The sequence below is a fragment of the Aeromonas sp. 82P genome (assembly GCF_051919365.1).
GTDB lineage: Bacteria > Pseudomonadota > Gammaproteobacteria > Enterobacterales > Aeromonadaceae > Aeromonas > Aeromonas veronii.
In genome coordinates, this window is the sequence record NZ_JBQBEV010000001.1 from 495,001 (window position 1) to 610,343 (window position 115,343).

Genomic DNA, 115,343 nt, shown 5'->3' on the forward strand with positions numbered 1-115,343 from the left:
ACACTTCTTGGGGTTGTATGGTTAAGTGACTAAGCGTACATGGTGGATGCCTTGGCAGTCAGAGGCGATGAAGGACGTACTAACCTGCGATAAGCTGTGAGAAGTCGGTAAGAGACGCTATTACTCACAGATTTCCGAATGGGGAAACCCACCCGAGATAACTCGGGTATCTGTTACTGAATACATAGGTAACAGAGGCGAACCGGGAGAACTGAAACATCTAAGTACCCCGAGGAAAAGAAATCAACCGAGATTCCCTCAGTAGCGGCGAGCGAACGGGGATTAGCCCTTAAGCATCTTGGAAGTTAGTGGAACGGTCCTGGAAAGGCCGGCGATACAGGGTGATAGCCCCGTACACGAAAACAACCTTGATGTGAAATCGAGTAGGGCGGGACACGTGACATCCTGTCTGAATATGGGGGGACCATCCTCCAAGGCTAAATACTCCTGACTGACCGATAGTGAACCAGTACCGTGAGGGAAAGGCGAAAAGAACCCCTGTGAGGGGAGTGAAATAGAACCTGAAACCGTGTACGTACAAGCAGTGGGAGCCCTTCGGGGTGACTGCGTACCTTTTGTATAATGGGTCAGCGACTTACATTTTGTAGCGAGGTTAACCGTATAGGGGAGCCGTAGGGAAACCGAGTCTTAACTGGGCGTCTAGTTGCAAGGTGTAGACCCGAAACCGGGTGATCTAGCCATGGGCAGGTTGAAGGTTGAGTAACATCAACTGGAGGACCGAACCCACTAACGTTGCAAAGTTAGGGGATGACCTGTGGCTGGGGGTGAAAGGCCAATCAAACTCGGAGATAGCTGGTTCTCCCCGAAAGCTATTTAGGTAGCGCCTCGGACGAATACTACTGGGGGTAGAGCACTGTTTGGGCTAGGGGGTCATCCCGACTTACCAACCCCATGCAAACTCCGAATACCAGTAAGTAATATCCGGGAGACACACGGCGGGTGCTAACGTCCGTCGTGAAGAGGGAAACAACCCAGACCGCCGGCTAAGGTCCCAAAGTTCTGGTTAAGTGGGAAACGATGTGGGAAGGCTCAGACAGCTAGGATGTTGGCTTAGAAGCAGCCATCATTTAAAGAAAGCGTAATAGCTCACTAGTCGAGTCGGCCTGCGCGGAAGATGTAACGGGGCTCAAACCAGGCACCGAAGCCGCGGATTCACACTTATGTGTGAGTGGTAGGGGAGCGTTCTGTAAGTCTGCGAAGGTGTATCGAGAGGTATGCTGGAGATATCAGAAGTGCGAATGCTGACGTAAGTAACGATAAAGGGGGTGAAAAGCCTCCTCGCCGGAAGACCAAGGGTTCCTGTCCAACGTTAATCGGGGCAGGGTGAGTCGACCCCTAAGGCGAGGCCGAAAGGCGTAGTCGATGGGAAGCAGGTTAATATTCCTGCACGACTTGTAATTGCGATGGGGGGACGGAGAAGGCTAGGTGGGCCAGGCGACGGTTGTCCTGGTGAAAGTGCGTAGGCGGTACCTTTAGGTAAATCCGGAGGTGCAACGCTGAGACACGAGACGAACGCACTACGGTGCGGAAGCCATTGATGCCCTGCTTCCAGGAAAAGCCTCTAAGCTTCAGATTACAAGTCATCGTACCCCAAACCGACACAGGTGGTCGGGTAGAGAATACCAAGGCGCTTGAGAGAACTCGGGTGAAGGAACTAGGCAAAATAGAACCGTAACTTCGGGAGAAGGTTCGCTCTTGACAGTGAAGTCCCTTGCGGATGGAGCAGTTGGGAGTCGCAGTGACCAGATGGCTGGGACTGTTTATCAAAAACACAGCACTCTGCAAACACGAAAGTGGACGTATAGGGTGTGACACCTGCCCGGTGCCGGAAGGTTAATTGATGGGGTTAGCGCAAGCGAAGCTCTTGATCGAAGCCCCGGTAAACGGCGGCCGTAACTATAACGGTCCTAAGGTAGCGAAATTCCTTGTCGGGTAAGTTCCGACCTGCACGAATGGTGTAACCATGGCCATGCTGTCTCCACCCGAGACTCAGTGAAATCGAATTCGCCGTGAAGATGCGGTGTACCCGCGGCTAGACGGAAAGACCCCGTGAACCTTTACTACAGCTTGGCACTGAACATTGAACCTACATGTGTAGGATAGGTGGGAGGCTTTGAAGGCGTGACGCCAGTTGCGCTGGAGCCGTCCTTGAAATACCACCCTTGTATGTTTGATGTTCTAACGCAGGGCCCTGAATCGGGCTCGCGGACAGTGCCTGGTGGGTAGTTTGACTGGGGCGGTCTCCTCCCAAAGAGTAACGGAGGAGCACGAAGGTTGGCTAATCCTGGTCGGACATCAGGAGGTTAGTGCAATGGCATAAGCCAGCTTAACTGCGAGACGGACAGGTCGAGCAGGTACGAAAGTAGGTCATAGTGATCCGGTGGTTCTGAATGGAAGGGCCATCGCTCAACGGATAAAAGGTACTCCGGGGATAACAGGCTGATACCGCCCAAGAGTTCATATCGACGGCGGTGTTTGGCACCTCGATGTCGGCTCATCACATCCTGGGGCTGAAGTCGGTCCCAAGGGTATGGCTGTTCGCCATTTAAAGTGGTACGCGAGCTGGGTTCAGAACGTCGTGAGACAGTTCGGTCCCTATCTGCCGTGGGCGTTGGATGATTGAAGGGAGTTGCTCCTAGTACGAGAGGACCGGAGTGAACGAACCTCTGGTGTTCGGGTTGTCACGCCAGTGGCACTGCCCGGTAGCTAAGTTCGGAATCGATAACCGCTGAAAGCATCTAAGCGGGAAGCGAGCCCTGAGATGAGTCATCCCTGACCCCTTGAGGGTCCTAAAGGGCCGTTGGAGACCACAACGTTGATAGGCGGGGTGTGTAAGTGCAGCGATGCATTGAGCTAACCCGTACTAATTACCCGTGAGGCTTAACCATACAACACCCAAGAAGTGTTCTAAGGCTTGTAGCAAACCTAAGCGAACTACCAATTCAGTGATAGTGACAAGGCAAACTAGCCAAGTTGTTATTCACGTCAGCTTTCTAGATTAAGAATTTGCCTGGCGGCCATAGCGCCGTGGAACCACCTGATCCCATGCCGAACTCAGAAGTGAAACGCGGTAGCGCCGATGGTAGTGTGGCATTCGCCATGCGAGAGTAGGACACTGCCAGGCACCCAATTTCAAGATTACGCCCAGCGTGGTCTTTACCGGTTAGTGTGCTGATATGGCTCAGTCGGTAGAGCGCATCCTTGGTAAGGATGAGGTCCCCAGTTCGATTCTGGGTATCAGCACCATTTTCAAGTTAGTTTTAAAAGCTTTTGCCTGACGGCAATAGCGCCGTGGAACCACCTGATCCCATGCCGAACTCAGAAGTGAAACGCGGTAGCGCCGATGGTAGTGTGGCATTCGCCATGCGAGAGTAGGACACTGTCAGGCACCTATTTAGAAGAGGCCTCCCATTCGGGAGGCCTTTTTGCATTTCTGCGATTTCAAAAATCGGCCCTGCTATCGGCATTTTAGTAAAAATGCTGGGCTATCAAGGGATTGCCCGTTACTCTTTAGCCGTTACCGATTAACACGTGATGCTGCCAGCGAGGTATTGATGGCTACGTTGAAGGAAATTGCACAGGAAGCGGGGGTTTCTCTCGCGACGGTATCCCGGGTACTGAACGAGGATCCCAGCCTGAGCGTCAAGGAAGAGACCAAGCAGCGGATCTTCGAGATTGCCGAACGGCTGGAGTACAAGACCAGCAGCGCCCGCAAGGGGGTACACAAGAGCAAGCTGCACTTTCTGGTGGTCTATGCCTATCCCCAGAGTACCGAGGTCAACGACCCTTACTATCTCGCCATCCGTTATGGTATCGAGACCCAGAGTGCCCGCCTCAATATCGAGCTGACCCATCTCTACAACTGTGGTGAAGGGCGTGAGCTGAGCCCTGTAGATGGCATTCTGGTGGTCGGTACCCTCACAGCCGAGCGTCTCGTCCAGCTCAGGGCTTGTTCCAGCCAGCTGGTGTTTGTCGACTGCCGTTCACAGGGAGAGTTCGACTCGGTCGATGTGGATCTCGCCCTGATCAGCCAGCAGGTAGTCGATTACTTCATCGCTCAGGGACACCAGCGCATCGGTTATATCGGTGGCCAGGATGAGAATCCGGATCTGCGCGAACTGGCCTTCCGGGATTATGGCCAGCGGCTGGGGGTGGTGCAGGAGAGCGATCTCTATCGTGGGGACTTCTCCAGCGCTTCCGGCTACCAGTTGGCGAAGGAGATGCTGGCGGGTGACTGGCCCAAGGCGCTGTTCGTCGCCTCCGACTCCATCGCCATTGGTGTGCTGCGTGCCATCCACGAGAAGGGACTGGCGATTCCCCAGCAGATCGAGCTTATCAGCGTCAACGATATTCCGACCGCCAAGTTCACCTTCCCGCCACTCTCTACGGTGCGGATCCACTCCGAGTTGATGGGCTCCCAGGGGGTCAATTTGCTGGTTGAGCGGCTGCGAGACGAGCGTGATATTCCACTCCGAGTGCTGGTACCGAGCAAGTTGACCCTGCGCGGCACCACTCGCTGATTTTAGTAAAGCACTCTGCTTTTTAGTCGCGCCATCTTACGATGGTGCGACACCTCTCCCTAGCAAACCTCTTTCCCATATCATCCAACAACTTCATATCATATTGTTTTATAGTTGATTTTATTGCAATCCAGCCAGCTATTATCAACATCCATGCCACTCCTCCATATCTTGCCTTCCTTTATCTCCCGCTTCTGATCTCGCTCACAAAACCATCTGCTCATTGTGATCAGGTTAAAACTTTACCAATTCAAAGCTGATATTTAGTAAATGTTTATCTAGAGTTTACCCAGTCAAAGTTGCCTTGTTCCGGGAGGACATGTGAATAACTGGGAAAACGTCCAATTCGTTGGTGAAAACAGGCTGGCCCCGCGTGCCTACTTCTTCTCTTATGCCGACCACGCGCTGGCGGCCACCATGCAGCGCGAGCTGAGCCGCCGTTTTCTGAGCCTTGGCGGCCAGTGGCAGTTCCACTACTTCGACCACCCCCTGCAGGTGCCGGAGGCCTTCTATCACAGCCCCATGAACGAATGGGGCCAGATCACCGTGCCCAACATGTGGCAGATGGAAGGGCATGGCCAGCTGCAGTACACCGACGAAGGTTTTCCCTTCCCCATCGACGTGCCCTTCGTGCCGACCAACAACCCCACCGGTGCCTATCAGCGCAGCTTCACGCTGAGCCCGGCCTGGGACGGCGAGCAGGTAATCATCAAGTTTGACGGGGTGGAGACCTACTTCGAGGTCTATGTGAACGGCCAGTATGTCGGCTTCAGCAAGGGGAGCCGCCTCACCGCCGAGTTCGATATCAGTGCCTACGCCAGCATTGGCGAGAACCTGTTGTCGGTGCGGGTGATGCAGTGGGCAGACTCCACCTATATCGAAGATCAGGACATGTGGTGGATGGCGGGGATCTTCCGCGACGTCTATCTGGTGGGCAAACCTGCCGCCCATGTGCAGGACTTCTTCATCCGCACCGCGCTGGCCGATGACAATCAAAGCGCAACCCTGAGCTGCGATCTCCAGCTGGAAAATCTGGGGGCGCCCGCCCGTGATCACCGTCTGGTCTGGTCCCTGCTGGATCAGGGCAGCGAGATCGCCAGTGGCACACTCGACCATCTCGTCATCGACGGCAAGTGTGATTGCCACTTCACGTTGGATCTGGCCAACCCCCATCTGTGGAGCGCCGAAGATCCTTACCTCTACCAGCTGCAACTCTCCCTCTACAACGGTCAGGGCGAGCTGCTGGAAGTGATCCCGCAGCGGGTCGGGGTGCGTGAAATCAAGGTCAAGGATGGCCTCTTCTACGTCAACGGCCACTACCTCAAGCTGCACGGGGTGAACCGCCACGACAATGACCACCTCAAGAGCCGCGCGGTCGGCATGGACCGTGTTGAACGCGATATCGTGCTGATGAAACAGCACAACCTCAACTCGGTGCGCACTGCCCACTACCCGAACGACCCGCGCTTCTACGAGCTGTGCGACCAGTACGGTCTGTTCGTGATGGCGGAGACCGACGTGGAGACCCACGGTTTTGCCAACGTCGGCGATCTCAGCCGCATCACCGATGACCCCTTCTGGGAGCCGGTGTTCGTGGATCGCATCGAGCGCCACGTGCACGCCCAGAAGAACCACCCCTCCATCATTATCTGGTCGCTCGGCAACGAGTCCGGCTACGGCTGCAACATCAGAGCCATGTACCAGCGCTGCAAGGCGATCGACCCGACCCGGCTGGTGCACTACGAAGAGGATCGCGATGCCGAGGTGGTGGATGTGGTGAGTACCATGTATTCCCGCGTCTCCCAGATGAATTGCTTTGGCGAGTTCCCGATGGAGAAGCCACGCATCCTCTGCGAATACGCCCACGCCATGGGCAACGGCCCGGGTGGCCTCAGCGAATACCAGCAGGTGTTCGACCGCCATCCCCACATTCAGGGTCACTACATCTGGGAGTGGTGCGATCACGGCATTCTGGATCAGGACGAGCAGGGCCGCCCAGTCTACAAGTATGGCGGCGACTACGGCGACTACCCCAACAACTACAACTTCTGCATGGATGGCCTCATCTATCCGGATCAGACCCCGGGGCCTGGCCTGCGCGAATACAAGCAGGTGATCTGCCCGGTCAAGGTGCGTGCGCTGGATCTGGCGAGCGGCAAGCTGGCAGTGGAAAACCGCTACTGGTTCTCCACTCTCGACGACATCCGTCTGTTGGTCGAAGTGAAGGCCGAGGGCGAGCTGCTGGCCAGCCAGCAAATCCGGCTGGAAGGGGTTGCCCCCGGTGCCACCACAGAGTTGCAGCTCGAGCTGCCATCCCTCGATGGGCGGGAAACCTTCGTCCAGCTGCGGGTCATCAAGGCCACCGCCACCCGCTACAGCGCGGCGGAGCACGAGCTGGGCCAGTACCAGTTCCAGCTGAAAGAGTCGACTCGCCAGCTGCAGCTCTTTGCCAACCCCAACGCCACTCCGTTGCAGATTGCCGATGAGCGCCTTGACCTGACCTTGAGCGGCAGCGGCTTCGCCCTGCGCTTCTCGTGCCTCGATGGCAAGCTGGTGAGCTGGCAGCAAGATGGCAATGAGCTTATCGAGCGGGCGCCGCGTCTCACCTTCTTCAAGCCGATGATCGACAACCACAAGCAGGAGTACGAGAGCCTGTGGCACCCGAACCACCTGCAGATCATGCAGGAGCACTTCCGCACTCTGAGCTGGCGTCAGCTGGGCGAGGCGGTCGAGGTAACGGTTGAGAGTCTGATCGCGCCGCCGGTGTTCGACTTCGGCATGCGCTGCCGCTACGTCTACACCCTGAGCCCGAATGGTCAGCTGCACGTGGCGCTCTCTGGTCAGCCTTACGGCGGCTACGACGACATCATCCCCAAGATCGGCTTCGAACTGGGCATTCGTCAGGATCTCGACCGGGTGCACTACTACGGCATGGGACCGGGCGAGAACTATCAGGACAGCCGCCAGAGCAACTGGATCGACCGCTTCAACAGCACGGTGGGTGAGATGTGGGAGCACTACCCCTTCCCGCAGGACAACGGCAACCGCCAGCAGGTGCGCTGGGCGACCCTGACCAACCGCCACGGCGCCGGTCTCTACGTGCGGCCTGATGCCCCCATCAACCTGAGCGTCTGGCCCTACAGCTGGGAGCATATCCACGCGGCGCAGCACATCAATGAGCTGGAACCCTGTGGCTATCTCACCCTCAATCTGGATCACAAGGTGCTGGGGCTGGGTTCCAACTCCTGGGGCTCCGAGGTGTTGGACTCCTGGCGGGTGCGCTTCGAGCCGTTCAGCTTCGGTCTGACCCTGCTGCCCATCGCCCGTGGCAACCTCAATCCGGCTGCGCTGGCCGGGCTCGATCTCACCATCAACGGCGGGAGGAACCTCGCATGATCACTCTGGACAACCTGACCCTGTTCAAAAACATCTACCGGGAGGGCAAGAAGTGGGGCCGCTGCGTGGAGGCCATCAACAACCTGGCGAACCTCAAGCCCGGCATCTGCCACTCCATCGGTGACTCCCTCACCTACCGCTTGCAGGAGGGGGCCAGCCCGGCCACCTCACTGTTCGAGGGGCAGCGCCGCTACTTCGACGTTCACTACTACCTGGAAGGGGAAGAGACGGTGGAGTGGGCAGCCAAGAGCGAGCTGCGGGTCGAGCAGGCCTATGACGACACCACCGACCGCGAGTGGCTGGCAGGCGAGGTGCGTGAGCGCCAGCAGGTCGGCAACGGGCAGGTGGTGATCTTCGAGAACGACGAGGCCTACCGATTCGTCGGCGACAGCCCGGTGCGCAAGGTGATCATCAAGGTCACCGTCGAAGGCGGCTACTTCAAGAACAAATAACAAGCCGCCGGTTCGCACTGACAAAAGCCGGAAGGGCGGGGCTCACCCTACAAATCATGCCCCGCCCTTTCGCGGCAATAACTACAGGTCTGGAGATGCACCATGTCTGATTCCAAACGCAATACGATAGGCAAGTTTGGTCTGCTGTCGCTCACCTTCGCAGCGGTATTCAGCTTCAACAACGTCATCAACAACAACATCGAGATCGGTCTGGCCTCGGCCCCGATGTTCTTTCTGGCCACCATTTTCTACTTCATTCCGTTCTGCCTGATCATTGCGGAATTTGTGTCACTGAATAAGAACTCCGAAGCGGGGGTTTACGCCTGGGTGAAGAGCTCCCTCGGCGGTCGCTGGGCCTTTATCTCCGCCTACACCTACTGGTTCGTGAACCTCTTCTTCTTCACCTCGCTGCTGCCGCGGGTCATCGCCTATGCCTCCTATGCCTTCCTCGGCTACGAGTACATTCTCACCCCGGTGGCGACCACGGCATTGAGCATGGTGCTGTTCGCCTTTGCCACCTACGTCTCCACCAACGGCGCCAAGATGCTCGGCCCCATCACCTCGGTGACCTCGTCCCTGATGCTGCTGCTGACCCTCTCCTACATTCTGCTGGCAGGTGCGGCACTGGTGGGCGGCGTGCAGCCGGCTGACCCGATCACGGTAGAGGCGATGGTCCCCGATTTCAGCTGGGCGTTTCTGGGCATCACCACCTGGATCTTTATGGCAGCCGGTGGCGCCGAGTCGGTGGCGGTCTACGTCAATGATGTGAAGGGGGGCTCCAAATCCTTCGTGAAGGTGATCATCGTCGCCGGGATCTTTATCGGGGTGCTCTACTCCATCGCCTCCCTGCTGATCAACGTATTCGTGCCGAGCGGCACCCTGAAATATACCGGCGGTTCGGTGCAGGTGTTTGAAGGGCTAGCGGCCTACTTCGGCCTGCCGGAGATCCTGATGAACCGCTTCGTCGGTCTGGTCTCCTTCACCGCCATGTTCGGCTCCCTGCTGATGTGGACCGCGACGCCGGTGAAGATCTTCTTCTCCGAGATCCCGGCCGGCATCTTCGGCAAGAAGACGGTCGAGCTGAACGAGAATGGCGTGCCCGCCCGTGCTGCCTGGATCCAGTACCTCATCGTGCTGCCGCTGATGGTGATCCCGACTCTGGGCTCCAACACAGCGCAGGATCTGATGAACACCGTCATCAACATGACCGCAGCCGCTTCCATGCTGCCGCCGCTGTTCATCATGCTGGCCTACCTCAATCTGCGTCTGAATCTCGATCACCTGCCGCGGGATTTCAGGATGGGTTCGCGCACCACCGGCATCGCCGTGGTCTCGGTGCAGATCGCCATCTTCTCGGTGGGCTTCCTCGCCTCCACCTTCCCGACCGGCGCCGACATCATGACCATCATCTTCTACAACGTCGGCGGGATCGTGATTTTCCTTGGCTTCGCCTGGTGGAAATACAACAGATACGAGGCCTCCCTCAGTGCCGAAGCGCGTGCGAAAGAGGCCCAGCCGGCGGCGCAGGTTGCCATGCAGACGCCATAGGCACGGCATTGAATCCCAATCAAACCGGGTGGCCGTTGGCCACCCGCAAACCGTTGAACCAGAAAAGGAAAAGAGCATGAGCGAGACGATCGAGTTTGCCGAATTCAAGCGGGTCGAGATGAAGGTGGGCAAGGTGCTGGAGGTGGTGCGTCACCCCGGGGCCGACAAACTCTACATCGTCCAGATCGACGTGGGTGGCGAGCGGCCGCTGCAGACCGTCACCAGTCTGGTGCCTTACTACAGCGAAGAGGAGCTGATGGGCAGTGAGGTGGTGGTGCTGACCAACCTTAAGCCCACCAAAATGCGCGGTGAGCGATCCGAGTGCATGTTGCTCTGCGCCGAGACCCCGGACGAGAGCCAGAGCGTGCTGCTGCAGCCGCGGGTGCCGATGGCGCCGGGCACTCCGATCGTCTGACTGGTATTGCGAGCCGGTGCGGGAGACGGCACCGGTTCACCAACGAGGCCGTCCACGCGGCCCGATCATAACAAGAGAGTAAAGCGCGGGGCCGACAGACCCTTGCCGAACACATCACAGAGTCACAGCGTTACCCGCAGGGAGCGCGAGTCCACTGGAGGACACCATGTCTGAATCCGTACGCGGCACCATAGGCAAGTTTGCCTTGTTGTCGATGACCTTTGCCGCCGTGTTCAACGTGCGCAACATCGTCAACAACAACATCGAGCTGGGGCTCAGCTCCGCCCCCATCTTCCTGCTGGCGACCATCGTCTACTTCATTCCGTTCGTCTTCATCATCGCCGAGTTCGTCTCGGCCAATAAAAACTCCGAGTCGGGGATGTACGACTGGCTGAAAAAACCGCTCGGCACCCGGATGGCCTATCTGGGCTCGTTTCTCTACTGGTTCGTGAACCTGTTCTGGTTCGTCTCATTGCTGCCCAACGTCATCGCCTACGCCTCCTACGCCATGCTGGGCTATGAGTACAGCTTCTCGCCCATGGTCACCTCGATCATCTCCATCGTGCTGTTTGCGGCGGCGACCCACATCTCCACCAAGGGGGCGAGCTGGCTCGGCAAGATTGCCGAGATCGTGGCCTACGGGGTATTTGCCCTGTTCGCCATCTATGTGCTGGGCGCGTTGATGGCCCTGAGTGGCGATCATGTGCCAGCCCAGCCCATCACGCTGGGGGCAATGACTCCCACCGTCAACTGGGCGACGCTGGGCATCATGTGCTGGATCTTCCAGGCGGCGGGCGGTGCCGAGACCGCAGCGGCCTACCTCAATGATGTGAAGGGCGGCCAGAAGTCCTTCATCAAGGTGATCATCAGTGCCGGTATCGTCATCGGCGCCATGTATGCGGTCGGTTCCCTGCTGGTGAACGTGTTCGTGCCGCGCGAGAGCCTCACCTATGCCGGCGGCATGGTGGAGATCTTCACCGGCATGGCCCAGTACTTCGGGCTCTCCGAAGCGCTGGTGGGCCGCTTCGTCGGCGTGGTGCTGTTTATCGCCATGTTCGGCTCCATGATGATGTGGACCTCGGCGCCGGTGAAGATCCACTTCTCCGAGATCCCGCAGGGGGTTTACGGCGAGAAGACCACCCAGCTCAACGAGCACGGCGTGCCGGTGCGCGCCGCCTGGTGGCAGTTTGTCTTCGTGTTCGCGATGCTGGTGGTCAACGGCTTCGGTTCCGAGTCGGTGCAGCAGATGATGAACACCGCCATCAACCTCACCGCCGGTACCGCCATGTTGCCGCCGATCTTCATCATGGTGGCCTACTTCGTGTTCCGCTGGAAACATGACGACACCCCCCGCGACTTCCGCATGGGATCGCGCAAGTTCGGGATGAGCGTGGTGTCGGTGCTGATCGCCATCTTCGTGGTGAGCATGAGTGCCTCCGCCTTCCCGGCCGGGGTGGATCTGGTGCGCGCCTTCTTTATCAACGTCTTTATGACCGCGGTCTTCTCGGCGCTGGCCTACTGGTGGATCTCCCGCTTCGAGAAGCGGCAGGCCCGCAAGCTCGCCGGCAATGAGAAGAAAGGCGGCAGCGGCAGGCTGGCCAGCCAGCGCTGATCGGCTGGGTGAAAAAGCGGAACGGGCGGCCTTGGTCGCCCGTTTTTTTATCCATTTTTAGCCGTTTGGGAGCTGTCAGGGCCGGTTTATCGTCAACTTTTGCTACTCGATATGGCGAAGGCGTTAAGCATTGATGAACAATTATTCGCCGCTCAACTTTGCGCCTCTCCGTTATCGGGGTAAGCTGGAGGTTCGTTTTAGCGGGAGGTGCCAGACATCTCCCGCTCTGTTTCTTGTCTTCCCCAGTCCTGACTGCCGCCACGGCAGCAGGATGCCCTTCTGATGGAGACCTTTCGTGCGTCTGGATCCCTTTACTGTTGTGCTGATTGCGGTGGTCACCCTGGCCTCCCTCTTTCCCTGCGAGGGGCAGGTGGCCGTCTGGTTCGGTCTGCTGACCAAGCTGGCGGTGGCGCTCCTGTTCTTCATGCATGGCGCCAAGCTGTCGCGCCAGAACCTGCTGGCGGGCCTCGGTCACTGGCGGCTTCATCTGGTGGTGATGCTCAGCACCTTCGTGCTGTTTCCGCTGCTCGGGCTGCTGCTCACCCCGCTGGTACCGAGCTGGCTGAGCCCGGCCATCTACCTCGGCTTCCTCTATCTCTGCGCCCTGCCTGCCACCGTGCAGTCGGCTATCGCCTTTACCTCGATGGCAGGGGGCAATGTGTCGGCGGCGGTGTGCAGCGCCTCGGCCTCCAGCATCCTCGGCATCTTCCTCTCGCCGGTGCTGGTGGGGATGATGATCCACGTGCAAGGGGAGGGGATCGACACCTGGCACTCCATTCAGTCCATCATGATGCAGCTGATGCTGCCTTTTGTGGTGGGCCACCTGTCGCGTCCGCTGATTGGTCGCTGGGTCGATAGCCATCGCCCGCTCATCGGCAAGCTGGATCAGAGCTCCATCCTGCTGGTGGTCTATGTCGCCTTCAGCGAGGCGGTGGTGCAGGGGATTTGGCACCAAGTAGGTTGGTACGATCTGGCCAGTATCGTGCTGCTGAGCTGCGTCTTGCTGGCGCTGGTGCTCTGCTGGAACGTCTGGATCAGCCGTCGCCTCGGCTTCGACAAGGCGGACGAGATCACCATCGTCTTCTGCGGCTCCAAGAAGAGCCTCGCCAACGGAGTGCCGATGGCCAACGTCATGTTCCCGGCCGCCAGCGTCGGCGTCATGGTGCTGCCGCTGATGATCTTCCACCAGATCCAGCTGATGGTCTGCGCCGTGCTGGCGCGCCGCTATCACGAGCAGGGGCATTGATACTCGCGCCGTTTTTATTGCCATAACAAGAGGGAGACCCGTTGGCCTCCCTCTTCTCATCTGCATGCCGATCGGCGGATTAGCGTTTGCGCCAGACGGTCAGCTGCGCCACCGTGTGCTGGTATTTGCGGGCGGTCTCGCGGATGACGAAGGGCACATCCCGGGGCGGGCAGTGCTCCTCGAATTCGGCCGCCAACAGCCGTTGCAGCGCCTGATAGGTGGTGAGCGCCTCGCCGTTTTCACGAATGCCGCCGAGCCAGTTGGCGGGCGGGGTATATTCCGCCAGCCAGGTATAGGGGCTGGTGAGCACCAGCAGGCCACCGCTGCGCAGTCGGGGAGCTATGTCACGCAGGAAGCGGGCGGGCTCCCGCAGCCGGTCGATCAGGTTGGAGGCGAGCACCAGATCGTAGTGATCATATTTGGGCTTGAGGTTGCAGGCATCCCCCTGACTGAAGTGGATGCGCTCAGCCTGACTCGCCCCCAGCCCGTGGCTCGACAGGCGTGCCTCGCAATACTCCACCAGTTCACCCTCCAGCGGAATGGCGTAGCGGAAGCTGTCCTGGCTGGCGAGGGCCAGCGCCACATCGATGAAGCGGGCCGAGTAGTCCACCCCGTCCACATGCTGGAAGTGGCGGGCCAGTTCGAAGCTGGCACGGCCGGTGGCGCAGCCGATATCCAGCGCCCGCTGGTGGTTGCTGCAGAGCTCGCCAGCAAGATCAGCAAGCGTCTTGGCGTAGTTGGCTACCCCGAAGTGGCTCGGGCCGTACTGGAAGTCGAGGTACTGAGCGACCAGCGTGTCGGTTTCATAGGGATTCACGATAACGGGTTCCTGATAACGGGAGACCAGATAGCGGAAACCCGCATGCTGGAAGAAGTGACGCCGGAAGGCGTAACGGGATGATTTGAGCGCTTCGTTACCCGTGCTGATCCAGCTGCCGCCCTTGATCAGGGTGTGCTTGCCATCAAAAGTGGGGGTGGAGAAGTCGTCGTAGAGCGGGTGGATTTTAAAGCCGTCGAAGCCATCGATGGCGGTGCTGGTCCACTGCCAGACATTGCCCACCAGATCGAAGAACTCCCCTTGCAGGCAGGCATCCACCGGGCAAGAGGAGGCGAAACGGGCCAGATTGATATTGCCGGGGGCCTGTGTCCAGTCCGGCTGATCGCCGGGTAGCTGCTCGCGCAGCAGCATCCATTCCGCCTCGCTCGGCAGCTGGATGGGGAGTCCGGTCAGGGCCGCCTTCCAGCGACAGAAGGCGGCCGCTTCCAGCTGATTCACCTCGACCGGCCAGTCCCAGGGCATGGCGACCTGCTCGGTCATCAGCCGCAGCTGCAATTGTTCGGGCTCGGCGGGGTCACCCACCCAGAAGGTGGGCATCTGCGCCTTGGCGTACTGGCACCAGCCCCATCCCTCCTCATCCCACCACTGTTGCTGGTCGTAGCCGCCCGCCTGGACGAAGGCGAGGTACTCGGCATTGCTCACCAGCATGCGGCTGGCCTGAAACGGGGCCAGCTCGATCTGGCGCTCGCCATATTCGTTGTCCCAGCCGTAGGTGGCGTCCTGCTTGCCAAGGCGCACCTTGCCGCCGGCCACCGGCAGCAGGCTGTTGGCGGGTACCAGGTCAATGCGGTGGCGGGCTTCGGTACAGGTGGGCCAATAAGGCTGCGGCCGCACCCAGGCGAGCGGCAACTGGCGGATCAGCACGCTGGAGGTCTCGAGGTGGATGCGCTCGTGCTCTATCCCCATCAGGATCACCCAGGCCGGGCTCTGCCAGTCGATGGGCAGGGTGAGCGGCATCTGGCGGATGAAATCACACACCAGCGAACGGACTTTGGCCCGATAGCTGCGCAGCTCGCTGACCTTGGGCCAGTCGTAGTGGGTCTCGTCCAGATCGTCCCAGCTCATCTCGTCCACCCCGATGGCAACCATGGCCTCGATGCGGGCATCCAGCCGCTGGTCGATCAGGCGCGCCGCCAGCAGTTTGTTGATGAAGAAGGCGGCGGTGTGGCCGTAGTAGAAGATGAGCGGATGGCGCAGCGGGATCGCCTTGTTGAACCAGGCCCGCTCATCGGCCAGACAGTCGAACAGTGAGTCGTAGAGATCGAAGGTCTGGCAGAAGTAGGCGAGCAGCTCGCGCCGTTTCTGCTCGGGATCGCTGCCGGTCAGCAACGGGGTGCGAGTCGGCTCCGGCAGACCGGTGGCAGTGGAATAGAGAGGGCTTGCTTGGGTCACGCTCTGACTCCTTGTTGGCAGTGAAGACTGACAAGACAGTGGTAATGACATTACCGCAATGGAGAGCTTGGTACGCACGAAGTACCACTATTGGCTCAACAGACCGACAGGGCAATTAAAAACTTCTGCGGGCTGTCAGCATAGTGACCGGCAGGACGACCCGCCAATCAGCCACAATCATATCCGTTCGAGAATGGTTATTTTCACCAGAATATGGTCTAAATGACTCTCTAAATTCTTCGTTCTGTTCTGGGTGAAACAGTTATTTCCTTTTGAATCATCATGTTAATTTTTGGCTCACGCTTTGCAGAGCATGAAAACCAATTGGCCCTGGATGGCCAACACATAAGGAGGAGAGTAGCGATGAAATGGATGATGGTTGTCATGTTGATGGCGGGGCTCAGTGGTTGTCACTGGCTGGATCAGACCAGAGTGACCGGAACGGGGGCTGTGGTCGAGCGCCAGCAGGCGCTCGGTGATGGGGTGACCCGTGTGCTGGCGGGGGTGCCTGCCACCCTCCATCTGGTCGCGGGGGCGCAGCGCGGCATCCTGATCAAGGGGCAGGCAAATCTCTTGCCGTATCTGGAGCTGAGTGAGCGCGGCAGCAAGCTGGAGATCGAGGTAAAGGAGGGTTACCGACTGCGGCCTACCGAACCGCTGGAGATCACCATCATCCTGCCAGAGCTCAGTGAAATGGCGCTGGCAGGTACCGGCAACGGCGATCTGCACGGCTTCAAGGGCGAGGCGCTGGAGCTGTCAGTGGCGGGAACAGGTGGTATCGTCGCCAGCCAGCTGGAGGTACAGCGATTGAAAGGCAATATCGCTGGTGCAGGTAGCCTGGATCTGGGGAGTGGCTCTGCTGCCAGCATCGAGCTGAACATTGCCGGTGCTGGCGATGTGCTGGGCAGCGAGATGCGTGGCAACGAGGTCGAGGTCAATATCGCCGGCAGCGGTGATGTGGAGGTGCGGGCCCAGAAAACCCTCAAGATCGGCATCGCAGGCACCGGCAACATCACCTACTGGGGTGACCCCGAGGTGGAGCAGCAGATCGTGGGCTCCGGCGGAGTGACCCGAGCGGGCAGCTGATATCAACCGATCACCACAACTGAAACAGGCCCGCAACGGGCCTGTTTTGATCAGAGGTGGCGGGCGTGAAAGCGCAGGTGCGCCTCGATAAAGCTCGCCACGAAGTAGTAGCTGTGGTCATAGCCCTCGTGGCGGTTGAGCTCTAGCGGCCACCCCTTGCTGGCCGCCACCTCGGCCAGCGCATCGATATGCAACTGCTCGGCGAGGAAGGGATCATCCAGCCCCACATCCACCAGGGTTGGTAGCGGCGTGACCGGCTGGTGGCGCAGCAGTTGGCAGGCATCCCACTCCTGCCACAGCAGAGGATTGCTGCCGAGATAGGCGCCAAGCGCCTTCTGGCCCCAGGGGCAGCGGCTCGGGTGGCAGATCGGGCTGAATGCCGAGACCGAGCGGTAGCGACCCGGCTCTCGCAACGCGGCGATCAGCGCTCCGTGACCGCCCATGGAGTGGCCGCTGATGGCGCGGCGGGTCGAGACCGGGAAGTGGGTCTCCATCAAGTCAGGCAGCTCGCGGGTGACGTAGTCATACATCTGGTAGTGAGCTTGCCAGGGGCTCTGGCTGGCGTTGACGTAAAAGCCTGCCCCCATGCCGAGGTCATAACCGGGATCGTCGGCCACGCCGTCGCCGCGAGGGCTGGTGTCCGGCGCCACCAGTGCTATGCCCAGCTCGGCGGCGATACGCTGGGCACCCGCCTTCTGCATGAAGTTCTCATCGGTGCAGGTGAGGCCGCTGAGCCAGTAGAGCACGGGCACCTTCTGGCCGGTGAGAGCCTGAGGCGGCAGATAGATGGCAAAATTCATCTCGCAGCCGAGCACGCTGGCGCTGTGGCGATAGCGCTTGTGCCAGCCGCCGAAGCTCTTGTTGCTGCTGATAATCTCCAGATTCATCGAAGGACTCCTGCACCCCGCCCACAATGGCGGGCGGGGCGATCATGCTCAGTAGTGGATGACGGTGCGGATGCTCTTGCCTTGGTGCATCAGATCAAATGCCTCGTTGATCTGCTCAAGCCCCATGGTGTGAGTGATGAAGTCATCGAGGCGGAACTCACCTTGCATGTAGCGCTGCACATAGCTCGGCAGTTCGCTGCGACCGCGTACCCCGCCGAAGGCGCTGCCGCGCCAGACCCGACCGGTGACCAGCTGGAACGGACGGGTGCTGATCTCCTGACCCGCTCCGGCGACGCCGATGATGACCGACTCGCCCCAACCCTTGTGGCAGCACTCGAGCGCTGCACGCATCACCTTGACGTTGCCGATGCACTCGAAGGAGAAGTCGACGCCGCCATCGGTCAGCTCGACGATCACCTCCTGAATCGGTTTGTCGTAATCGTTCGGGTTGATGCAGTCGGTGGCACCCAGCTTGCGGGCAAGCGGAAACTTGCTCTCGTTGATGTCGATGGCGATGATGCGACCGGCCTTGGCCAGACGGGCGCCGATCACTGCCGAGAGGCCGATGCCACCCAGCCCGAAGATGGCGACACTCTCACCCTGCTTCACCTTGGCGGTGTTCATCACGGCGCCGATGCCGGTGGTGACGCCACAGCCGAGCAGGCAGACCTCTTCCAGCGGGGCGGCCGGGTCCACCTTGGCGATGGAGATCTCCGGCAGTACCGTGTATTCGCTGAAGGTGGAGGTGCCCATGTAGTGATAGATGGGCTGGCCATCCTTGGAGAAGCGGGTGGTGCCGTCCGGCATCAGCCCCTTGCCCTGAGTGGCGCGGATCTTCTGGCAGAGGTTGGTCTTGCCGGATTTGCAGAATTTGCACTCGCCGCACTCGGGGGTGTAGAGCGGGATCACGTGATCGCCCACCTTGACGCTGGTGACCCCTTCGCCGACCGATTCGACGATGCCGCCCCCCTCGTGACCGAGAATGCAGGGGAAGACCCCTTCCGGATCTTCACCGGAGAGAGTGAAGGCATCGGTGTGGCAGACGCCGGTCGCGACGATGCGCACCCGCACCTCTCCCGCTTGTGGCGGCATGACCTCGACCTCTTCAATGGAGAGGGGCTGACCCGGGCCCCAGGCGATGGCGGCTTTACACTTGATGCTTTGAACCTGTGCCATGAATGACATCCTTCTTGTTGAGCAGGGTGAACAGAGATGAGTTCGGACAGTCAGTGTAGTTTCCCGCCGATTTGGTGATAATGAGGGCAAATCTCAAATCACTTTTACACACAGGTAATAATGTTCGGCTGGGAAGGGATCTGTGAATTTGTCAGCGTGGCGGAGCAGGGGGGCTTTACCCCGGCGGCGCGCAAGCTGGGGGTGTCGGTGGCGCAGGTCAGCCGTCAGGTGGCACAGCTGGAGGATCGGCTGCAGGCCAAGCTGCTGCTGCGCACCACCCGTCAGGTGCGGCTCACCGAGCTTGGCGAGATCTACTATCGCCACTGCCGTCAGCTGCTCGACAACCTCTACGAGGCGGAGCTGGCGGTGGGGCGTCATCAGGCGGTGCCGCAAGGGTCGCTGCGCATTACGGCCCCCGTCTCCTACGGCGAGAGCCGCATCGCCCCGCTGGTGAACGACTTCATGGTGCGTTTCCCCCAGTTGGAGGTGACTCTCAACCTCACCAACCAGCTGCTGGATCTGGTGCACGAAGGCTACGATCTGGCGCTTCGGCTCGGCCACCTCAAGGATTCGACGCTGGTGGCGCGCAAGCTGGCGCAGCGGGTGCCCTATGTCTGCGCCTCACCGGCCTACACCGCCCGCCACGGCATGCCCAACAGCCTTTCCGAGCTGACCCGCCACACCTGTCTGGTGGGCAACAGCGACGAGTGGCACTTCACTCTGGATGGTCGCCCCCACAGCGTGCGGGTGCGCGGCCTGTTGCAGTGCAACAGCGGCCACGCCCTGCTGGATGCGGCGCTCAAGGGGATCGGCATCATCCAGCTGCCGGACTACTACGTGAGCGACCATCTGGCCCGAGGCGAATTGATCGAGCTGCTGCCCGAACTGCGGGCCCCGGCGGAGGGGATCTGGGCTCTCTATCCCCATAACCGCCACCTCTCCCCCAAGGTGCGGCTGCTGGTGGACTACCTCGCCGAATGGCTGAGCGACCCTCACCAACCGGCGCTGGTGATGCCGATAGGCTAGGGTGTTCCCCGCCCGTTGACTCACCGGTGGTGGGCGACAGGTGCGATGGCTGGAAAATAAAAGAGCCCTTGAGGAATCAAGGGCTCTTTTGCAGGCAACAACCGGATAGTCAGCGACCCATCACTCGATGTTCTGGATCTGCTCGCGCATCTGCTCGATGAGGACTTTCAGCTCGACGGCGGACTGGGTCACTTCGGCGTTGATCGACTTCGAACCGAGGGTGTTAGACTCGCGGTTGAACTCCTGCATCATGAAGTCGAGGCGACGGCCACAGGCGCCACCCTTCTTCATGATCTTGTTGGTCTCGCTGATGTGCATCTCCAGACGATCCAGCTCTTCGGCCACGTCGATCTTCTGGGCCAGCAGCACGATCTCCTGTTCGATGCGGGCTGGATCCAGCTCCACCTTGGCTTCGGCCAGACGGTCGGTGAGCTTCTGGCGCTGCCACTCGATGATCTGCGGCAGGTGGACGCGTACCTTCTTCACTTCCACCTGAATACCGGCAAGGCGCTGTTCGATCAGCGCCTTGAGGTTGGCCCCCTCGCTGGCGCGGGAGGCGAGGAAATCTTCCATGGTCTGGTCAAAACCGCCGAGCAGCTCGGTGGCGACCGCGTCCATGTCCTGCTCGGCGGCAGCCATGACGCCCGGCCAGCGCAGTACGTCGACCGGGTTGAGCTGGCCCTGACCCGCCTCTTTCATTACCCAGCTGGCGCTGTCGATGATGAGCTTGGCCAGCTCTTCATTGATATGGAGTTGGCTGGCAGCGGCCTGAGCGGCCTCGAAGCGCAGGTTGCACTCCACCTTGCCGCGCTGCAATTTGGCGCGGAAACGCTCACGCAGAACCGGTTCCAGGCTGCGCAGTTGCTCCGGCAGGCGAATGTAGGTCTCCAGATAACGCTGGTTGACCGAACGAATTTCCCAAACGGCTGTGCCCCAGTCGCCCTTGAATTCCTTGCGGGCGTAGGCGGTCATGCTGTGAATCATTGATTGTTCCGGGCTTGATGAAGTGTGCGGTCAGTATACTCAGCCCGGCCCTGCTCGTCAGCCGATGCCGTGGTTTTAGCGGCTGATATTTGGGGCGGGATCACTTATAATCCCCCGCCAATTTGAGCCAGCCCAGAGGTCCGTCCCATGTCACGTCCAAGCGATCGCAGTGCCGCGCAGCTTCGCCCGGTTACCATTACCCGCAATTTCACCAAACATGCAGAAGGCTCAGTGCTGGTGGAGTTCGGTAACACTCGCGTGCTCTGCACCGCCAGCGTCGACACCAGCGTTCCGCGCTTCCTGAAAGGGAAGAACCAGGGCTGGGTCACCGCCGAATACGGCATGCTGCCGCGCTCCACCCACTCCCGGATGAACCGCGAAGCGGCCTCCGGCAAGCAGAGTGGCCGTACTCTGGAGATCTCCCGGCTGATAGCCCGCTCCCTGCGTGCCGCGGTAGACCTGACTGCGCTGGGCGAGCACTCCATCACTGTTGACTGTGACGTGCTGCAAGCCGATGGCGGCACCCGCACCGCTTCCATTACCGGTGCCTGCGTGGCGCTGGTGGATGCGCTGAACTGGATGGTCGAGAAGGGCATGATCAAGCAGAGCCCGCTCAAGCAGATGATCGCCGCCGTCTCCGTCGGCATGTATCAGGGCGAAGCCATCTGCGATCTGGAGTACATCGAAGACTCCGCCGCCGAGACCGATATGAACGTGGTGATGACCGAAGATGGTCGCATCATCGAGGTGCAGGGCACCGCGGAGGCCGAGCCCTTCACCCATGAAGAGTTGCTGGAGATGCTGGCGCTCGCCAAGGGCGGCATTGCCGACATCATTGCGCTGCAGAAGCAGTCGCTCTCCTGATACCAGGACCTGTTGATGTTTCGGCACAAGTCGCGTTGCAGTGTCAAAGGATGCCAGGCTAGGCGCAGGATGCCGCCAATGGTTATTCCCTTGGCAAGTCCTGCAACAACGCATGGCATCCTTTGCCACGCAACCCGTAGGGACGGGGCGGTTTTTGTGCATAACGTCGTTATTCGATGCCTCGTTTGGATTACCAAACTTCGCATCTCATGCCTAGTTCTGCGCAAAAACCGACTCCGTCGCGGCTGTGACGAAGCGTCAACAGATCCTGCAAACGCGGCATTGACCGCGTTTTTTTATACCCCCACACAAGACAACGACAAGCCAAGCAAGGAGCCAGAATGAAAGCCTACCAGCGTCAATTTATCGAGTTCGCCCTGGAGAAACAGGTCCTCAAATTCGGTGAATTTACCCTGAAATCCGGTCGTAAAAGCCCCTACTTCTTCAACGCCGGTCTGTTCAACAGCGGCCGCGATCTAGCCCGTCTCGGCCGCTTCTATGCCGCCGCTCTGATGGATGCCGGTATCGAGTTCGATGTGCTGTTTGGCCCGGCCTACAAGGGGATCCCCATCGCCTCCGCCACTGCCGTACAGCTGGTGGAGCAGCACGATGTGGACGTGCCCTGGTGCTTCAACCGCAAGGAGGCCAAGGATCACGGCGAGGGCGGCAATCTGGTGGGCAGCCCGCTCAAAGGTCGCATCATGCTGGTGGACGATGTCATCACCGCCGGTACCGCCATCCGCGAATCCATGGATCTGATCCAGGCCAATGGCGCCTCGCTGGCGGGCGTGCTGATCGCGCTGGACCGTCAGGAGAAGGGCAAGGGCGAGCTCTCCGCCATTCAGGAGGTGGAGCGTGACTACGGCGCCCACATCATCGCCATCATCCAGATGAGCGACCTGATTGCCTATCTGGAAGAGAAGCAGGCCGAGCAGCCGGAGCTGGCGGCGCAATTGGCTGCCATGAAGGCTTACCGCGCCCAGTACGGTATCTGAACTCCGCTCACACCGCGCAATAGCTGAATGCGGTGCCCGTTTGTTCTCTGGCAGCAAACGGGCGCCGTTTTTTCATCTGCAAAAAGGGGATCATGTGGCTTGAGCTTGCCCTTACAGTAAAGGTTAGGGTTTGCCAGTCGGCGTTTTGTGGTGCCGATAGGTTCCGGGGAGGAACAACATGACCACTCATCTTCAATCACCCACTCATCTTCAATCACCCATTCATCTGCAGTTGCCGCTCAGCGGCATGAGCTGCGCCAACTGCGCAGGCCGCATCGCGACCAGCCTCAACAAACTCGACGGGGTATCGGCCACAGTCAACTTCGCGCTGGAGCAGGCGGCCATCGAGCTGGCCAGCCCCGATCGCCTGTCTGCGGTGCTCGACAGCATCAAGAGTCAGGGTTACGACTACGGCAGCGAGACCTTTTTGTTTCAAATTACCGGTATGACTTGTGCCGGTTGTTCGGCTCGACTGAACAAGATGCTGGCCGCGCTGCCCGGCGTTATCTCGGCCGAGGTCAACTTCTCCATCGAACAGGCCCGCATCGTGCTGGTCCCCGGGATGCAGACGCCAGCCGCTTTGCGCGAGCAGATCGAGGCGCTTGGCTTTGGCGCCCAACTGGCACAGGGTTCGGCCAGCGGCCGCCGCCAGCAGTTGCTGGAGCGGGAAGCGCAGGAGGCCGCCACTGCCCGTCAGGCGCAGATCCGGGTCATCGTCTCGGCGTTGCTGACCTTGCCACTGTTGGTGGGGATGCTGGCCATGGCCGGACTGTTCCCTTGGCATCTGCCCGCCTGGCTCGAGCTGCTGCTCGCCACCCCGGTGCAGTTCTGGATCGGGGCCCGTTTCTATCGCGGCGCCTGGCTTGCCATCAAGAACCGCGCAGCCAATATGGATGTGCTGGTGGCAACCGGTACCAGCGCCGCCTACTTCTACAGCCTCTATCTGCTGCTGACGTTGGGGATGGCCGCCAGCGGCAAGCTCTATTTCGAGGCGAGCGCCATCATCATTACCCTGATCTCCCTCGGCAAGTTGCTGGAGGCACGGGCCAGACGCAGCACCCAGTCCGCCATTCGCGAACTGATGGAGCTGCGGCCGGAAACCGCCACCGTCTGGCGTGGCGAGAACTGGCAAAGCGTCGCCATCGACGAGGTGCTGCGCGGTGATCGGCTGCGGGTGCTGGTGGGTGAGCGGGTGCCGGTGGACGGCAAAATCGTGAGCGGCGCCAGCGAGCTGGACGAGTCGATCCTCACCGGCGAGAGCCTGCCGGTACCGCGCAGTGTGGGCGACAAGGTGCTGGGTGGCGCCATCAACCGCTCCGGCGTGCTGGAAATTGAAGCCACTACCGTGGGAGAGGACTCCAGCCTCAGCAAGATCATCGCGCTGGTGGAGAGCGCCCAGATGGGCAAGGCCCCACTGCAACAGCTGGTGGACAAGGTTTCCGCCGTGTTCGTGCCGGTGGTGATGGCCATCGCCCTGTTCACCCTGCTGGTGTGGTACGCCATCAGCAACGACTTCGGTCAGGCGCTGCTGGCAGCGGTGGCGGTGCTGGTGATCGCCTGCCCCTGTGCGCTGGGGCTGGCAACCCCGGCGGCCATCGTCACCGGTACCGGCGTCGCGGCGCGCCACGGCATTCTGATCAAGGATGTCGATACCCTGCAGAAGGCCCACGCCATCAAGGCGCTTATCTTCGACAAGACAGGCACTTTGACCCAAGGCAAGCCCGTGCTGGCGAGCTGGAGCGGCAATGACGAGCAGTTGCATCTGGCCGCCGCCCTGCAGCAGGCGAGCGAACACCCGCTGGCGCTGGCGATGCGCGAGGCGGTCGGCAGCGGGGTGGCACTGCCTCAGCCCGACGCGGTCGAGGTGCGGGTCGGTGCCGGCATAGTCGGTCAGGTGGCGGGCCACAGTGTCGCCATCGGCAATGGTTCCCTGCTGGCCCAGCTCGGCATTGATCAGCCGCAACAGGATGAACAAGCCGCCGATGGGGCGACCCGGGTCTGGGTCGCTATCGACGGCGTGGTAGCGGGGATCGCGGCGCTGGCCGATACCCTGCGCCCCGAGAGCCCGGAAGCCATCGCCACCCTGCGCCAGCGCGGTATCGCCAGCTGGCTGGTGAGTGGCGATGCACCTGCTCCCGTGGCCCATATCGCCGCCAAGCTGGGGCTGGACGGAGCCTTTGACTCCGTGCTGCCAGCGGGCAAGGTGGAGAAAGTGGAGGCGCTGCGGGCGCAAACCCGCGGGCTGGTGGCCATGGTGGGGGATGGAGTGAACGATGCCCCGGCGCTGGCGGCGGCGGACGTCGGTATCGCCATGGGCTCCGGCTCCGATGTGGCGATGGAGACAGCTTCCATCACCCTGATGCGCTCCGACCCGCGGTTGGTGGCCGATGCCATCGACATCTCGGCGGCGACCTGGCGCACCATACAGCAGAATCTGTTCTGGGCCTTCGTGTTCAACATCATCGGTATTCCGCTGGCGGCACTGGGCTACCTGAGCCCCGAGCTGGCTGGGGCGGCCATGGCCCTGAGCAGCATCACTGTTTTGAGTAATTCCCTGTTATTGAAACGCTGGCAGCCCAGGGCGGCGCACGGGCCAGCATCCAACCCGATCAGTAAGGAGGCATAAATGAACATCAGCAAGGTTGCCAAGGCCACTGGGCTGACCGCCAAGACCATCCGTTATTACGAGAGTATTGGCCTCATCACAGCCCCGGTACGCAGTGACAACGGCTATCGCAGTTACACCGAGGGGGCGTTGCGGGAGTTGCGTTTCGTCAAGCGGGCGCGGGAGACCGGCTTCAATCTGGAGGAGTGTCAGGAGCTGCTGGCGCTCTACCGTGACGAACACAGAACCAGTGCCCAGGTGAAGAAGCTGGCGCAGGAGAAGATCGTCGATCTGCGCGCCCGCATCGCCGGGCTGCAGGCCATGCTTACCTCCCTGGAAGGGCTGGTCTGCTGCTGCCACGGGGATGAAAATCCCGAGTGCCCGATCCTCGACGAATTGGAGAAGGGGTGAGCAAGGACTCACCTGCCAGCGCAGAAGAAATCGTTATTGATTGATTAACTTCTTAATAAGCGGCGCTTTATTGTTGCGGGTCAGGGGGTAATGGTAGACTGCTCGGCTCTTGTACAGGAGTACTCAGTTGACCCAGAGTGTGACACGCCAGGTTAAGCAGGCCATTATGGCCCAGCTCTATACCCATGCATCGTTCAGTCTCCCCTGTTTGGGCGTGTTGGCATTTGGCTGGAGTCTGCTGTTTCACGACTATCTACCCGCCATCGAAGCGCTCGGTTGGCTGGCAGGCACTTTTCTGTGGCTGCTGGGTCGGGGCTGGCACTTGCGCTGGCGCCGAGCCCGCCTGCACCAGACTCCGTTGCCGGTGCTGGAGCGGGAGCTCTTTATCGGAGCCACCATCACCTCCATCATCTGGGCTCTCGGGGTGCTACTCTACATGGACAAGCTGCCCGATACCTACCGGGCCGCCATGATGATGCTCTCCAGCCTCATTCTTACCGGCAGCGCCATCATGCTGTTTGGCAGCCGCCGTACCCTCTATGGTTCCGCCCTGCCGCTGGGCATGGCGATGCTGTTCGAGCTGGGCAATGGCAACGAGCAGGAGCGGATTGTCTCCTGCATGCTGGCGGGCTATCTGTTTGTCTTTCTGCCGACCCTGTTGCGCCGGATGCGGCGGGATCAGATCGCCTCGCTCCACCACCGTTTCTCCAACGCCGAGCTGGTGGCCGAACTGAAGGCGGTCTCCGAGCATTTGCGCCTCACCTCTCGCCTCGACGGCCTGACCGGCATCGCCAACCGCGCCCATCTCGACGACTCTCTGGAGCGGGCCTGGCGGCGCTGCCATCGCGCCCGGGCGCCGTTGTCGCTGGTGCTGGTGGATGTGGATTACTTCAAGCAGTTCAACGATCTCTACGGCCATCAGCTGGGGGATGACTGCCTGCAACAGGTGGCTGGCTTGCTGGCCGAGGTGGAGCGGCGCGAGGATGATCTGGCGGCCCGTTACGGGGGCGAAGAGTTCGCCTTGCTGCTGCCCTGCACCGGCATGCAGGGGGCATTGCAGGTGGCGGACAATGTGCGGCAGGCGCTCAAGGAGCTGGCCATCCCGCACCAGAAGTCACTGGTCTCCGGTCGGGTCACATGCAGTTTTGGTGTTGCGACACTGATACCGGACAACAGCATGAAAATCGCCGATTTGATCCAAAAAGCGGATGCGGCCCTGTATCAGGCCAAGCATAATGGGCGGGATCGAATCGAAGTAGCCTTGATGGGTAAGGTTGCCTGAATTTAACGTGACAGATTAAAGAGGTTGTCTATGCAATGTCATCGTATCGAAGAGCTGCTGGAGTTGTTGCAGCCTGCCTGGATCAAGGAACAGGATCTCAGCCTGGTGCAGTTTGTTGCCAAACTGGCCCAAGAAGCGGGATTTGAAGGGCCTCTGTCCGAGCTGACCGACGACATGCTGATCTATCACCTCAAGATGCGGGAATCCGACAAGCAGGCGATGATCCCCGGTCTGGCCAAGGATCATGTGCCCGATTTCAAAGAGGCACTGCTCAAGGCTCGCGGAATCAAGTGAATCTTTAGCGGAAGCGCATCACCCTGGGGTGATGCGCTTTTTTGTTGCTGAAAATTGCGATCCAACCCCAATATTAGATACATCTAATCCACACAATTAGCATGCTGTTTAAGATATAATCCGCTCCATAACAAATAAGGGAGCGATGTCTTGCAATGGCCGACCACGATAAAATCGATATCAAGGACGTCACCGACAAGGGCGTAACCGGGACCTTCAACCCCAATACGTTCAAAGCCAGCGACGACAGATTCAACCCGGGCAACCGCATCTATGTGCGGGCCCAGAAAGGGTATTGGCAGCGGATGCGCAAGGCCATGGGCTGGTTCTTTGTGGCGCTGTTCGTGCTGCTGCCCTGGCTGCGTTACGACGGGCGACAGGCGGTGCTGTTCGACCTCGGTCACCAGCAGTTCCATATCTTTGGCGCCACCATCTGGCCGCAGGATCTGACCCTGCTCGCCTGGCTCTTCATGATCGCCGCCTTCGGACTCTTCTTTATTACCACCTTCCTTGGCCGGGTCTGGTGTGGCTATCTCTGCCCACAGACGGTCTGGACCTTCATGTTCATCTGGTTTGAAGAGAAGCTGGAAGGGCCCGCCAACAAGCGGCGCAAGCTGGACGAGGCGCCCTGGAGCGGCGGGAAGCTGGCTCGCAAGGGAGCCAAGCATCTGGCCTGGCTGGCGATCTCGCTGGTAACCGGCCTGACCTTCGTCGCCTACTTCCAGGATGTAACTGAACTGGTGCCGGATCTCTTCACCCTTCAGGCCAGCGGATGGGTGCTGTTCTGGGTGCTCTTCTTCACCATCATCACCTACGGCAACGCTGGCTGGATGCGTGCCATCATGTGTATCCACATGTGCCCCTATGCCCGCTTCCAGTCCGCCATGTTCGACAAGGACACCTTCATCGTCGGCTATGACACCAAGCGTGGCGAGACCCGTGGCGCCCGTTCCCGCAAGGCGGATCCCAAGGCGATGGGGCTGGGCGACTGTATCGACTGCGATCTCTGCGTGCAGGTCTGCCCGACCGGTATCGATATTCGCGACGGCCTGCAGTACGAGTGCATCAACTGCGGCGCCTGCGTTGATGCCTGCGACCAGACCATGGAGCGGATGGGCTACCCGAAAGGGCTCATCAGTTACACCACCGAGCACAAGCTGGCCAACGACTCCACCCATGTGGCGCGGCCCAAGTTGATCGGTTACGGGCTGGTGATGGCGGTGATGCTGGGGGTGTTTGTCTACAACGCCATGTCCATCATGCCGATGGGGCTCGATATCCTGCGGGATCGCAACCAGCTGTTCCGCGAAAACAGCGAGGGGCTGATTGAGAACACCTACACCCTCAAGATCCTCAACAAGACCCTGCAGTCCCAGACCTACCAGCTGGATGTGGAGGGCTTGCCCGAGTATCAGTGGTTCGGCCCCCGTGAAGTGACCCTGAAGGCGGGCGAGATCTACACCCTGCCGGTCAGCCTGGCGGTCGATCCCTACAACCTGAAACGGCCGGCGCTGGATATCCAGTTCGTGCTGAAACGGGAGGGTGCGGCGCCCGATGACAGCAAGGGCAACCTGCGCCAGGGCAGCAAGTTTATCAGCCGGTTGTAACTGCGTGTGGCTGCGGGCCGGGCGTGACACCAGTCCGGTCACCAACGAGTACGGCAATGCCGGTCAGTAGTGATAGAATGGGGCGCAACGGCGCCCCTTTCTTATGGTGGATGACATGCGTTTCAACTATTCCGACCTCAATCCCGACCTCATCATGGATGCGCTCGATCTCAGTGGCCTGCGGCTCGACTCCGGCCTTATCGAGCTCAACAGCTACGAAAACCGGGTCTATCAGTTTCAGGATGAGGATCGTCGCCGCTATGTGGTGAAGTTCTACCGTCCCGGCCGCTGGAGCCGGGTCCAGATCCTCGAGGAGCACGAGTTTGCCACCCGCCTTGCAGAGGCGGAGATCCCGGTCGCCGCACCGCTCGCCTTCGCGGGCGAGACCCTGCTGGAGCACGAGGGCTACCCCTTTGCTATCTGGCAGAGCGTCGGTGGCCGCCAGTTCGAAGTGGATAATCTCGATCAACTGGAGTGGGTGGGGCGTTTCCTCGGCCGCATTCATCAGATCGGCGCCAGCAAGCCGTTTCACCATCGGGTGCGGCTCGATGTGGAGAGTATGCTGCATGAACCGCGTCAGCTGCTGGCGTCTGGCGAATGGCTGCCAAGCGGGCTGGCGAAGCAATTCTTCGGGGTGCTGGACGAGCTGATTAAACATGTCAGCGACGCCATGACCCTTGATGTGGCGCAGATCTCCCTGCATGGCGATTGCCACCCGGGCAACATCCTGTGGCGCGATGGCCCCATGTTTGTCGACCTCGATGATTGCCGTACCGGCCCCGCGATTCAGGATCTCTGGATGATGCTGAGCGGCGAGCGCCACGAGCAGCAGATCCAGCTCGACACCCTGCTGGCGGGCTACGAGGAGTTTATGGAGTTCGACTCGCGGGAGCTGGCGCTGATCGAGCCGCTGCGGGCGATGCGCATCGTTCACTACATGGCGTGGCTGGCGCGGCGCTGGGAAGATCCCGCCTTCCCCCGTCACTTCCCCTGGTTCAATACCGATCACTACTGGCGCCAGCAGATTGCGACACTGCACGATCAGCTGGAGGCACTCAAGGCGCCGCCGTTGAGTCTGATGCCAAACTGGTGAAATAGAAGGGATCTTGCGCGGCAAGGGGGACTCGATCTCCGGCCCTGACCATTGACGTCAGCATGGCGAAACAATAGGCTTGGCACTGCTTCGGTTCGCCGGGCGTGCCTCACAGTGATCCCTTAACAGGAAACATCATGAAAAAAGTTCTATTTTTCCTTGCTGCCATGCTGATGATCCCCATGGTTCACGCCGCCCCCGAGTTCAAGGAAGGCGTCAACTACGATGTGGTCAAACAGACTGGCAGTGCCCAGCCGGAAGTGATGGAGTTTTTCTCCTACTACTGCCCGCACTGCGCTACCTTCGAACCGATCGTTGAACAGTTGAAGGCTGGGTTGCCAGAGGGTGTGCCCCTCAAGAAGAACCCGGTTGCCTTCCTCGGTCGCGAAATGGGCCCCGAGATGCAGCGTGCCTACGCCGTTGCCAGCCTGCTAAATGCCGAAGCCAAGCTGACTCCTGCCATCTTCACCAAGATCCACACCCAGCGTCAGCCGCCGATGAGCCGTGACGATGTGAAGAAGATCTTCGTGGACAACGGCGTACCGGCTGAAGAGTTCGACGGTGCCGTCGACAGCTTCGCCGTCTCCGGCATGGTCTCCCAGTTCGATCGCAACACCGAGAGCTACAACATTCGCGGTGTACCGGCCTTCCTGGTGAACGGCAAGTACATGGTGAAGATTGAATCCATCACCTCTCAAGAGCAGTTCAACAAGCTGGTGCAGTTCCTGCTGGCCAAGAAAGACTGATACCCCTTGAGTCGATAAAAAGCCCGCCGGTGTGAACCGGCGGGCTTTTTGTTTTCTGGCAATCTGGCAGGTCAGACCCCGACGTGGAACGCCTGTTTGAGGTTGCGGATAAACTCCGCATCCCGGCAGAGGGTCTTGCCCGGGCTATCGGAGATCTTGGCAACCGGGCCGCCATTGCACTCGATCAGCTTGAAGACGATGTTCATCGGGCTGACGCCGGGCAGATCGCAGGTGAGCTTGGTGCCTATGCCGAAGCTGGTATTGATGCGGCCACGGAAGTGACGGAATAGCTGCACCGCCTTGTCGAGATTGAGCCCGTCGGAGAAGACCAGCGTTTTGTCAGTAGGGTCGATGCCGAGGCGCTGATAGTGGCTGATCGCCTTCTCGCCCCACACTACGGGATCGCCGGAGTCGTGGCGCAAGCCCTGATAGCTGCTGGCCAGCTCGAAGTCGAAGTCCCGCAGGAAGGCATCCATGGTGATGCAGTCGGTCAGGGCGATGCCGAGATGGTCGGTGAACTCGTCCAGCCAGCTGGTGAGGGCAGCGCGCTGGCTGTGCTCCAGCGGGAAGCCGAGCTGCTGGTGCGCCTGGAACCACTCATGGGCCTGGGTACCGACCGCGGGCAGCTTGTACTTCTGGGCCAGCATGTAGTTACTGGTGCCGCGAAACGCCGGCAGCCGCTCCTTGAGGCGACCCACTACCGCATCCTGTACCGCGTGAGAGAAGCGGCGGCGGGTGCCGAAGTCGATGAGGTTAAACTCGCTCATCTCGTCGCTGCTCAGCTCCTTCTCCAGCTTGTCGATCTTCTGATCGAGCCGCTCCAGCGCGTGGCTGACGCCGAACTGGGGGTAGCGGAAGCGGTTGCGCATCTCGCTGATGATGGCGAGCACCGGGATCTCCCACAGGATCACATCCTGCCAGGGGCCCTCGACCCGCACATTGATGCGGCCATCCTGCTCGAACACCTTGAGCAGGGAGGCGTCGAGCGGCTTGCGGCGCAGGTGGTCGAGGTAGTCAGGGGTGAAGAAGGGACGCTCGGCCAGAAAATCGAGCTCTGGCCTGGTCAGTCGCAGGGAACCGGCGAGGCGCAGTTGCTCCTCGATCTGCCCCATCATGGGCAGCAGATCCTCTTCATTGCGGCTGTGAAACTCGGCCACCACCTCGGCATCCGGATAGCGATGGAACACCGCCTGCTGCATATGCAGTTTGTAGGCATCGGTGTCGAGCAGGCTGGTGAGGATTGGGGGCATATCAGGCTCCTCGCAGACTGGTGAGCACGATGGAGCTCCCCTGCCACATATGTAACGTGCAGGCATTGGTGTCGAGCAGGCTGGTAAGAATCGGTGGCATATCAGGCGTCCAGCAGGCGTTGTACATCGATCAGGGTCTGGGCCAGTTCGGCCCCTGCCTCGATCATCTGGGTGTGGGCGCTGGCAACCGTCGCGGGGGCGATGCCACGACAGGCATCGAGATGGACGATCACCCGGAAACCGGCGCGGCGCAGTTGCAGCACGCTGGTTTTGACACAGTAGTCGGTGGCGAGGCCGCCGACCAGTACGGTATCGACCTGGCGGGCTTGCAGGAATTCGATGAGTCCGGTGCTGCGCCGTTCAGCCAGGTCGTGGAAGCAGGTGCCGTAGGGATGCAGATCCGGCTCGACCCCCTTCCAGACGAAGAAGTCATAGTCGATGGGGGCGGGCAGGCCGTCGAGCAGCTCGAAGCCCTTGCTGCCCGGTACGCAGTGAACCGGCCAGGTGAGGTCGGCGTTGGGCAGATCCAGCGGCAGCAGCATGCCTGCGGGGTCAGAAACGGCCCAGTCGGCATTGGCAGGGTGAGAGTCTTTGCTGCCGATCCGCAGCGTGGCGAGGGTGGCCTGAGCGTTTAGCGCAGCCACAATATCATCACCGCCCGCAACGGGCAGTTCGTTCGGGCAGAGGGGGGTAAAGCCCTTCTGCGCATCAATATCCAGGCTGGCGACGGTTCCCATGATTGGCTCCTGCACATACTATTCGTGTGATATTATCTACCAAACATTAATGGAAGGCGAGCAGGGCGATCGGCATGCTGAGAATGAGTCTGGATATGGTGGTGCTGCGGTTGCATGAGGAGCGGCTCGAGCTACTGCTCGAGACCCGCGATCGCCCCCCCTTTGCCCACTGCTGGCAACTGCCGGCGCTGTGCATCGACGAGACCCAGGATCGGGATCTGGATGCCGCCCAGCGCCGTCTGCTGGCGGAGTGGGGGCTCGGTCACTGCTACAGCGAGCAGGTCTGCACCCTCGGCAATCTGGAGCGGGATCCCCGCGGCTGGTCCACGACCCTGGTCTATCTCTGTCTGGTCGATCCGGAAGTGGAAGCGATCCACGGTTGCTGGCATCCGCTCGCCAACCTGCCGGGGCTGAGCCTCGCCTTCGACCATGTTCAGCTCATCGCCAAGGGGTTGGAGCGGCTGCGGATCAAGAGCCGCTACAGCACCCTGCCGCTGCAACTGCTGGGGCCCGAGTTCACCCTCTCCGAGGTGCAGCGCGCCTTCGAAATCATCCTGCAAACACCCATGAATACGGCGGCATTTCGCAAGCGGATCCATCGCGCCAACATTCTGGTAGATACCGGCCGTAAGCGCACCGGCAAACAGCGCCCCGCCATTCTCTATCGGCTGGAGAGCCCCTGCTGCGTGATGTTCGATCAGGTGATGCACGGAGCGGAAGCATGAGTGAGACCGGCGTGCACAAGGTGCTGGTGAGTGCCTGCTTGCTGGGTCAGCCGGTGCGTTACGACGGTCAGAGCAAGGGGATTGTCAGCGACTGGCTGAGTGCGCTGGGTGCCGAGGGGCGGGCGCTGGCCTTCTGCCCCGAAGTGGCGGGCGGTCTGCCGACCCCGCGTCCTCCCGCCGAGCGGCAGGGCGAGCGTGTAGTGACGGCGAGCGGGCTGGATGTGACTGAAGAGTTTGATCGCGGCGCCGAGCTGGCGTTGGCTATTTGTCAGGCGCAGGGCATTCGCTTTGCGCTGCTGAAAGAGGGGAGCCCCTCATGTGGCAGCGGCCGTATCTATAACGGCCGCTTTGAGGGCATTTCTGTGGCGGGCGAGGGCAAGACCACCGCCCTGCTGCGCCGCCACGGGATTGCCGTTTTTTCCGAAGATCAGTTGGTCGAGTTGGCTTCTGCGCTCTCTTTGGATTCCTCCCCGGATTTGGCGGCAACCGGCAGCGGCGCCTGACCGCTCTGCCACCCCTCCAGCACCTCGTCCTTCTCCTGCCAGCGCTGGTTTAGCCACTCCTGAAAACCGCGCTTGAACTGCTTGTCGTTGAAGTAATCTCCTATCAGCTGTTCATTCACCGGCAGCTCCTCAATCCGCACCTGAATGCGTTTTACCCGTCCCATCAGGAAGTCCTTGAACGGGGTCTCGGCGTTGTCCGGATAGCGGATGGTGACATTGATCAGGCTGTCGAACTGTTCGCCCATGGCTGCCAGCGTAAAGGCCAGCCCCGCCGCCTTGGGCGGCATCAGGTGACGATAGCGGGAGCGGGCCGCATCCCGTTTCTGCTCGGTGAAGCGGGTTCCTTCCACGAAGTTGATGACGGTAGTGGGGATGTGGCGAAACTTCTCGCAGGCGTTGCGGGTGGTCTCGATATCCTTGCCGCGCAGGTGCGGGTTCTTCAGCAAAAACTCCCGTGAGTAGCGACGCATAAAGGGCATATCGAGCCCCCAGCAGGCGAGCCCCAACAGCGGGATATAGATCAGCTCGTGCTTCATAAAGAACTTGGGCACCGGCAGCCGGTCGCGGAACAGGTGGCCGAGCACCACGATATCGGTCCAGCTCATATGGTTGCTGATGATGAGATACCAGCCATCCTTGCGCAGCTTGGTGCTGTCCTCCACCTGCCAGTCGATGCGGGTGGTGAGGCGGATCACCAGCGCATTGCAGGCCAGCCACAGGCGCATGACGCGGTTGTTGAGGCGGCTGCAGGCGCGGCCAAAGGCCGGGATCGGCAGCAGCAGTTTGGCCAGCGACACCAGCAGGATCAGGCTGGCGCACAAGGCGGTGAAAAGGATGGTCAGGCCGGCGCTGATGATCAGCACCAGCGGGCCGGGAAGCAGGGATAGCATGAATGTTTACTGCGCCTTGGTTGCCAGCAGTTGGCTCAGGGTCTGGTCCTTTTCGTGCCAGATCCCGTTCAACCACTGTTGAAACTCTTGTTGGAACTCGGGGTCATTGAAGTAATCCCCCACCAGCTTGCGGTCGATCGGCAAATAGCGGACCTGAACCTTGATTTGCCCGACCCGGCCACACATGAAGTCCCAGTAGCTGGGGATGCCGTCCGGATAGGCGATGGTGACATCCACCAGTTGATGCAACTGATCACCCATAGCGGCCAGAGTAAAGGCGATGCCCCCCGCTTTCGGGAGCAGCAGATGACGATAGGGCGAGCCCTGCTTCTGATGCTTGCTGCCGGTGAAGCGGGTGCCTTCGACGAAGTTCATCACACTCACCGGAATGTGGCGGAACCTGGCACAGGCCTTACGGGTCGTTTCAATGTCTTTTCCCTTCAGATGGGGATGTTTTTCCAGAAATTTTCTGGAATATCGCCGCATGAAGGGGAAGTCGAGCGCCCACCATGCCAGACCGAGAAAAGGTACCCAAATCAGCTCTTTCTTGAGGAAAAACTTCAGGAAGGGGATTTTTTGGTTAAAAACCCGCTGCAGTACCAGTATGTCGACCCAGGATTGATGGTTGGCAATCACCATATACCACTCATTCCGGCGCCCTTTGTCCACTCCGACCACCTCGAAAGGGGTTTTGATGATGGTTTTCTGGATCAGATTGTTGAAACCGATCCAGCAGCTGGCACAGCCATCGAGCAGCCAGTTGCAGAGGGTGCGCCACCCCTTGAGGGGGAGCAGGAGCTTGAGCAGACCCAGCGAGAAGATGGGGACAAACCAGAAGAGGGTGTTGAAAAAATAGAGCAGGGTGGAGAGGCTGCCGCGCAGTCGCTCTGTCAGCTTGTTGGGCATGAGTCGGGTCCGTCTTGCTGTCGATAAAGGGCCATCAAGTGGTCAGATCTGTGGCCATAATATCAGCCGATTGCCTGCGAGACCATTCAGAGCCGTTACGGGGTTGGACTCACCCTTTCCCTTCTGTCAGCTGCTGCGCAGTCGCGACAGCAGCCGGTCCATGGCCCTGTAACCGAGCGCCTCGATAAGATGCTCCTTGCCGATGGCGGGTTGCCCGGCCAGATCGGCGATGGTGCGTGACACCCGCAGGATGCGATGCCAGGCCCGGATGCTGAGCCCCAGCTTCTGGATGGCGTTCTCCAAAAATTCGGCATCTTGCGGTGATAAGCGGCAAATATCCTCTATCTCACGGCTATCCAGCAGGTTGTTGAGCTTGCCGTTGCGACTCAGCATGCGCTCTCTCGCCACCAGCACCCGATCGCGGATCTGCTGGCTAGACTCCCCCCGCTCCGCCTTGCCGGTCAGACTCCCCTTGGGCAGCAGCGGCACCTCCACCGTCAGGTCGAAGCGGTCGAGAAAGGGGCCGGAGAGTTTGCCGAGGTAGCGCAGGATCTGATCCGGGCTGGAGCGGGTCTGGCCGTCGCCATAGTGGCCGCAGGGGCTGGGATTCATGGCGCCCACCAGCTGGAAGCGAGCGGGAAAATCCACCTGGCGGGCGGCCCGGCTGATGGTGATGTGGCCCGTCTCCAGCGGCTCACGCAGGGAGTCGAGCACCTTGCGCTCGAATTCGGGCAATTCATCCAGAAACAGCACCCCGTTGTGGGCCAGCGAAATTTCGCCGGGCCGCGGGTGGCTGCCACCGCCCACCAGCGCCACCGCTGAGGCACTGTGGTGGGGCGTGCGATAGGGTCTGTGGTGCCAGTGACCGGCGCGCGGGGTGAGGCCGCCGATGGAGTGGATGGCGGCGGTCTGCTGCGCTTCCTGCTCGCTCAGCGGTGGCAAGATGCCGGGCAAGCGGCTGGCCAGCATGCTCTTGCCGGTGCCGGGCGGGCCGATGAACAGCAGGTTGTGGCTGCCGGCGGCGGCGATCTCCAGCGCCCGCTTGGCCTGAGACTGACCAATCACATCCTGCAGATCCGGTACATCGGGCAGGCTCTCCGAGCTTTGTGGATCCGGTAGCGGCAGTTCGTACTGACCGGTCAGCCAGGCGGTAACGGCCAGCAACTGGTGGGCGGTGCGCACCTCGGCATCCTGAATGAGAGAGGCTTCCGGGCCGTTCTCTCGCGGTACCAGCAGGGTGCGCCCCGCATCCCGGCAGGCGAGCACGGCGGGCAGCACCCCGAGCACGGGGCGAATTTCGCCGGTCAGAGCCAACTCCCCCAAAAATTCATGATCGAGCAGGTATTTTGCCGGTATCTGCTTGGAAGCGGCAAGAATACCGATGGCGATTGCCAGATCGAAACGGCCTCCCTCCTTGGGCAGATCGGCGGGGGCCAGATTGACGGTGATGTGTTTACTCGGGAACTCGAAATTGCCGTTGAGCAGGGCGCTGCGGACCCGATCTCGCGACTCCTTCACCGAGGTTTCCGGCAGGCCGACCATGTTGAAGGCGGGCAGGCCGTTGGAGAGGTGAACTTCCACTGTAACTTGCGGGGCCGCGATCCCGAGGCTGGCACGGCTATAAACCACAGCTAATGACATAAATCCCGTCCTTGAGTTGATATATGTTCTGACTAACTGCTTGTTGTTGGCTTTTTATTCCAGAGTTCCGGCTGGGGAATAGCCAAAATCAGTGGGTTGTCACAGAAAAAAGGCTTGCCCAATAAAAATCACCGTGCTAGTTCTAATAGCCATTCGCGGTAGAAACCGCCCCAATTTCACAGGATTTCCGGTTGTAACTATGAACATGGCCTCCCGTTTCGTCAGCATTATTGTGGTCCTAGTGGTGATTATTATCTCACCGCTCGGGGCTCGTTTAGCTGCACGGAACAAGGGATAGACCCACCACCGGACAGAACGAAACAAGCGACCCCCGAGCCTCACAGCTCGGGGGTTTTTTTTCGACCAAAGGACAGGATTTTCCACATGAACGGCGCGCAGTTTTTGGTACAGGCTCTCAAGAAACAGGGTGTGACCCAGGTGTTTGGTTACCCGGGCGGGGCCATCATGCCGGTCTACGATGCCCTGTATGACGGTGGTCTGGCCCATCAGCTCTGCCGCCACGAGCAGGGTGCCGCCATGGCGGCGGTGGGCTACGCCCGCGCCTCCGGTCAGGTGGGGGTCTGCATCGCCACCTCCGGCCCCGGCGCTACCAATCTGGTAACCGGTCTGGCGGAGGCGCTGCTCGACTCGGTGCCGCTGGTGGCCATCAGCGGTCAGGTGCCCTGTTCCGCCATCGGCACCGATGCGTTTCAGGAGGTCGACGTGCTCGGCATGTCCCTCTCCTGTACCAAACACTCCTTCATGGTGACCGATGCCGCCGATCTGGGGCGGGTGCTGGCAGAAGCTTTCGCTATTGCCACCGAAGGGCGCCCCGGACCTGTGCTGATCGATCTCCCCAAGGATGTGCAACTTGCTGCAGTGCCGCCCCAGAGCCCGCTGTTTGCAGTGGAAGAGCCGGAGGTGCTCAACCCCTCGGAGTTGGCCGCAGCCCGCACTCTGATCGCTGCTGCCGAGCGCCCGGTACTCTACGTCGGTGGCGGTGTAGGCATGGCCAATGCCGAGCAGCAGTTGCGCAACTTTGCTGCCGCCACCGGCATGCCTGCGGTCACCACTCTCAAGGGGATTGGCGCGCTCGACCCCGACAGTCCTGTTTATCTGGGTATGCTCGGCATGCACGGCACCAAGGCGGCCAACTATGCGGTGCAGCAGTGCGATCTGTTGCTGGTGGTGGGCGCCCGTTTCGATGACAGGGTGACCGGCAAGCTGGAGGAGTTCGCCCCTGAAGCCAAGGTGATCCATCTCGATGTGGATGCTGCCGAGTTCGGCAAGCGCCGCGCTGCCGAGGTGGGTATCACCACGGATCTCAAACAGGTGCTGCCGCGCCTCGCCATGACTCTCGACATCGCCCCCTGGCGTGAACACTGCGCCGCCATGGCCCGCGAGTATGCGTTTCGCTACGACCACCCGGGTCAGGCCATCTACGCCCCGGCCCTGCTCAAGCAGCTCTCTGCCCGGCTGCCGGAGAGCAGCGTGGTGGCCTGCGATGTGGGTCAGCACCAGATGTGGGTCGCCCAGCACATGCGCTTCACCAGCCCGCGCAACCACCTCTCCAGTGCCGGTCTCGGCACCATGGGCTTTGGTCTGCCCGCCGCCATCGGCGCCAAGATGTCGCGCCCGGAGGATGAAGTGGTGCTGGTGAGCGGTGACGGCTCTTTCATGATGAATGTGCAGGAGCTTGGCACCATCCGCCGGGCCCAGCTCAAGGTGAAGATGGTGCTGCTGGATAACCAGCGCCTCGGCATGGTGCGCCAGTGGCAGGAACTGTTCTTCGACGGCCGCTATAGCGAGACCATCCTCTCCGACAACCCCGATTTCGTCGCGCTGGCTGCCGCTTTCGGCATTCCGGGCGAGACCATCACATGCAAGGAACAGATAGCCGGTGCCCTCGATCGCCTGCTGGCAAGCGAGAGTGCCTACCTGCTGCATGTGGCCATTTCAGAGGAAGAAAACGTCTGGCCCCTGGTTCCGCCGGGAGTCGCCAACCACCAGATGATGGAGCAACGCCCATGAACCCGCACACCCTTGCACAGCCCGCATTTGCACAGCACACCCTGCATATCCATGCCCAGCCCAGACCCGAAGTGATGGAGCGGGTGTTGCGGGTGGTGCGCCACCGCGGCTTCAATCTCTGCGCCCTCAACATGGAGCAGGATTGCCAACAGCTGCGGATCACGGTTACTGTCGAGTCGGTGCGTCCCATCCAGCAGTTGTGGAGCCAGCTGGTTAAGCTGGTGGACGTCTCCCGGGTCGATGCACTGGAACAGCAACCCCGGATCAGAGCTTAAGGAGCCAAGCCAATGTCACAGCCTTCCCAATCCGCCACTCATCCCCAATACATCTGGTTCAACGGCAAACTGGTGCCCTGGCAGGATGCCCAGGTGCACGTGATGAGCCACGCCCTGCACTACGGCTCCTCGGTGTTTGAGGGTGTGCGTGCCTACGATACCCCCAAAGGCACCTGCATCTTCCGTTTACAGGAGCACACCCGCCGCCTGTTCGACTCCGCCAAGATCTACTGGATGGACGTCCCCTACAGAGAGTCCGACGTGAATGAAGCCTGCCGCACCGTGGTGCGCGAGAACGGCCTGAAGAGCGGCTATCTGCGCCCGCTGGCCTTTGTCGGCAACGTGGGGCTGGGGCTGCATCCGCCGCTGGATGCCAAGGCTGACCTGATGGTGGCCGCCCTGCCGTGGGGCGCCTATCTGGGGGAAGAGGGACTGAAAAACGGAGTGGATGTCTGTGTCACCTCGTGGAACCGGCTCGCTCCCAACACCATCCCCACCGGCGCCAAGGCGGGTGGTAACTATTTGTCCTCCCAGCTGATCAGCCGCGAGGCCAAGCGCAACGGCTTCGCCGAGGGGCTGGCGCTGGATGTGAACGGCTACCTGAGCGAAGGCGCGGGGGAGAACCTGTTCCTGGTGAAGAACGGCGTACTGTTCACCCCGCCCGCTACCGCCGCCATCCTGCCCGGCATCACCCGCGACACCATCATGACGCTGGCCCGCGATCTCGGTTATGAGGTGCGCGAGCAGGCACTGCCCCGTGAGGCGCTCTATGTTGCAGACGAGATCTTCATGACCGGCACCGCCGCCGAGGTGACCCCGGTGCGCTCCGTCGATCGGATGAAGGTGGGCGCTGGCAGCCGTGGCCCGGTGACCGAGCAGCTGCAGAATGCCTTCTTCGGCCTGTTCAATGGCCAGACCGAAGACAAGTGGGGCTGGCTGACGCCCGTCAACGACTGATAAGAGAGGGGAGGCGTCATGCCTCCCCGAGTCGCTTCCGGTGAGGGTGCCTGGCGGTGCCTTCACCAGGATCGATTCCGATCCACTCGTATCATCACTGCATAACGCATCGAGCCCATATGGGCATTCAGGGAGTAGAGACATGCCGAAGTTGAGATCCGCCACCACCACCCACGGACGTAACATGGCCGGGGCCCGCGCCCTGTGGCGTGCCACCGGAATGACCGATCAGGATTTCGGCAAACCCATCATCGCCGTGGTCAACTCCTTCACCCAGTTCGTACCGGGTCACGTCCACCTCAAGGATCTGGGCCAGCTGGTGGTGCGCGAGATTGAAGCTGCCGGCGGGGTGGCCAAGGAGTTCAACACCATCGCCGTAGATGACGGCATCGCCATGGGCCACGGCGGCATGCTCTACTCCCTGCCATCGCGCGAGCTGATTGCCGATTCGGTGGAGTACATGGTCAACGCCCACTGCGCCGACGCCATGGTCTGTATCTCCAACTGCGACAAGATCACCCCGGGGATGCTGATGGCGGCCCTGCGTATCAATATCCCGGTGATCTTCGTCTCCGGCGGCCCGATGGAAGCGGGCAAGACCAAGCTGTCGGATCAGATCATCAAGCTGGATCTGGTGGATGCCATGATCCAGGGCGCCGACCCCAAGGTGTCGGATTCCCAGAGCGAACAGGTTGAGCGCAGTGCCTGCCCTACTTGCGGCTCCTGCTCCGGCATGTTTACCGCCAACTCCATGAACTGCCTGACCGAGGCGCTCGGCCTCTCCCAGCCGGGCAATGGCTCCATGCTGGCGACTCACGCCGATCGCGAGCAGCTGTTCAAGCTGGCGGGTCAGCGCATCGTGACTTTGGCCAAGCGCTGGTATGAGCAGGACGATGCCTCGGCACTGCCGCGCAATATTGCCACCAAGGCGGCGTTCGAGAACGCCATGGCGCTGGACATCGCCATGGGCGGATCCACCAATACCGTGCTGCACCTGTTGGCTGCGGCGCAGGAGGCGGGCGTCGACTTCACCATGGCCGATATCGACCGCATGTCGCGCAAGGTGCCGCAACTGTGCAAGGTGGCACCCTCCACCCAGAAGTACCATATGGAAGATGTGCACCGCGCCGGCGGCGTGGTCGCCATTCTGGGCCAGCTGGAAAAAGCGGGTCTGGTGCATGGGGATACCCGTACCGTGCTGGGTTGCTCTCTCGTCGAGCAGCTCGATGAATATGACGTCAGCCGCCAGCCGAGTCAGGAGGTGGTGGACTTCTACCGAGCTGGTCCGGCCGGCATCCGCACCACCAAGGCGTTCAGTCAGGATTGTCGCTGGCCAGAGCTGGATCTGGACCGCGCCGAAGGGTGCATCCGCTCGCTGGACAACGCTTACAGCCAGGAGGGCGGCCTGGCGGTGCTCTCTGGCAACCTCGCGGTCAACGGCGCCATCGTCAAGACTGCCGGGGTGGATGAGGAGAACCTCACCTTCCGTGGCCCGGCACGGGTGTTCGAGAGTCAGGAGAGCGCGGTGAGCGGCATCCTCGACGGCACCGTGAAAGCAGGCGAAGTAGTGGTGATCCGCTACGAAGGGCCGAAAGGAGGACCGGGCATGCAGGAGATGCTCTACCCCACCACCTATCTGAAATCCATGGGATTGGGCAAGGCGTGCGCCCTGATCACCGATGGCCGTTTCTCCGGCGGTACTTCGGGTCTCTCCATTGGCCACGTCTCGCCGGAGGCCGCTTCCGGCGGCACCATAGGTCTGGTGGAGGATGGCGATATCATCAGCATCAATATCCCGGCCCGCAGCATGGTGCTGGAGGTGGCCGACAGCGTGCTGGCTGCCCGCCGCGTCGCCGTGGAAGCCCGTGGCTGGAAGCCGCTCGATCGTCAGCGTCAGGTCTCCTTTGCCCTGCGCGCCTACGCCATGTTCGCCACCAGCGCCGATAAAGGCGCGGTTCGCGACCGCTCGATGCTGGGGGAATAAATCATGGTTTCTGCGGCGGATTATCTACGCAAGGTGTTGCTCTCTCCCGTCTATGAGGTGGCGCGAGTCACCCCTTTGCAAACACTGAAGAAACTCTCCGAGCGGCTCGGCAACCATGTCAGCCTGAAGCGGGAGGATCTGCAACCGGTCCACTCCTTCAAGCTGCGCGGGGCCTACCACAAGATCGCTACCCTGACCGAGGAGCAGAAGGCGCGCGGCGTTATCGCCGCCTCTGCTGGCAACCACGCGCAGGGGGTCGCCCTGTCGGCCGCCAAGCTCGGCATCAAGGCGATCATCGTGATGCCCAAGACCACGCCGGACATCAAGATCGACGCGGTACGCCGGCAGGGCGGCAACGTCATGCTGTTTGGCAACAGCTTCGATGAGGCTTATGGCGAGAGTCGCCGCCTAGCCGAGTTGGAGGGCTACACCCTGATCCCGCCGTTTGACGACGTCGAGGTGATCGCCGGGCAGGGCACCATCGGCAAGGAGCTGCTGGAGCAGGATACCCATCTCACCCACGTCTTCGTGCCGGTGGGCGGCGGCGGACTGGCCGCCGGGGTTGCGGTCTACATCAAGCAGCTGCTGCCGGATGTGAAGGTGATCGGGGTGGAGGCGGAGGGGTCCGCCTGTCTCAAGGCGGCCATGGCAGCTGGCGAGCCGGTCAATCTGGAGCGGGTTTCGCTGTTTGCTGACGGGGTGGCGGTCAAGCGCATCGGCGAAGAGACCTTCTGCCTCTGCAATCAGTATCTGGACGAGGTGGTGACCGTCTCCAACGACCAGATCTGCGCCGCGCTGAAAGATATCTTCGATGACTGCCGCGCCATTGCCGAGCCGTCGGGCGCCCTGTCTCTGGCGGGCCTCAAGGCCTACAGCGAGCGGGAGCAGGTGAAAGGGGGGCGGATGGCGGCTATTTTGTCCGGCGCCAACGTCAACTTCCACAGCCTGCGCTACGTGTCGGAGCGCTGCGAGATCGGCGAGAAGCGCGAGGGCATGCTGGCGGTGACCATTCCCGAGCGCAAGGGGGCCTTCCTCGACTTCTGCCGTCAGCTCGGGCCCCGCATGGTGACCGAGTTCAACTATCGCTATGCGGACGCGGAGCAAGCGTCGCTGTTCGTCTCGGTGCGCCTCACCGGTGGTGACGAGGAGCTGGGCCAGATCATCGATCAGCTCGGTGGCAACGGCTACCCGGTGGTCAACATGACCGAGAGCGAGCTGGCCAAGAATCATGTGCGTTACATGATTGGCGGCCGCCCGGCCCGGCCCCTTGGTGAACGTCTCTACAGCTTCAAGTTCCCGGAGCAGCCTGGCGCCCTGATGCGTTTCCTCGAGACCCTGGGCTGTCGCTGGAACATCAGCCTGTTCCACTACCGCAACCACGGTGCCGACTACGGCCGCGTGCTCTGCGCCTTCGAGCTGCCGGACGAGGACGTAGCAGCCTTCCACGACTACCTGCGCGAGATTGGCTACGGCTGGAAAGAGGTGAGCGACGACCCCGCCTACCGGCTGTTCCTGGCCAGTTGATCAAGGGGGGCTTCAACAACTTATCAGGAGGGAGGCATTATGCCTCCCTTTTCTATTGCTGCGTGCGGATAGGTCCACTCCGTACGACGCAAGGTCATGGTTTAACTGGCAAAACAGTGTGAATAGGTACACAGGTGATTTTTACGCCGGATATTGCTGGCAAGCTCACACTCCTGATGGCTTGGTCATTTGAGGCTGCGTTCGGATGGGATACCCTGAATATCGGAGAGGCCGCCTGACGGCTTCACACAGGGAAAGTGCGCACTCAGGCGCCCATAACGACTTATTGCAGAGGCGAAAATATGAATAAATCCATGCTTGCCGTATTGGTCAGTGGTTTGCTGGCGGCCGGAGCCGTGCAGGCCGCCGCTCAGGACAATACCTGGTATGTCGGTGGCAAGGCCGGTTGGTCCAATTACTATGGCGTTGATTACAACCAACAAGTTAAGGATGTAGTCGATTTTGTATCACCCAGTGATAAACAAAGTGATCTCGGTTTGGGTGGTTTTGTCGGCTATCAGCTTAATCAGAACTTGGGTTTTGAGTTGGGTTATGACTGGCTTGGTAAGTATCAGCTTGATAAAACTGCGTCCTTGGGAACCCTGTCTGCCGGGTTGCACGGTGAAGCTAAAGCACAAATGATACAGGCCACCATGAAGATTAGTTTCCCTGCTATATCTGTATTGGATGTCTATGGTCGCTTGGGCGGCGCGTATGCCTGGACTGAGAGCTCTTATTCTGGTTGGTATAAAGATTCCGCTACCCCAGCCAACGATGTGTCATTTGACAATAATGGACACAAATACCATGGCGCTGCGTTTGTTGGTGCACTTGGTGTTGAATATGCCATCGACAAAGACTGGGCTGCTCGCCTTGAATACCAATACACCACCCCGTTGGGCAGTACATCTGAAGATCGTTCCGGTATAGAGATGGATAATGGTCTGCTCTCTGTTGGCATGCTCTATCGCTTCGGTCAGCAAGGTGGCGAGGTCGTAGCACCGGCGCCCGCTCCGGCCGCCGAACCGGCACCTGTAGCCGTGGTTGAGCCCAAGACCTTCAGTCTGAGTTCCGATGTGCTGTTCGAGTTCAACAAGGCGACCCTGAAGCCGGCTGCCAATCAGGCGCTCGATGCCCTGTTCAGCCAGATTGTGGCGGCCAATCCGAAAGATGGCGTCGCAACTGTCATCGGTTATACCGACCGCATCGGCTCCGACAACTACAACCTGGCCCTCTCCGAGAAGCGGGCCCAGAGTGTGGCCAGCTATCTGGTATCCAAAGGCTTGTATGCCGACAAGGTACGGGTCGAGGGGCGTGGCAAGTCCAATCCGGTCACTGGCAATAGCTGTGCCAGCCGCTCCAAGCAAGAGCTGATCGCCTGTCTGGCACCGGATCGCCGGGTGGAAATCCATCTGGAAGGGGTTTCCCAGCCTGTCCAATAAGCAGAGCGACGGGAGCAATAAATGTAAAAACGGGAGGCTTGGCCTCCCGTTTCTTATGGGGTGTTTACGATGTCGAGCCTCAGAGTCCGAACAGCGGGCGCAGGCGAATGCCGATCAGGCTGCCAGCGAGGGCCATCAGCATCCAGACCCAGCCGTGCAGGCTGCCAGAGGCGGTGCCATCGAAAAAGCCGCCGAGGTTGCAGGCGGCGTACATGGCGCCCATCCCCATCAACAGGCCGCCGATGATGGAGGCCAGACTGTTGCCGATCCGCATCGGGGCGAAGGTGCCGCCACCGCTCAAACAGCGCGCCAGCATGGCCCCCAGAATACCAAGCCAGAACATGCCGACCATGGGGTTGATAAAGAGCGGCTGGGCCAGTTTCGGGTTCCCCTCGAACAGGCCAAACAGGGAGGCACCGCGCAGCGCCATGTCATAGACGGCGCCGGTGATGGTCCAGGCCGAGCCGTGCAGAGCGACCACGGACGAGTTAAGCAGGGCGATGATGATGCCGCCGGTCAGCACGGTGAAGCGGCCATCGCGCCAGAACAGGTTGCCGCCGCTGAAGAGGGGCTTGAGCTCGCCGGTGCGCTTGAGTTCGCTCTTGCGAAACAGCAGGAACAGCGCAGCGACCAGCGCCAGATTGAGCAGCATGCCACTCCAGATATTGCCGGTCAGATCCCGGGCTAATACCACATGGCTGGAGAAGGTAGCCTCCAGTTCGGGGCGGAACTGGTTGCTGATGAGGGTGCCGATGCCGTAGCAGATCAGCACCAGCCAGAAGCGGGGTTGCCCCTCGCCGCAGCAGTAAAGAGTGCCGGTGGCGCAGACGCCAGCCAGCTGCATGCCGATGCCGAACAGGAAGGCTCCGACGATAAATGGAATGCCGATAGCCATCACGTTACCCACCATGGCATCGCCAAACAGGGCGTGGCTAAAGGAGAGGAAGGTGGTGAACAGCAGAATTTCGATGGCGATGGTGAGCAGGTGAACCCGCACGTAGTAGCTGTTGCGCTTGGTCAGCATTTCGCGCCAACCGAATACGATGCCGAAGCGACTGAAGGAGAGGGTGAAGCCGAAGCCGAATCCGAGCAGGGCCATCAGAGCCCATTTCATACCAAAAGTATTGCCAAGCCAGAGTAACGCTCCCCCCGCGATTACCACGATGGGGAGCGACCATTTTCGAGTCATGTCAGTTGATCCTTGCAGTTGGTTTTCAGAGGGGCGGATCCTATTCCCTCACGGAGTCTAATGCTACCCATTTAACCAGTGCAGAGAAAAAGGGGAGCGCTGACTCCCGTCAGCGCCGGGGATCAATGGCGGGTGGTGTCGAGATGGAAGTGGTGAGTCTGCCTGGTCAGGATGCGGGCGTGCTGGGCGACCATGGTCGCCTCTTCGGCGGCCTGACTGGCGCTCTGGTTGGCCTCGGCCGCCAACCGCGACATCTCCCCGACCTGATGGTGGATCCCTTGTACCAGCCGGGTCTCATCGCTCATCAACTGATCGACCTGAGCGATGCGCTGATTGATCTCCTCGCAGCTCTGCGCGATCCGGGCGACGCTTTGGCGCGCTGTCATTGTGTGAGTGACCGCCTGTTCGACCCGGGCCAGCTCGGTATCCATCTCGCTGGCGGCGCGCAGGCTGACATCCTGGATCTTGCCGATGATGGTGTTGATCTCGGTGGTGGCGCTGCCGGTGCGGGTCGCCAGCGAGCGTACTTCATCGGCCACCACGGCAAAACCGCGTCCCTGTTCACCTGCCCGCGCCGCTTCAATGGCGGCGTTCAGCGCCAGCAGATTGGTCTGTTCCGCAATATCGTGAATGGCGCCCGCCAGCCCGGCAATCTGCTGCGAGAGGCCAGCCAGATCCGAAATGGTATGGGAGACCTGCTTCACGCCCGTGACTTGCTCCCCGATCACCTGTTCCACGGTGTGGATGGCGAGTGTCGCCTCTTGTGCCCGCTCTGCTGACTGCAGGGTTTGCTCCCCTACCTGATGCAGCTGGCTACCCGCCTGTTCAATGGAGTGGGTGAGCTGTTCGATGGCCTGTTCGATATGTTGGGCCGCCCCGACCTGAGCCTGACTGTCATCGGTGTGCCGTTGTGCCATGGCGGTCAGGCTGGTGGCGCGATCATCCAGCGTACTGGCGCTGCGTTGCAGGGACTCCACCAGGGTTGCCAGCTGGTCACGCATGGCCCCGATCTGGCGGATCAGCTCGCCGATGGCATCGAGGCCCGGCTCTGGCATGGGGCGGTTCAACTCCCCTTCGGCGATGGCGGCGGTGGCCTTGCCAGCGGCCAGCAGCCGCTGTTGGGTGGGGCGTCCCAGCCAGAAGATGAGCCCAGCCCCCAGCAGTGCGGCGCACAACAGCAGGCCGTAGCAGAGTCGGGTGGTGTTGGCGAGATGGGCCATCTGCTCGGCGGCATACTGGTTACCGCGGATGACGGTGGCGTCCACCCCTAGCCGGTGGGCGTTATAGAGGGTGTGCAGGCGCGCCGCAATCGCGCCCGCCTGCGCCAGATCCCCCGCCTTGATGGCGGGGACAAACTTGTCGTTGAGCAACTGCCAGAACAGTTCCCCCTGTACTTTTTGCTCCCCCAGCAGCAGCTCCCTGAGGGGCTCGTTCAGGCTGCTCTCTTGCCAGAAGCGGTTACGGCTCTCGAACTCTTGCTGAAGCCGGGTGAGGGTTTGCAGCAGGGGCTCCCGCTCCTCCGGTTTGGCATGGAGCAGGGTGTAGACCTGCAACTGGGATTCGATGAGGTAGAGGGGCGGCGGCAGAATATCGGCTACCACATCCTTCCCCTGTCCCATCTGATCGGCTGCGCTCCGGACCGAATAAAGCCCGAAAAAGCTGATGGAGATCAGCGTGATAATGACCATGATCCCCAGAATCTGACCAAAAAGCAGGGATCTGTCGTGAATGTGCTTGAGCATGTTGCCTCCATTCGGCTCCGTTCATGGATAGCATAGCTCTCTGGCGGGATAGTGAGACTCGTGTGTGGTCTGTTGATGGCGAGTCGGCTCTGGAGAAGGAGGAGTCGCAGTCTGAAGGCCGCTGGTGGCACGAAAAAGAACCCCGGCTGATGAGCCGGGGTCGATGGTGGTGAGGCGGTGTCAGGTCCGGCTTGGCGCGGCTTTGCCGCTGCGCAGCCCATCCAGACTGAACAGCACCAGCGCGCTCCAGATGCAGGCAAAGGTGAGCAGTTTGTCCATCGCCAGTGCTTCCTCATAGAGGGTGACCGCGAGGATGAACATCAGGCTGGGGCCTATGTACTGGAAGAAGCCCAGGGTGGAGAGCTTGAGCCGGGTCGCAGCGGCGGTGAAGCAGAGCAGGGGGGCCGTGGTGACGGCGCCAGCGGCGATCAGCAGCAGGTTGAGGTGCCAGTCGTTCTGGGTGAGATGGCTGGTGGGGCTGTCGGCAAAGCCCCACAGATAGATGGCCGCTGGTGGCAGCAGATCATGGTTTCGATCAGCAGACCGGTGAGGGCATCGAGGGCCAGTTTTTTGCGCACCAGCCCATAGATGGCAAAGCTCGACGCCAGCACCAGCGCAATCCAGGGCAAGGAGCCAAAGGCGATAAGCTGGATGGCCACGCCGGCAAAGGCCAGCGCCACCGCCCACCACTGCAGGCGGCGCAGCTTCTCGCTCAGAAACACCATTCCCAACAGTACGTTGAACAGCGGGTTGATGTAGTAGCCGAGGCTGGCATCCAGCATGTGACCGTTGTTGATGGCCCAGATAAACAGCAGCCAGTTGCCGCCGACGGTGACCGAGGTAAACGCCAGGGTGAGCAACACTTTTGGCTGGCGCAGCACCGCCTGCACCTTGTGCCACTGGCGTCCTGCCAGGGTGAGTACCATCAGCAGCACGCAGGACCAGATCATCCGGTGGGTCAGGATTTCGGCGGCCGGAACGGCAGAGATGGTCTTGAAATAGATGGGGGCTATGCCCCAAAGGGTATAGGCGCACAGGGCGTAGATGACGCCCTGACGCTGGATCTGTTGCGGCATGCGGATGACCTTTACTGAAGCGTTGGATGCGGGAAAACATCGCAAAAAATCAGTGTAGCGATCCTTTTGCGGGGAAAGAAGCGAATAAACGAAGTTTGAGGGATAAGAGGAGTGTGGCTGGCAGGTCAGCCTTTACCACGGCGGATCTTGTCGACGTCCATCAACAACCACAACATCAGGGCGATGGCGGAGATCCAGGGGCCCCAGGTCACGTAGGCCTCGCCGTGCCCCAGCACGAAGAACAGCAGGGGCAAACCGATCACCAGAAAAAGTACGCTTCCCAGAAAAAATAGCATTTTTGTCTTTATATTTAACATGTTGGCTTTTTTATCATTATAAGGATTGAGCCCGGTGATGGAAGGCCAAAAATGCAAAAGGGGGATTTCTCCCCCTTTTTGATCCGATAGTGCTGCTTTGTCGTGTTATTCCAGCTGAATCCAGGTGCTTTTCAGCTCGGTGTACTTCTCCAGCGCATGAAGTGACTTGTCGCGACCGTTACCGGACTGTTTGAAGCCGCCAAATGGCATGGTCATGTCACCACCGTCCCAGTTGTTGACGAACACGGTGCCAGCGCGCAGGGCGCGGGAGCCTTTCACCGCCTTGTTGAGATCCGCCGTCCAGATCGCCGCCGCCAGTCCGTAGTCGGTATCGTTGCCGAGCGTGATAGCCTCCTCCAGCGTATCGAAACCGGTCACTGCCAGCACAGGGCCGAAGATCTCCTCGCGGAAGATGCGCATCTGAGGGGTCACGGCGTCGAAGATGGTGGGTTCGATATAGAAGCCGCCACTCTCCATATTGGTGCGGTTGCCCCCCAGCAGCAGCTTGGCCCCCTCCTGCTTGCCAATCTCGATATAGCGCAGCACCTGCTCCATCTGGATGTGATCCACCATGGCGCCAATGCGGGTCGCAGGGTCGAGCGGGTTGCTCGAGATCCACTCGCGGGCATGGGCCAGCAGTCGCTCCATAAATTGCGGTTTGATGCTGTTTTGCACCAGCAGGCGAGAGGCGGCGGTGCACACCTCGCCCTGGTTGTAGAAGATGGCGCCAGCGGCGCTCTTGGCAGCGGCGTCCAGATCCGGTGCGTCGGCCAGTATGATGTTGGGGCTCTTGCCGCCACACTCCATAAAGGCGCGCTTGAGGTTGGACTTGCCGGAGCACTCCACCAGATGTTTGCCGATCTTGGTGGAGCCGGTGAAGGTGATGCAATCCACATCCATGTGCATGGCCAGCGCCTCGCCCACGGTGTGGCCAAAGCCCGGCAGCACGTTGAACACGCCGTCCGGAATACCCGCCTCCTTGGCCAGACCTGCGATACGCAGGGCGGTCAGGGGGGATTTCTCGGAAGGCTTGAGAATGACCGAGTTGCCGGTAGCGAGCGCCGGGCCCAGCTTCCAGCAGGCCATCACCAGCGGGAAGTTCCATGGAACGATGGCGGCAACCACCCCGAGCGCTTCGCGGGTCACCAGCGCCAGTGCTGACTCCTCCACCGGGGCGACCTGATCGTAGATCTTGTCGATCGCTTCGGCGTTCCAGGCGATGCAGTTGGCGGCGGCGGGGGCGTCATAGCCCATGGCATCGCCGATGGGTTTGCCCATATCCAGCGACTCCAGCAGCGCCAGCTCCACCTTGTTGAGACGCATCAGTTCGGCGAAGCGCTGCATGATCTGTTTGCGCTGTTTCGGCGGCAGGCCGCTCCAGCGCTTGTCGTTGAAGGCGTCACGGGCAGCCTGTACCGCCAGTTCGGCATCGGCGGCATCGCAGGCTGCTACCTTGGTCAGCAGCTTGCCGTTGGCCGGGTTGATGCAATCGAAGGTGGCGCCATTGACAGCATCCCGATAGCTGCCGTTGATAAAGGCTTGCGAGGGCAGGGTCAGATGGGAGGCCTTGTGTTGCCACTGGGCCAGGGTCAGGTCACTCATGTTCACTCCTTGAACCGGCAAAAGTCAGATTCCGCGTGTCAATATGCTAAACATCTTGCCGCTTGTAAATCCATCTTGTAACAATTCATTAAACATTGCTCCCCTGCCGATGCGTGTCTGAATGTCAGAAACTGGCGGGGGTGTTGGCCGAAATCAGCACGCACTCCTGTTCGCCACTATTGCGAAAACGGTGGGGGGTGCGGCTGTCGAAGTAGTAGCCATCCCCGGCGCCCAGCAGGTAGATCTGCTCGCCCACGGTCACTTCAACTTCGCCCTTGATGACGATGCCGCACTCTTCACCCTCGTGGCTCAGCATGTCGTCGCCGGTGTCGGCGCCAGGTGGCAGCACCTCCTGCAACATGCCGATGGCGCGGTTGGCTCGGCTGTGCCCGACCAGCCGGTAGCTGATGGGATGCGTGCCGAGATCCGGCATATCGGCGGCGCGGAAGATCACTTCGGTGCCCATTTCAGTCTCTTCGGTGAAGAAGCTGGCCAGCGACATGGGGATCCCTTCCAGCACCTTGCGCAGGGAGGCGACAGAGGGGCTCACCTGATTTTTCTCGATCTGGGAGATAAATCCGTTGGTCACACCGGAGCGCTTGGCCAGCTCGCGCTGGGAGAGGGCTGCCTTGGTGCGAACCGCCTTGAGGCGGTGACCGATATCCATCTATAGACACTCCTTGGCTGTTTACTATTATTAAAATTGTGTTAAATATCTTATACCACCCTGCTGATGCGTCTAGCTAGGGGTGGCACCAGACAGGGCGATAACGGGCCCTTTTTTATGGATTCAGGTGTTTAATTTAATAGGCATTGGCCGACAGTTGCTAAACACCTTAAGGATGAGGTGACCATGAAACCGATCAGCGACATCAATACGCCCTCCGACATGTCCGCCTTCTGGATGCCGTTCACCGCCAACCAGCAGTTCAAGGCGGCGCCGCGCATCCTGAAGTCGGCAGAGGGGATGTATTATCACTCAGAGGATGGCCGCAAGATACTGGATGGCACAGCCGGACTCTGGTGTTGCAACGCGGGCCATGGTCGGCGCGAGATTGCCGAGGCGGTCTCCCAGCAGATTTCCCACCTCGATTTTGCCCCCACTTTCCAGATGGGCCACCCCCTGCCGTTTGAGCTGGCCAACCGGCTGGTGGAGATCGCCCCCAAGGGGTTTGGCCACGTCTTCTATACCAACTCAGGTTCCGAGTCGGTCGATACCGCGCTCAAGATTGCGCTGGCCTGGCAGCGGGCTCGCGGTCAGGGCACCCGCACCCGGCTGATTGGCCGCGAGCGTGGCTATCACGGGGTCGGCTTTGGCGGCATCTCTGTGGGGGGGATTCCCGGCAACCGCAAATGGTTCGGCTCCCTGCTGACCGGGGTGGATCATCTGCCTCATACCCTCAACATCGCCAAGAACGCCTTCACCAAAGGGCTGCCCGAGGAGGATGTGGCGCTGGCCGACGAGCTGGAGAAGATCGTCTTCCTGCACGATGCCAGCAATATCGCGGCAGTGATCGTCGAGCCCATCGCCGGCAGTACCGGCGTGCTGATGCCGCCCAAGGGCTACCTCAAGCGGCTGCGCGAGATCTGTACCAAGCACGGCATCTTGCTGATTTTTGACGAGGTGATCACCGGTTTCGGTCGCCTCGGCTCCCCCTTCGCAGCACAGGAGTTCGACGTCATCCCCGACATGATCACTTGCGCCAAGGGGCTGACCAACGGCGCTATCCCCATGGGCGCGGTGCTGGTGCAGAAGCACATTTATGACGACATGATGGCGGCAAGCAAGGGGGCTATCGAGCTGTTCCACGGCTACACCTACTCCGGCCATCCGGTGGCTGCTGCTGCGGGTCTCGCGACCCTCGAGATCTATCGCAACGAGAACCTGCTCAGCCGCGCCGCCGATCTGGCGGGCTACTGGGAGGAGGCGGCCCATTCGCTGAAGGGCTGCAAGCATGTGAAGGATGTGCGCAACTACGGGCTGGTGGCGGGTATCGAGCTGGAGTCCATGCCGGATGCGCCGGGCAAGCGCGCCTACGAGGTGTTCGTGCGCTGCTTCGAGAAGGGGGCATTGATCCGGGTGACCGGCGACATCATCGCCCTGTCGCCACCCCTCATCATCGAGCGCAGCCAGATCGACGATCTCTTCACCCTGCTGCAGGATGTGTTGCAGGCACAACCCTAATCCATTTGATGGCCCCGCACTGGCGGGGCCTTGCGTTGGTTTGCTCAGCGCATTTACCACATCAGTTATCACGGAGGATACATGACATACAGGGTCAGCAACTTCATCAACGGCCAGCCGCAGGAGAGTCGCAGCGAGCGCCAGGGGGCCATCTTCAATCCCGCTTGTGGCAAGCAACAGGGGAGTGTGGGGCTTTCCAGCGCCGCCGAGTGTCAGGAGGCGATCGCCATCGCCGAGCGCGCCTTTGCCGACTGGTCGCAAACCCCGCCGCTGGTGCGGGCCCGGGTCTTTTTCCGCTTCAAGGAGTTGATGGAGCAGCACAGAGACGAGCTGGCCCAGCTCATCAGCCGCGAACATGGCAAGGTCTTCTCCGATGCGCAGGGTGAGTTGACCCGCGGGCTGGAGGTGGTGGAGTTTGCCTGCGGCATTCCCCATCTGCTCAAGGGGGAGCATTCCCTCAACGTCGGTCGCGGGGTAGACAGCTACTCCATGATGCAGCCGGTGGGGGTTTGCGCCGGTATCACCCCGTTCAACTTCCCGGCCATGGTGCCGCTCTGGATGTTCCCGGTCGCCATCGCCTGCGGCAACACCTTCATTCTCAAGCCCTCCGAGAAGGATCCCTCCCTCTCGTTGCGGATGGCCGAGCTGCTCAAGGAGGCCGGTCTGCCGGATGGCGTGCTCAACGTGGTGAACGGTGACAAGGAGGTGGTGGATGTGCTGCTGACCGACCCGCGAGTGGGTGCCGTGTCGTTTGTCGGCTCCACCCCCATTGCCCAGTACATCTATGCCACCGCCTCGGCCCACGGCAAACGGGTACAGGCGCTGGGCGGCGCCAAGAACCACATGGTGGTGATGCCGGATGCGGATCTCGATCAGGCGGTCTCTGCCTTGATGGGGGCCGCTTATGGGGCAGCGGGCGAGCGCTGCATGGCCATTTCGGTGGCCGTGGTGGTGGGTGACGACACCGCCGATGCGCTGGTGGCCAAGCTGACACCGCTGGTGGAAAAACTGCGAGTGGGCCCGGGGTTGGGCCAGAGCCCGGAGAACGAGATGGGGCCGCTCATCAGCAAGGAGCATCTGGCCAAGGTGCGTGGCTACGTGGATCAGGGGGTGGCCGAAGGGGCCGCGCTGCGGGTCGATGGTCGCACGCTGAGCCACGACGAGGGTTACTTTATCGGGGGCTGCCTGTTTGACGAGGTGACCCCCGAGATGCGCATCTACCGCGAGGAGATCTTTGGCCCTGTGCTCTCCATCGTGCGGGTGCCGGATTACGAGACGGCGCTGCGCCTCATCAACGAGCACGAGTACGGCAACGGCACCGCCATCTTTACCTGTGACGGCGACACCGCGCGGGACTTCACGGCACGGGTGCAGGTCGGTATGGTAGGGGTGAACGTTCCCATTCCGGTGCCGATGGCGTTTCACAGCTTTGGCGGCTGGAAGCGCTCCATCTTCGGGCCGCTCAACATGCACGGGCCGGACGGGGTTCGCTTTTATACCCGGATGAAGACGGTGACGGCGCGCTGGCCCCAGAGCCTGCGCAGTGGTGCCGAGTTCTCCATGCCGACCATGAAGTGACGCGCTGGCGCGTGCTCATGGCCTAACTTCTTGCCCTCGCCGGTCAATGATTGGCGGGGGCGAACTCTGTAAAGGAACAACAGATGCGATTGGGAATTCTCGATTGTGACCGGCTCGATCCCGATCTGGCGGATCGTTTTGGCCCCGTTTACTCCGAGATGTTTATCAGGGGCTTTGCGGCCCTGGCCCCCGAGCTGGAATTTCGGGTCTGGTCGGCTCTCGATGGGGAGCTGCCGGAGGATCTGCACGAGTGCGATGCCTGGCTCATCACCGGCTCGCGCCACGATGCTTACAGCGATATCCCCTGGATTCAGGCACTGCGGGCGTGGATCCGTCAGGCGCACGATGCCGACGTCAAGCTGGCCGGTGTCTGCTTCGGTCATCAGGTGATCGCCCAGGCGCTCGGTGGCGAGGTGGTGAAGTCCACCAAGGGATGGGGGCTGGGTGTGTCGGTGCATCCCATGCTGGCAGATGAGCCCTGGATGGCGCCAGCGCGGGATCAGATCCGCATTCTGGCCAGTCATCAGGATCAGGTGGCCCTGCTGCCGCCGGGGGCGACCCGACTGGCGGGCAACGATTTTTGTCCCAACTTCATGTTTTTGCAGGGTGATCACATCGTCGCCATTCAGGGGCATCCGGAGTTCTCGGTGGAGTACAACCGGGCGCTGATCGAGCGGCGCCGCGGCCTGTTGCCCGACGAGCGCTACCAGAGCAGCCTCTCCTCGCTGGAGGGGGAGGTGGATTCGGCGACCATGATGCAGTGGCTGCTGCAGTTTCTTGGGATCCTGCCGCTGCGGGCTGGCGCGGCCTGAACCCGGTTTGTCAGCCACCCCTTCGGATGCTAGATTTTGTAGCAAAATGAAGGATCAAGCGCTGAGATGTCGGGATCGGATGGTACACTGGCCGCCCATGTGGCGGCCTGTTTGTCTGGCTTGATTGCCGTCCCGGCCTGAGCCAAACCTGTCTGAGCCAAACCAGTGTGAGAGTGTGACGCCTTGAAACTACAGCAATTGAAGTATTTGATCGCGATCCGGGACCACAACCTCAATGTGTCCGTGGCTTCCGATGCGCTCTTCACCAGTCAGCCGGGGGTCAGCAAACAGATTGGCCTGCTGGAGAGCGAGCTGGGGGTGCGGATCTTCGAGCGCCGTGGCAAGCACCTGCACCGCATCACCCCGGTGGGGGAAGAGATCATCAAGTGTGCCGAGGCGATGCTCAACATCGAGAGCAAGATTAAGGCGATCTCCCGCGAGTATCTGGATCCGACCGTGGGCACCCTCAATATTCACACCACCCACACCATCGCCCGCTACCTGCTGCCCAAGTCGGTCACCTACTTCACCAAGAAGTATCCCAAGATCTCGTTCCACCTCCATCCGGTGATGTCGGCGAGCAAGGAGCAGATCAGCAAGGGTTACTCCGATTTCTCCATCGTTGCCCACGAGATTGGCTTCGACAAGGAGCTGATCGCGCTGCCCGCCTACCTTTGGACCCTCTCGCTGGTGGTGCCGCAGGATCACCCGCTGGCCAAGGTGAAGAAGCCGACCCTGGAGCAGCTCTGCCACTACCCGATCCTCAGCTACGAGAGTGGCGCCACTGGCCGACAGGTGCAGGACGAGGTGTTTCAGGCTGCGGGGCTGACCCCGAGTTACTACATGACGGTGATGGACGCCGGGGTGATCAAGCGCTACGTGGAGCTGGGCTTTGGCATCGGCATCATCTCCTCGCTGGTGGCCAACGACACCGACAGCCCTGGGCTGGTCTCCATCAATCTGGAGCACCTGTTCAAACCCTGTCCGGCGCAGATCTGTTTCAGCAAGAGCATCCTTCTGCAGAACTACATGTATGACTTCATCAGCTCCTTCTCGCCCCACCTCACCAAGGAGGTGATCCAGAGTGTGATGCAGCAGCCGAGTCAGGCGCGCATCGACGAGCTGCTGGCCGGGGTGGAGCTGCCCATCTATTGATCCCGATCGGATTCCCGATCGCTGCCGGTTGTCTCTTCTGTCAGGCTGGGCTCTACTCGGGGTTCAGCCTGTCTCTTTTGGGCTATCTCCATCGTCCGAGGTCTCTATGTCCCGCATTCTGCTGCTTGCCAATCTCAACTGTGATCATGTGCTCTCCCTCTCCGAACCGCTGGTAGCGGGGGCCCGGCTGCAATACGTGGATCAGGGACGCAGGCTGGGAGGCGGCGCGGCCAACACCGGCATCGGGCTGGTATGGGCGGGCCACGAGGTGACCATCGCTTCCCGTATCGGGCTGGACGAGACCGGCAACTGGCTGCTGGAGCAGGCGGCCGGTTACGGGCTGGATTGCAGCCATGTGGAGCGCTTTGGCGGCGAGACCGGCGAGCTGCTGATCCTGGTCGACTCCACTGGCGAGCGCACCATACTGCGCCGGCCGCGGCGTCCCGATCTGCCCGGCGATCTGCCGCTGGAGGGGATCGACTGCCTCTATGTGAACTATCCCGGCACCGCCATCATCAGCTACATGCGCCAGATGCTCGGCAAGAGCTTCGTGGTGGCCCAGTATCCCAAGGGCGGCCAAGCGCGCCGTCCCTGTCACGTGCTGGTGGCCTCCCGCTCCGATCTCGGCGAGGTGAGCGACCCTTGGCAACATGCCCGCCAGCTGGCGGGGGAGCAGCTCGAATGGCTGGTGCTGACCGAAGGAAAGGCGGGCGCAGTGGCCATCCACGGCGATGAGCAGATCCGGGTTGCCGCTCGGCCCGTCTCGGTGGTCGATACCACGGGGGCGGGGGATGCTTTCGCCGGCGGATTGATACACGGATTGGCACGGGGCATGGCCATCAAGGATGCGTTGCAGTGTGCGGTGGACTGGGGGGCGTTTGCCGTCGCCTCCGAGAGCTCCATCCCCTCGGTTGCCCTGAAAAACTGGCTGAAACAACCCCACTGAACCACCTCTTTGACGGTCGATTGAGGGGCGGTTTGCGGGCCATATGGCCGCTGGTCGAAGGGGCTTGGCGAGGGGGACTATTCGGTAGATTTACGCGCCATAAAGCGGGCAAACGCCGGGCTAACCCGGCAAGTTTGCGATCAATCAAAGAAAGTGTCGATTTATGTGCATCTTCATCGACACCCGGTTGTGCTGCTCTTAACCTGTCACTCCGCAACTCAGATTAAGAGACAGGCCCCCCTCTGGCAAACCAATGGGCAAACAGAGGCAAACCGGTTGTCTCCTGCCTCTTAGCTCAATGTTGTCGTCCTGATTCCTGGCTTGTAGTAAGAGGCAAGTGCGACCATGCAACTGACACGATTTACCGACTACGCCCTGCGTACCCTGACCTTCCTGGCGGTTCAGCCGGGGGATCGTCTGTCGACCATTACCGAAGTGGCCGATACCTTTGGCATCTCTCGCAACCACGTGGTCAAAATTGTGCACCAGCTTGGCATCAAGGGGTACATCGAGACGGTACGCGGCAAACATGGCGGTATCCGCCTCGGTCGATCGGCGGTCTCCATTAACCTGCGGGATGTGGTGATGGACATGGAGCATGTGCTCTGTCCGGTCGACTGCAAGCGAGAAAACTGCCGTCTCTCCGGCGGTTGCCGCATTCAGGGCATTCTGCGCCGCGCCATGAACGCCTTCCTCGAAGTGCTGGGTGAGTACACTCTGGCTGATGCGGTGCGCGATCCCAATCGTCTCTGCCACCTGCTGGGTATCGAGCAAGAGACTATTGTGACCATGGCCTGACGGGGTGTGGAATATCGAACAAGATGTGAAAGGGGCCTGATGGCCCCTTTTGCTTTTGTACGCGGGGGGTTTTTAGCGACTGCCTGGCTGGCGGATCAGGGTGATGGCGCCGTGCAGGCAGGCGAGGCCACAGGCACCGCAGCCATTGCAGGCATCCATATTGACGTTGATGCCGTCGGCCGTGGCCTTGATCGCCTGTTGCGGGCAGGCATCTTCACAGAGCAGGCAGTAGAAGCCCTGCCGAGCCTGACAGCTCTCCTCAATCTGCACCCGGGTCTGCACCTGACGACCCAGCTGCAGGTCGAGGGCGCCGGTGGGGCAGGCTCTGGCGCAGCTGCCGCAGTAGCTGCACTGGCCACAGGCGAGATCGAGTACCGGCGTACCGGCGATGGGGCTCCCCTCGTACTCCTCCTGGGTGGCCGGTTTGAGCAGACCGCGCGGGCAGGCCTTGAAACATTCGCCACAGCGGGTGCAGAGGGAGAGGTACTGGGACTCCTCGATGGCCCATGGCGGGCGCGCTTCATGGCAAACCACGGCGGGCTTGCGGGAAGCTTGCCAACCTTGTGTCAGCCAACGGAGGAAATAGTGAGTCATGCTCGCCTCTGATACCTATTAGGGGTTAATTTTATCGAAGTTTCGGGAAGCAGGCCAGAGAATAGCGGCCGTCAGGATCGCAAGCGCAGTTGCCCTTGTGTAAGCTAGGCGGGTCTTTTTACGTGGTTGAATGAAATCATATGTGGCTATTTCTCTGGCGTGCGTCCCTGCTCTATGTCTTTCCCCTGCTGATGTGGGCCTACTGCCGCATCAAGGATATCGAGTTCGCCGAGCTCGATACCGGCGTCAACACCCACAAGTGGGTGGTGCTGGCCGCCTACCTTATCTACGTGGTGCTCTGGATCCTGGTTAACCGCTATCTCGAACTCTTCCTGCGTCAGCGGAGCCGCAAATGATTGACCCCGGGCTCTGGGGGATCTTGCTGCCTGCCGCCGTGCTGGCCCTCGGATTGGGCTGGCTGATCGGGCGGCGGGCCGCCACGGCGCAGGCTCAGGAGCTGATGCTGGTGCAGGAGCGTTATCAGGCGCTGCAGGATCGCTTCGACGAGTTGCAGGATGAGCGGATGCAGGGCCAGCAGAAGCTTGATCAGCAACAGACCCTGCTGATCAAGCTCACCGCCCGCCTCAAGGATGCGGAAGCGACCCTGCGCAGCGAACGGCTGGCCGCCGCCGAGAAGCTGCAACTGCAACAGGAGGCGGAGCAGCGCCTCAGCCAGCAGTTCGAGAACCTTGCCAACCGGATCTTCGAGCAAAACTCCGGCAACTTCCGCGAACTGAACCAGAATAGCCTCGATCTGCTGCTTACTCCGCTCAAGGAGCAGCTCGAGGGCTTTCGCCGTCAGGTGGGGGAGACCCACGCCCAGGAGACGGCCCAGCGCCACAGCCTCAAGTTCGAGCTGGAGCGCCTTGCCGAGCTCAATGCCCGCATGACCGAGGAGGCGGCGGCGCTGACCCGCGCCCTCAAGGGTGACAGCAAGCAGCAGGGTAACTGGGGGGAAGTGGTGCTGGCACGGATCCTCAGCGAATGCGGCCTGCGCGAGGGCCACGAGTACCACACCCAGGTCAATATCGAGGTGGAGAAGGGCAAGCGCTACCAGCCCGATGTGATTGTCCACCTGCCGCAGGAGAAGGACATCATCATCGACGCCAAGGTATCGCTGACCGCCTACGAGCGCTGGTACAACGCCGAGGACGAGCTGGAGAAGGCGGTGGCGCTCAAGGAGCACGTCGCCTCAGTGCGCAACCATATCCGCGAGCTGGGCCGCAAGGATTACCAGCAGTTGCCCAGTGTGCGCACCCTCGACTATGTGCTGATGTTCGTGGCGGTAGAGCCCGCCTTCCTTACCGCGATGGAGGCCGATCCCTCGCTGGTGCGTTACGGTCTCGACAACAACATCCTGCTGGTGAGCCCCACCAACCTGATGGTGGCGCTGCGCACCATCGAGAACTTGTGGCGCTACGAGCGGCAGAACCAGAATGCCCGCCAGATTGCCGAGCGGGCCGGTCGCCTCTACGAAAAGCTGCGGCTGTTTGTCGAGGAGATGCAGCAGATGGGCGGCAGCCTGCACAAGGCGCAGGAGAGCTACGACAAGGCGATGGGACGGCTGGTCAACGGCCGTGGCAACCTGATTGCGCAGGTCGAGCGTTTCCGCGAGCTGGGGGTGGAGGTGACCAAGAGTCTGCCCGAGCCGCTGGTGGAGCGGGCGCTGGAGCGCGACAAGGAGCGGGAGTAGTTTTTCCCCTGTACCGCCATCAGCCAAGGCCCAAACCCGGTTTGGGCCTTTTGCTATCTGTCAGCTGGCCAAGTGCTTACCCATTATCAGAAATCCGCAAAGCAAACGGCCCACCGAAGTGGGCCGTTTTTATTTGCAGTGCCGGTGTGGATCAGCGGCTGGCAGCGCGGGCGCTCAGCTCTGCCTTCTCGCTATCGCTCAGGAAGGCCAGGGTCAGGCCATTCTGCTGGGCGGTGCGGATCTCGCTCGTCGTCATGCCAGCGGCCGGGGCAGCCACCTCATATTCGTGGGGCAGGTCGATGCCCTCTACTGCCGGGTCGTCGGTGTTGAGGCAGGCCAGTACACCGGCAGCCAGGAACTGGCGGATCGGGTGCTCGGTCAGGCTCGCCACCGTAGTGGTCTGGATGTTGGAGGTGAGGCAGGATTCGATGCCAATGCGGTGCTCGGCCAAATAGGCCATCAGGGCCGGATCCTGAATCGCTTTGACGCCGTGGCCGATACGCTCGGCGCCCAGCTCGCGAATGGCCTGCCACATGCTCTCGGGGCCAGCGGCTTCACCGGCGTGTACGGTGACGCGCATGCCAGCATCGCGCACCTTGCGGAAGTGGTCGACAAAGAGTTCGCCCGGGAAGCCCAGCTCGTCACCGGCCAGATCGATGGCCACCAGCTTGTCGCGGTGGGCCAGACAGGCGGCCAGCTCCTGATTGCACTGCTCGGTGCCGAAGGTGCGGCTCATGATGCCGATCAGGTTGGTCTTGATGCCGAAGTCACGGCTGCCCGCGGCCACGCCGTCGATGATGGCTTCCACCACACCCTGCGGGTGCAGCTTGTGGGCCATCGCCATATAGGCCGGACTGAAACGCAGTTCGGCATAGTCGATACCGGCGCGCAGCAGATCTTCCACGTTCTCGTAGGCGACCCGGCGGCAGGCGTCGTAGTCGGCCAGCACGGCCACACCCCAGTCCAGTTTCTTCAGGAAGGCAACCAGACTCGGCTCGTTCTCGACGATCTGTACGTGGGGACGCAGCGCTTCCAGCTCGAAGGCGGGCAACTGAATGTTGTGTTGGCGACCCAGCTCGAGGATGGTTTGCGGGCGGATGTTGCCGTCCAGATGGCGGTGCAGGTCGGTCAGGGGGATAGATCTGTCAATCATGGGGGCGCCCTCGTCGAGTCAGGTTTGAAAGCCTGCCATTCTAGGCGGGGCTTTCAAAAAAGATACCCCGTTTATGGTTAAACGGGGTTCTGGCAGGCGGTGATTTGTCAGGGCGTGATGGGAATCGTTTTTCCCCGGGACTCAGGAGAGATCGAGTTCCTTCAGCTTGCGGGTCAGGGTGTTGCGACCCCAGCCAAGCAGGCGGGCGGCCTCCTGCTTGTGGCCGTGAGTGTGTTCCAGCGCGGTTTCCAGCATGATCCGCTCGAACTGGGGCATGGCATCGGCCAGGATGTCTGTCTCTCCCAGCGCCAACTTGCTGGCCACCCACTCCTGCAACTGTTGCTGCCAGCAACCGGGCAACGCCGGTTGGCCCGGTTCGGCACTGTTGGTGATGGGGGTGAGCAGCTCGGCAGGCAGGTCGCCGACCAGCACTTCTTGCCCCGAGGCCATCACGGTGAGCCAGCGGCAGACGTTCTCCAGCTGGCGCACGTTGCCCGGCCAGGGCAGGCGGCTGATATAGGCCTGGGTATCGGGGTGCAGGCTCTTGGCCTCCACATTCAGCTCTTTGGCGGCGCGCAACAGGAAGTGACGGGCCAGCTGGGGAATATCCTCACGGCGCTCCTTGAGAGCGGGGATGTGGATGCGGATGACGTTGAGGCGGTGAAACAGATCCTCGCGAAACTCGCCATCGGCCACTCTTTTCTCCAGATTCTGGTGGGTGGCGGCGATGATCCGCACATCCACCTGCACCGGCTGGTGGCCGCCGACCCGGTAGAACTGGCCATCGGCCAGCACCCTCAGCAGTCGGGTCTGCACATCCAGCGGCATATCGCCGATCTCGTCGAGAAACAGGGTACCGCCGTCGGCCTGCTCGAAGCGGCCGTGGCGGATGTTGTTGGCGCCGGTGAAAGCCCCCTTCTCGTGACCGAACAGCTCAGATTCGATGAGATCTTTGGGGATAGCCGCCATGTTGAGGGCGATAAAGTTCTTGTGGGCGCGCGGGCTGTGCTTGTGCAGCGCATGGGCGACCAGCTCCTTGCCGGTACCGCTCTGACCGTTGATCAGCACCGAGATGCTGGAGCGTGACAGGCGACCGATGGCGCGGAACACCTCCTGCATCGCCGGTGCCTCACCGATGATTTCGGGAGTGGCGGTGGCTTCTTGCTGGCGAGACTTGCGCTTGGTGCGCTGCTCCTTGAGGTGATTCTCGGCGCGGCGCACCAGGGTCACCGCTTCGTCGATGTCGAACGGTTTGGGCAGGTACTCGAAGGCGCCGCGCTGGTAGGCGTTGACCGCGCTGTCGAGATCCGAGTGGGCGGTCATGATGATGATGGGCAGATCGGCCTGACGGCGGTGGATCTGCTCCAACAGGCTCAGGCCGTCGATACCGGGCATCCGGATATCGGAGAGGATCACATCGGGCGAGCGCAGCTCAAGGGCGTGCAGCAGGGCTTCGCCATCGGCAAAGCTCTCGCAGTTGAAGCCTTCGCTGCCGAGAGTGCGCTCCAGCACCCAGCGGATAGAACTGTCGTCATCGACGATCCACACTTTGGCGGTCATGGGGTTCCCTTACTTGCGAAGCGGTAGAAAAATGGTGAATTCGGTGTGACCCGGCCAGCTGATGCAGTCAATTCGCCCCTTGTGCTGGTCGATCAGGTTCTGGGCGATGGAGAGGCCGAGCCCGGTTCCCCCCTCCTTGCCGGTGATCATCGGGTAGAACAGGGTGTCGCGAATGGCATCGGGAATGCCGGGGCCGTTGTCGATGATCTTGATCTCCGCTGCCAGCCGGTAACGCTGGCCGTGGATGGTGATCTGGAACGCGGTGCGGGTCTTGATACGGATAAGCCCGGTTTGATCGCCCAGCGCTTCGGCGGCATTGCGCACTATGTTGAGAAACGCCTGCTGCAGCTGATCCGGCTCCATCTCGAATTCGGGGATGCTGGGATCGTAATCCCGTTCGATGCGAACAGAGGGAGGGAGTTCGAGCTCCACCAGTCGGCGTACCTGCTCCAGCACCGAATGGACATTGTGCATCTGGTGACGGCCGGGGCGCTGGGGGCCGAGTAGCCGATCGACCAGTACCCGCAGCCGATCGGCCTGTTCGATGATGATGCCGGTATATTCGCGCAGGGCCGGATCCGGCAGCTCTTTTTGCAGCAGTTGCGCCGCGCCGCGCAGGCCGCCGAGGGGATTCTTGATTTCGTGGGCCAGCCCGCGCACCAGCTCCTTGGCCGCCAGCTGCTGGGCATGTTGCTGCTGCTCCTGGCTGATCTTCTTCTGCTGGTCGATCTTGCGCAGCTCCACCACCAGCAGACGCTGTTCGTGGTCGGCCATCGGGGTAGCGCTCAGTTCCACCAGTCGCGGTTCTCCCTCTACCACCAGAGTCACTTCGCTATCGGTAAAGCCTTGCCCTGACACGAGGCACTGCTTGAGCCGCTGCAAATCGAGGGAGATATGTTCCAGCAGATGGGGCAGTTCGATGCCGATCAGCCTGCGTTCACTGAGGGAGAGCAGCTGTTCAGCCGCCGGGTTGACGAACTGGATGCAGAGCCGCTCATCCATCAGGATCACGGCGGTCAGCAAATTATCCAAGAGTGTTTTGGCGTTGTCCGAGCGGGTTGGCACAGGTTTCTCCCTAAAACGGTGCTACACACCTGTCATGCACCGATATGGTGCATAGAGTTTACCCGCATCGGTGCGCTATATCACCCCTAGTCGGCTTTGGGGGTGGGTTTGGGAGCCGGCGTCACGCTCGCTCTATGCAGGTAAAAGGTGACTGCACTGGATTTAGCAAGGATCGTACCGTCTTTGGCGAGCAGCTCGAGTTGAGCCTCGTGGGCGCCGCGATCGACGTTTTCGACGCGGACAGAGAGGCTGTTGCTGACGATGGGGGCGGCTTTGCCATCCAGGGTCAGGCGCACATCATACTGGGTCGGAGGTTTGGGGCTGATGGTGCCCTGAAAGACGATGTTGCCTGTGTTGTCGCGCAGGGTGCTGCCCTGTTCCGGGGAGAGCAGTTCGATGGTCAGCTTGGCCGCCTCTTTCTCTTTCTTGGCATCGGCGCCGGTCAGGCTGTTGAAGTTATCCACCTGCACCGATCTGGGCGCGCTGCTGCCCAGCAGCGGGGCGACCCGCAGATCGACCTCTTTGGCGTTTTTGCCGGGTGGTGGCGCATCCGAGTAGTGGGTGATGCCATTGCCATCGACCCAGGAGTAGACCTTGGCCGCATCCGTACCGAACGAGGTCAGCAACAGGAGGCTGAGCACCCCTATGCCATGCTTGTTGTTCATCCATCTCTCCTTGACGGTATTTTGCTTAATCCTATCAGAGAAAAAACCCGCCAGATGGCGGGTTTTGTCACGATTAAGCAAGCTGACCTGATTTAAACGGCCAGTCTGCTGAGACTTAGACGGAGTAGTACAGTTCGAACTCCAGCGGGTGCGGGGTCATGCGCACACGGTCAACATCCTGCTGTTTCAGTTCCAGATAGGAGTTGATGAAGTCATCGCTGAACACGCCGCCACGGGTCAGGAACTCGCGGTCAGCATCCAGAGCGGCCAGGGCTTCGTCCAGAGAACCGGCAACGGTCGGCACTTCTGCAGCCTCTTCCGGCGGCAGGTCGTACAAGTTCTTGTCCATGGCATCGCCCGGATGGATCTTGTTGATGATACCGTCCAGACCGGCCATCAGCTGGGCTGCGAAGGCCAGGTACGGGTTGGCAGCCGGATCCGGGAAGCGCACTTCGATACGACGGGCTTTCGGGCTCGGTACCACCGGGATACGGATGGAGGCAGAGCGGTTGCGGGCAGAGTAGGCCAGCATGACCGGTGCTTCATAACCCGGAACCAGACGCTTGTAGGAGTTGGTGGTCGGGTTGGCGAAGGCGTTGATGGCTTTGGCGTGCTTGATGATACCGCCGATGTAGTGCAGCGCCATCTCGGACAGACCGCCGTACAGGTCACCAGCGAACAGGTTGACGCCGTTCTTGGCCAGAGACTGGTGGCAGTGCATGCCGGAGCCGTTGTCACCGAACATGGGTTTCGGCATGAAGGTAACGGTCTTGTTGTAGGCGTGGGCCACGTTGTGGATCACGTACTTCAGTACCTGTACTTCATCAGCTTTCAGCGTAAGAGTGTTGAAGCGGGTAGCGATCTCGTTCTGACCGGCAGTGGCCACTTCGTGGTGGTGAGCTTCAACGACCTGGCCCATCTCTTCCAGCACCAGACACATGGCGGCGCGGATATCCTGGGAAGAGTCGACCGGTGCAACCGGGAAGTAACCGCCTTTCACGAACGGACGGTGACCCTTGTTGCCATGCTCATAGGCAGTGCCGGAGTTCCATGCGGCTTCTTCAGATTCGATTTTCACGAAGCTGTGGCCCATGGTGTTGGAGAAGGTGATGTTGTCGAACATGAAGAATTCCGGCTCCGGCCCGAACAGCACGGTGTCAGCGATGCCGCTGGACTTCAGGAAATCTTCTGCACGCTTGGCGATGGAGCGCGGATCGCGGTCGTAGCCCTGCATGGTGGCAGGCTCCAGCACGTCACAAACGATGTTCAGGGTGGTCTCTTCGGTGAACGGGTCCAGCTTGGCGGAGGCTGCGTCCGGCATCAGTACCATGTCGGATTCGTTGATGCCCTTCCAGCCGCCGATGGAGGAACCATCGAACATCTTGCCGTCTTCGAAGAAATCTTCATCAACCTGGTGAGCAGGGATGGATACATGCTGCTCTTTACCCTTGGTGTCGGTAAAGCGCAGATCAACAAACTTGACTTCGTGTTCCTGGATCAGGGCCAAAACGTTCTGGGCTGACATGCTAAGTAACCTCCGGTGTTAAAACTCTCTGGGTGAATGCGTCGTCGTATTCACATAAGCCAGTATCGTGCCAAGTTTGTGACAGCTTGATTTCAGGGCAATCTCGCTGAAGAGGCTCCCCAAAATCAGGCGATCTCGACTCGCGTTGCATCAATTTAGTGCGGTGGTGGATCGTTTTGGTGCACTGTAATGGTGCGCGAAATACGGTCACCGCCCATCTAAGCAGGGTTTGTCAGAGAGGTCTATGATCCAGATCTGTTGTTATGCGCGAATGTACTGCAATTCTGCTAGGCAGATCACAAAGGCAAGAGTACAATTAGCGCCCAATTTTACCCGGTGATTGAGGCGAGAATGTTAGAGAATTTACGCAATATTGCGATTATTGCGCACGTTGACCACGGCAAAACGACTCTGGTTGATAAGCTGCTGCAGCAGTCCGGCACCCTGGACCGCTCCACGGAAGGCCAGGAACGGATCATGGACTCCAATGATCTGGAACGGGAACGTGGCATCACCATTCTCGCCAAGAACACTGCGATCCGCTGGAATGACTACCGCATCAACATCGTTGATACCCCGGGTCACGCCGACTTCGGTGGTGAAGTAGAGCGCGTACTGTCCATGGTTGACTCCGTGCTGCTGCTGGTTGACGCCGTAGACGGCCCGATGCCGCAAACCCGTTTCGTGACCCAGAAAGCGTTCGCTCAGGGTCTGAAGCCGATCGTGGTCATCAACAAGGTTGACCGTCCGGGTGCTCGTCCTGACTGGGTAATGGATCAGGTATTCGACCTGTTCGACAACCTGGGCGCGACTGACGAACAGCTGGATTTCAAAGTTGTTTACGCCTCTGCACTGAACGGTTGGGCCACCATGGATCAGGACGTCGAGTCCGAGAACATGGAGCCGCTGTTCCAGGCTATCGTAGACAACGTTGAAGCGCCGAAGGCTGATGCCGAAGGTGGTTTCCAGATGCAGATCTCCCAGCTGGACTACAACTCCTACGTGGGTGTTATCGGTATCGGCCGTATCACCCGTGGTCGCGTCAAGACCAACCAGCAAGTCACCATCGTTGGTGCTGACGGCAAGACCCGTAACGGTAAAGTCGGTCAGGTGCTGGGTTACCTGGGTCTGTCCCGTACTGAAGTTACCGACGCGCAAGCGGGTGACATCATCGCTATCACCGGTCTGGGCGAGCTGAAAATCTCCGACACCATCTGTGATAACGGTGCCGTTGAAGCCCTGCCGCCGCTCTCCGTTGACGAGCCGACCGTGAACATGACCTTCCAGGTCAACACCTCACCGTTCGCCGGTAAAGAGGGCAAGTTCGTGACCTCCCGTAACATTCTGGAGCGTCTGAACCAGGAGCTGGTCCACAACGTGGCCCTGCGCGTGGAAGAGACTGATGATCCGGACAAGTTCCGTGTATCCGGTCGTGGTGAGCTGCACCTCTCCATCCTGATCGAAAACATGCGTCGCGAAGGTTACGAACTGGCTGTGTCCCGTCCGGAAGTAATCCTGCGTACCGTTGATGGCGTTCTGCAAGAACCGTTCGAAACCGTAACTGTGGACGTTGAAGAAGCGCACCAGGGTTCCGTGATGGAGCAACTGGGTCTGCGTAAGGGCGAAATGACCAACATGACTCCGGATGGCAAGGGTCGTGTCCGTCTGGACTTCATGATCCCGAGCCGTGGCCTGATCGGCTTCCAGACCGAGTTCATGACCATGACTTCCGGTACTGGTCTGCTCTACCACACCTTCGACCACTACGGTCCGCACAAGGGTGGCAGCATCGGCGAGCGTCAGAACGGCGTGCTGATCTCCAACGCAACCGGTAAGGCTCTGACCTACGCCCTGTTCGGTCTGCAAGACCGTGGTCGTCTGTTCATCGGTCACGCGACCGAGGTGTACGAAGGCCAGGTGATCGGTATTCACTCCCGTTCCAACGACCTGACTGTTAACTGCCTGAAAGGCAAACAGCTGACCAACATGCGTGCCTCCGGTACCGACGAAGCTCAGGTGCTGACTCCGCCGATCCGCATGACTCTGGAACAGGCTCTCGAGTTCATCGATAACGACGAACTGGTCGAAGTGACTCCGAAGAACATCCGTATCCGCAAGAAATTGCTGACCGAGCTGGATCGCAAGCGCTCTGGCCGTGGTTAATGTCATGTGCTGAGTCTCGGCAGCCCTCGCGGCCGCTGACGGTTCACTGATAAACGGGCCCAAACCTCTGGTTTGGGCCCGTTGTTTTTATACCTGTGATTCACTCTGGCCATCTTGATGAGGTCGTCCAGGCTATCCGGTAATGGGGCTGATGAGCGTTGAGGGAAAGTCGTGGGGATGGGTGAGATAAAAAAGCCGCAGCGGGTGAACGCTGCGGCTTTTTGCTGGCTTGTAGCGAGGGATTACTGGCGCCAGAACGAGGGGAAGAAGAGTACGGCGACCGTCAGGATCTCCAGTCTCCCCAGCAGCATGCCGAATGACAGCAGCCACTTGGCCGATTCCGGCAGGCTGGCAAAGTTGGTACTGGGGCCGACCACCGGGCCCATGCCCGGGCCGACGTTGGCAACGGCGGTGATGGAGCTGGAGATGGCCGTCAGGGGGTCAAGCCCGATGGCACCCAGCAGCGCGGCTATCACCAGAATGATGGCGAAGTAGGCCAGCACGAAGGAGATCATCGAGCGGATGATGGCGTCATTGACCGTCCGGCCGTTGTACTTCTGGGGGAAGACGGCAGAGGGGTGCATCAGCTGGCGCATCTGCTTTCTAAACAGGGCAAACGCCACCTGTACCCGGAAGATCTTGAGACCACCCGCAGTGGAGCCGGAGCAGGCCCCCAGCGCCAGCAGCACGATGAAGACGATGCTGGCGAGCGGTCCCCAGGTGCCGAAGTCACCAAGACCGTAGCCGGTGGTGGTGAGCACCGAGACGATGTTGAAGCAGCTGATGCGCAGGGCATCCCAGAAGCCGAACAGGTCTCTCTCCCACAGATAGAAGGTCATGATGACGGTGACCCACACGACCAGCCAGAAGAAGCCACGCACCTGGGCATCCTTGAACAGGCTGTTGTCCCTGTGGTTGAGGCTCTGCACATAGAGCAGGAAGGGCAGGCCGCCGAGGAACATGAACAGGGTGCCAATCCAGTGGGCCGAGTTGGAGAAGTGGGACATGGATTGATCGGAGGTGGAGTAGCCGCCGGTACTGAGGGTGGTCATGGCGTGGTTGATCGCCTCGAACATGTTCATGCCGCTGGCCCAGTAGGCCATGAAGCAGAGCATGGAGAGCACCAGATAGACCACGACAATGTTGTTGGCGACCGTCTTGGCACGCGGGGCGCTTTTATCTGACCAGTCCGAGCTCTCGGTCTGGAACAGCTTCATGCCGCCGACGTTGAGGTAGGGCAGCACGGCAACCGCCATCACGATAAAGCCGACCCCGCCCAGCCACTGCAGTATGGATCGCCACAACAGGATGCTGTGGGCCATGTTGTCGAGGCCGGAGAGCACGGTGGACCCCGTGGTGGTCACCCCGGACATGGTCTCGAAGTAGGCGTCGGTGAAGTTGATGTGGGTGATGAAGACAAAGGGCAGCGCCCCGAAGATACAGGCCACCACCCAGACCGAGGTGGTGAGCAGGAACATCTCCCGCACCCCCAGGTGGAACTCCGCCTTGCGCCCGTAATGGAGGCAGAGCAGGGCGGCGCCGTGGGTGATCAGCACGGACTTGAGAAACTCGACAAATCCCTCTGACCCGGTGAGCAGTGCCAGCAAGGTGGGCAGCCACATGAAGAGCGCCAGCTTGGAGAGCACCAGCCCGAGGGTGAAGATAATGGGACGCAGCTTGATCATGTTCGATAACCTGGTCGTTGATTAACAAAAGACCCGGACCATCCCCTTGGGGGAGCTGAGCCGGGTCTGGTTTGACAGCCTGTGCACATGAAGACGTTACAGGAAGAAGGGGCTTGGCTGGAACAGCCGCTCCACTTCCGGGATGTACTTCTTGTCCACTAGGAACATGACCACATGGTCATCCTGCTGGATCTTGGTGCGATCGTGGGCTATCAGCACCTCATCCCCGCGTACTACGGCACCGATGGTGGTGCCCGGCGGCAGCTTGAGCTCGCCCACCGTCTTGCCGACCACCTTGGAGGTGTTCTCATCGCCGTGGGCGATCGCCTCGATCGCCTCGGCAGCACCGCGGCGCAAGCTGTAGACGTTGGCGATATCGGCCCGGCGCACGTGGGTCAGCAGGGCCGAGATGGTGGCCTGCTGCGGCGAGATGGCGATATCGATGGAGCCACCCTGCACCAGATCCACGTAGGCGCCGCGCTGGATCAGCACCATGGTCTTCTTGGCGCCCATCTTCTTGGCGAGCAGCGCCGACATGATGTTGGCCTCATCCTCGTTGGTCACGGCGATGAAGACGTCGATCTGGTCGATGTGCTCCTCGGCCAGTAGCTCCTGATCCGCCGCATCGCCGCAGAAGACGATGGTGTTCTCCAGCAGTTCGGAGAGCTGCTCCGCCCGCTTCTGGTTGCGCTCGATAAGCTTGACGCTGTAGCGCTTCTCCAGCTGACGGGCGAGGCCTGCGCCGATGTTGCCGCCACCGACGATCATGATGCGGCGGTAGGGGCTCTCTAGGCGCTGCAGCTCCGACATCACGGCCCGGATATGGCCCGCGGCGGCGACGAAGAAGACCTCGTCATCCGCTTCGATGATGGTGGTGCCTTGCGGACGGATCGGGCGGCCCTGACGGAAGATGGCCGCTACCCGGGTCTCGATGTTGGGCATGTGCTCGCGCAGGGTGGAGAGGGCGTTGCCTACCAGCGGGCCACCGTAGTAGGCCTTGACCGCTACCAAACCGACGCGGCCACCTGCAAAATCAACCACTTGCAGGGCACCCGGGTATTCGATTAGGCGACGCACATAGTCGGTCACCAGCTGCTCCGGCGCGATCAGGTGATCCACCGGCACCGATTCTGGCAGGAACAGGCGATCCCGCTCGGTCAGATAGGCTGGCGAGCGGATCCGCGCCACCTTGTTCGGGGTGTTGAACAGGGAGTAGGCCACCTGACAGGCGATCATGTTGGTCTCGTCACTGTTGGTGACGGCGACCAGCATGTCGGCATCCTGAGCCCCCGCTTCGCGCAGCACCTTGGGGTGAGCGCCATGGCCGTTGACCACCCGCAGGTCAAACTTGTCCTGCAGTTCGCGCAGGCGTTCGCTGTCGGTGTCGACGATGGTGATGTCGTTGTTCTCTCCGGCCAGGTTCTCGGCCAGAGTGCCGCCGACCTGGCCGGCTCCCAAAATGATGATTTTCATAGGGAACGTCTACTCACGTTGAGGCAGTAAAGGGGCATTTCGCCTGCATGGCGATTGCCCCGGAAGAAGCATGTCAGCGTCACAGCTTGACCAGCTTGGCGTAGTAGAAGCCATCCATCTCGGCTTCACCCGGCAGGAACTGACGACCCGGGCAGTCCGGGGTGTCCTGTTCGTGCAACGGTACCAATTTGGCATCTTTGGTCGCGGCAAGGAAGGCGCGGATCTGTTCGCGGTTCTCTTCCGGCAGGACGGAGCAGGTGGCGTAGAGCAGGGTGCCGCCGCTCTTCAGCTTGCCCCAGAGGGCGTTCAGAATACGGCGCTGCAGCTCGGCCAGCTCGCGGATGTCCTGATCACGGCGCAACCACTTGATGTCGGGGTGGCGACGGATAACACCGGTGGCGGAGCAGGGGGCGTCCAGCAGGATGCGGTCGAACTGGCCCTCCGGCCACCACTGTTCCGGTGCCGCGGCATCGCCGTGGATCACTTTGGCGGTCAGGCCGATGCGATCCAGGTTCTCCTGCACCCGCTTGAGGCGGTTCTCGTCGGCATCAACGGCGACCACCCCGGCCAGCTTGGGCTGACGCTCCAGCAGGTGGGCGGTCTTGCCGCCGGGGGCGGCGCAGGCATCCAGCACCCACTCACCCGGTTGCGGGTCGAGCAGTGCCGCGGCCTGTTGTGCTGCACCATCCTGTACCGAGCAGTCACCGACCTCGAAGCCGGGCAGCTTGGTCACATCGCAGGGACGCTCCAGCAGGATGCAATCCTCGCCCTCTTCACCGGCCACCGCATTGATGCCGGCTTCGGCCATGCGAGCCAGCATGGCATCGCGGCTCTGGCGCTGGCTGTTGTTGCGGATCCACATGGGGGGACGCTGGTTGTTCGCCTCCATGATGAATTCCCACTCATCGTGATAGGCCTGACGCAGGCGCTTGGTGAGCCACTCCGGATGACCGAGGCGAATGCTGGGAACGCGGTCGATGCGCAGCAGAATGACTTCGGCGCTGCGCTGGAAGTTGCGCAGCACGCCGTTGATGAGGCCACGCAGGGAGGTGCCCTTGAGCAGTTTGACGGCGTTGACGGTCTCGGCCACCGCGGCGTGAGCCGGAATGCGGGTGTAGATGAGCTGATAGAGACCGACCAGGATGAGGTAGTGGAAAATGCGGCTCTTGTTTTTGAGCGGCTTGTCCATCATCTCGTTGACTGCCGCATCGAGGCGGGGCAGCCAGCGCAGGGTGCCGTAGCAGAGTTCTTGCAGGAGAGCGCGATCGCGAGGTGCAACCTTCTCCTGGGCAGCAGGCAGAACAGCGGAGAGGGATTGACCCTGATCCAGCACCTGTTGAATAACGAGAGCGGCCTGTGCACGTGTTTTCATAGAGTTACCTTAGATGCGCAAGTCGGGGCCTGGGCCCCGCTTGTGTCAATTCAATCCAGTTCAATTCAATTGCGTGCCGGGTTCAAACCAGTCGCGGCGAGAGTTGAGCAGATCCGAAACGGACATCGCCTTCTTGCCGGGCGGTTGCAGGGTCAGCAGGCGCAGTACCCCTTTGCCGGTAGCGATATCGATCCCCTGCTTGTCGGCCTTGAGCAGGGTGCCGGCGGGTTGGCCGTGGTCACTGTCAATGACGGCGGCTTGCCATACCTTGACGGTCTGGTCAGCCACTTCAAACCAGCTGATGGGCCAGGGGTTGAACGAGCGGATGCAGCGTTCGATGGCAGCAGCCTCCATCGACCAGTCGATACGGGCCTCTTCCTTGGAGAGCTTTTCGGCGTAGTTGGCCAGCGCATCATCTTGCGCTTCGGCAGCGGTTTCACCGGCGGCCATGGCATTGATGGTGTCGACCAGTGCCTGCGGGCCCAGCTCGGCCAGCTTGTCATAGAGGCTGGCGGAGGTCTCGTCGGCGGTGATGGGGCAGCTTACCTTGCGGATCATGGCGCCGGTATCCAGTCCCACATCCATCTGCATGATGGTGACGCCGGTTTCGGCATCGCCCGCCCAGATAGAGCGCTGGATCGGTGCGGCACCGCGCCAGCGGGGCAGCAGGGAGCCATGGACGTTGATGCAGCCCAGCCGCGGGGTATCGAGTACCACCTTGGGCAGGATCAGGCCATAGGCAACCACCACCATCAGGTCGGCACCCAGTGCAGCAAGCTCGGCTTGCGCCTCTTCCTTGCGCAGAGAGGCAGGTTGGTAAACCGGCAGGTTGTGGGCCAGTGCCAGCTCTTTGACCGGGCTGGCGGTGAGCTTCTGGCCACGGCCAGCGGGCTTGTCAGGCTGGGTATAAACGGCAACGACCTCGTGGTCGGAAGACAACAACGCCGCCAGATGACGGGCGGCGAAGTCGGGAGTACCGGCAAAAATCAGTTTCAGCTTATTCAATGGGGCAGATCCTCAGAGGACTTTGCGATCTTCACGGGCCATCTTTTCCAGCTTCTGGCGAATGCGCTGGCGCTTGAGCGGGGACAAGTAATCCACAAACAGCTTGCCGACCAGATGATCCATCTCATGCTGGATGCAAATGGCGAGCAGATCGTCGGCTTCCAGCTCGAATGGCTTGCCGTTGCGATCCAGGGCGCGGATTTTGATCTGTTCAGCGCGAGGCACCAGAGCACGGCTGCCGGGCACGGAGAGGCAACCCTCTTCAATGCCGGTGCTGCCGCACTGCTCGATGACCTCCGGATTGATCAATACCAGAGGATCTTCACGGTTTTCAGAGACATCGATCACTATGATGCGCTGGTGAATGTCGACCTGAGTCGCGGCCAGGCCAATGCCTTCCTCCGCGTACATGGTTTCGAACATATCATCTACAATCTGTTGTAACTCGGGTGTAAAGGTCTCGACAGGGGCTGCAACGGTGCGCAGGCGCTCATCGGGAAAACGCAATACATCTAGAATGGCCATAGTTTTTTCTTTAGTTTCGTATAAATGCAGTCAATATTGGCGTAATTCTAGTCATTTACGCCGACAAAAAACAGCAACACTTTGCGTACAGAGGTAACAGGGAGTGTTATGTATCTGAAGCAAACCATCCTCGCCTGCCTGCTGGTGACCGTGAGTCAGGCAGCATTGGCCGATCAGCTCAGGCTGAAAGCGGGTTACCCCGAAAGTTATGTAGTGCAAAAAGGCGACACCCTGTGGGATATCTCCGGCAAGTATCTTTCCGAACCCTGGCTCTGGCCCCGTCTCTGGAACATCAATCCGCAGATTGCCAATCCTCACTGGATCTACCCCGGTGATGTACTGCATCTGAGCTGGGTCAATGGTGAACCCCGGCTCGGCAAGGCGATGCAGGGGGGCAAGCAAGTTATCCATCTCGGCCCGAAAACCCGTTACGAGAACAAAGCCAACCCCATTCCGACCCTGCCTATCAGCGAGATAGGCCCCTTCCTGCAAACTGACCATATTCTGGCAGACAGCCAGCAGCAGAAAACCTTGCCCTATCTGCTGGGGTCGGATCAGAAGCATATCGGCATGCTGGAGGGGGACACCCTCTATGTGCAGGGCTCCCTGACGCCGGGGCAGGTTTATGGCATTTATCACCCCGGAGTGGTCTACAAGGATCGCGAAACCGGTGAACTGCTGGGCCAGGAGGCGATCTTTGCCGGTGTGGTGCGGGCCGTGGCGCGTCTTGATGGCGATCGGACTGAGGTGACTCTGACTCATAACCAGCGCGAAGTGCTGCAGGGCGACAAGGTGATGCCGCTGCCGGCTCAGGAAAACATGCCCGCCGTCTTCACACCGAAAGCGGCACCTGCCATCACGCCGGGCTATATCATCGATTTGCCGAACAAGACCCGGGGCGGTGGCAAGTTTGATGTGGTGCTGATCAACCGGGGTGGCCGCGATCAACTGGTCGCCGGGGATGTACTGGATGTCAGACGGCCCGGTGCTGCTCTGGTAACCAAGAATGGCGATGTACAGTACAAGGAGCTCTCGTCGGTTTTTAACCGGGTGTTTTACAGCAGCAACAAGAAGGCACCATTGCCCTCTGAAGCGATTGCCCGTGTCATGTTGTTCAAGGTGTATGACAAGCTGAGTTACGGTCTCATCATGCAGAGTAACGACATGGTGAGTGCGGGCTATCAGGTCACTCACTTCTGACGTGAACTACCCCGACGCGCGTCTGGCGCTCTGGCTAACTCTCGATGCGGTCACCGGTATTGGTCCGGTGACCGCTGCACGTCTGTTGGAACGGGCTGGGGGAAGTATTGAGGCCCTGTTTCAGAGCGATGAAGCGCAACTGCATGGTATGGGGCTGTCGTCAGAGCAGATCAAACAACTGCGCTGGCCCTCGCCTGTGGTTGAGCAGAGCCTGGCTTGGGCCGCTTTGCCTGACAATCTCCTTATTCCGCAAGATCACCCGATTTATCCACCCTTGTTGCGGGAGATTCCCGCGGCACCCCTGTTGCTCTACTGTCGTGGCGATCTTGCTGCGCTATCGCGACCCCAGCTGGCAATGGTGGGGACACGCCATCCTACCTATGCAGGCAAAGATAATGCCTCCCGCCTCTGTAGCGAGCTGGTTGGATGCGGGTTAGCTATCACCTCGGGCCTTGCGCTTGGTATCGATGGTGTTTGCCATCAGCAAGCGCTGGCTTGTGGTGGTATCACCCTTGCCGTATTGGGTTCCGGGCTGGATTGTCTCTACCCCAAACGCCATCAGGGGCTGGCAGGTCAGATTCTGGAGAGCGGTGGTTTGCTTATCTCCGAGCTGGCGCCGGATAAAGGACCGCTGGCTGAACATTTTCCTCGTCGCAACCGTATTATCAGTGGTCTGTCGCTGGGAACTCTGGTGGTGGAGGCGACCGAGCAGAGCGGTTCGCTGATCACCGCCCGCTATGCACTTGAACAGGGGCGCGAAGTGTTTGCGGTACCCGGTGCCCCGCAAAACGCCCAGGCGATAGGGTGCAACAGATTAATTCAGCAGGGGGCCAAACTTGTGTTGAGTGCGGCCGATATAGTGGAAGAGCTGCCAGAGTGGATCGCACGGCCACATCCGTCGGTCATACCATCTGAGCAACCGCATAATAGCGAATTGCCTTATGCCGATTTGTTGGATAACGTAGATTATGAGACCACGAGCGTGGATACCGTTGCCGAGCGGGCCCAGCTTCCTGTCGAAGTGGTATTGGGCAGGTTGGTAGAGCTGGAGCTGGCCGGTGCAGTGATGGCGGTAGCCGGTGGATACGTCAGAGCGAGGAGGGCGAATCATGTTTGATGTATTGATGTACCTTTTCGAGACCTACATCCACAGCGATGCAGATGTGATGGTCGAGCAGGATGAGCTCACCGACGAGTTGAGCCGGGCCGGTTTCGATAAAGAAGAGATCGACAAGGCACTCGACTGGCTGGAGCGACTGGCTAATCTGCACGATAGCGAGCGGGAGGTCTATGTCACCGCCAGCGCCCAAGGCTCGATGCGTATCTATGCTCCGCAAGAGCTGGCACGCCTCAGCACCGAGTGCCGCGGCTTCCTGCTCTTTCTGGAACAGGCCCAGGTGCTGAATGCCGAAACCCGCGAGATCTGTATCGAGCGTCTGCTCGAACTGGACAAGCCGGATATCGAGCTGGATGACCTGAAGTGGGTCGTCATGATGGTGCTGTTCAACGTACCGGGCAGTGAAAATGCCTACCAGCAGATGGAAGAGCTGGTGTTTGATGAGTCAGACGGCGTCATTCACTGACAGTCCGGTGCCGCGCTGGTAGAATTCAGGCCATCTGGATTTCAAGGCGCGGCCCATGTCAAAAATCGATCATCACCTCTTTTCAGCCCACGAACATGCCTTCGAACGCGAGCCGTGCCCGCAGTGCGGGGCCGAGCTGGTGATCCGCCAGGGCAAACATGGCCCCTTTCTCGGCTGTTCTGCCTATCCTGCCTGTGATTACATCCGCTCCCTGACGCCATCCGGCCGCGACATCGAAAAGGTGCTCGAAGGCTCTGCCTGTCCCGATTGCGGAGAGCCGTTGGCGATCAAGAAGGGGCGTTACGGTCTCTTTGTCGGTTGTACCCAGTATCCGGCCTGTCAGCACATCGAATCCCTGCAGGAGAGTGACGATACCCAGATCCTCTGCCCCGAGTGCGGTAAGGGTCATCTGGTGAGCCGCACCTCCCGCTACGGCAAGCAGTTTTACTCCTGTGATGGCTATCCACACTGCAAATATGTGGTGAACGACAAGCCGATCCCCATGCCTTGTCCCGCGTGTGGTTGGGGCATCATGGTAGAGAAAAAAGTGAGGGGAGCTCTGCGTTGGGTCTGTCCGCAAAAGAAATGCGGCCACCAAAGTGAGCAGGTATAATCCCGCCGCCGCAACCGGATTGAAACGTTTTCGGTGAACTTCAACCCCCCACTTGGAGTAAGGAAATTCCCACCATGAATAAACCCTTTGTTGCCGTATTGATGGGCTCTGATTCTGATTTCCCCGTGATGCAAACCACCCTCGAGGTGCTCAAGTCATTTGATATCGCAGTGGAAGTCAAAGTCACCTCCGCGCACCGCACGCCGGCTGCGACCCATCAATATGTGACCGATGCCGAGGCCCGTGGCTGCAAGGTCTTTATCTGTGCTGCCGGTCTGGCGGCGCATCTGGCGGGTGCCGTTGCTGGCATCACGACTCGTCCCGTGATCGGGGTGCCCATCGACGGTGGTCCGCTCAAAGGGCTGGATGCGTTGCTCTCCACCGTGCAGATGCCGGGTGGTGTACCGGTAGCGACCGTGGCGATCGGCAAAGCCGGTGCCAAGAACGCAGGTTATCTGGCAGCCCAGATGCTGGCAGTAGCCGATGATGAACTGGCGGCCAAGGTTCGGGCCGAACGCCAGAAGAATGCCGAAGAGGTGATTGCCAAGGATGCCGCCCTGCAGGCTCAACTCAAGTAAGTGAATAGGTGGCGATCCGGATGTGTCGTATTTTTCCTGTGCAACAGCAACACGTCACTTTGCCATGGTCGCCGCCATACGGATTCAACTTGCTACTAAGTGACGAGGCGGCAGCCAGGCTGCCGCATTTTTCCTATGCCAAATGAATTTGAACAGGCGGTTGCCGCCCTCCAGCAGGAAGGGGTGATTGCTTATGCGACCGAGGCCGTGTTTGGTCTGGGATGTGATCCCGACTCCGAAGTGGCGGTGCAGCGGCTGCTGGCCATCAAGCAGCGTCCGGTTGAGAAGGGGTTGATCCTGATTGCTGCCGACGTAGAGCAATTGCAGGATTACATCGATCTGAGCCAACTTAGTGGTGAACAACTGGCTCGGGTTGAAGCCAGCTGGCCCGGCCCCTTTACCTGGATCATGCCTGCCCGTGCAACGACGCCGGCCTGGCTGACCGGGCAGTTCGAGACCCTCGCGGTGCGCGTGACGGCTCATCCTCAGGTGCAGGCGTTGTGCCGTGCCTTTGGCAAGCCGCTGGTCTCTACCAGCGCCAACCTGACCGGTGAGGAGCCTGCCCGTCGGGTGGCCGATATTGGTGAGCGGCTGGCAAGCAAGTTGGCCTATATCCTGCCCGGTGAAGTGGGTGGTCAAGCTAACCCCTCCGAGATCAAGGACGCCCGAACCGGCGCCATTATCCGCCCCTCCTGAGCTGGCGGATACGTCATGATTTGCTATCAATCTGCTGAGTGGTGAGCTCACCGGATTGATTTAACTATAAAAATGGACAGGGCGTTCACGATCCTGCCTGACTGGAGACAAGATGAGCAAACCGGATGTGGCCCAGGTCAAGGCCTTCCTGTTGCAGTTGCAGGACGAGATCTGCCGTGGTCTGGAGCAGGCCGACGGCAGTGGACTCTTTGTGGAAGATGCCTGGAGCCGTGAAGGCGGTGGCGGTGGTCGCACCCGTGTGCTGCGCCACGGCGCGGTGATCGAGCAGGGGGGCGTCAACTTCTCCCATGTCTATGGCGATGCCATGCCTGCCTCTGCTACAGCCCATCGGCCCGAGTTGGCCGGTCGCAAGTTCGAGGCTATGGGCGTGTCGCTGGTGATCCATCCGCACAACCCCTATGTGCCGACCAGCCACGCCAACGTCCGTTTCTTCATTGCCGAGAAAGAGGGTGAAGAGCCAATTTGGTGGTTTGGCGGTGGCTTCGATTTGACGCCGTTCTACCCGTTTGCCGAGGATGTCCAGCACTGGCATCAGGTCTCCCATGATCTCTGCCAGCCCTTTGGTGATGAGATCTACCCCGAGTTCAAATCCTGGTGCGATCGCTACTTCTTCCTCAAGCACCGCAACGAGACGCGAGGGGTGGGCGGTCTCTTCTTCGACGATCTGAATCGCTGGCCTTTTGCCGACTGCTTTGCCTTTATGCAGGCGGTAGGTCGAGGTTATCTCGATGCCTACCTGCCGATCATTGAACGACGCAAGGCCCTGCCCTATGGCGAGCGGGAGCGGGAGTTCCAGCTCTATCGTCGCGGTCGTTATGTGGAGTTCAATCTGGTGTATGACCGTGGCACCCTGTTCGGGCTGCAGACCGGCGGACGTACCGAGTCGATCCTGATGTCGATGCCACCGCTGGCACGTTGGGAGTATGACTGGCAGCCGGAGGCGGGCACTCCTGAAGCCTTGCTCTACACCGATTACCTCACGCCGCGAGAGTGGCTGTGACTCGAGGGACCATGATGGTCCCTTTTTACTGGCCGTTATTCGGCTTGTTCCCGAGTGCGAAAACCCGTTAAATCGGAATATTGCCCTCTGATGGAACTCTTTGATGGATCGTTATCTGGTTTTTGGCCACCCGGTGCGCCACAGCAAGTCCCCCTTCATTCACACCCTGTTTGCCAGACAAACCCAGCAAGAGCTGGAGTATGGGCTGGCTGAACCCGCCGTCGACGAGTTTGCCCAAGCCCTGCGCACCTTCTTTGACCAAGGGGGAAAGGGATGCAATGTCACCGTTCCCTTCAAGGAGCAGGCATTCACTCTGGTCGATTGCTTGAGCCCGAGGGCCAAGCGGGCGGGCGCGGTCAATACCATCAAGCTGACCGATGATGGCGTGTTGCTGGGGGATAATACCGATGGCGCCGGATTGGTCGCCGATCTCAAGTCCCATGGTGTGACGCTGGCGGATAGCCGGATCCTGCTGCTGGGGGCCGGTGGCGCGGCTCGCGGTGCATTGGCGCCGCTGCTGGCTGAGTTGCCGAGCGAGCTGGTGATCGCCAACCGCACCCACACAAAAGCGCAACAGTTGGCTGCCGAATTCCACGATCTGGGGCCTGTGACTGCCCAGACCTATGAGCAGTTGGCAGGGCCATTCGATCTCGTCATCAACTCTACCTCCGCCAGCCTGCAAGGGGAGCTGCCGCCGTTGGTCCCTGCCCTGATCCACACTGATATTGCCATCTACGACATGATGTATGGCGCCTCGGATACGGCGTTTATCAGTTGGGCCAAACAGCATGGGGCCCGTCAAACCATGGATGGACTCGGCATGCTGGTGGAGCAGGCCGCCGAAGCGTTTACCGTGTGGCGCGGAATTCGTCCCGGGACTAAACAGGTATTGAGAGAGTTGAAGCGCAACTTGGGGGTGATATGAACCAGGGTATTCTGTTTCCCGACCTGATGGAGTGGCAGGCTGACGAACAGCGGGTGCGTTTTCCTGCCCAGCAGATGGGGGCGCTGATAGATTGTTACATCAGTCAGCGGCGGCTGGAGAGAATGACAGGTCTGGCGCTGACGAGGGAGGATGACATCGTCAGAGCCTTCGAAAGTGTACGTTTTGATATTGAAGACATGGCTGAAAAACTCATTGAAGAACAAGAGTTTGCTGAAGATGGCGCTATCTATCTCTGATTTTCAAAGTTTTTTTGTTTTGTAGCGGAACTACTTTGAAATGGCGCTGACTAACTAGATAGTTGAGGAAGTGCTAGCTAGTCACCTTTATAACTCCCCGGTATTCGTACTGGGGATTTTTTTATCTTTATGAAAATAAAAGATTTTTTCTTAATCTGTAAGTTGTGAAACTAAATTACATAAATTACTTTCACTTTCTGCTGCTTTGCTGTACAGTTGTCTGCGTAGGGTACAGAGGTAAGATGTTCTATCTTTCAGACCTTTTATTTCACGTAATTGAATGTGGCTGAATAGCTGCCCCGATGAGGTTCTCATCGGGGTGTTTTTTTATGCGCATCATTTAGAGTAAATGCTTTAAATTGGCGATGCATTTGATAGAATGAGGCTGCTTCTTGAGGAATACCTGTCGTCTGGTACTCAAGATTCAGCTTCTTCCCAATTTTTTGAACTTATTATTTCAGGCTGGATGGCATCACTGTCGTCCGGCCTCATTTTTATCCCTTCTAGTTAGATTTTGTAATTAAATTTCATTTTTGTCTCTTTTTGTAATTCTTGTTCGTTTTTAAAGAACGAACTTGAAAACGCTATCAACACCTACTTAAGTTAATTATTTTTGTGAATTAACTACCTATCTATATGAACTTTAAGCAGTATTGGATATAGCAGGGGAGGCGAATGCGGGGTATTTGTCGTGAGGCAGGTGAAAGCGGCAATCTGAAACCCTTTCAATCAGCGGAGGAGTGCTCCGCCAATTGCAAGGAGAGCGAGGAGTAGATTACTCCTCGGCAGGTTGCTGTTCATCAGCGTCCAGCAGGTCGGTATCGTCACCACTGACGTACCATTCGGTCAGGGTTTGCGCCAGCTTCTCCACACCGATATTGGTGAGGGAGGAGAACGCTTCGACCTGGATCTGGGAACCGAGGTTGGCAACGGCCTGGCGCACCTTGATCACCTGGTTGTTGCGCGGGCCGGGGCTCAATTTGTCAGCCTTGGTCAGCAGCAGCATGACGGGCAACTGACGGTGCGAGCTCCACTCCAGCATGTTCATGTCGGTATCTTTGAGCGGGTGGCGGATGTCCATCAGGATCACCAGACCTTTCAATGACTCACGGCGCTGCAGATACTCTGCTAGTGACTTTTGCCACTTGAGCTTCATTTCGAGCGGAACTTGCGCATAACCATAACCCGGCAAGTCGACCAGACGCTTGCCCGGTTCCAGCTCAAACAGGTTGATCAGCTGGGTACGACCGGGTGTCTTACTGGTGCGCGCCAGGTTCTTGTGTTTGGTTAAGGTGTTCAATGCAGATGACTTACCGGCGTTGGAACGGCCGGCAAACGCGATCTCGACACCCCCATCATTTGGCAGGTGACGGATGTCGGGTGCGCTGGTCACAAAATGCACCTTATTGAAATTCAGAGTTTGTGTATCCAACGTAAATTCCCCATGGAGATAGAGGGTTATAGAGTTACTTTTTTGTAAAATGGTGTAAAATAGCGTCGCTTAAACGCGTTTATTTTAACATGCCTTCAGCGGCATGGGATCTGGAAGCCTAATAACGAAAAGTTGGAACGCCATGAAGAACCTAGTCATTACTCTTGCTCTGATGGTTGGCGTAACGGGGATGGCACAAGCCAAGGGCGATGCCGCTGCGGGACAGACCAAGGCTGCCGTTTGTGCGGCTTGTCATGGACCGGACGGAAACAGCCTGGTTGATATGTACCCCAAAATTGCTGGTCAGCACGCATCATATATCAAAAAGCAGTTAGTTGAACTGAAGGCTGCCGCTTCTGGTCAAATTGGCCGGGTTGCGCCAGTGATGGGGCCGATGGCGTTACCTTTGTCGGAACAGGACATGGATGACCTGGCGGCTTATTTCTCCAGCCTGAAGGTTACCCCTATCGCTGTCCCTGACGACGTGGTCGAAGCGGGCAAGGCACTCTATATGGGTGGTGACATGAGTCGCGGTCTGGCAGCTTGTACGGCTTGCCATGGTCCCCGTGGCTCGGGTGTCGAACAGGCGAAGTATCCCAACCTGTCCGGCCAGCATCCTGCCTATATCAAGGCTCAGCTCACCGCATTCCGTGCCGGGACGCGTGACAACGATCCGAATGGCATGATGCGGGATGTTGCCAAGAAACTGACTGATCAGGATATCGAAGCCCTCTCCAAATATGTGGCGGGTCTGCACTGATATAGTCGATACGGTCGATTTGAGTTGAAACGGGGAGCCTGGGCTCCCCGTTATTTTTATGGCTTTCAGATAATTCTCGGTTTAATCCCCCCGTTCTGTAAGAGATCTCCCATTCTCAAGGCAGGCCAAGGCTCATAAAATTGCATAAAATATTAAATAATCATTATTTATCAATGAATTATATAAGTATTGATATTTTTCGACATGTTGAGAATGTTTTGAGTGGATTGAGCCGCTTTATAGAGTTGGTACAGTAGGCTTAATGGATTCACCCACGGATTGGGTGGCGGTTTCACGACAGGGTGTTGTGAGCAGAGGATGGCTGGCGTGGCGGGATGCCATGGGCTCGGATGAGCTGGCAAAGGATTGAAGGATCAGGATGGTGACCATCTCCGGAGCGGGATGGGGTTGCGGGATGCAGACTCCCCGGCACGATGGCAGGATGCGGTCGAGACGGGTCAAACAGGCACACGCACATTCAGGAACGACCAATATAAGGTCAGGATGACCACACAACGATATGATGCGGCGACAAGTTGTCAAGGAGAGGACGAAACAGATTGTTTTGCCATTCAGGATGGCGCACGCATGAACATATCAAGGCAGCTTCGGCTGCCTTTTTTCTTTTGGGTCATTAACCCGATCAGCCATTCTGTGTCAAAATACCAGCAACATGCCCAGAGGATACCGATCCTGCGGTGTTCAGTGGCCTGATTGGGCCTGATTGGTGCGGGATCCTGCTCTTGTTCCAGCCTTACTGTTCCTCGCATCGTATCCCACCGGGTGAGATCATCCCGGGTACGGGTCAAACCAGTTATTTTCGGAGTTAGCCATTCATGTCTGCCAAACAACCCACTCGCAAGCCTACTGGCAAGCGCAAAGAATCTGATGTCAGTGCTCAGGAAGGCCGTGAGCGTAAACGGGCTGCCAAGCGCAAGGGCCTGAAGGCTGGTTCTCGTCAGCAAGTTGAACAGCCGAAGAACAAGTCTGGCAACAGCCAGTCCAAAGATCCGCGTATCGGTTCCCGCAAGCCGGTAGTTCTGGTGGTGGATGACAAACAGAAGAAGCCGGCAGCACCCAAGGCGGTGAAAGAGAAGAAGCTGGTGATGACGCCCGAGCAGGAGCTGGCTTCCATCGAAAACGATGACCGCTTGAATGATTTGCTGGATCGTCTTGATGCCGGTGAAACTCTGGAAGCGGCCGAGCAGGCTTGGGTTGATCAGCGTGTCGACCGTTATCAGGAGCTGATGGATGAGCTGGGCATCATCGACAACGACGATGATGAAGATGATGAGCTGCCGTTTGATGATGGCGATGACGCCGAGTTCGACGAGCAGAAACCGGCCTCCGAAGAGGAGTTGTGGGACCGTTTCAACCAGGTCGATTTCAAGCCGGAACCCAAGCCTGAGCCGAAGAAAAAGTGATGAGTGGATGGATGCTGGCCGCCCTGTTGGGCGGCCTGATTTTGTCAGGATTGGCCATCTATGCAGGCATGCTGCTGGCCAGGCTGAGACGACAGCAAGCGATGCAGTGGCAGGCGATTACCGCTCGCAATGAACGAATTCTGGAGAGCGTGCGGGTCATTGCTCATGCGGTGCAGGAGGGGCAGTGCGATTACTCCGAAGGCGCCATTCGGCTGACCAATCTGCTGGATGCGTTGCAGATCAAGGGGGGGCGAGCATTCGTTGCCGAGTTCCCGGGTCTGTACGGGCTGTATGAGAAGGTGAAAGATATGCCGACTCATGAGGCCAGACGTGCCCTCAAGCGCAATGAAGTGATGAAGATGGATCTCGAACGAAGCGGCTACGAGGCCGAGCTGGAGGCTCAGATCCTCAAGGATGTGGCCCAGCTGAAGGATTTTCAGTTAGGTCGGTGAGCCAACAATAACAACAAGAGAGGAAGCGAGCGTGCAAGCAGAACAGATTGTGTGGGATCAGGCCCTGATCGAAAAATATAACTACAGTGGCCCGCGATACACCTCTTATCCCACTGCGCTGGAGTTCAACGAGAGCTTCGGCTATCCGGATTTTGTCCGCGCTGCCGGCCAGTATCCCGAGCGCAATCTGTCGCTCTACGTGCACATCCCTTTCTGTCACAAGCTCTGCTACTACTGCGGCTGCAACAAGGTCATTACCCGCCATCAGCACAAGGCTGACGAGTACCTCGACTACCTGGAGCAGGAGATCAAGGCGCAAGCCCCGCTCTTCAAGCACCGTATGGTTACCCAGCTGCACTGGGGTGGCGGTACACCCACCTATCTGGATGAAGCGCAAACGCGCCGCCTGATGGCCATGCTGCGTGAGCACTTCCAATTCGCCGAAGAGGGGGAGTTCAGCATCGAGGTCGATCCGCGCGAGATTGCCATTACCATGCTGGATGTGTTGCGAGATGTCGGCTTCAACCGCATCAGCCTTGGGGTGCAGGACTTCAACAAGGATGTACAGGTTGCGGTCAACCGCGAGCAGGACAACGACTTTATTAAAGCCATGTTGGAACGGGCCAGAGAACTGGGTTTCCGCTCGACCAACCTCGACCTTATCTATGGCCTGCCGCATCAGGACCGTGCCATTTTCCACCATACGCTGGAAGAGGTGCTCAAGACGGATCCGGCGCGCCTCTCCATCTTCAACTATGCCCATCTGCCGAGCCGCTTTGCCGCCCAGCGCAAGTTGAAAGAGGTGGATATGCCTGCGCCGCAGGAGAAACTGGCCATGCTGCAGGACACCATCGCCTTCCTCACCGGTCAGGGTTACCAGTTCATCGGCATGGACCATTTTGCCAAACCCGATGACGAACTGGCGGTCGCGCAGCGCGAGGGCAAGCTGCACCGCAACTTCCAGGGCTATACCACTCAAGGTGATTGCGATCTGCTGGGGCTGGGGGTCTCCTCCATCAGCATGATCGGTGATGCCTACTCCCAGAACCAGAAAGAGCTCAAGACCTATTACGCACAGGTTGCAGAGCTGGGTCATGCCCAGTGGAAAGGCTGCTCGCTCAATCAGGATGACCTGATCCGCCGTGAGGTGATCAAGCGGCTTATCTGTGATTTCCGTCTGAACTTTGCGTCTGTCGAGCAGGCGCACGCTCTCAATTTCAGAGAGTATTTTGCCGACGATCTCAAGCTGCTGCAGACCTTCATCAACGATGGATTGGTGCGTATGACGGAGGATGGTCTGGAGGTCTCCTCCACGGGGCAGCTGCTGATCCGCAATATCTGCATGTGTTTCGACGTGTACTTGCGCAACAAGGCGCGCCAGCAGCAGTTCTCTCGCGTGATATAAGCTTGTTTGCCGATTAGAAAACAAAAAAGGGCGCCATCGTGGCGCTCTTTTCATATGTATTTTTGCTTAAGCAGCGGGTCGGAAAGGTTCTGGTAAGAAGTCTCTGCGCTGAGGCAAGCAATTGAGAGCCAAGCAAGGGGACGGTGAAATGCAGATAAAAAGATGGGGGCGACTTGCGTCGCCCCCGGTAGTCGTATCGCTCAGATCCTTGAACGAAGTTGCTCCCTGCAATCCCTGACTGTTTACCTCTTCCTTTAGGTTTCCCCTTCCCAATCCTTTGGGGTGTCCTTTAGCCATCTTGGCCTGACGAGTCATCCTGTCCCGTCGCACTTTCTCCGTCCTGGGAGGTGTCCTTTACCACATCCTGTGGTGAGTCCATTTGCCCAACCCTGGCAGCCAGCCTTCCTGACCGACTTCATTGCGTCCGTGCATGAGTAACTATAAGGATTTTCTAACCGGCTACAACGCCAGATTGGAAAACGTTTTTGTCATTAGCTATTTCGAAAGTTATGGGTTTCGATTTTTTCATTTATAAACAGCTGGTTAAGTTAATCATCTTCATGTTTTAAGATCTTATCTTCCGATTATCTCGGGGATCTTTTCGGCTGTTGGCTTACATCTGGAATGGCAGATCTCTTACACGGCGTTTTGGTTGCTTCAGAAACAGATTTTGCCGTCTGATGATGGTCATTCGGGGTGAGTGGGCGAGGCAGACAAAGAGCAGCTGAATGGAGAAATTATTAGCGCTGGTTGAGCCGCTCATAGATGGTCTGGCGTTCTTCAGGAGTCAGCGAAGAGAAGTAATGGGTAAAGAGGCGCAGCAACAGGGACTTGTTCATGCCATCTTGCTGGGTCAGATTACCCAGCTCGTCGATGGCCACCGTGCTCATGGAGAAAGTGGCTTTTTTGTAGCTGGGCTTCAGGTGCTCGCCACTCTCGATAAAGGCCAGCGCCGACAAGGCTTCATCACGATGCAGACCCAGTTCAAGGCTGACCACCTTGGGTTTGCCCTTGGCGTAGAACTCCGCATCTTCGATAAATTCGTCGACGGTGAACTTCTTCTGGTGATGCAACTGGTGCTTTTTCTTCAGATCGGCCAGACCCATCTCACACCCCCACTTGCAGGAACTCTTTGGCGATGGCCCGGATCTCTTCGGCGGATTTGCCATCCGGCTCGATCTCCATCACCGACAGTCCCTTCTCTTCGCTGTCGTCATAGACGTTGCGGCCATAGGTGATGGCGTTCAGGACGTCGACACCGAACGAGGAGCAAACCTCTTTCGCTTCCAGAATGCGTTTTACCTGATTGGGCAGGGCGGGACACTGGGTCAGCACTACGGCTGCATTGAGGGTCGGATTGACCATTTTGCATGTAGTGATGAGATCTTCCATGTGGGGCAGGGTCTTGAGGTCACGTCGTTTCGGGCGCAAGGGGATCAAGGCGTGGGTGGCGACAGCCATGGTGGAGCGCAGAGCCCGGTTATCTTGCCCGCCGCAATCGACGATGACGTAGTCGTAGCGGTTTTTCAGGCTGAGCAGGTCGTTGTGAATATTGCCATAGAGCTGCACGCAGTTGATTTGTGGTAGCTCCGGGTTGTCATTGCGCTCCTGAATCCAGTCAGAGGTGGTGCGCTGCGGGTCGCAGTCGACCAGTAACACCTCCCCCTGAAATTGGGATCTGAGGTAGACCGCCAGATTTTGTGCCAGGCAGCTCTTGCCACTCCCCCCCTTCTCTCCACCGACCAACAAGATCATGACGTTCCCCTATCCATGAGAAAACCGCTGATTTCAGTATAGGAGGGGCCAGTCTCATCACAAGGCGAGAGGAGTGATGCTCCTCTCGTTGTTTCGACTAGTAATGAACGCTGCCTCCCTGCCAGCGGCAGACATAGCCAGGCACCAGCATCTGGGAGGCCTTGTCGACATGGCATACCACCATGGGCATGGCAGGGGCTCCTTCAGCCTGACTGAGGGTGGGGAGCGCAGAGAGCAGCAAAGTCGCGAGCAGCAGCATGGGTTTCATCTTCATAACAACTCCTTGGTAGTACCATTCCTGTGTGATCTGGATCACTTTCTGAGTTAAGTCGAGGTTGGCGCCAGTGCAAGGTGAGACGAATAAATTCAATTAATGAAAAAAGTATCAAAAGGCGTTGTGGTGACCGAAGAGGATGGCTGCCCACCTCGATGCGGACTTTGTGCATATTAAGTTGAACCGCACAAAGAGGTGGTGACTGATGAGGCCTGGCCTGATGGGGTTGGCATCAATGCCATGATCTGGAACAAGAAAAGATTTATGCAGTGAATGTGGTTGATGTGAGTATTTATTTCTACCGCGCTCCCCTCGTCACGGCGATGTATTCAATACCTAGGGAGTAATATTCAAATTCTATTTGTCATTTCATTTATTATTATGATTTTTAACGGTTTTTATTATTTGAATTTAATCGCTCCAGTGAGTTGGCATGAATAAAAAATGAATCAACTTGAAATATAGCGGGGTGGTTTTGCATGGTTATTCGGTGCGCTTTGTGTGGAAAATGCGCAATTTGCTACCGGTGTCATAGAATAGATGGTGAATATATTCAGTTCTAAGTGAATGTGATCAATGTCTAAGTTTGTCGTGATTTGCAGGGCTAACCTCGGTCTCGAAAGGCAAGGGCAGGATAGAACATAAGCCGATTACCCTACATAAAGAATATCCCGCCTTAGCCACGAGCATGAATAGAAGGAATCTATTCAATCACTCGCAGGGACCACTGCTAGACGGAATATAATCATGAGCAAATTTTATGTAGGTTCTGAAGTTGGCCAATTGCGCCGTGTCATGTTGCACCGCCCCAACCTCAGTCTGAAGCGTCTGACTCCTTCCAACTGCCAGGATCTGCTGTTCGATGACGTCCTGTCTGTTGAACGCGCCGGTCAGGAGCACGACAAATTCGCTCAGGTACTGCGCGATCAGAATGTCGAAGTTTTCCTGCTGACCAATCTGCTGGCTGAAACACTTGATGTGCCGGAAGCCAAAACTTGGCTGTTGCAACATCAGGTCTCCGACTACCGCCTCGGCTCTTCTTTTGCCAACGATGTGCGCTGCTTCCTGGCTGACATGCCGCACCGCGAACTGGCCCGCATTCTCTCCGGCGGCCTGACTTACTCCGAGATGCCCTACAGCGGTGTCAACATGGTAGTGGGCATGCACGCTCCGACCGATTTCATCATCGAGCCGCTGCCCAACCACCTCTTCACTCGTGACACCTCCTGCTGGGTTTACGGTGGCGTTTCCATCAACCCGATGGCCAAGCCGGCTCGTCGCCGCGAAACCAACCATGTGAAGGCTATCTATCGCTGGCACCCGATGTTTGCCGGTCAGGACTTCATCAAGTACTTCGGTGACGAGGAGCGTGACTACGACAACTCCACCATCGAGGGTGGCGACGTACTGGTGATCGGCCGCGGCGCCGTGCTGATCGGTATGTCCGAGCGCACCACCCCGCAAGGTGTCGAGCACCTGGCTCGCAGCCTGTTCAAACATGGTCAGGCCAAGCAGGTCATCGCCATGGAGTTGCCGAAACACCGCAGCTGCATGCACCTGGATACCGTCATGACCCACATGGATATCGACACCTTCTCCGTCTATCCGGAAGTGATCCGCAAGGATGTGCAGTGCTGGAGCCTGACTCCGGGCGGCGCCACTGGCATGAACATCAAGGAAGAGGGTTACTTCGTCACCGCTATCGAGAAAGCACTGGGCGTCGATCAGCTGAAGATCATCACCACTGGCGGTGACAGCTTCGAAGCCGAACGCGAGCAGTGGAACGACGCCAACAACGTACTGACCGTACGTCCCGGCGTGGTGGTGGGTTACGAGCGCAATACCTACACCAACGAGAAGTATGACAAAGCCGGTATCACAGTTCTCTCCATCCCGGGTGATGAACTGGGCCGTGGCCGCGGCGGCGCCCGCTGCATGAGCTGCCCGATGGAACGCGACAGCATCTGATGAGACGGCGTGGCGCCGGCAGAAGCTGGCGCCACACAGAACCAAACTCGAGATTAACCACTATGAAAAAACCAACTGTCGTCGTCGCTCTGGGTGGCAATGCACTGCTCCGTCGTGGTGAGCCACTGGAAGCGGATATCCAGCGCAAGAACATTGCAACTGCCGCCAAGACCATCGCCCTGATCGCTCAGGAGTACAACGTGGTACTGGTGCATGGTAACGGCCCGCAAGTCGGCCTGCTGGCCCTGCAAAACAGCGCCTATACCAAGGTATCCCCCTATCCGCTGGATGTGCTGGGTGCCGAGTCCCAGGGCATGATCGGCTACATGCTGATCCAGGAGCTGAAAAACCTGATGCCGAGCCGCAACGTCACCGCGCTGCTGACTCAGGTGCAGGTTGATCCCAAGGATCCGGCATTTGCCAACCCGACCAAATTTATCGGCCCCGTCTACGAAGAGGCTGAAGCCCGCAACCTGGCAGAAGAGAAGCACTGGGTGGTCAAGGCTGACGGCAAGTTCTTCCGTCGTGTAGTGCCGTCCCCGCTGCCCCAGCGCATCGTCGAAGGCGACGCCATCGAAACCCTGATTGCCCAGGGCCACCTCATCATCTGTACCGGTGGTGGCGGCATCCCGGTGACCTGGGATGGCCAGAGCCTGACCGGTATCGAAGCCGTCATCGACAAGGACATGTCTGCCGCCTATCTGGCCAAGCAGATCAAGGCCGACGCCCTGCTGATCCTGACCGATGCCGATGCCGTCTATCTGGATTGGGGCAAACCGACCCAGCGTCCGCTGCGAGTCACCAGCCCGGACGAGCTGGCCGGGGTCAAGTTCGATGCAGGTTCCATGGGACCGAAAGTCGAAGCCTCCTGTGAATTTGTCAAAGCGACCGGCGGCATGGTCGGCATCGGCTCGCTGGAAGATGGTCTTGCCATCCTCAAGGGTGAAGCCGGCACCAATATCGTCGCCACCCGCACCGTACATGCGTAATTACCGATATCTGTACTGAGAATGCGTAGTCAACACTACTGCCCGAACTGGTCTGAAACATATATAGAGAGAACTCATCATGGCTTTTAATCTGCGTAACCGTAACTTCCTGAAACTGCTGGACTTCACCCCGCGCGAAATCCAATACATGATCGATCTGGCCATCGACCTGAAGAAAGCCAAATACGGTGGCTACGAGCGCAAGCATCTGGTCGGCAAGAACATCGCCCTGATTTTCGAGAAGACCTCCACCCGTACCCGCTGTGCGTTTGAAGTAGCGGCCTTCGACCAGGGCGCTCAGGTCTCCTACCTTGGCCCAAGCGGTTCCCAAATCGGTCACAAGGAGTCCATGAAGGACACCGCCCGTGTACTGGGCCGCATGTATGACGGTATCGAATACCGCGGCTACGGTCAGGAGATCGTCGAAGAGCTGGGCGCCTACGCCGGAGTCCCGGTCTGGAACGGCCTGACCAACGAATTCCACCCGACCCAGATCCTGGCCGACTTCATGACCATGCTGGAGCACGGCAAGGGCAAGCGTCTGGATCAAATCAAGTTCGCCTACCTGGGTGATGCCCGCAACAACATGGGTAACTCCCTGATGGTCGGCGCCGCCAAAATGGGCATGGACATCCGTCTGGTCGCGCCGAAAGCCTTCTGGCCGGAAGAGGAGCTGGTTGCCAAGTGCCGCCTGATCGCCGAAGAGACCGGCGCACGCATCACCCTGACCGAAGATGTGAAAGAGGGTGTGCTGGGTGCGGACTTCCTCTACACCGACGTCTGGGTATCCATGGGTGAAGCGAAAGAAGCCTGGGATCAGCGCGTCAAACTGATGACTCCGTATCAGGTCAACATGGATGTCATCAACGCCACCAAGAACCCGGATGTGAAGTTCATGCACTGCCTGCCGGCGTTCCACAACGACGAGACCACCATGGGCAAGGAAGTGGCTGACAAATATGGCATGAAAGGCCTGGAAGTGACCGAGGACGTGTTCGAATCCGAGCACAGCATCGTGTTCGACGAGGCCGAAAACCGGATGCACACCATCAAGGCAGTGATGGTTGCTACGCTGGGCGACTAAGGTCGCAGTAGTGGTGCCGGGGGGCGACCCCCGGCTTTTCGACCATGTGACAGCGGCATAATACCTCTAACCCTACAACCCGCAGCCTGCATGGATACCACACCCACAGAAGGAAGCTGGACCATGACCAAATTCAAGTTCCCGTCAGCCTACACGATACTGTTTGTGCTGATCGCCCTGGTGGCCGCCCTGAGCTGGATAGTGCCGGCCGGCAAATACGAGATGACCATGAACGAAGCCCTCGGCAAAGAAGTGCCGGTGGCGGGTACCTACAAACTGGTGGAGGGGAATCCCCAGGGGATCGTCGACGTGCTGCTGGCACCTATCGATGGCCTCTACAACCACGACACCTATGAGGCAGGCGCCATCGACGTCTCCCTCTTTATCCTGATCATCGGTGGTTTTCTTGGTATTGTGACCAAGACAGGTGCCATCGATGCCGGTATTGAACGTGTGACCGACCGCCTGCGCGGCCGGGAAGAGTGGATGATCCCGATCCTGATGGCGCTGTTCGCCGCAGGCGGCACCATCTACGGCATGGCCGAAGAGTCGCTGCCGTTCTACACCCTGCTGGTGCCGGTGATGATGGCCGCCCGCTTCGACCCTGTGGTCGCCGCGGCAACCGTATTGCTGGGTGCCGGTATCGGTACTCTGGGTTCTACCATCAACCCGTTTGCCACCGTTATCGCCGCCAACGCCGCCGGTATCTCCTTCACCGACGGTATCTGGCTGCGCGTTGCCATGCTGGTCGCCGGTTGGCTGCTCTGTGTTGCCTACGTCATGCGTTACGCCAAGATGGTGCGCAGCGATCCGAGTAAATCTCTGGTGGCTGACAAGTGGGAAGAGAACCGTGCCCACTTCCTTGGCAACAAGAGCGACCAGATGCTGGAGTTCACCCTGACCCGTAAAATCGTGCTGGGTATCTTCGTCGCCGCCTTCGCCGTGATGATCTACGGTGTGGCCGTGCTGGGCTGGTGGATGGCGCAGATCTCCGGCGTGTTCCTGGCTGCCGCCATCATCGTTGGTCTCATCTCCCGCATGAGCGAAGAGGAGCTGACCTCCAACTTTATCGACGGTGCCCGTGACCTGCTAGGGGTGGCGCTGATCATCGGTATCGCCCGCGGTATCGTGGTAGTGATGGATAACGGCATGATCACTCACACCATTTTGCACAGTGCAGAAGGGATCGTGACCGGCCTCTCCACCATCGTCTTTATTAACGTGATGTTCGTGCTGGAAGTGGTGCTCTCCTTCCTGGTGCCGTCCTCCTCCGGTCTGGCGGTGCTGACCATGCCGATCATGGCGCCGCTGGCCGACTTCGCCAACGTGGGCCGCGATCTGGTAGTGACTGCTTACCAGTCTGCCTCCGGTCTGGTGAACCTGGTGACCCCGACCTCCGCCGTGGTCATGGGTGGCCTGGCCATTGCAAAGGTGCCTTATGTACGCTGGCTGAAGTGGGTGGCTCCGCTGCTCGGTATCCTGACCGTGCTGATCGTGGTCTGCCTGAGTCTGGGGGCCGTGCTCTCCTGAGGGATGACAAGCAAGATGAAACGGGAGCCTGCGGGCTCCCGTTTTTTATGGGCGCAGCTGACGGCCAAAAAATGAGAGGCAACAAAAAGGCGACCCGCGGGTCGCCTCGATGCATTTGATGGAAGGGGTTAGCGGGCTTGCGCCAGGGTGCGCACCACGGCGGCGTGGGCCTGACGGGTGCGGCTGATATGGCGCGGCGCGACCAGCACCACGTCATTGCCCGCGACGGCGCCCATGATCTCGGGATTGGCGTTGCGATCCAGCAGGCGGGCTACCACGGTAGCGGCCCCCGGGGTGGTGTGGATCAGCACCATCTGCTGGTTGTGCACCACTTCGCGTACCATGTCGTGGATCGAGCGGGTGCTGCCAGCGGGTTCCAGCTGCTCATCGACCAGGGTGTAGACCTTCTTGCCGTTGGCATTCTGGGCCTTGGCGACGCCGAGGCGGCGCAGCAGGCGGGAGATGGTGGATTGGCTGATGTCGGCAAAGCCGCGCTCCGACAGCTCACGTCGGATCTCTTCCTGGGTGCTGTAGCAGTGCTGACCGATGATCTGGCGACAGGCATCCAGCTGGGCCAGATCGGGCTCTTGGGCAACGGGACGACTGAGGGTTTTGACCACGGCGAATTCCTTTGATGATGACCGGAGGTAAACGCGCGATATCTGCCATAGCAGTCAGTTATCAGGCAAAAACACTGATAATCCATCTATATGCAGGGAATGAGCGGGCATTACCATCTTGCGATGGCAAATTATAGCTGACTGGAAATTCGGTGATGTGACAGGGTTCAAAAATGGGCCCCGCAGGGCCCAATCAGATATCAGTAACGCTCGCTGACGATGTCCTGAGTGAAGGACTTCTCGCAATATTTGCACTTCATCCGTACCACGCCTTTCACTTCGCGCACCCGGAAGTAGCTGTCTACCGGCTCGTTGTGGGAGATGCAGTTGGAGTTGGGGCAGTGGAACACCCCGGCGATGAACTCCGGCAGCTCCAGCTGGTGCTTCTTCACCACATTGAAGTCTTCGATGATGTTGACGGTCGCTTTCGGGGCGAACAGTGCCAGCTGGTTGGCCTGCTGTTCGGTCAGGCGGGTGTTCTCAATCTTGATGAGATCCTTCTTGCCCAGCGCGCCGGATTTCAGGTTGAAGCCGACGGTGATCCGCTCCTGGGTTTCGACCAGCTGGAACAGCTTGAGGATCTTGATGCCCTGGCCAGCGGGGATGTGATCGATGACGGAGCCGTGACGGATGGCTTCGACTTGCAGTTGGTTCTTGTCAGACATGATATTCCCCTAAGCTCAGACAGTTTCGTTCAGTACCAGTGCCAGCAGCGCCTGGCGTGCATAGACCCCGTTCTCCGCCTGCTGGAAGTAGCAAGCGTGGGGAGTCTTGTCGACCGCCACATCGATCTCGTCGACGCGGGGCAGGGGATGCAGGATCTTCATGGTGGGCTTGGCCCCTTCCAGGGTCGCCAGTTCCAGAATGAACTTGGCGGCCATGTGCTTGTATTCAGTCTCGTCGAAGCGCTCTTTCTGGACGCGGGTCATGTAGAGAATGTCCAGCTCCGGCATCACCTCTTCCATGGTCTGGTGGACGCTGAACTGGATACCCTTCTCTTCCAGCTCTTCGCAGATGTAGTCCGGCATCGCCAGCGCTTCCGGGGAGATGAAGAAGAAGCGGCAGTTGAACAGGCTGAGGGCCTGGGCCAACGAGTGCACGGTGCGGCCATATTTCAGGTCACCGACGAAGGCGACGTTGAGGTTGTCCAGACGGCCCTGGGTCTCATGGATGGTGAACAGGTCGAGCAGGGTCTGGCTCGGATGCTGGTTGGAGCCGTCGCCGCCGTTGATGACCGGCACGCGGGAGAACTCGGAGGCCAGACGGGCCGCGCCCTCTTTCGGGTGGCGCATCACCACCGCATCCGAGTAGGAACCGATGATCTTGATGGAGTCAGCCAGCGTCTCACCCTTCTTGGCGCTGGTGTTGCCACCGTCGGCGAAGCCGATGATGTTGCCGCCAAGGCGCTGTACCGCGGTCTCGAACGAGAGGCGGGTGCGGGTGGAGGCTTCGAAGAAGCAGCTGGCAACCAGCTTGTCTTTCAACAGGCTGGTGTCAGGTTCAGCCTTCAACCGTTGTGCGGTTGAGACTACCAGTTCCATTTCTGACCGGGTCAGGTCCGAAATGGAGATGACATGTTTCTTATAGAGTGGATTGGTCATCGTCTGCATTCCCTTTGACATCATTGGAGGTTTTTCGGGCACAAAAAAAAGCCCCTGAAACAGGGGCTTTTTTTAAAAATAACTGGGGATCTTTGGGGTGGGAACCGGAAACAACGGGGCCGCTCTGGTGCGCACCACCCGTCTGCAAGGCTGTTTTCTGAATCAAAAACTGCATCGTTTCGTCCCGACCTTTTTCAAAACCGGACAGATTATAGGGCCGCTTTTTTAATTGTCAAAATTTTATTTCCGATGCCAATTTCAGCATGAAAAACGTTTAAGTGGCGGAAACATGACGACAAATCCACACCTTGTGCGTCTCTTGCAGCGATTCCCCATCGCGGGCCATGGCGCGCAAATAACCGAGTCTGTGGTGCCCTTCCAGCAGGCAGTAGGGTTGCGGTAACGGTTGCCCGTTCGGGTAGCTGGCTCCCTTCTCCGGCGCCAGCACGATGACAGGTTCGGGCCAGGTGCCGTCGCTCAGCATCTTCTCGCCTAGCCAGGAGCGGCGGACATACCGGTTGCTGCGCAGCATCTCCCCCCAGCGCTCGATCACCTCCATATGGCGGGAGTCCACCTGATCCAACAGTTGCGCGGTGGGCCAGCTTTCACAGGTGAACTGATGGCTGGCGAGATCGATAAAGCTCCAGTTGGACTCAAAACCGCGCCAATGACGGTAAATCCACTGGGAGAGCACATTTTCAGGAATAAAGGGCACCAGCGGCGCGACCCGTTCAAGGTAGGCTGGCAGGGACTCTGTTTTGCGTTCATCCCTGAAGTTGAGGGGCGCCAGTTGTTGGAGCAGTCGGTAATTGAGCATAAGTGGCCTCCCGGTACCTGATTTTACCCTACCCCCATTTATGTCCCATTCCTACCCCGGCAGGGCTGCAAATACAGCAAGTTATCCTGCTTCGCTGCACAAACAACCGCGACTTGTTCGGGATTTGTGCAATCGCATCGAAAGCGTAAAAAAAGCCTTTACCTTTGATCTCCACTTTGTATACTACGCCTCGTTTGTTGCAGGGGCGTAGTTCCAATTGGTAGAACAGCGGTCTCCAAAACCGATGGTTGCGGGTTCGAGTCCTGCCGCCCCTGCCATTTTCAGAAAGGCCAGCTCATTGAGCTGGCCTTTCGCATTTCCGGCGTTCGCCAATTTATCCCTCTCTCCTTTCTCTTTTTCTTCTTGCCGTTAGCCGTCCGGTGACTGTGGCCACATTGATCTCGATGTCTGCCGCAAGAGCATTCAGTGTGCAGCAACCCGCTGTTTCAGGACGGTGACCAGCCGCTGGTGGCGGGCGGGGAGCAGCCACTCGGCGCGGTAGATCAGCCAGAGGGTGTCGATCACCTCAATACTGCTCTGGATCACCCGGATCTTCTCCTGTTGGGCAAAGGCGGTGACGGCGAAGCGGGGCAGCACGGTAAAGCCGAGGCCGCGGGCGACCGGCTCCAGGATCTGGCCGATCTGGTTGGTAAAGCCGCGCAGCGGGATCTCGTCAACGCGCTGGCCGGGGTAGCGTCGTCCCAACAGGCGTTGTGCCATGCTGCGGCCATCCGGGTGGTCAATAAAGCCGAGCTGACAGAGGTGCTGCCAGCTCTGCTCCTCGCCGTTGTTGGGTACCACAAGGCAGAGGGGTTCGCGGGCGAAGGGCTCGGCGGCGATGCTGGGGTGCTCTGGCGGTTGATCCACCAGTCCCAGATCGCTGCGCCCCGCCAGTACCGCCTGCACTATGTCGGGGGTGGGGGCAAAGCGGTGCTGGATGGTGAGTCCGGGGTGCTCCTGTTGCTGGTCGAGCAGCAGGGGATAGAGCAGCAGGCCAATGCTGCCCGGGGTGGACAGGGTGATGGCGCCGTGGTGAGGGTCATCGTCAGAGAGGCGCGCTCGCAGCTGTTCGGCTGCCTGCGCCTGCTGGCGGGCAAAGTCGAGCAGCACCAGCCCGCGCGGAGTGAGCTCCAGCTGACGGGGCTTGCGCAGCAGCAGGGGGCCAAATTCGGCCTCGAGGCGCGAGATATGCTGACTGACGGCGGCCTGGGTGAGATCCAGCCGCTCGGCGGCACGGGTAAAACTGCCGGTTTCATGCACCACCACCAGGGTGTGGAGCCAGAGTGGATTAACCATAAATTTAATTTATGTCTTCCATTAGTTTGACCTTATTTTTCATTATGTCGCCCCTTCCTATCATGTCACCTGTTTCCCACACACAATTTCAAGGTGACGTATGACCTATCCACGCAACTTCTCCCACATCGGCATCACGGTGACTGACCTCGACAAAGCGGTCGAGTTCTATACCAAGGTGATGGGCTGGTATCTCATCATGCCGGCGACCACCATCACCGAGGATGACTCCGCCATCGGTGTGATGTGTAACGACGTGTTTGGCCCGGATTGGGGCTCCTTCCGCATCGCCCACCTCTCCACCGGCGACAAGATTGGCATCGAGCTGTTCGAGTTCCCCAACAGCGAGCAGCGCGAAAACAACTTCGAATTCTGGAAGACCGGAGTGTTCCACTTCAGTGTGCAGGATCCGGATGTCGAGGGGCTGGCGGCGCGCATCGTCGCGGCGGGCGGCAAGCAGCGGATGCCGGTGCGCGAGTACTACCCGGGCGAGAAGCCCTACCGCATGGTCTACATGGAAGATCCCTTCGGCAATATCGTCGAGATCTATAGCCACAGCTATGAGCTAACCTACTCCGCCGGTGCATATCAGGGGTAGGTGACAGGCCGCCTTCGGGCGGCCTGCTGCTTTGTTGTTACAAGAGTCAGTAGCATGGAATAGCGATCTGCTTCACACGAATAGCGCGTTCTGTTGTTGATAGATGGGAAAATATACAGATTCACTAAAGTCTGTTCATATTGCGGCCGATAGCCTTTGATACATCAGGGTTTTCCCTGCCTGACACAACAACAAGGATCTGTCGTCATGACCCTCTCTCTGCGCGGCAAGCTGCTGGCCACCAGTCTTGGTGTGGTGCTGCTGATGGCATCACTGCTCGGCATCGTTGCCTTTCACACCCTAAAATCCCGCACCATGAGCGCCATCCAGAGCGAGGCGGTCAACTATGGCCACGCCTACTCGGTCGCCATCGGCGAATGGATGACGGATCGCAAGAACACCGTCCATGCGCTGGTCAACCTGATCAGCGACAACCCCCAAGCCGAGCTGGTGCCGCACCTGAAGCAGGCCTACACCTCCGGCGGCTTCGGCCTCACCTATTTTGGCTCCGCGCAGGGGGTGATGACCCGGCAGGACCCCTCCCTCAACACCGGTAACTATGACCCGCGCGAGCGCCCCTGGTATCAGGATGCGGTGAAGGCGGGGCAGCTGATCGTCACTGCCCCCTATGTCAGCGTCACCATGCAGAAGCTGGTGGTCACCCTCTCCGAGCCGGTACGCCATCAGGGCGAGCTGGTCGGCGCCGTGGGGGCCAACCTGGCGCTCGACAAGCTTATTGACGAAGTGCTGGCGATGAAGGTGCAGGGTGAGGGCTACGCCATGCTGCTCGACAGCAGTGGCCTCATCGTCGGCCATCCGCAGAAGGATCTGGCGCTCAAGCCCATCGCCGAGCTGGCGCCGGGACTCTCTGCCGCCACCTTCCAGCAGTGGGGCCGCGAAAACAGCGAGCTGCACGCCGCCACCCTCGACGGGCGGGATGTGCTGCTGGCGGTACAACCGGTGCCGGGCACCGACTGGCTGCTGGCCATGGTGATGTATCGCGATGTGCTGGAGGCGCCGCTCAGCAGCCTGCTGTGGGAGCTGGTGGGGCTGACTCTGGTGCTGATGCTGGTATTCAGCGCCCTGCTCACCGCCACCTTCAAATACCTGTTCGCCGATCTCGGTCGGGTCGCGCACGCCCTGCACGACATTGCCCACGGCGAGGGGGATCTCACCGTTCACATCAACACCCACAGCAAGGATGAGGTGGGTCAGCTGGCCCAGAACTTCAACCAGTTCGTGGCGCGGCTGCACGGCATCGTCAGCCGGTTGCGGGATGTGACCATCGAGCTGGCGGCACAGTCCCGTGCCCAGGCGGCCGGGGCGCAGGCCCGCAGTCAGCGGGTACGCCAGCAGCAGGACGAGATCGTGATGGTGGCGACCGCGGTGACCGAGATGGCCTCCGCCACCCAGGAGATCGCCGGTAACGCCGAGTTTGCCGCCACCACCGCCACCGATGCGGTCGCACTGGCGGTCGCCGGCCAATCCCAGGTTGGCCAGAGTCAGCGCAGCATTACCGGTCTGGCGGACGAAGTGGCCGATGCCAGCCAGATCATCAATGAGCTCGACAGCCATGCCCAGAAGATCAGCGGCATTCTGGCGACCATCAGCGGCATCGCCGAGCAGACCAACCTGCTGGCACTCAACGCCGCCATCGAGGCGGCCCGGGCCGGTGAGCAGGGCCGCGGCTTCGCGGTAGTGGCGGACGAGGTGCGGGTGCTGTCGCGCCGTACCCACGACTCCACCGACGAGATCCAGCAGATGATCGAGACCCTGCAGCAGACCACCCGTCGCGCCGTGGGTGGTATGGAGACCAGCCGTCAGCTGGCGGGTACCAGCGTCGAGGATGCGGAAGCGGCCAACCAGAGCCTTGCCCGGATCAACGAGGCGATCGGCTCCATCAGCGACATGGCGACCCAGATCGCCGCAGCGGCCGAGGAGCAGACTTCGGTGACCGGCGAGATCAGCCGCAATACCGAGAATATCCGCCATGTCTCGCAAGAGCTGGCCGAGCAGGCGGGCAACGAAGCGGCGCAGGCGGCCGAACTCAAGTCGCTGACCGAGCGGCTGGAGCAGGAGATCGGCCGCTTCCGGCTCTGACATCCCGCCACTCCAGCAACAGAAAGGGCAGCCCGCGGGCTGCCCTTTGTTATTTTACGGCTGGCTTAAGGGGTCTGTTTGACCCAAATCAGCTGGTCGGTGGCAAAGCCCAGCGACTTCGCCTTGGCGACCAGCGCATCCACCTTCGCCTTGGGCGGGTTGGGTGAGCGGGAGAGGATCCAGAGGTAGTCGTGGTTGTAGCTGGTCACCAGCGAGAGCTGGTAATCGGGGTCGAGGTCGATGACGTTGTAGCCGCCGTAGAAGGGGCCGAAGAAGCTCACCTTGAGCCGCGCCTCGTCCGGGTTGCCGACGAAGTAGGCTTTGCCCTCGGCTTCGCGCCAGCTGCCATCGCTCTGCTTGCCGCGGTTGAGCACCTTGACGCCGCCATCGTCCCGCAGGCTGTAGGTGGCGCTCACCTGCTCCAGCCCCCGCTCGAAGCTGTGGTCGAGGCGGGCAATCTCATACCAGGTGCCAAGATAACGGTCGAGCTGGAAGCCGGTAACGGGGCGAATGCCGTCGGCAATCCCGGTACAGGCCGTCAGCAGCAAAGCGGTGAACAGGCAAAGCAGTGAACGCATAAGTAATCCCTCTCTTGTTATCCCTCGATGATGCGCAGCTGGCCATCCCGGAAGCGGGAGGCCTGATCCGTCGGCGTGCTGCCGAAGAAGCGCTTGTACTCCCGACTGAACTGGGAGTTGCTCTCGTAACCGACTCTGGCCGCCGCGGTGCCCGCCTTGATGCCATCGTGCAGCATCATCATCCGCGCCTTGTGGAGGCGAAACGACTTGATGTACTGCAGCGGCGAGGTAGCGGTGACCGCCTTGAAGTGGTGGTGAAAGGCGGAGACGCTCATGTTCACCTCCCGCGCCAGCTCCTCCATGGTGAGGTTGTCGGCATAACGGGACTCTATCATACGCAGCACCCGGGCGATCTGGCCTACATGGTTGTGGCGATTGGCGAGCGCCTGCAGCGCCGGGCCGCCCCCCTCTGTGAGGGCGTGGAACAGCATCTCGCGCACCGTCTGCGGCCCCAGCACCCTGGCGTGCAGCGGGTTGTCCATCAGCTCGATCAGTCGCTCGGCAGCGCAGAACATGGTTTCCGACAGGGGGACCGAGTGGACGCCGCTCTTTTGCGGCGCGGGGGCGGGCAGGGCATCGCCCAGCTCCAGCAGCAGCTCTTGCAGGGTGACCAGATCGATCTCGATGGTAAACCCGATAAGCGGCTGCTCGGGGGAGGCGAAGCACTCGCACTCGCAGGGGAGCGGCAGGGTCATCAACAGGTAGTGGTTGGGGTCGTAGCGAAACACCTGATCCGCCAGATAACCCACCTTGTGTCCCTGCAGGATAACGATCATCCGCGGTTGGTAGAGCACCGGGGTGCGGCCATGGTGTTCGGTGGTATAGATGAGGTTGACCTGTTTCACCGGTGATGGGGTGATGCCGGGGGCGGTGACGTGGCGGGTCAATCTGGTTGCGAGGTCGCTGTAACGGTTTTGCATGGGGGCTCTTTGATTCGACAGGTCCGGTTTTCGCTGCTTTGTAGAAATAGGCAAGAATCAAGCAGGATGTTGTCTTGATGGTAGGGTGGTTCTGGAGAAAAATGCAATCACGATTTCGCGGCCTGGCCGCCCTGACTATCAGAAGAAGGCAATGTCGATGAACAACTTTACTCTCCATACCCCGACCAAAATCCTGTTCGGCCAAGGGCAGATCGCCCAGCTGCGCGAGCAGCTCCCGAGCGATGCCCGCGTCATGATCACCTATGGCGGCGGCAGCGTGGTACGCAGCGGCTTGCTGGAGCAGATCCGTAACGAGCTGGCTGGCATGACCCTGTTTGAATTTGGCGGCATCGAACCGAATCCGGCCTACGAGACCCTGATGGGCGCCGTGGAGCTGGCCCGTGCCGAGCGGGTCGACTTCCTGCTCGCCGTTGGCGGTGGTTCCGTGCTCGATGGCACCAAGTTTATCGCCGCTGCCGCGCACTACGATCTGGCCAAGGATCCCTGGCACATTCTCGAGACCGTCGGCAGCGAAGTGCGTTCCGCCATCCCGCTCGGTTCTGTGCTGACCCTGCCGGCGACCGGTTCCGAAATGAACATGGGTGCCGTCATCACCCGTCGCAGCAGTGGCGACAAGGTGCACTTCTTCTCGCCGTTCGTGATGCCGCGCTTCGCCGTGCTGGATCCGGTGCTCACCTACACCCTGCCCGAGCGTCAGGTGGCGAACGGGGTGGTGGATGCTTTTGTTCACATCGTGGAGCAGTACCTCACCTATCCGGTCAATGCCAAGGTGCAGGATCGCTTCGCTGAAGGCTTGCTGCTGACCCTGATCGAAGAGGGTCCCAAGGCGCTGGCCGAGCCGCACAACTACGAGGTACGCGCCAACATCATGTGGAGCGCCACCATGGCGCTGAACGGCCTGATCGGTGCCGGTGTGCCGCAGGACTGGGCCACTCACATGCTGGGTCACGAGCTGACTGCCCTGCACGGCCTCGACCACGCCCAGACTCTGGCGGTGGTGCTGCCCGCCCTGCTGCAGGCCAAGCGCAAACAGAAGCATGCCAAGCTGCTGCAATACGCAGAGCGGGTGTGGGGTCTGGACAGCGGCAGCGAAGCGGAGCGCATCGACGATGCCATCGCCGCGACCCGCGACTTCTTCGAGCGGATGGGGGTCAAGACCCGACTGCGCGACTACGGTCTGAAAGATCTGGGTATCGACACCCTGATCGGCAAGCTGGGTGAGCACGGCATGACCCGTCTGGGCGAGCACGGCGATATCGATCTGGTGCAGAGCCAGCATATTTATGAAGCGGCCTGGTAAGGGCCGCCAATCGGTGCCAAACGGGCGAAACGATTGAATTGCCGGGGCCCTCTCCCGCCTTCTGGCGGCTGAGTGGCCCCGCTTTTGTTGGGAAAATGTTACTTTTCGGCGTTTCGCTGCGAGAAGTGAGACGAAAGCGGATTTCGTAAGAACAAAAAACGCTAAGATAGAGGGCCGGTAAAACATTTTTTTTGACTGGTTGGATCACTTTTTTCAGCCGTTTTTACTGGTATAAGCCTCTAATTTGGTTTGTTTTTTTTAATCGTAGCCAGGGATGGGCTGAATTCTGTACGAGTGCCGTCGGGACTGCGGTTGTAATAAAACTCCAAAATTTGATACTAATCACCTTCGCGCCTGAAAAGCGGGGGCCTGACCATGACAGGAGGTTGAGGTAAAGCCTACTGATTTTCATAACAAAGAGCCCTGGACCTGCACTTTGGTCATGTCTTGTTTCGTCAGAAGTGAGACACTGGGCAGCGATTGTTTATTAACCATCAGGGAATAGTCATGCAGATTGGAATACCGAGAGAGAGTCTCGCCGGTGAGACCCGGGTCGCAGCGACCCCGGCTACCGTCGAGCAGCTGAAAAAGCTCGGCTTCGAGGTCGCCATCGAGACCGGCGCAGGCCTGTCGGCCAGCTTCGATGATGCCGCCTTCGAGGCTGCCGGTGCCAGCGTGGTGCCGAATGTCTGGCAAGCCGACCTTATCTTCAAGGTCAATGCGCCGACCGATGCCGAGATCGCACAAATTAAAGATGGCGCCACTCTGGTGAGCTTCATCTGGCCTGCCCAGAACCCCGAGCTGGTCAAGAAGCTGTCCGAGCGCAACATCAATGTAATGGCGATGGATATGGTGCCGCGGATCTCCCGTGCCCAGTCCCTCGATGCCCTCTCCTCCATGGCCAACATCGGTGGCTATCGCGCCGTGGTTGAAGCTGCGCACCAGTTCGGTCGCTTCTTCACCGGTCAAATCACCGCAGCCGGTAAAGTGCCGCCTGCCAAGGTCCTGGTGATCGGTGCTGGTGTTGCCGGTCTAGCTGCCATTGGTACGGCCGGTTCCCTCGGTGCCATCGTGCGTGCCTTCGATACCCGTCTGGAAGTGGCCGAGCAGATCGAATCCATGGGTGGGGAATTCCTCAAGCTGGACTTCGGTGGCGAAGACGGTGCATCCAGCGATGGTTACGCCAAAGTCATGTCCGATGAGTTCATCAAGGCCGAGATGGAGCTGTTCGCCCAGCAGGCCAAAGAGGTGGACATCATCATCACCACCGCCCTGATCCCGGGCAAGCCGGCTCCCAAGCTGATCACCAAAGAGATGGTCGACAGCATGAAGCCGGGCTCCGTCATCGTGGACATGGCCGCTCAGGCTGGCGGCAACTGTGAATACACAGTGCCGGGTGAGCTGCATGTCACCGACAACGGCGTCAAGGTGATTGGTTACACCGATCTGCCGGGTCGCCTGCCTGCCCAATCCTCCCAGCTCTACGGTACCAACCTGGTCAACCTGATGAAGCTGATGTGCAAGGAGAAGGACGGCAACGTTGCCATCGACTTCGAAGACGTGGTTCAGCGCAATATGACGGTTATCCAGGCCGGTGAAGTGACCTTCCCGCCGCCCGCCATCTCCGTCTCTGCCGCCCCGCAGAAACCGGCCGCCGCCAAACCGGCAGCCAAGAAGGAAGAGGCCAAGCCCTCCAACAAGAAGTTCGTGTTCGGTGCTCTCGGCATCGCCGCCTTCGGCTGGATCGCCTCCGTTGCCCCGGCAGCCTTCCTCTCCCACTTCACCGTATTCATCCTGGCCTGTGTGGTCGGTTACTACGTGGTGTGGAACGTCTCTCACGCCCTGCACACGCCGCTGATGTCGGTCACCAATGCCATCTCCGGCATTATCGTGGTCGGTGCCCTGCTGCAGATCGGGCAAGGGTCGACTCTGGTTACCGCATTGGCCTTCATCGCCGTGCTGATTGCCAGTATCAACATCTTCGGCGGCTTCACCGTCACTCAGCGCATGCTGAAGATGTTCCGTAAGGATTAAGGGGGTTTAACGTGTCTCAAGGACTGGTAACAGCATCCTATATCGTTGCCGCCGTGCTCTTCATCCTCAGTCTCGCGGGACTGTCGAAGCAAGAAACGGCCAAGCATGGCAACTTGTTCGGTATCGCGGGTATGGCTATCGCCCTGCTCGCCACCGTATTCAACCCGGAGACCAGTGGCGTTCACTGGATCATCCTGGCCATGGTGATCGGCGGTGCCATCGGCGTGCGTCTGGCGCTCAAGGTCGAAATGACCGAGATGCCCGAGCTGGTGGCCGTGCTGCACAGCTTCGTGGGTATGGCGGCAGTGCTGGTGGGCTTCAACAGTTTCATCGATCTGCACCCCTCTGCCCCTGCTGAGGTTGTCGTCTCCGTCGGTTCCAATCTGGATGCCACCCTGGCAGCCGCCCGTGCGGCGTTCGAGCAGGCCAACAGCGTTGCTCAGGTCGAGCACCTGACCGGCGCCATGCTGAACATCCATCTGGTCGAGATCTTCCTGGGCGTCTTCATCGGTGCCGTGACCTTTACCGGTTCCGTGGTTGCCTTCGGCAAACTGCGCGGTCTGATCTCCTCCAAGCCGCTGATGCTGCCACACCGCCACAAGCTGAACCTGCTGGCCGTGGTCGCTTCTCTGGCGCTGATGGTCTACTTTGTCAACGCGGGCGGCTCTACCTTCGCCCTGCTGGTGATGACCCTGATCGCCTTCGCCTTCGGCTGGCATCTGGTGGCCTCCATCGGTGGCGCCGACATGCCGGTGGTGGTCTCCATGCTGAACTCCTACTCCGGTTGGGCGGCGGCAGCGGCGGGCTTCATGCTCTCCAACGACCTGCTGATCGTCACCGGTGCTCTGGTAGGTTCCTCCGGTGCGATCCTCTCTTACATCATGTGCAAGGCGATGAACCGCTCCTTCATCTCCGTGATCGCCGGTGGCTTCGGCTCCGATGGCGTGGCCTCCACGGCTGATCAGGAGATGGGCGAATACCGCGAAACCAGCGCCGAGGAAGTGGCTGACCTGCTGAAGAACTCCAGCTCCGTCATCATCACCCCGGGCTACGGTATGGCGGTGGCGCAGGCCCAGTATCCGGTGGCTGAAATCACCCAGAAGCTGCGTGATCGTGGCGTCAAGGTGCGCTTCGGTATCCACCCGGTTGCCGGTCGTCTGCCTGGCCACATGAACGTGCTGCTGGCGGAAGCGAAAGTCCCGTATGACATCGTGCTGGAAATGGACGAGATCAACGACGACTTCGCCGATACCGATACCGTGCTGGTGATCGGTGCCAACGACACCGTCAACCCGGCCGCGATGGAAGATCCGGGCAGCCCGATCGCCGGTATGCCGGTGCTGGAAGTGTGGAAAGCGCAGAACGTCATCGGCTTCAAGCGCTCCATGAACACTGGCTACGCCGGTGTCCAGAACCCGCTGTTCTTCAAGGAAAATACCCAGATGCTGTTTGGCGATGCCAAGGCCAGCGTCGAGGCAATCCTGAAAGCACTGTAAGTGCCATTCAGAGAGTGAATATCAAGGAGGCTTCGGCCTCCTTTTTTATTGCTCATCCCTTGTATATCCTCAATCCATACGGACCATGAGGGATCTCCATGATGTGGTGTCAGGGTTGGCGAAGGATCGGGTTGTACGGCTGGCTGCTGGCCTCCCTGTTGGGGGCCGGTTTGGCAGCTGCGGCGGACAAACCGCCGACACTGACGCTGCTGACCGAGCTGTGGCCCCCTTATGTGATGCGTGGTGACAATGGCGAGCTGGCCGGCGCCGATCTCGATCTGGCCTGTACCGTGTTGCGCCAGATGGGTTATCGCACCGAAATCAGGGTGCTGCCCTGGAAGCGGGTTCTGCAGCAGGCCCGTCTCAGGCAGGGGGATGCGGTGCTTGATGTCTTCTTTGAGCCTTCCCGCCAGCATTGGCTCCACTACCCCGAAGAGCCGCTCTCTTACAGCGGAGAAGTGCTCTTCTATCCATCGGCTCGTCCGGTGGATTTCAAGCAGCTCTCCGACCTCAAGGGTCTGCGGATAGGTATTCAGGAAGATTATGCCTACAGTCCCGATTTTCTGACCGATCCCGGGGTGATCCGGATGCCGATGACGGGGGAGGGGAATGCCATCAAACAACTGCATCTGATGATGGCCGGTCGGCTGGATGGGGTGGTGCTCAACGAGCGGGTCGGTCGTTATCTGCTGCACACTCAGGGGTTGCAGGATCAGGTTAACCACGGCTCGCGCCTGCTGACCGACGACAACCGCAACTTCCTCGCGTTTACCCACAAGCCCGGCCACGACCAGCTGGCTATCCGCTTCTCCTCTGCCCTCAAGGCGTTCAAACAGACTCCCGCCTACAAGCAACTGCTGGCCCGCTATCACCTCTGAGTTGCCGCCCTGCTGTGCGCCGCTTCACAATTTGTCGCACTTTGTTAAAAGGTGGGCATAATGGCGAGCAAAAAGGGGATGCCGCTCAACATTAGTTGATCTTGTTGATAGTAGAATCAACTGCGGTTTACTCAAAGTTACTCATATATGTCCACAGCAGCCACCACTGACCAGATCAATTCGTTAACGGATGAAGAACGTCATCTGATCGCCAGTTTCGAGCCCGCGGTCGAGGCGCTGGCCGCGCTGTTTGGCGCAGGGTGCGAGGTGGTGTTGCATGCGTTCGATACGCTGGATGCATCGGTCATCAAGATTGCCAACGGCCATGTTACCGGTCGTCGGGAGGGGGCGCCGGTCACCGACTTTGCCCTCAACCGCTTGCAGGGGGAGGCGGGCAGCCAGTGGAGCAGTTACTTCAGCCGTACCCGCGACGGGACGCTGATGAAGTCCTCCTCCATCACTATCAGCAACCGACAGGGCAAGCCCATCGGCATGCTCTGCGTGAACTTCAGTCTGGATACCTCCCTTGGCTGCCTGCTCGATACTTTTGCGCTGCCCGCGGTACCGGCGCCGCTCAATAACGAGACCTTTGCCAGCTCGGTGGACGATCTGGTGACCCAGGTGATTGAGAAGGTGGATCGGGACGATTCGCTCTCCTGCACGGTGCGCAACAAGGAGATAGTGACCCGGCTCTTCGACATGGGGATCTTCGAGATCAAGGAGGCGGCCCAGCTGGTTGCCCGGATGCTCGGCATCTCCCGTCATACTGTTTATCTGCATATCCGTAATCACAAAGCGGATCTGAACAAGCAATAACTGCCTGCGGGCACCCTGAACATGAGAAACACTGCGATGAAAGCACAATGGACCGACTTTATTACCCTGCTCAAGCGTGAAGTGGTGCCGGCCCTGGGCTGTACCGAGCCGATGTCGGTGGCGCTGGCAGCGGCCAACTGCCGCAAGCTGCTGGGGGAGACCCCGACCCGCATCAGCGTCTGGGTCAGTGGCAATCTGTTCAAGAACGGTATGGGGGTCGGAGTGCCGGGCACCGGCATGATCGGTCTGCCGGTGGCTGCTGCGGTCGGCATCACAGGGGGCAACCCGGATGCCGGGCTGGAGGTGCTCAAGACCCTCACACCAGAACAGGTGGAAGCGGCCAAGACGTTGTTGCCGGTCATCAAGGTGGATGTGAAGGATGTGCCGGACGTGCTCTACGCCGAGGTGCTGGCCGAAGTTGAAGGGCACAGTGCCCGGGTGGTGATCTGCACCGACCACACCCGCATCATCCTGATGGAGAAGGATGGCGAGGTGCTGATGGAGCAGGCCAGTGCCCCCGGCGTGCAGATCCAGCCGGCCAAATCCGCCAAACCGGCCATGACCCTGCGGGAGATCGTCGATTTTGCATTGGAAGTGCCGCTGGCGGAGATCGACTTTATCCGCGAGGCCGCCACCATGAATCAGGCGCTGGCGGACGAAGGGTTGCAGGGTTACGGCCTGAAGATTGGCAAGATCCTCACCGAGCAGGTGGAGCGCAAGCTGCTCTCCGATGACCTGATGACGCTGGCGATGCGCCTCTCCTCTGCTGCTTCCGATGCGCGGATGGATGGCGCCATGCTGCCCGCCATGTCCAACTCCGGCTCCGGCAATCAGGGCATTGCCGCCACCATGCCTGTGGTCGCGGCGGCCCGCTTCCTCAAGGCGAGCGACGAGCAGCTGACTCGGGCGCTGGTGATGAGCCATCTGGTGGCCATCTACATCAAGACTTACCAGAACAAGCTGTCGGCCCTCTGCGCCGCCAGTACCGCCGCCATGGGGGCCGGTGCCGCCATCACCTGGCTGCTGGGCGGCCAGTATCAGCAGATCAGCCACTGCATCAACAACATGATTGGCGATGTCTCCGGCATCATCTGCGACGGCGCGGGCAGCGCCTGCTCCATGAAGGTCTCCACTTCCACCTCGGCGGCGGTTAAGTCTTCGCTGATGGCCATCAACAACCTGCATGTGCCCCAGAGCGAGGGGATCGTTTCCGATGACGTGGATCAGACCATCGCCAATCTGGGCCGCCTCTCCAAAGAGGGGATGCTGGATACCGACATCGAAATCATCAACATCATGCGAGCGAAACAGCAGAAGCAGTGAATCTGTGATAAGGGGGCGATAGACCCCCTTGTTCTTGTCACGACGGCGCAGACCGTCTGACACGGTTGCCAGGGCAAGCATGGCGCTTGCTCTTGTTTCTCGGGCCCAAGCCCGCTTTTTGGGGAGTCATACCATGACATTTAGCGTTATCGGCAATCTGGCCATCGCCGCCATCTTGCTGTTCTTTCTCTACCGGTTACAGGAAAAACATGTGAGCTTCACCCGCCGGGTATTTGCCGGTCTGGGGCTCGGTATTCTGTTCGGCGCCGCGTTGCAACTGCTTTACGGTGCAGGTTCGCCCGTCATTGTTCAGACCATCGACTATCTGGATATCGTGGGTAGCGGCTATGTGAAGCTGCTGCAGATGATCATCATCCCGCTGATCATGGTCTCCATCATCAGCGCTATCTTGAAGCTCAATGGCGGCACTGCGCTGGGCAAGATCAGCGCCATGACCATAGGCGTGCTGATCTTCACCACCGCCATCGCCGCCGGGGCGGGCATCCTGATGTCCAACCTGTTTGGCCTGACCGCTGAAGGGCTCACCTCCGGTGCCGCCGAGAGCGCCCGGGGCGCCGCGCTGCAGACCACCCTCGGCAGCGTCGAGAGCATGTCGTTCGCCAAGATGATGCTGGAGTTCATTCCGGCCAACCCCTTCCTCGACATGACCGGCGGTCGCAAGACCTCTACCATCGCCGTGGTGATCTTCTCCATCTTCATTGGCCTCTCCGCTACCGGCATCGCCCGCAAGAAGCCGGAGATCTTCGCCAGCTTCAGCCACTTCGTGGCTGTGGCCCACGCCATCGTGATGCGAATGGTGACTCTGGTGCTGCGCCTGACCCCGTTTGGTGTACTGGCGCTGATGACCAAGGTGGTCTCCGGCTCCAACTATGCGGATATTCTTAACCTGCTCAGCTTTGTGATGGCCTCTTACGGCGCCATCGCCATCATGTTTGTCGTGCACCTGCTGCTGGTGAGCATGGTCGGCATCAACCCGCTGCGCTTCCTCAAGAAGATCACTCCGGTGCTGGCGTTTGCCTTCACCTCGCGCACCAGTGCGGGCTCCATCCCGATGAACGTGCAGACCCAGACCAAGTCGCTGGGTATTCCTGAGGGGATCGCCAACTTCGCCGCCTCCTTCGGTTCCACCATCGGCCAGAACGGCTGTGCCGGTATCTATCCGGCCATGCTGGCGGTGATGATTGCCCCGACCGTCGGGGTTAACCCGATGGATCCCGGCTTTATCATGACCCTGATCGCCATCATCACCGTCAGCTCCTTCGGGGTGGCCGGGATTGGCGGCGGCGCCACCTTTGCCGCGCTGATCGTGCTCTCCGCGCTGGACTTCCCGGTGGCGCTGGCCGGTCTGCTCATCTCCATCGAGCCGCTGATCGACATGGGCCGTACCGCGCTCAACGTCTCCGGCTCCATCACCGCAGGGACGGTCACCAGCCGCCTGATGGGCGAGACCGACATGCATGTGTTCAACAGCGATCACGAAGTGAGTCTGGACGGCGAAGAGTCCACCGTCTGATTTTCTGTCGGTTGATCTGCCCGTGGAAAGGGGTAACTCTTTCCCGTCATAGACCGCAGGGAGGGCATGCCCTCCCTGCGCCATTGAGAGGAAAAACTATGAGAATTCTGATCATCGGTGGCGAAGCCGCCGGTATGAGTGCGGCCGCCAAGGCGCGCCGTCTGGCCATCGATGCCGAAATCGTGGTGTATGAGGCCTCCGAGGTGATCTCTTTCGGTGCCTGTGGCCTGCCTTACTTCGTCGGTGACGAGTTTCAGGAGCCCGGTTACATGGCCGAGTTCACCCCCGAGCAGTTCGCTGCCAAGGGGATCGAGGTCAAGATTGGCCATCGGGTGCTGAGCGTCGATGCAACTGCCCAGACCTTGGTGGTGGAGCACAACGGCGACACTTTCACCGATCGCTACGATCGGCTGATGATCGCCACCGGTGCCCGCGAAGTGATGCCCCCCATCCCCGGTCTGCAGCAGCAAGGGGTATTCGGTCTGCGCCGGATGGCCGACGGGCTGGCGCTGAAGGCGGCGGTGCAAGACAAGAACAATCGCCGCGCCGTGGTGATCGGCTCCGGCTTTATCGGGCTGGAAGTGGTCGAGGCGCTGGTCCATCAAGGCAAAGAGGTGCGCCTGATCGAGCTGGCGGATCGAGTCATCCCCGACGCGTTTGATGGCGAGATCACCCAGCACATCGAAACCGAACTGCGCGAGCAGGGGGTCTCTCTCCATCTGGGTGAGCGAGTTGAAGCACTGCTGGGGGATGGTCGGGTGACCGGCGTGCGTACCAGCCAGGGCGAGTATGAGGCCGATATCGTGGTGGTCTGCACCGGGGTCAAGCCCAACACCGAGTTTCTGGCCGATACCGGCATCGAACGGCTCGGCAACGGCGCCATCAAGGTGGATCGTCAGGGACGCAGCTCGCTGGCCAACGTCTGGTCAGCCGGTGACTGTGCCAGCGTCTGGCACAGCGTAAAGCAGCAGCAGGTCTATGTACCGCTCGCCACCATTGCCAACAAGCTGGGCCGCATGGTGGGTGAGAACCTGGCCGGGGCCGAGCTGGAGTTCCCGGGCACCCTCGGCTCTGCCGCGCTCAAGGTGCTGGGGCTGGAGGCGGGCCGTACCGGCCTTTCCGAGCAGGAAGTCAAGGCGATGGGCATCGAATACCGCACCGTGGTGATCAAGGACAAGTGCCACACCAACTACTGCCCGGGTCAGTCCGACATTCACGTCAAACTGGTCTATGAGGCGGGCAGCAAGCGGCTGCTGGGCGGCCAGATCCTCGGTCGCAAGGGGGCGGTCCACCGCATCGACGCGCTGGCAGTGGCCATCACCATGGGGGTGACCACCGAGCAGCTCGGCATGCTTGACTTTGCCTACGCGCCGCCCTTTTCTCGCACCTGGGATGCCCTGAACGTGGCGGGTAATGTCGCGAAGTAAGCGTTGCGATGACGGCGTTGGGAAGGCGCCGTCACACTGATCCTGGTCTGCAGAGCCTCTGCGGGTAATATCAGTGGCTAAATTGCAGCGATAAAAAAACCGATGCCAAGGCATCGGTTTTTTGTTACCGGTTTATCCGTATCACTCAGCCACGGCCGAGGCGGTTCTCCGGGTAGTTCTTGGCCAGCACTTCGCGGGCATGCTTGGCCAGCTGCGGCATCTTCAGAGCGTCGTAAGACTCGACCATGATCTCCAATGCCTTCTCGGTTTCGGCTGTGTCGGGGTAGGTTTCGACAATCAGCTTGGCCCGGTTGGCGGCCGCGACCAGTGCATCACGCTTCACGTAATACTCGGCCACGCTCAGGTCATATCGGGCCAGACGATTCTTTAGGCCAATCATGCGAGCGCGGGCATCGGCGGCATAGACGCTGTTGGGGTAGTTCTGCAACAGGGTCTTGAAGTCCTGGAATGCCTGACGGGCATAAGCAGGGTCTTTGTCGTCCCGATCGATACCGAACAGGCTCTGGAAGAAATTGTAATCCGCCGCCATGTTGGTCAGGCCGCGCATATAGAAGACGTAATCGATATTTTTATGCGCCGGATTGAGGCGGATAAAACGGTCGATATTGGCGATCGCCTGAGCGGTATCATCCTGCTTGTAGTAGGCATAGATGAGGTCAAGCTGCACCTGATTGGAGTAGGCACCGAACGGGTAGCGAGAGTCCAAAGCCTCCAGCAATTCAGTGGCTTGCACGTAATTGCCAACGTCCAGTTTGAGGCGTGCTTTCTGGTACAGGGT

The 115,343-nt window shown here is 59.7% G+C and carries 100 protein-coding genes, 2 tRNA genes, 3 rRNA genes and 1 pseudogene (1 of these 106 running past the window's edge); 67 read left to right on the forward strand and 39 right to left on the reverse strand.

Translation table 11 applies throughout. From position 1 onward, the window contains the following. Positions 1-19: 19 nt before the first annotated feature. The 11 genes from ACTG2S_RS02295 to ACTG2S_RS02345 all read left to right on the forward strand — a co-directional run bounded on the left by ACTG2S_RS02295 (position 20) and on the right by ACTG2S_RS02345 (position 13,210). A 23S ribosomal RNA gene (locus ACTG2S_RS02295) occupies positions 20-2,909 on the forward strand. 121 nt (positions 2,910-3,030) lie between these two features. After that, a 5S ribosomal RNA gene (rrf, locus tag ACTG2S_RS02300) occupies positions 3,031-3,145 on the forward strand. Positions 3,146-3,191: 46 nt separating this feature from the next. After that, positions 3,192-3,267 (forward strand) — tRNA-Thr (locus tag ACTG2S_RS02305). A gap of 27 nt (positions 3,268-3,294) precedes the next feature. Beyond that, positions 3,295-3,409: ribosomal RNA gene (gene rrf / locus ACTG2S_RS02310) — 5S ribosomal RNA — on the forward strand. A 166-nt stretch (positions 3,410-3,575) separates the two neighbouring features. Continuing rightward, a complete protein-coding gene (gene ebgR / locus ACTG2S_RS02315) occupies positions 3,576-4,541 on the forward strand; it encodes a transcriptional regulator EbgR (RefSeq protein WP_323915650.1) in 966 nt (321 codons plus the stop codon). Positions 4,542-4,862: 321 nt separating this feature from the next. Beyond that, positions 4,863-7,937 carry a beta-galactosidase subunit alpha gene (ebgA, locus tag ACTG2S_RS02320; protein WP_421343606.1) on the forward strand — a complete coding sequence of 1,025 codons (3,075 nt, stop codon included), beginning with the start codon at positions 4,863-4,865 and terminating at the stop codon, positions 7,935-7,937. After that, a complete protein-coding gene (locus ACTG2S_RS02325) occupies positions 7,934-8,389 on the forward strand; it encodes a beta-galactosidase subunit beta (protein WP_236283421.1) in 456 nt (151 codons plus the stop codon). Before ebgA ends, ACTG2S_RS02325 begins: the two co-directional genes overlap by 4 nt. A gap of 102 nt (positions 8,390-8,491) precedes the next feature. Beyond that, positions 8,492-9,937, forward strand: a complete 1,446-nt coding sequence (locus ACTG2S_RS02330) for an amino acid permease (RefSeq protein WP_439981933.1) — start codon at positions 8,492-8,494, stop codon at positions 9,935-9,937. Between the two features lie 76 nt (positions 9,938-10,013). Next, positions 10,014-10,352, forward strand: a complete 339-nt coding sequence (locus tag ACTG2S_RS02335; protein WP_005342042.1) for a tRNA-binding protein — start codon at positions 10,014-10,016, stop codon at positions 10,350-10,352. 166 nt (positions 10,353-10,518) lie between these two features. After that, a complete protein-coding gene (locus ACTG2S_RS02340; protein ID WP_421343604.1) occupies positions 10,519-11,964 on the forward strand; it encodes an amino acid permease in 1,446 nt (481 codons plus the stop codon). Positions 11,965-12,259: 295 nt separating this feature from the next. Beyond that, positions 12,260-13,210, forward strand: a complete 951-nt coding sequence (locus ACTG2S_RS02345; RefSeq protein WP_058056266.1) for a bile acid:sodium symporter family protein — start codon at positions 12,260-12,262, stop codon at positions 13,208-13,210. A 79-nt stretch (positions 13,211-13,289) separates the two neighbouring features. Here the strand turns inward: ACTG2S_RS02345 and ovoA are convergent, their stop codons facing one another. Further along, positions 13,290-15,440 (reverse strand): 5-histidylcysteine sulfoxide synthase, encoded by a 2,151-nt coding sequence (gene ovoA, locus ACTG2S_RS02350; protein ID WP_421343603.1) that lies wholly within the window; start codon positions 15,438-15,440, stop codon positions 13,290-13,292. Positions 15,441-15,803: 363 nt separating this feature from the next. Between ovoA and ACTG2S_RS02355 the strand changes: the two genes are divergently transcribed. After that, positions 15,804-16,526 (forward strand): head GIN domain-containing protein, encoded by a 723-nt coding sequence (locus tag ACTG2S_RS02355; RefSeq protein WP_439981934.1) that lies wholly within the window; start codon positions 15,804-15,806, stop codon positions 16,524-16,526. A 50-nt stretch (positions 16,527-16,576) separates the two neighbouring features. Here the strand turns inward: ACTG2S_RS02355 and fghA are convergent, their stop codons facing one another. Both fghA and ACTG2S_RS02365 read right to left on the reverse strand, forming a co-directional pair. After that, entirely contained in the window at positions 16,577-17,413 is an 837-nt protein-coding gene (gene fghA, locus ACTG2S_RS02360) for an S-formylglutathione hydrolase (RefSeq protein ID WP_421343601.1), read from the reverse strand. A 48-nt stretch (positions 17,414-17,461) separates the two neighbouring features. Next, the gene (locus ACTG2S_RS02365) at positions 17,462-18,589 is read right to left on the reverse strand and encodes an S-(hydroxymethyl)glutathione dehydrogenase/class III alcohol dehydrogenase (RefSeq protein WP_421343600.1); all 1,128 of its coding nucleotides are present in this window, start codon (positions 18,587-18,589) and stop codon (positions 17,462-17,464) included. 120 nt (positions 18,590-18,709) lie between these two features. Between ACTG2S_RS02365 and ACTG2S_RS02370 the strand changes: the two genes are divergently transcribed. Continuing rightward, entirely contained in the window at positions 18,710-19,615 is a 906-nt protein-coding gene (locus tag ACTG2S_RS02370; protein WP_439981935.1) for a LysR substrate-binding domain-containing protein, read from the forward strand. Between the two features lie 120 nt (positions 19,616-19,735). Here ACTG2S_RS02370 and ACTG2S_RS02375 read toward each other — a convergent pair whose 3' ends face one another. Next, complete coding sequence (locus ACTG2S_RS02375; RefSeq protein WP_005342032.1) at positions 19,736-20,599, reverse strand: YicC/YloC family endoribonuclease; 864 nt, start codon at positions 20,597-20,599, stop codon at positions 19,736-19,738. Between the two features lie 147 nt (positions 20,600-20,746). Between ACTG2S_RS02375 and rph the strand changes: the two genes are divergently transcribed. The 9 genes from rph to ACTG2S_RS02420 all read left to right on the forward strand — a co-directional run bounded on the left by rph (position 20,747) and on the right by ACTG2S_RS02420 (position 30,496). Continuing rightward, entirely contained in the window at positions 20,747-21,463 is a 717-nt protein-coding gene (gene rph, locus ACTG2S_RS02380) for a ribonuclease PH (protein WP_005339589.1), read from the forward strand. A 341-nt stretch (positions 21,464-21,804) separates the two neighbouring features. Further along, on the forward strand, positions 21,805-22,458 hold the full coding sequence (pyrE, locus tag ACTG2S_RS02385) for an orotate phosphoribosyltransferase (RefSeq protein WP_005356114.1): 654 nt from the start codon (positions 21,805-21,807) through the stop codon (positions 22,456-22,458). A gap of 178 nt (positions 22,459-22,636) precedes the next feature. After that, the gene (locus tag ACTG2S_RS02390) at positions 22,637-25,084 is read left to right on the forward strand and encodes a heavy metal translocating P-type ATPase (RefSeq protein WP_274160733.1); all 2,448 of its coding nucleotides are present in this window, start codon (positions 22,637-22,639) and stop codon (positions 25,082-25,084) included. Next, entirely contained in the window at positions 25,085-25,474 is a 390-nt protein-coding gene (cueR, locus tag ACTG2S_RS02395; protein ID WP_005356117.1) for a Cu(I)-responsive transcriptional regulator, read from the forward strand. 127 nt (positions 25,475-25,601) lie between these two features. Then, entirely contained in the window at positions 25,602-26,756 is a 1,155-nt protein-coding gene (locus tag ACTG2S_RS02400) for a GGDEF domain-containing protein (protein ID WP_005339596.1), read from the forward strand. 30 nt (positions 26,757-26,786) lie between these two features. After that, entirely contained in the window at positions 26,787-27,050 is a 264-nt protein-coding gene (locus ACTG2S_RS02405; protein ID WP_005339598.1) for a YihD family protein, read from the forward strand. A gap of 155 nt (positions 27,051-27,205) precedes the next feature. Then, complete coding sequence (ccoG, locus tag ACTG2S_RS02410) at positions 27,206-28,657, forward strand: cytochrome c oxidase accessory protein CcoG (RefSeq protein ID WP_040067623.1); 1,452 nt, start codon at positions 27,206-27,208, stop codon at positions 28,655-28,657. Between the two features lie 103 nt (positions 28,658-28,760). Then, positions 28,761-29,750 carry a serine/threonine protein kinase gene (locus ACTG2S_RS02415; RefSeq protein ID WP_274160734.1) on the forward strand — a complete coding sequence of 330 codons (990 nt, stop codon included), beginning with the start codon at positions 28,761-28,763 and terminating at the stop codon, positions 29,748-29,750. A gap of 137 nt (positions 29,751-29,887) precedes the next feature. Then, positions 29,888-30,496 carry a thiol:disulfide interchange protein DsbA/DsbL gene (locus ACTG2S_RS02420; RefSeq protein WP_005339604.1) on the forward strand — a complete coding sequence of 203 codons (609 nt, stop codon included), beginning with the start codon at positions 29,888-29,890 and terminating at the stop codon, positions 30,494-30,496. Positions 30,497-30,567: 71 nt separating this feature from the next. Here ACTG2S_RS02420 and pncB read toward each other — a convergent pair whose 3' ends face one another. Continuing rightward, the gene (pncB, locus tag ACTG2S_RS02425; RefSeq protein ID WP_005342020.1) at positions 30,568-31,746 is read right to left on the reverse strand and encodes a nicotinate phosphoribosyltransferase; all 1,179 of its coding nucleotides are present in this window, start codon (positions 31,744-31,746) and stop codon (positions 30,568-30,570) included. A gap of 101 nt (positions 31,747-31,847) precedes the next feature. Further along, complete coding sequence (locus ACTG2S_RS02430) at positions 31,848-32,483, reverse strand: nicotinamidase (RefSeq protein ID WP_005356142.1); 636 nt, start codon at positions 32,481-32,483, stop codon at positions 31,848-31,850. Positions 32,484-32,557: 74 nt separating this feature from the next. On the opposite strand from ACTG2S_RS02430, the gene ACTG2S_RS02435 reads away from it, so the two are divergent. Then, the gene (locus ACTG2S_RS02435; protein ID WP_274160735.1) at positions 32,558-33,208 is read left to right on the forward strand and encodes an NUDIX hydrolase; all 651 of its coding nucleotides are present in this window, start codon (positions 32,558-32,560) and stop codon (positions 33,206-33,208) included. Next, on the forward strand, positions 33,205-33,711 hold the full coding sequence (locus ACTG2S_RS02440; protein WP_201947295.1) for a DUF523 domain-containing protein: 507 nt from the start codon (positions 33,205-33,207) through the stop codon (positions 33,709-33,711). The genes ACTG2S_RS02435 and ACTG2S_RS02440 overlap by 4 nt, the downstream gene beginning before the upstream one ends. Here ACTG2S_RS02440 and ACTG2S_RS02445 read toward each other — a convergent pair. The 3 genes from ACTG2S_RS02445 to ACTG2S_RS02455 all read right to left on the reverse strand — a co-directional run bounded on the left by ACTG2S_RS02445 (position 33,636) and on the right by ACTG2S_RS02455 (position 37,148). Continuing rightward, positions 33,636-34,601, reverse strand: coding sequence for an acyltransferase (locus ACTG2S_RS02445; RefSeq protein WP_274160736.1), 966 nt, complete (start codon positions 34,599-34,601; stop codon positions 33,636-33,638). The genes ACTG2S_RS02440 and ACTG2S_RS02445 overlap by 76 nt on opposite strands. 6 nt (positions 34,602-34,607) lie before the next feature. Beyond that, positions 34,608-35,507, reverse strand: coding sequence for an acyltransferase (locus tag ACTG2S_RS02450; protein WP_043823224.1), 900 nt, complete (start codon positions 35,505-35,507; stop codon positions 34,608-34,610). A 126-nt stretch (positions 35,508-35,633) separates the two neighbouring features. Continuing rightward, positions 35,634-37,148, reverse strand: coding sequence for a YifB family Mg chelatase-like AAA ATPase (locus tag ACTG2S_RS02455; protein ID WP_255911926.1), 1,515 nt, complete (start codon positions 37,146-37,148; stop codon positions 35,634-35,636). A gap of 384 nt (positions 37,149-37,532) precedes the next feature. Here ACTG2S_RS02455 and ilvG point away from each other — a divergent pair, with 384 nt between their 5' ends. The 6 genes from ilvG (at position 37,533) to ompA (ending at position 45,361) form a co-directional block, all read left to right on the forward strand. Next, on the forward strand, positions 37,533-39,179 hold the full coding sequence (gene ilvG, locus ACTG2S_RS02460) for an acetolactate synthase 2 catalytic subunit (RefSeq protein WP_255911928.1): 1,647 nt from the start codon (positions 37,533-37,535) through the stop codon (positions 39,177-39,179). Continuing rightward, positions 39,176-39,454, forward strand: a complete 279-nt coding sequence (ilvM, locus tag ACTG2S_RS02465; protein ID WP_005342011.1) for an acetolactate synthase 2 small subunit — start codon at positions 39,176-39,178, stop codon at positions 39,452-39,454. Before ilvG ends, ilvM begins: the two co-directional genes overlap by 4 nt. Positions 39,455-39,466: 12 nt before the next feature. Continuing rightward, positions 39,467-40,411 carry a branched-chain amino acid transaminase gene (locus ACTG2S_RS02470; RefSeq protein WP_274160737.1) on the forward strand — a complete coding sequence of 315 codons (945 nt, stop codon included), beginning with the start codon at positions 39,467-39,469 and terminating at the stop codon, positions 40,409-40,411. 142 nt (positions 40,412-40,553) lie between these two features. Further along, the gene (ilvD, locus tag ACTG2S_RS02475) at positions 40,554-42,395 is read left to right on the forward strand and encodes a dihydroxy-acid dehydratase (protein ID WP_274160738.1); all 1,842 of its coding nucleotides are present in this window, start codon (positions 40,554-40,556) and stop codon (positions 42,393-42,395) included. Between the two features lie 3 nt (positions 42,396-42,398). Beyond that, complete coding sequence (gene ilvA / locus ACTG2S_RS02480) at positions 42,399-43,919, forward strand: threonine ammonia-lyase, biosynthetic (RefSeq protein ID WP_274160739.1); 1,521 nt, start codon at positions 42,399-42,401, stop codon at positions 43,917-43,919. A 302-nt stretch (positions 43,920-44,221) separates the two neighbouring features. Beyond that, entirely contained in the window at positions 44,222-45,361 is a 1,140-nt protein-coding gene (ompA, locus tag ACTG2S_RS02485) for a porin OmpA (protein WP_274160740.1), read from the forward strand. Between the two features lie 79 nt (positions 45,362-45,440). On the opposite strand, the gene ACTG2S_RS02490 is transcribed toward ompA, so the two are convergent. The 6 genes and pseudogenes from ACTG2S_RS02490 to ACTG2S_RS02515 all read right to left on the reverse strand — a co-directional run bounded on the left by ACTG2S_RS02490 (position 45,441) and on the right by ACTG2S_RS02515 (position 51,954). Further along, positions 45,441-46,550, reverse strand: coding sequence for a YeeE/YedE thiosulfate transporter family protein (locus ACTG2S_RS02490; protein ID WP_279498937.1), 1,110 nt, complete (start codon positions 46,548-46,550; stop codon positions 45,441-45,443). A 122-nt stretch (positions 46,551-46,672) separates the two neighbouring features. Continuing rightward, the gene (locus ACTG2S_RS02495) at positions 46,673-48,292 is read right to left on the reverse strand and encodes a methyl-accepting chemotaxis protein (RefSeq protein ID WP_274160742.1); all 1,620 of its coding nucleotides are present in this window, start codon (positions 48,290-48,292) and stop codon (positions 46,673-46,675) included. Between the two features lie 180 nt (positions 48,293-48,472). Further along, positions 48,473-49,368 (reverse strand): annotated as a pseudogene (gene rarD / locus ACTG2S_RS02500) (EamA family transporter RarD). Positions 49,369-49,493: 125 nt separating this feature from the next. Then, complete coding sequence (locus tag ACTG2S_RS02505) at positions 49,494-49,664, reverse strand: hypothetical protein (protein WP_005341999.1); 171 nt, start codon at positions 49,662-49,664, stop codon at positions 49,494-49,496. Positions 49,665-49,790: 126 nt separating this feature from the next. Continuing rightward, entirely contained in the window at positions 49,791-51,287 is a 1,497-nt protein-coding gene (locus ACTG2S_RS02510; RefSeq protein ID WP_274160743.1) for an aldehyde dehydrogenase, read from the reverse strand. A 124-nt stretch (positions 51,288-51,411) separates the two neighbouring features. Further along, positions 51,412-51,954 carry a cupin domain-containing protein gene (locus ACTG2S_RS02515; RefSeq protein ID WP_005339643.1) on the reverse strand — a complete coding sequence of 181 codons (543 nt, stop codon included), beginning with the start codon at positions 51,952-51,954 and terminating at the stop codon, positions 51,412-51,414. 186 nt (positions 51,955-52,140) lie between these two features. Between ACTG2S_RS02515 and ACTG2S_RS02520 the strand changes: the two genes are divergently transcribed. The 6 genes from ACTG2S_RS02520 (at position 52,141) to ACTG2S_RS02545 (ending at position 58,761) form a co-directional block, all read left to right on the forward strand. Then, entirely contained in the window at positions 52,141-53,472 is a 1,332-nt protein-coding gene (locus tag ACTG2S_RS02520; protein WP_335848860.1) for an aspartate aminotransferase family protein, read from the forward strand. An 81-nt stretch (positions 53,473-53,553) separates the two neighbouring features. Beyond that, on the forward strand, positions 53,554-55,050 hold the full coding sequence (locus ACTG2S_RS02525) for a CoA-acylating methylmalonate-semialdehyde dehydrogenase (RefSeq protein WP_439981937.1): 1,497 nt from the start codon (positions 53,554-53,556) through the stop codon (positions 55,048-55,050). An 83-nt stretch (positions 55,051-55,133) separates the two neighbouring features. Further along, entirely contained in the window at positions 55,134-55,862 is a 729-nt protein-coding gene (locus ACTG2S_RS02530; protein ID WP_005357481.1) for a glutamine amidotransferase-related protein, read from the forward strand. A 183-nt stretch (positions 55,863-56,045) separates the two neighbouring features. Beyond that, entirely contained in the window at positions 56,046-57,017 is a 972-nt protein-coding gene (locus ACTG2S_RS02535; RefSeq protein ID WP_005339651.1) for a LysR substrate-binding domain-containing protein, read from the forward strand. A 106-nt stretch (positions 57,018-57,123) separates the two neighbouring features. Beyond that, positions 57,124-57,963 (forward strand): PfkB family carbohydrate kinase, encoded by an 840-nt coding sequence (locus ACTG2S_RS02540; RefSeq protein WP_201947318.1) that lies wholly within the window; start codon positions 57,124-57,126, stop codon positions 57,961-57,963. A 345-nt stretch (positions 57,964-58,308) separates the two neighbouring features. Further along, positions 58,309-58,761: an Rrf2 family transcriptional regulator gene (locus ACTG2S_RS02545; RefSeq protein ID WP_005339654.1), complete on the forward strand. Its 453-nt coding sequence runs from the start codon at positions 58,309-58,311 to the stop codon at positions 58,759-58,761. A gap of 72 nt (positions 58,762-58,833) precedes the next feature. On the opposite strand, the gene ACTG2S_RS02550 is transcribed toward ACTG2S_RS02545, so the two are convergent. Continuing rightward, positions 58,834-59,355, reverse strand: coding sequence for a ferredoxin-type protein NapF (locus tag ACTG2S_RS02550; protein ID WP_005339657.1), 522 nt, complete (start codon positions 59,353-59,355; stop codon positions 58,834-58,836). Between the two features lie 140 nt (positions 59,356-59,495). Here ACTG2S_RS02550 and ACTG2S_RS02555 point away from each other — a divergent pair, with 140 nt between their 5' ends. Both ACTG2S_RS02555 and rmuC read left to right on the forward strand, forming a co-directional pair. Next, entirely contained in the window at positions 59,496-59,711 is a 216-nt protein-coding gene (locus tag ACTG2S_RS02555) for a hypothetical protein (protein ID WP_005339659.1), read from the forward strand. Then, positions 59,708-61,048 (forward strand): DNA recombination protein RmuC, encoded by a 1,341-nt coding sequence (gene rmuC, locus ACTG2S_RS02560; RefSeq protein ID WP_439981938.1) that lies wholly within the window; start codon positions 59,708-59,710, stop codon positions 61,046-61,048. The genes ACTG2S_RS02555 and rmuC overlap by 4 nt, the downstream gene beginning before the upstream one ends. A gap of 151 nt (positions 61,049-61,199) precedes the next feature. Here rmuC and add read toward each other — a convergent pair whose 3' ends face one another. The 5 genes from add to glnA all read right to left on the reverse strand — a co-directional run bounded on the left by add (position 61,200) and on the right by glnA (position 67,016). Beyond that, on the reverse strand, positions 61,200-62,201 hold the full coding sequence (gene add, locus ACTG2S_RS02565) for an adenosine deaminase (protein ID WP_274160746.1): 1,002 nt from the start codon (positions 62,199-62,201) through the stop codon (positions 61,200-61,202). A gap of 141 nt (positions 62,202-62,342) precedes the next feature. Beyond that, complete coding sequence (gene glnG / locus ACTG2S_RS02570; protein ID WP_151285730.1) at positions 62,343-63,761, reverse strand: nitrogen regulation protein NR(I); 1,419 nt, start codon at positions 63,759-63,761, stop codon at positions 62,343-62,345. A gap of 9 nt (positions 63,762-63,770) precedes the next feature. Continuing rightward, complete coding sequence (gene glnL, locus ACTG2S_RS02575) at positions 63,771-64,826, reverse strand: nitrogen regulation protein NR(II) (RefSeq protein WP_005356202.1); 1,056 nt, start codon at positions 64,824-64,826, stop codon at positions 63,771-63,773. Between the two features lie 86 nt (positions 64,827-64,912). Next, on the reverse strand, positions 64,913-65,491 hold the full coding sequence (locus ACTG2S_RS02580; RefSeq protein WP_005339670.1) for a DUF4124 domain-containing protein: 579 nt from the start codon (positions 65,489-65,491) through the stop codon (positions 64,913-64,915). A gap of 115 nt (positions 65,492-65,606) precedes the next feature. Beyond that, positions 65,607-67,016: a glutamate--ammonia ligase gene (glnA, locus tag ACTG2S_RS02585; RefSeq protein WP_005339672.1), complete on the reverse strand. Its 1,410-nt coding sequence runs from the start codon at positions 67,014-67,016 to the stop codon at positions 65,607-65,609. A 351-nt stretch (positions 67,017-67,367) separates the two neighbouring features. Between glnA and typA the strand changes: the two genes are divergently transcribed. Next, the gene (gene typA / locus ACTG2S_RS02590) at positions 67,368-69,179 is read left to right on the forward strand and encodes a translational GTPase TypA (RefSeq protein WP_005339679.1); all 1,812 of its coding nucleotides are present in this window, start codon (positions 67,368-67,370) and stop codon (positions 69,177-69,179) included. Between the two features lie 242 nt (positions 69,180-69,421). On the opposite strand, the gene ACTG2S_RS02595 is transcribed toward typA, so the two are convergent. From ACTG2S_RS02595 to def, 5 genes are all read right to left on the reverse strand, one after another. Then, a complete protein-coding gene (locus ACTG2S_RS02595; RefSeq protein ID WP_069527008.1) occupies positions 69,422-70,864 on the reverse strand; it encodes a TrkH family potassium uptake protein in 1,443 nt (480 codons plus the stop codon). A 96-nt stretch (positions 70,865-70,960) separates the two neighbouring features. After that, positions 70,961-72,337, reverse strand: coding sequence for a Trk system potassium transporter TrkA (gene trkA / locus ACTG2S_RS02600; RefSeq protein ID WP_005339689.1), 1,377 nt, complete (start codon positions 72,335-72,337; stop codon positions 70,961-70,963). A 79-nt stretch (positions 72,338-72,416) separates the two neighbouring features. Further along, positions 72,417-73,709 (reverse strand): 16S rRNA (cytosine(967)-C(5))-methyltransferase RsmB, encoded by a 1,293-nt coding sequence (rsmB, locus tag ACTG2S_RS02605; RefSeq protein WP_005356215.1) that lies wholly within the window; start codon positions 73,707-73,709, stop codon positions 72,417-72,419. Between the two features lie 60 nt (positions 73,710-73,769). Beyond that, a complete protein-coding gene (gene fmt, locus ACTG2S_RS02610) occupies positions 73,770-74,714 on the reverse strand; it encodes a methionyl-tRNA formyltransferase (protein ID WP_201947328.1) in 945 nt (314 codons plus the stop codon). A gap of 12 nt (positions 74,715-74,726) precedes the next feature. Then, on the reverse strand, positions 74,727-75,239 hold the full coding sequence (gene def / locus ACTG2S_RS02615) for a peptide deformylase (protein ID WP_005357510.1): 513 nt from the start codon (positions 75,237-75,239) through the stop codon (positions 74,727-74,729). Between the two features lie 108 nt (positions 75,240-75,347). Between def and ACTG2S_RS02620 the strand changes: the two genes are divergently transcribed. From ACTG2S_RS02620 to ACTG2S_RS02660, 9 genes are all read left to right on the forward strand, one after another. Further along, positions 75,348-76,439, forward strand: coding sequence for a LysM peptidoglycan-binding domain-containing protein (locus ACTG2S_RS02620; RefSeq protein ID WP_274160748.1), 1,092 nt, complete (start codon positions 75,348-75,350; stop codon positions 76,437-76,439). A 1-nt stretch (position 76,440) separates the two neighbouring features. After that, positions 76,441-77,556, forward strand: coding sequence for a DNA-processing protein DprA (dprA, locus tag ACTG2S_RS02625; protein ID WP_274160749.1), 1,116 nt, complete (start codon positions 76,441-76,443; stop codon positions 77,554-77,556). Beyond that, entirely contained in the window at positions 77,549-78,022 is a 474-nt protein-coding gene (locus ACTG2S_RS02630) for a DUF494 family protein (protein WP_005339699.1), read from the forward strand. Before dprA ends, ACTG2S_RS02630 begins: the two co-directional genes overlap by 8 nt. A gap of 55 nt (positions 78,023-78,077) precedes the next feature. Then, on the forward strand, positions 78,078-78,635 hold the full coding sequence (locus ACTG2S_RS02635; RefSeq protein WP_274160750.1) for a DNA topoisomerase family protein: 558 nt from the start codon (positions 78,078-78,080) through the stop codon (positions 78,633-78,635). A 74-nt stretch (positions 78,636-78,709) separates the two neighbouring features. Next, on the forward strand, positions 78,710-79,213 hold the full coding sequence (purE, locus tag ACTG2S_RS02640; RefSeq protein ID WP_245097242.1) for a 5-(carboxyamino)imidazole ribonucleotide mutase: 504 nt from the start codon (positions 78,710-78,712) through the stop codon (positions 79,211-79,213). A gap of 135 nt (positions 79,214-79,348) precedes the next feature. Further along, positions 79,349-79,909 carry a Sua5/YciO/YrdC/YwlC family protein gene (locus tag ACTG2S_RS02645; protein WP_005356244.1) on the forward strand — a complete coding sequence of 187 codons (561 nt, stop codon included), beginning with the start codon at positions 79,349-79,351 and terminating at the stop codon, positions 79,907-79,909. 112 nt (positions 79,910-80,021) lie between these two features. Continuing rightward, positions 80,022-80,930, forward strand: coding sequence for an oxygen-dependent coproporphyrinogen oxidase (hemF, locus tag ACTG2S_RS02650; protein ID WP_274160751.1), 909 nt, complete (start codon positions 80,022-80,024; stop codon positions 80,928-80,930). A gap of 103 nt (positions 80,931-81,033) precedes the next feature. Next, a complete protein-coding gene (gene aroE / locus ACTG2S_RS02655) occupies positions 81,034-81,855 on the forward strand; it encodes a shikimate dehydrogenase (RefSeq protein ID WP_274160752.1) in 822 nt (273 codons plus the stop codon). Then, complete coding sequence (locus ACTG2S_RS02660) at positions 81,852-82,112, forward strand: DUF1488 domain-containing protein (RefSeq protein ID WP_019445781.1); 261 nt, start codon at positions 81,852-81,854, stop codon at positions 82,110-82,112. The genes aroE and ACTG2S_RS02660 overlap by 4 nt, the downstream gene beginning before the upstream one ends. Positions 82,113-82,887: 775 nt before the next feature. Here ACTG2S_RS02660 and yihA read toward each other — a convergent pair. Beyond that, a complete protein-coding gene (yihA, locus tag ACTG2S_RS02665; RefSeq protein WP_026034975.1) occupies positions 82,888-83,544 on the reverse strand; it encodes a ribosome biogenesis GTP-binding protein YihA/YsxC in 657 nt (218 codons plus the stop codon). Between the two features lie 142 nt (positions 83,545-83,686). Between yihA and ACTG2S_RS02670 the strand changes: the two genes are divergently transcribed. The 4 genes from ACTG2S_RS02670 to hemN all read left to right on the forward strand — a co-directional run bounded on the left by ACTG2S_RS02670 (position 83,687) and on the right by hemN (position 87,585). Next, on the forward strand, positions 83,687-84,304 hold the full coding sequence (locus tag ACTG2S_RS02670) for a c-type cytochrome (protein ID WP_005339710.1): 618 nt from the start codon (positions 83,687-83,689) through the stop codon (positions 84,302-84,304). Between the two features lie 836 nt (positions 84,305-85,140). Further along, complete coding sequence (yihI, locus tag ACTG2S_RS02675) at positions 85,141-85,728, forward strand: Der GTPase-activating protein YihI (RefSeq protein WP_019445784.1); 588 nt, start codon at positions 85,141-85,143, stop codon at positions 85,726-85,728. Positions 85,729-85,739: 11 nt separating this feature from the next. Then, entirely contained in the window at positions 85,740-86,180 is a 441-nt protein-coding gene (locus tag ACTG2S_RS02680) for a DUF2489 domain-containing protein (protein WP_005339712.1), read from the forward strand. Positions 86,181-86,211: 31 nt separating this feature from the next. Next, complete coding sequence (gene hemN / locus ACTG2S_RS02685; RefSeq protein ID WP_439981941.1) at positions 86,212-87,585, forward strand: oxygen-independent coproporphyrinogen III oxidase; 1,374 nt, start codon at positions 86,212-86,214, stop codon at positions 87,583-87,585. A 740-nt stretch (positions 87,586-88,325) separates the two neighbouring features. Here hemN and ACTG2S_RS02690 read toward each other — a convergent pair. The 3 genes from ACTG2S_RS02690 to ACTG2S_RS02700 form a co-directional block, all read right to left on the reverse strand. Further along, complete coding sequence (locus ACTG2S_RS02690) at positions 88,326-88,691, reverse strand: CopG family transcriptional regulator (protein ID WP_139405392.1); 366 nt, start codon at positions 88,689-88,691, stop codon at positions 88,326-88,328. A 1-nt stretch (position 88,692) separates the two neighbouring features. Next, positions 88,693-89,340: an AAA family ATPase gene (locus tag ACTG2S_RS02695; protein ID WP_439981942.1), complete on the reverse strand. Its 648-nt coding sequence runs from the start codon at positions 89,338-89,340 to the stop codon at positions 88,693-88,695. A gap of 97 nt (positions 89,341-89,437) precedes the next feature. After that, entirely contained in the window at positions 89,438-89,614 is a 177-nt protein-coding gene (locus tag ACTG2S_RS02700; protein ID WP_439981943.1) for a hypothetical protein, read from the reverse strand. A gap of 747 nt (positions 89,615-90,361) precedes the next feature. Between ACTG2S_RS02700 and arcA the strand changes: the two genes are divergently transcribed. The 4 genes from arcA (at position 90,362) to ACTG2S_RS02720 (ending at position 95,185) form a co-directional block, all read left to right on the forward strand. Next, complete coding sequence (arcA, locus tag ACTG2S_RS02705) at positions 90,362-91,582, forward strand: arginine deiminase (RefSeq protein WP_005339718.1); 1,221 nt, start codon at positions 90,362-90,364, stop codon at positions 91,580-91,582. Positions 91,583-91,644: 62 nt separating this feature from the next. Further along, a complete protein-coding gene (arcC, locus tag ACTG2S_RS02710; RefSeq protein WP_439981944.1) occupies positions 91,645-92,571 on the forward strand; it encodes a carbamate kinase in 927 nt (308 codons plus the stop codon). Positions 92,572-92,650: 79 nt separating this feature from the next. Further along, complete coding sequence (argF, locus tag ACTG2S_RS02715; protein WP_005339721.1) at positions 92,651-93,655, forward strand: ornithine carbamoyltransferase; 1,005 nt, start codon at positions 92,651-92,653, stop codon at positions 93,653-93,655. A gap of 123 nt (positions 93,656-93,778) precedes the next feature. Continuing rightward, on the forward strand, positions 93,779-95,185 hold the full coding sequence (locus ACTG2S_RS02720; RefSeq protein WP_005339725.1) for a YfcC family protein: 1,407 nt from the start codon (positions 93,779-93,781) through the stop codon (positions 95,183-95,185). A gap of 128 nt (positions 95,186-95,313) precedes the next feature. Here the strand turns inward: ACTG2S_RS02720 and ACTG2S_RS02725 are convergent, their stop codons facing one another. The 5 genes from ACTG2S_RS02725 to ACTG2S_RS02745 all read right to left on the reverse strand — a co-directional run bounded on the left by ACTG2S_RS02725 (position 95,314) and on the right by ACTG2S_RS02745 (position 98,223). Beyond that, complete coding sequence (locus ACTG2S_RS02725; protein ID WP_005339728.1) at positions 95,314-95,805, reverse strand: arginine repressor; 492 nt, start codon at positions 95,803-95,805, stop codon at positions 95,314-95,316. 200 nt (positions 95,806-96,005) lie between these two features. Next, on the reverse strand, positions 96,006-96,470 hold the full coding sequence (pyrI, locus tag ACTG2S_RS02730; RefSeq protein WP_005339730.1) for an aspartate carbamoyltransferase regulatory subunit: 465 nt from the start codon (positions 96,468-96,470) through the stop codon (positions 96,006-96,008). Positions 96,471-96,485: 15 nt separating this feature from the next. Continuing rightward, on the reverse strand, positions 96,486-97,406 hold the full coding sequence (gene pyrB, locus ACTG2S_RS02735) for an aspartate carbamoyltransferase (protein ID WP_005339735.1): 921 nt from the start codon (positions 97,404-97,406) through the stop codon (positions 96,486-96,488). Continuing rightward, positions 97,387-97,581, reverse strand: coding sequence for a hypothetical protein (locus ACTG2S_RS02740; protein WP_133249581.1), 195 nt, complete (start codon positions 97,579-97,581; stop codon positions 97,387-97,389). The genes pyrB and ACTG2S_RS02740 overlap by 20 nt, the downstream gene beginning before the upstream one ends. Positions 97,582-97,680: 99 nt before the next feature. After that, on the reverse strand, positions 97,681-98,223 hold the full coding sequence (locus ACTG2S_RS02745; protein ID WP_439981945.1) for a hypothetical protein: 543 nt from the start codon (positions 98,221-98,223) through the stop codon (positions 97,681-97,683). Positions 98,224-98,424: 201 nt separating this feature from the next. Between ACTG2S_RS02745 and ACTG2S_RS02750 the strand changes: the two genes are divergently transcribed. Then, a tRNA-Trp gene (locus tag ACTG2S_RS02750) sits at positions 98,425-98,501 on the forward strand. 145 nt (positions 98,502-98,646) lie between these two features. On the opposite strand, the gene ACTG2S_RS02755 is transcribed toward ACTG2S_RS02750, so the two are convergent. Further along, positions 98,647-99,519: a LysR family transcriptional regulator gene (locus ACTG2S_RS02755; protein WP_439981947.1), complete on the reverse strand. Its 873-nt coding sequence runs from the start codon at positions 99,517-99,519 to the stop codon at positions 98,647-98,649. Between the two features lie 100 nt (positions 99,520-99,619). Here ACTG2S_RS02755 and ACTG2S_RS02760 point away from each other — a divergent pair, with 100 nt between their 5' ends. Together ACTG2S_RS02760 and ACTG2S_RS02765 are read left to right on the forward strand one after the other, a co-directional pair. Continuing rightward, positions 99,620-100,117: a lactoylglutathione lyase family protein gene (locus ACTG2S_RS02760; RefSeq protein WP_439981949.1), complete on the forward strand. Its 498-nt coding sequence runs from the start codon at positions 99,620-99,622 to the stop codon at positions 100,115-100,117. A gap of 207 nt (positions 100,118-100,324) precedes the next feature. Next, positions 100,325-102,217, forward strand: coding sequence for a methyl-accepting chemotaxis protein (locus ACTG2S_RS02765; RefSeq protein WP_274160755.1), 1,893 nt, complete (start codon positions 100,325-100,327; stop codon positions 102,215-102,217). Positions 102,218-102,282: 65 nt separating this feature from the next. Here ACTG2S_RS02765 and ACTG2S_RS02770 read toward each other — a convergent pair whose 3' ends face one another. Next, positions 102,283-102,795, reverse strand: a complete 513-nt coding sequence (locus tag ACTG2S_RS02770; protein WP_005356301.1) for a lipocalin family protein — start codon at positions 102,793-102,795, stop codon at positions 102,283-102,285. 17 nt (positions 102,796-102,812) lie between these two features. Beyond that, positions 102,813-103,715, reverse strand: a complete 903-nt coding sequence (locus tag ACTG2S_RS02775) for an AraC family transcriptional regulator (protein WP_005339751.1) — start codon at positions 103,713-103,715, stop codon at positions 102,813-102,815. A 157-nt stretch (positions 103,716-103,872) separates the two neighbouring features. On the opposite strand from ACTG2S_RS02775, the gene yqhD reads away from it, so the two are divergent. The 8 genes from yqhD (at position 103,873) to ACTG2S_RS02815 (ending at position 114,544) form a co-directional block, all read left to right on the forward strand. Then, the gene (gene yqhD / locus ACTG2S_RS02780) at positions 103,873-105,036 is read left to right on the forward strand and encodes an alcohol dehydrogenase (protein WP_274160756.1); all 1,164 of its coding nucleotides are present in this window, start codon (positions 103,873-103,875) and stop codon (positions 105,034-105,036) included. A 507-nt stretch (positions 105,037-105,543) separates the two neighbouring features. After that, on the forward strand, positions 105,544-107,070 hold the full coding sequence (gene pntA / locus ACTG2S_RS02785) for a Re/Si-specific NAD(P)(+) transhydrogenase subunit alpha (RefSeq protein ID WP_019446577.1): 1,527 nt from the start codon (positions 105,544-105,546) through the stop codon (positions 107,068-107,070). 11 nt (positions 107,071-107,081) lie between these two features. Next, complete coding sequence (gene pntB / locus ACTG2S_RS02790; protein WP_005339759.1) at positions 107,082-108,566, forward strand: Re/Si-specific NAD(P)(+) transhydrogenase subunit beta; 1,485 nt, start codon at positions 107,082-107,084, stop codon at positions 108,564-108,566. A 98-nt stretch (positions 108,567-108,664) separates the two neighbouring features. Next, a complete protein-coding gene (locus ACTG2S_RS02795; protein ID WP_201947354.1) occupies positions 108,665-109,444 on the forward strand; it encodes a substrate-binding periplasmic protein in 780 nt (259 codons plus the stop codon). 147 nt (positions 109,445-109,591) lie between these two features. Further along, a complete protein-coding gene (locus ACTG2S_RS02800) occupies positions 109,592-110,260 on the forward strand; it encodes a helix-turn-helix transcriptional regulator (RefSeq protein WP_101530911.1) in 669 nt (222 codons plus the stop codon). A gap of 21 nt (positions 110,261-110,281) precedes the next feature. Then, positions 110,282-111,583: an L-cysteine desulfidase family protein gene (locus ACTG2S_RS02805; RefSeq protein WP_042054833.1), complete on the forward strand. Its 1,302-nt coding sequence runs from the start codon at positions 110,282-110,284 to the stop codon at positions 111,581-111,583. Positions 111,584-111,716: 133 nt separating this feature from the next. After that, positions 111,717-113,117, forward strand: a complete 1,401-nt coding sequence (locus tag ACTG2S_RS02810) for an L-cystine transporter (RefSeq protein ID WP_439981950.1) — start codon at positions 111,717-111,719, stop codon at positions 113,115-113,117. A gap of 98 nt (positions 113,118-113,215) precedes the next feature. After that, positions 113,216-114,544 (forward strand): CoA-disulfide reductase, encoded by a 1,329-nt coding sequence (locus ACTG2S_RS02815; protein ID WP_439981951.1) that lies wholly within the window; start codon positions 113,216-113,218, stop codon positions 114,542-114,544. Positions 114,545-114,689: 145 nt separating this feature from the next. Here the strand turns inward: ACTG2S_RS02815 and ACTG2S_RS02820 are convergent, their stop codons facing one another. Further along, on the reverse strand, positions 114,690-115,343 hold the 3' portion of the coding sequence (locus tag ACTG2S_RS02820) for an outer membrane protein assembly factor BamD (protein ID WP_019446583.1). It continues 102 nt past the right edge of the window; only the last 654 of its 756 coding nucleotides appear in the window; its start codon lies beyond the right edge, outside the window; the stop codon is at positions 114,690-114,692.

Excerpts from the sequence above, each read along its gene's own strand:
- ACTG2S_RS02805 (WP_042054833.1), top strand. The coding sequence starts at position 110,282 with ATGAGAAACACTGCGATGAAAGCACAATGGACCGACTTTATTACCCTG.
- rmuC (WP_439981938.1), top strand. The coding sequence starts at position 59,708 with ATGATTGACCCCGGGCTCTGGGGGATCTTGCTGCCTGCCGCCGTGCTG.
- ACTG2S_RS02815 (WP_439981951.1), top strand. The coding sequence starts at position 113,216 with ATGAGAATTCTGATCATCGGTGGCGAAGCCGCCGGTATGAGTGCGGCC.
- ACTG2S_RS02365 (WP_421343600.1), bottom strand. The coding sequence starts at position 18,589 with ATGGCACAGGTTCAAAGCATCAAGTGTAAAGCCGCCATCGCCTGGGGC.
- ACTG2S_RS02375 (WP_005342032.1), bottom strand. The coding sequence starts at position 20,599 with ATGATTCACAGCATGACCGCCTACGCCCGCAAGGAATTCAAGGGCGAC.
- ilvG (WP_255911928.1), top strand. The coding sequence starts at position 37,533 with ATGAACGGCGCGCAGTTTTTGGTACAGGCTCTCAAGAAACAGGGTGTG.
- ACTG2S_RS02495 (WP_274160742.1), bottom strand. The coding sequence starts at position 48,292 with ATGCTCAAGCACATTCACGACAGATCCCTGCTTTTTGGTCAGATTCTG.
- ACTG2S_RS02470 (WP_274160737.1), top strand. The coding sequence starts at position 39,467 with ATGTCACAGCCTTCCCAATCCGCCACTCATCCCCAATACATCTGGTTC.
- ACTG2S_RS02765 (WP_274160755.1), top strand. The coding sequence starts at position 100,325 with ATGACCCTCTCTCTGCGCGGCAAGCTGCTGGCCACCAGTCTTGGTGTG.
- ACTG2S_RS02770 (WP_005356301.1), bottom strand. The coding sequence starts at position 102,795 with ATGCGTTCACTGCTTTGCCTGTTCACCGCTTTGCTGCTGACGGCCTGT.
- glnG (WP_151285730.1), bottom strand. The coding sequence starts at position 63,761 with ATGACCGCCAAAGTGTGGATCGTCGATGACGACAGTTCTATCCGCTGG.
- ACTG2S_RS02455 (WP_255911926.1), bottom strand. The coding sequence starts at position 37,148 with ATGTCATTAGCTGTGGTTTATAGCCGTGCCAGCCTCGGGATCGCGGCC.
- ccoG (WP_040067623.1), top strand. The coding sequence starts at position 27,206 with ATGGCCGACCACGATAAAATCGATATCAAGGACGTCACCGACAAGGGC.
- ACTG2S_RS02760 (WP_439981949.1), top strand. The coding sequence starts at position 99,620 with ATGACCTATCCACGCAACTTCTCCCACATCGGCATCACGGTGACTGAC.
- ACTG2S_RS02420 (WP_005339604.1), top strand. The coding sequence starts at position 29,888 with ATGAAAAAAGTTCTATTTTTCCTTGCTGCCATGCTGATGATCCCCATG.
- ACTG2S_RS02355 (WP_439981934.1), top strand. The coding sequence starts at position 15,804 with ATGAAATGGATGATGGTTGTCATGTTGATGGCGGGGCTCAGTGGTTGT.
- ACTG2S_RS02630 (WP_005339699.1), top strand. The coding sequence starts at position 77,549 with ATGTTTGATGTATTGATGTACCTTTTCGAGACCTACATCCACAGCGAT.
- ACTG2S_RS02620 (WP_274160748.1), top strand. The coding sequence starts at position 75,348 with ATGTATCTGAAGCAAACCATCCTCGCCTGCCTGCTGGTGACCGTGAGT.
- ACTG2S_RS02670 (WP_005339710.1), top strand. The coding sequence starts at position 83,687 with ATGAAGAACCTAGTCATTACTCTTGCTCTGATGGTTGGCGTAACGGGG.
- ACTG2S_RS02545 (WP_005339654.1), top strand. The coding sequence starts at position 58,309 with ATGCAACTGACACGATTTACCGACTACGCCCTGCGTACCCTGACCTTC.
- ACTG2S_RS02405 (WP_005339598.1), top strand. The coding sequence starts at position 26,787 with ATGCAATGTCATCGTATCGAAGAGCTGCTGGAGTTGTTGCAGCCTGCC.
- ebgR (WP_323915650.1), top strand. The coding sequence starts at position 3,576 with ATGGCTACGTTGAAGGAAATTGCACAGGAAGCGGGGGTTTCTCTCGCG.
- ACTG2S_RS02445 (WP_274160736.1), bottom strand. The coding sequence starts at position 34,601 with ATGCTATCCCTGCTTCCCGGCCCGCTGGTGCTGATCATCAGCGCCGGC.
- ompA (WP_274160740.1), top strand. The coding sequence starts at position 44,222 with ATGAATAAATCCATGCTTGCCGTATTGGTCAGTGGTTTGCTGGCGGCC.
- arcC (WP_439981944.1), top strand. The coding sequence starts at position 91,645 with ATGAAAAAACCAACTGTCGTCGTCGCTCTGGGTGGCAATGCACTGCTC.
- ACTG2S_RS02505 (WP_005341999.1), bottom strand. The coding sequence starts at position 49,664 with ATGCTATTTTTTCTGGGAAGCGTACTTTTTCTGGTGATCGGTTTGCCC.
- trkA (WP_005339689.1), bottom strand. The coding sequence starts at position 72,337 with ATGAAAATCATCATTTTGGGAGCCGGCCAGGTCGGCGGCACTCTGGCC.
- argF (WP_005339721.1), top strand. The coding sequence starts at position 92,651 with ATGGCTTTTAATCTGCGTAACCGTAACTTCCTGAAACTGCTGGACTTC.
- ACTG2S_RS02435 (WP_274160735.1), top strand. The coding sequence starts at position 32,558 with ATGCTGAGAATGAGTCTGGATATGGTGGTGCTGCGGTTGCATGAGGAG.
- ACTG2S_RS02440 (WP_201947295.1), top strand. The coding sequence starts at position 33,205 with ATGAGTGAGACCGGCGTGCACAAGGTGCTGGTGAGTGCCTGCTTGCTG.
- purE (WP_245097242.1), top strand. The coding sequence starts at position 78,710 with ATGAATAAACCCTTTGTTGCCGTATTGATGGGCTCTGATTCTGATTTC.
- ilvM (WP_005342011.1), top strand. The coding sequence starts at position 39,176 with ATGAACCCGCACACCCTTGCACAGCCCGCATTTGCACAGCACACCCTG.
- typA (WP_005339679.1), top strand. The coding sequence starts at position 67,368 with ATGTTAGAGAATTTACGCAATATTGCGATTATTGCGCACGTTGACCAC.
- ACTG2S_RS02580 (WP_005339670.1), bottom strand. The coding sequence starts at position 65,491 with ATGAACAACAAGCATGGCATAGGGGTGCTCAGCCTCCTGTTGCTGACC.
- ACTG2S_RS02800 (WP_101530911.1), top strand. The coding sequence starts at position 109,592 with ATGTCCACAGCAGCCACCACTGACCAGATCAATTCGTTAACGGATGAA.
- ACTG2S_RS02330 (WP_439981933.1), top strand. The coding sequence starts at position 8,492 with ATGTCTGATTCCAAACGCAATACGATAGGCAAGTTTGGTCTGCTGTCG.
- ACTG2S_RS02795 (WP_201947354.1), top strand. The coding sequence starts at position 108,665 with ATGATGTGGTGTCAGGGTTGGCGAAGGATCGGGTTGTACGGCTGGCTG.
- ACTG2S_RS02510 (WP_274160743.1), bottom strand. The coding sequence starts at position 51,287 with ATGAGTGACCTGACCCTGGCCCAGTGGCAACACAAGGCCTCCCATCTG.
- ACTG2S_RS02635 (WP_274160750.1), top strand. The coding sequence starts at position 78,078 with ATGTCAAAAATCGATCATCACCTCTTTTCAGCCCACGAACATGCCTTC.
- fghA (WP_421343601.1), bottom strand. The coding sequence starts at position 17,413 with ATGAATCTGGAGATTATCAGCAGCAACAAGAGCTTCGGCGGCTGGCAC.
- ACTG2S_RS02700 (WP_439981943.1), bottom strand. The coding sequence starts at position 89,614 with ATGAAGATGAAACCCATGCTGCTGCTCGCGACTTTGCTGCTCTCTGCG.
- ACTG2S_RS02755 (WP_439981947.1), bottom strand. The coding sequence starts at position 99,519 with ATGGTTAATCCACTCTGGCTCCACACCCTGGTGGTGGTGCATGAAACC.
- ACTG2S_RS02720 (WP_005339725.1), top strand. The coding sequence starts at position 93,779 with ATGACCAAATTCAAGTTCCCGTCAGCCTACACGATACTGTTTGTGCTG.
- yqhD (WP_274160756.1), top strand. The coding sequence starts at position 103,873 with ATGAACAACTTTACTCTCCATACCCCGACCAAAATCCTGTTCGGCCAA.
- ACTG2S_RS02340 (WP_421343604.1), top strand. The coding sequence starts at position 10,519 with ATGTCTGAATCCGTACGCGGCACCATAGGCAAGTTTGCCTTGTTGTCG.
- ACTG2S_RS02645 (WP_005356244.1), top strand. The coding sequence starts at position 79,349 with ATGCCAAATGAATTTGAACAGGCGGTTGCCGCCCTCCAGCAGGAAGGG.
- ACTG2S_RS02520 (WP_335848860.1), top strand. The coding sequence starts at position 52,141 with ATGAAACCGATCAGCGACATCAATACGCCCTCCGACATGTCCGCCTTC.
- ACTG2S_RS02810 (WP_439981950.1), top strand. The coding sequence starts at position 111,717 with ATGACATTTAGCGTTATCGGCAATCTGGCCATCGCCGCCATCTTGCTG.
- hemF (WP_274160751.1), top strand. The coding sequence starts at position 80,022 with ATGAGCAAACCGGATGTGGCCCAGGTCAAGGCCTTCCTGTTGCAGTTG.
- ACTG2S_RS02540 (WP_201947318.1), top strand. The coding sequence starts at position 57,124 with ATGTCCCGCATTCTGCTGCTTGCCAATCTCAACTGTGATCATGTGCTC.
- cueR (WP_005356117.1), top strand. The coding sequence starts at position 25,085 with ATGAACATCAGCAAGGTTGCCAAGGCCACTGGGCTGACCGCCAAGACC.
- ACTG2S_RS02680 (WP_005339712.1), top strand. The coding sequence starts at position 85,740 with ATGCTGGCCGCCCTGTTGGGCGGCCTGATTTTGTCAGGATTGGCCATC.
- ACTG2S_RS02370 (WP_439981935.1), top strand. The coding sequence starts at position 18,710 with ATGTTCGGCTGGGAAGGGATCTGTGAATTTGTCAGCGTGGCGGAGCAG.
- ACTG2S_RS02740 (WP_133249581.1), bottom strand. The coding sequence starts at position 97,581 with ATGCAGTTTTTGATTCAGAAAACAGCCTTGCAGACGGGTGGTGCGCAC.
- ACTG2S_RS02745 (WP_439981945.1), bottom strand. The coding sequence starts at position 98,223 with ATGCTCAATTACCGACTGCTCCAACAACTGGCGCCCCTCAACTTCAGG.
- ACTG2S_RS02595 (WP_069527008.1), bottom strand. The coding sequence starts at position 70,864 with ATGATCAAGCTGCGTCCCATTATCTTCACCCTCGGGCTGGTGCTCTCC.
- aroE (WP_274160752.1), top strand. The coding sequence starts at position 81,034 with ATGGATCGTTATCTGGTTTTTGGCCACCCGGTGCGCCACAGCAAGTCC.
- rsmB (WP_005356215.1), bottom strand. The coding sequence starts at position 73,709 with ATGAAAACACGTGCACAGGCCGCTCTCGTTATTCAACAGGTGCTGGAT.
- pntA (WP_019446577.1), top strand. The coding sequence starts at position 105,544 with ATGCAGATTGGAATACCGAGAGAGAGTCTCGCCGGTGAGACCCGGGTC.
- pncB (WP_005342020.1), bottom strand. The coding sequence starts at position 31,746 with ATGCCCCCAATCCTCACCAGCCTGCTCGACACCGATGCCTACAAACTG.
- ACTG2S_RS02775 (WP_005339751.1), bottom strand. The coding sequence starts at position 103,715 with ATGCAAAACCGTTACAGCGACCTCGCAACCAGATTGACCCGCCACGTC.
- ACTG2S_RS02515 (WP_005339643.1), bottom strand. The coding sequence starts at position 51,954 with ATGGATATCGGTCACCGCCTCAAGGCGGTTCGCACCAAGGCAGCCCTC.
- ACTG2S_RS02550 (WP_005339657.1), bottom strand. The coding sequence starts at position 59,355 with ATGACTCACTATTTCCTCCGTTGGCTGACACAAGGTTGGCAAGCTTCC.
- ACTG2S_RS02390 (WP_274160733.1), top strand. The coding sequence starts at position 22,637 with ATGACCACTCATCTTCAATCACCCACTCATCTTCAATCACCCATTCAT.
- ACTG2S_RS02415 (WP_274160734.1), top strand. The coding sequence starts at position 28,761 with ATGGTGGATGACATGCGTTTCAACTATTCCGACCTCAATCCCGACCTC.
- glnA (WP_005339672.1), bottom strand. The coding sequence starts at position 67,016 with ATGTCAGCCCAGAACGTTTTGGCCCTGATCCAGGAACACGAAGTCAAG.
- pyrI (WP_005339730.1), bottom strand. The coding sequence starts at position 96,470 with ATGTCTGACAAGAACCAACTGCAAGTCGAAGCCATCCGTCACGGCTCC.
- ACTG2S_RS02530 (WP_005357481.1), top strand. The coding sequence starts at position 55,134 with ATGCGATTGGGAATTCTCGATTGTGACCGGCTCGATCCCGATCTGGCG.
- ACTG2S_RS02555 (WP_005339659.1), top strand. The coding sequence starts at position 59,496 with ATGTGGCTATTTCTCTGGCGTGCGTCCCTGCTCTATGTCTTTCCCCTG.
- ACTG2S_RS02450 (WP_043823224.1), bottom strand. The coding sequence starts at position 35,507 with ATGCCCAACAAGCTGACAGAGCGACTGCGCGGCAGCCTCTCCACCCTG.
- arcA (WP_005339718.1), top strand. The coding sequence starts at position 90,362 with ATGAGCAAATTTTATGTAGGTTCTGAAGTTGGCCAATTGCGCCGTGTC.
- ACTG2S_RS02525 (WP_439981937.1), top strand. The coding sequence starts at position 53,554 with ATGACATACAGGGTCAGCAACTTCATCAACGGCCAGCCGCAGGAGAGT.
- add (WP_274160746.1), bottom strand. The coding sequence starts at position 62,201 with ATGATTGACAGATCTATCCCCCTGACCGACCTGCACCGCCATCTGGAC.
- ACTG2S_RS02660 (WP_019445781.1), top strand. The coding sequence starts at position 81,852 with ATGAACCAGGGTATTCTGTTTCCCGACCTGATGGAGTGGCAGGCTGAC.
- ilvD (WP_274160738.1), top strand. The coding sequence starts at position 40,554 with ATGCCGAAGTTGAGATCCGCCACCACCACCCACGGACGTAACATGGCC.
- rph (WP_005339589.1), top strand. The coding sequence starts at position 20,747 with ATGTCACGTCCAAGCGATCGCAGTGCCGCGCAGCTTCGCCCGGTTACC.
- ACTG2S_RS02490 (WP_279498937.1), bottom strand. The coding sequence starts at position 46,550 with ATGACTCGAAAATGGTCGCTCCCCATCGTGGTAATCGCGGGGGGAGCG.
- pyrE (WP_005356114.1), top strand. The coding sequence starts at position 21,805 with ATGAAAGCCTACCAGCGTCAATTTATCGAGTTCGCCCTGGAGAAACAG.
- ACTG2S_RS02430 (WP_005356142.1), bottom strand. The coding sequence starts at position 32,483 with ATGGGAACCGTCGCCAGCCTGGATATTGATGCGCAGAAGGGCTTTACC.
- ACTG2S_RS02695 (WP_439981942.1), bottom strand. The coding sequence starts at position 89,340 with ATGATCTTGTTGGTCGGTGGAGAGAAGGGGGGGAGTGGCAAGAGCTGC.
- ACTG2S_RS02690 (WP_139405392.1), bottom strand. The coding sequence starts at position 88,691 with ATGGGTCTGGCCGATCTGAAGAAAAAGCACCAGTTGCATCACCAGAAG.
- ilvA (WP_274160739.1), top strand. The coding sequence starts at position 42,399 with ATGGTTTCTGCGGCGGATTATCTACGCAAGGTGTTGCTCTCTCCCGTC.
- def (WP_005357510.1), bottom strand. The coding sequence starts at position 75,239 with ATGGCCATTCTAGATGTATTGCGTTTTCCCGATGAGCGCCTGCGCACC.
- pyrB (WP_005339735.1), bottom strand. The coding sequence starts at position 97,406 with ATGACCAATCCACTCTATAAGAAACATGTCATCTCCATTTCGGACCTG.
- ACTG2S_RS02335 (WP_005342042.1), top strand. The coding sequence starts at position 10,014 with ATGAGCGAGACGATCGAGTTTGCCGAATTCAAGCGGGTCGAGATGAAG.
- yihI (WP_019445784.1), top strand. The coding sequence starts at position 85,141 with ATGTCTGCCAAACAACCCACTCGCAAGCCTACTGGCAAGCGCAAAGAA.
- ACTG2S_RS02325 (WP_236283421.1), top strand. The coding sequence starts at position 7,934 with ATGATCACTCTGGACAACCTGACCCTGTTCAAAAACATCTACCGGGAG.